Here is a 115,343-nt window from a genome sequence, read left to right on the forward strand (position 1 = left end):
CTCATCTGTGAGATAAACCGGGGCAAAGCTTGATAATAAGGCATCTACCGGGTCCAGTAATGCCAGACGTTCTGGCTCTGGCAGACTTTCGAGATACTCCAGGGTAATGGATTTCTCCAATGCCAGATGACCCACACCTACACGACGCAATTCTTTCAAATGAGCACCACAACCCAACAATGCCCCTATATCTTCACCCAGCACGCGCACATATGTGCCCTTGCTGCATTTGACCTTCAGACTCAGGAAAGGCGCTTCATAAGCCAGTAATTCCAGCTCATGAATAATGACACTGCGCGCTTCGCGTTCCAGCGTGATGCCAGCGCGCGCATATTCATACAGGGGCTTGCCATCACGCTTGAGTGCCGAATACATGGGAGGCACTTGCTGTATGGGGCCAGTGAATTGCTTCAAAGCATGCTGGATTTGCTCAATGCTGACCGCTACTGGCTTTTCTTGCAGCACTTCACCTTCCGTATCGCCAGTTGTGGTCGTGACACCAAGGTGCACTACCGTGGTGTAGGTCTTGTCAGCTTCCAGCAAATCCTGGGAAAACTTGGTGGCTTCACCAAAGCACAAAGGCAGCAAACCAGTAGCAAATGGATCAAGCGTGCCAGTATGCCCTGCTTTGGCGGCATTCAGAAAGCGCTTGGCCTTGATCAGGGCGTCATTGCTGGAAAAACCAACTGGCTTATCCAATAGCAATACGCCGTGCACAGGCACACGCTTTCTTTTTATTTGCGGAGTCGTCATGTTGTCTGCAGCCTGTTACCAGGCTGCGCAATGTATCGTTCAGGATTTACTCTTCGCCGTCGTCTTTGGCGCGGGTGGCATTGGCTTCATCGATCAGTTTCGACATGGCCATGCCACGGATGGTGGATGTGTCATGCACAAAATGCAGTTGCGGCAAAGTATGGATGCGCAGACGCAGGCCCAGTTGATTGCGCAGGAAGCCAGATGCCTTGACCAGGGCATCAACAGTGTTCTTGACGGCCACAGGATCATCCACCAGCGTAGTGAAATACACTTTTGCATGGGCGTAATCGGGAGTCAACTGCACTTCAGTCAGCGTGATCATACCTACACGTGGGTCTTTTAATTCAGACCAGATAATTTCTGCCAGGTCTTTTTGAATCTGGTCTGCGACACGCAGGCCACGACCGGGGATATTTTTGCTATGTTTTGCCATAATTTTCTTACATCTCCATAAACCACAACCCCGGAACTAGTCCGGGGTTATCTTGAGTTACAGAGTACGTGCTATCTCTTGTACTTCAAATATTTCAAGCTGATCGCCAACCTGAATCTCGTTGTAGCCTTTCAGTGAAAGACCGCATTCCAGACCGGCTTTGACTTCTTTGGCATCGTCTTTGTAACGCTTGAGCGAATCCAGCTCGCCTGTCCAGGTAACCACGTTGTTGCGCAGCAAACGGACAGAAGAGGTACGCTTGACCACGCCATCGGTAACCAAACAGCCGGCAATCGCGCCAACTTTGCTAACCACGAAGACCTGGCGAATCTCGACCATACCAATGATCTGTTCGCGCTTCTCTGGAGCCAACATGCCAGACAAAGCTGCTTTAACTTCATCTACTGCATCGTAAATGATGTTGTAGTAGCGAATATCGACACCGTTAGACTCTGCCAATTTACGGGCAGACGCATCAGCACGGGTGTTGAAGCCGATGATGACCGCTTTGGAAGCAACAGCCAGATTGACGTCAGATTCGGAAATACCACCAACTGCTGCATGCACAACTTGTACACGCACTTCGCTGGTCGACAATTTGACCAGGGATTGCACCAGCGCTTCTTGCGAACCTTGTACGTCGGTCTTGACGATGATAGGCAAGTTCTTGACTTCGCCTTCGCCCATGTTTTCGAACATGTTTTCGAGCTTGGCGGCTTGCTGCTTCGCCAGTTTGACGTCACGGAATTTACCTTGACGGAACAAGGCGATTTCACGCGCTTTGCGTTCGTCAGCCATCACCATGACTTCTTCACCAGCGGACGGCACTTCTGTCAAACCTTGAATCTCTACCGGGATAGACGGGCCAGCCTCGGAGATATTCACGCCATTTTCGTCCAGCATCGCACGGACACGGCCATAAGCTGAACCAGCCAGGACCACGTCACCACGTTTCAATGTACCGGACTGCACCAGGATAGTGGCAACAGTACCGCGACCTTTATCCAGACGTGCTTCAACAACCAGACCTTTGGCAGGTGCATCTTTCGGCGCTTTCAATTCCAGCACTTCAGCTTGCAACAAGACGTTTTCCAGCAGTGAATCGATACCCAGACCAGTTTTTGCGGATACTTGTACGAATGGTGAATCACCACCGTATTCTTCAGGCACGACGCTTTCAGCGATCAATTCTTGTGTCACGCGGTCTGCATTGGCACCTGGTTTATCAATTTTATTGATAGCAACGACCAAAGGTACGCCAGCTGCTTTCGCATGAGCAATCGCTTCTTTGGTTTGCGGCATGACACCGTCATCTGCAGCCACGACCAGAATAACAATATCCGTCGCCTTGGCACCACGGGCACGCATCGCGGTAAACGCTTCATGGCCTGGTGTATCAAGGAAGGTAATCATGCCACGTGGTGTTTCTACGTGATAAGCACCGATATGCTGCGTAATGCCACCGGCTTCACCAGACGCGACTTTGGCGCGACGGATGTAATCCAGCAGGGATGTTTTACCATGATCAACGTGACCCATGACAGTAACCACAGGTGCACGCGGGAAGGACTCGTACTCACCGTGCTCTGTCGTATCCGTCAGCATCGCTTCAGGATCATCCAGTTTTGCAGCAAAGGCTTTATGACCCATCTCTTCAACCAGGATCATTGCTGTTTCCTGATCAAGTACCTGATTGATCGTGCACATCTGACCCAGTTTCATCAAATGTTTGATGACTTCAGATGCCTTGACTGCCATCTTGTGCGCCAACTCAGCAACAGTCAGGGTTTCAGGCACGAATACATCTTTGACGATGGCTTCTACAGGCACCTGGAAATTGCTTTCGCGGTCATCATGATGACTATTGCGACGACCTTTAGGACCGCCCTTCCAGCCATCACGACCACCGGAAGTATCACCACGTGTTTTCAGACCGCCGCCACGTTTCTTGGCTGCGTCTTCTTGCCAGGTCGAGGACACGTTGGCAGATTTGATTGCCTTCTTGTCGCCAACGGCTGGTTTTTTCTCGTCTTTTTTCTCTACTGCTGCACCAGGCTTTTTCTCAGCTACTTTTTTATCAGCAGGCTTGTGCAAAGTACCTTCAGCAACTTTAGGCGCTGCTACAGGAGCAGGCTCTGGTGCTTTGGCCGGGCGACGTGCCGCGTTCATCATTTCTTTGATTTGCGCAACTTCGTCAGCCACAGCTTTTCTGGCTTTTTCAGTAGCAGCAGCGCGCTCAGTTGCTTCCTTGGCGTCAGCTACGGCCTTTTTCTTGGCTTCTTCTGCTTCGACGCGTTTTTTATCTTCATCAGCAGCGGCTTGAGCAGTTTGAGCGGCCTGTACAGGTTTTGCCTCTGCAGGTTTAGCATCAGAAGGTTTGGCGTTAGCGCTGGCATTAAGTGCTTTAGCTGCAGCAGCAGCTTGCTCTGCTTTGGCTTTTTCGGCCTCAGCTTTAGCAGCCTCTGCCAATTCAGCAGCGCGCATGGCTTGCGCCTGGGCTTCTTTTTCAGCTTCCAGCTTGGCCAGACGCTCTTGCTTCTCAAGCAATTCTGCTTCCTGACGTGCGATCAGCTCTGCTTCGCGACGCGCCTCTTCATCAAGACGCGCCTGTTCAGCAGCATCCACTACCGGTGCAGTTGTTTGCGCCTCATCTGCCGGGGCATCATCACGTTTGACGAAGGTACGTTTTTTACGAACTTCAACCTGAATGGTACGAGACTTCCCAGTCGCATCGGCTTGCTTGATCTCGGTCGTTTCCTTACGAGTCAAGGTAATTTTTTTCTTTTCGGTGTCCGCAGAAACGCCATGGGAACGACGCAGATGCTCCAGGAGCTTATCCTTGTCTTCCTTTGTCAGCGAATCTGACGTTGAGCTCTTACTGACGCCCGCTGCACGCAATTGCGTGAGCAGCAAATCTGCTGACATCGTTAGCTCGGTGGCAAATTGGGCTACATTGTTACTCGCCATTCAGTCCTCTTTTTCTATGTGCGCGTTATGAGATTGAAACCCGTGAATTACTTAGCTTCTACGAGTTTCCAGGCTTTGGCTAACAAAGCCTTGGCCTGATCATCATATTTAGCGTCGATGAGTTTCATCTCATCATCGGTCACATCTTCAAATGCATCTTTAATTAATTGACGTGTGCGGTCGGCAGACAATGCCAGAATCGCACCAAACTCGTCATAAGCCAATCCAGCGAAAGCCGCCAGGGTTTTAATACCAGCCAAACCCAGCTTACCTGCCGTCACGCGGGTCATACCTTCGAGATTGACTAATTCATCTTCCATACCTTCGAGACCCTCTTCAGAAGCAATTGCTTCTGTCAACAAAGCATCACGAGCGCGGTTACGCAACTCATTGACGGTATCTTCATCAAAGGCTTCGATTTCCAGCATTTCGCTGATAGGTACGTAAGCGATTTCTTCCAGACTGGAGAAACCTTCATCTACCAGGATGTCAGCGACTTCCTGGTCAACGTCGAGTTTTTCCATGAACAGGCTACGGATACCGGCAGTTTCTTGCTCGGCTTTATTCGCAGACTCTTCAGCAGTCATGATATTGATTTGCCAGCCTGTCAATTCAGCTGCCAGACGAACGTTTTGTCCGCTGCGGCCGATAGCAATTGCCAGGTTTTCTTCATCCACTACCACGTCCATGCCGTGTTTTTCTTCATCCACCATGATGGATGAAACATTGGCTGGTGCCAGTGCGCCGATCACGAATTGCGCCGGGTCTTCAGACCACAGCACGATATCAACACGCTCACCACCCAGCTCGCCAGTAACAGCCTGTACGCGTGAACCGCGCATACCGACGCAAGTGCCGATAGGATCAATACGTTTGTCAGCAGTGTACACAGCGATTTTTGCACGTACACCCGGGTCACGTGCAGCAGACTTGATCACCAAAGAACCTTGTTCGATTTCTGGCACTTCCAGCTCGAACAGCTTCATGATGAATTCTGGCGCGGTGCGCGACAAAATAACTTGCGGGCCACGTGCATTGCGATCAATACGCAAGATGTAGGCACGAACACGATCACCAACACGCAGATTTTCTTTAGGGATCATCTGGTCACGTGGCAAACGCGCTTCAATCTTGCCGGACTCAACCACGGCTTCGCCGCGCTCCATACGCTTGATGGTACCTGTCACCAGGGAATCACCACGCTCCAGGAAGTCAGCCAGAATTTGTTCACGTTCTGCATCACGGATACGCTGCAAGACGACTTGCTTGGTATCTTGTGCAAAACGACGGCCAAAATCGACCGATTCAATTTCTTCTTCGATGTAATCATCAACCTGAATTTCAGGATCGTCTTCCACTGCTTCAAAATGCAGGATTTCCTGATCTGGCAATTGCAGACCTGCCTCATCCGGCACCACGTGCCAGCGGCGGAAAGACCTGAATTCACCAGTATCACGGTCGATTTCTACGCGAATATCGACTTCACCGGGAAAACGTTTTTTTGTCGCTTGCGCCAAAGCATGCTCCAGCGATCCGAAAACAACCTCTTCATCGACGTTCTTTTCACGCGCCAGCACATCCACCAATAACAACAAATCACGACTCATGCTTTGCGACTCCTAAAATCCACTTGCGGCACAAGGCGTGCCTTATCCACATCGGCGAGCGTAAACTCCAGCATGGCCGACCCATCTTTTACTTCAAATTCCAGCTTCAGATTTTCACCTTCAGGCTCATGCAAGACGCCTTCGAAAGTTTTGCGGTTTGGCGTGCCCGGCATGGGCATACGCAATTTCACATTGGCTTTCTCGCCAGCGAAACGCGCATAGTCAGCGATTTTTTTGAGTGGCCTGTCGAGGCCAGGAGAAGAAGTCTCCAGGCGGCTGTAATTGACGTTCTCTACCGTCAGCACATGCGATAACTGGTGACTGACTTTTTCGCAGTCTTCCACCGTGATATTGCCGCGCTCCAGATCTTCCGGTAAAAAATCAATATAAACCCGGAACAAGCCGCGTTCGGCCTGCTCAAAGTCCACCAGATCATATCCGGTACCGTTGACGGTCTTTTCTATCAAATCCAACAAAGCCAAACTTATTCTCCGAAAAACACACTGACAATTTGCAAACCGGGCAAACCCCGCTACAGGCCTGGCGATCCGGACTATTGAGCGTTGCGCCGCAACTATCTCAACACGATATCAATCGCTAAAACCAAAAAAAAATGGGCAACTGCCCATCTTTTTTTGTAGCGCCCCGATTTAAATTCAAATAAAGGCTAAATCTGCTAACTACAAGATTATAAACGATAAATTACCTCGTCGCAATGGAAAACGAGGTAATTTCAACACGTCGCACCACTACAAAACGCGTAAAACAACCGAAAAACATTATGCGCCACGTGAGCGTCTGCGCGCGGCAATACCCTGACCTATGGCCTGACCGCTACCACGAGCCGTTGGACCACGACGCTGCTGCCCTGCATCGGGAAAACCCAATGCTGTCTGCAAAGGATCAGGCTGACGACTGCGTTTTTTGCCGTTGGCATTATTGGCATTATTACCAGCATTGCCACCAGCCTTATTACCGTATCCATTGCCATTGGCATTGCCACCACGACCAGCACCGTATTCAGCACGGTCGCCACGACCACTGGACATAGGGAAACCAACTTGCTTCTGAGTAAACGGACCACTTCCAAAGCCTGGCGCTTTATTACCAAATGGCTTACCACCCTTGGTTGGTGCAGCAGGCTTGTCGCCGCCGGCTTTTTCCAGGCCACTCAGTTTCAACAAGGCGCGAACTGCATCCTCTTCCAACTCTTCCCAACGACCACGCTTGAGATTGGCAGGCAGGGTCATGGCGCCATAACGGGTGCGTATCAGGCGTGAAACTGTCAAACCGACTGCTTCAAACATACGACGCACTTCACGGTTACGGCCCTCACCAATGATGACGCGATACCATTTATTGACACCTTCCCCACCACCGTCAGTGATTTTGGAGAATTGCGCCATACCATCTTCCAGCTCAACGCCAGCCAGCAAACGCTGACGCATACCTTCTTCCAGCTCACCCAGGGTGCGTACAGCGTATTCACGCTCAATACCATAACGCGGATGCATCAGACGGTTTGCCAAATCACCGGATGTGGTGAACAGCAACAAACCTTCGGTGTTGTAATCCAGACGCCCTACTGCCAGCCATTTGCCAACCTTCATGCTTGGCAGACTTTCGAATACAGATGCACGGCCTTCTGGATCATTAGTACTGACGATTTCACCAGCAGGCTTGTGATAAATCAGTACGCGCGGCGGTTTTTTACTGACTTTGCGCATAATGGGCTTGCCATTGATACGCACCTGGTCAGTCGGCAAAATTCTTTGGCCAATATGGGCTGGCTCACCATTCACGGAGACACGGCCAGCAACGATCAGCTCTTCCATGTCGCGACGCGAACCAAGGCCTGCTTCAGCCAGTACTTTATGCAATTTAGGCGCATCATCATCCGCCGTCAGATCACGGCGCACCGGCTTGCCACGGCCCTTACCTTTAGCATCATCAGCAACACCTGAGTCAAATGCTTCAGAAGTAACAAAAGAAAACACATCATCGGCATTATTGCCGACACCCGGGCGACCACCACGCGTTTGTTGCTGTGGACGCCTGGATTTATTGGCACCTGCCTGACCAGCATTTTGACGGGGACCGCGATCATTGCGCTCTCCACGTTCTGCCCTGTCGGTGCGCTCGCCACGATCCGGGCGCTCTGCGCGGTCGGCACGCTCAGCACGATCAGTGCGAACTGGGCGCTCAGTTTTATCACCACGCTCTGTCCGCTCTCCGCGATCGGCTCTGGGTGCGCGCTCTGCACGAGGTGGACGCTCGCTGCGTTCTGCACGCTCAACTTGTCCAACGTGTGCAACCGGCTCAGCAACAGCAGGCGCTTCTGCTACCGCAATTGGCTGATCCACTACATCTACTGCCTTAGCCTTGCTGCGACTGGCGCGTGGCGCTGCGCCCGGTTCTTTAGGGGCACGCGGCGCACGTGGAGCACGTGCTTTTTTAACTGGCGCTTCTGCAGCATCAACCACCGATGCCACTACCATCTCTGCTACCTCTGCTGATTGCTCTGCATTCTCTTGCTTAGGCTTGGTTCGGCTTACACCACTACGCGGGGCACGCGCAGCGCGCTTTGCCGGTTTTGCGTCACCACCAGCAGGGGCATTATCATTTGCGCCCGCACCACCATCAGCTTGGTCAGCATTCACATCTTCAGGATTCATTGGATTCATTCTTCAGTTCTATTGGAGGCAACTGACTCGCTGCAGCGCCCGGTACACTATCCGGTGCCGCAGTATCGGCCACCTGATCACTCAATTGCGTGACAGGTTGAGAATCTCCCCCAACCTCACTTATTTCTTCAGTTATTTCCGTATTTGCTTGCGCATTTACTTTTTCTATTATTTCTTCTGATACTTCTTCAATTTCTGTTTCATCCGCAGTCCCGGATAAGTCTTCAACTGAAACATCTGCCCGATCATCTTCGGCAGACAACACCACCGACTCATTATCCGGCACAGTATCAGCAGCCTCAATTGCAGACTGAGCACTGTCTTGCGACTCTTGCCCAGATGCAACTGAAGTGTCTTGCGCAAGCTCTTCGCCTGAACTGCTTAAGTCCACCACTTCAGCTTGCACTGCATCAGACACATCAGTGACAGATAAATCGGCATCCGCAGCCAACTCAGGAACAGGCTCACCGTCAACTACAGGCTCCGCCACCGACGCATCCGCCTCAACCGCAGCAAACATGCCACCACCCAGCGCTGCCAATTCAGGAACAGGCTCTTCTTCGGCATCCCGCTTGACTTGCTGCAAAGGCGGCAACTGATCCAGCGAAGACAAACCAAGGTCATCCAAAAATTGCTTAGTCGTGGCAAACAGTGATGGCCGCCCCGGCACATCCCGGTGGCCTATGCTTTCTATCCATCCACGGTCTTCCAGAGTCTTGATCATCTGCGACGCCACGGTCACACCACGAATCTCTTCTATATCGCCACGCGTCACTGGCTGGCGATAGGCGATAATAGCCAGGGTTTCCAGAGTAGCTCGTGAATACTTTGGCGGTTTTTCAGGGTTTAACCTGTCTATATAAGCGCGCATTTCCGGCTTGCTTTGAAAGCGCCAGCCTGTCGACAGAGCTACCAGCTCTATACCCTTGTCAGACCAGTCAGTGCGCAAGCCTTCCAGCATCAACTTGATGGTGTCAGCGCCAACTACATCACCTTGATCATCCGCCTCCTGAAACAGCTTTTTCATCGTATTGACGGTCAGCGGCTCGGGCGCGCATAACAAGGCTGTTTCGAGGACTCGTTTTGCCTCAGCAGTATTCATGCAAATCTTAGGTACACGGGTTTATTTAGTTGATGTCATGCAGCAGGGCGACCGATACTCCAGTGCCGTCTTTGCTATTGCTCACATCAGTTTTTGTATTAAATTTGTTGCCACCAACCTGGCAGCAACGCCCTTTTATGCGGGCGGCTGGGACTGCATGGAGCGCGCAAAGAACTTAGCAGCGCACAATCCCTAAAATTAGTAGACACTGGATTGTAGTCCAGAATTTCGCAGACAATACAAAAATATCGTCAACAAACAATAAAAAAGCCACGCTAAGACGTGGCTTTTTCCATCAATTCTGTCCATACAGGCAAAGTAATAAGCAATATCTGCCTTTACCCCGCACTTCTGTATTCAACCCGAAAAGCCAACCACAAGCTTTCCAACAACATTTTGGCATATAACTGCAAGGGCGCGAGATTAACATGCATTTGCGAAGTTTGCATAAGAAAATATCGATAAGCTTGCTTGCAATGCCGTCATGCCTATATTTAATTTCAATCAAGCAATGAAAATTTGACTACACAGGGTAGATTTTACTGATCTTCAGGCCCCAAGCTCACGCATCTTTGAAGATTATCGGATCTATTTAAAAAGTAAAACCTAAGCCAGTTGTCGCGCATAACTTACTGTTAACATCTCCCATTGGTGCCCATCAGGCAGGTTCCAGTAAATCATATTCCCACCATAGTCGGTATTAACTTGCATGTCCACAGGTCCCCGCACTGAACTGCGATAGGGAATGCCCGCATGTTTGATACGCCCCAGAATTTGATCAAACTCGTCCTGAGTAACCCGAAAACAGAAGTGATATACCGGAAAATCTTCCTGCGTCTCGATAAAATCCAGGGTCAAACCCTCATTCACAAAGACGGGAGCAAAAGGCCCCAAAGCAACAGGTGACCAAGGCACCCCCAGCAAATCTGCCAACATCCTGGCCGACTCCAGTTTATGGTGCGAAGGAACAATGGTGTGATCCAGCACTATGGACATGGCATTTCCCCTTCCCGCATCAGCTTAAATCTGACAAACATTTATTTCCATTGTAATCATTTTTTTATTCCCTGCATGAATAGCAAGGACTGAAGCAAACTCACGCTATCAAAATTGTCTTTTTGCATAAAACATACACTTTAATATTTTGCATAGACTTTATATTAATTTAATACCTAAAATACAACTCATGTACAGACTAGGCTATAAGCATCAGATTTTTCACATTAGCCTCAAGTGACGCAGTGCCACAGAAAGAATAAAGACTCTCTAACAATTTCCTTGAGGTGGCAAAATTCAAACTTGGCTTCCATTTTTCGGGAAATACTCCCAGTTGCGATTCACGCTATCTCTCATCAATTTTAAAAACTTCGACTGGTAGCACAATCATTCAGAGGATATAAAAATGAATTTCGCAAACTTGAAAATTAGCCAACGCCTTTACTTGGGTTTTTCAGTAGTTATCTTCCTGTTGGTGATTGTAGTTGCCATTGCCATCTCTCGCCTCACCTTACTTAATAGCGAAATTAACCTCACTGTCAATGACCGCTACCAAAAAATATATGTATTAAACCTGGCCATTAAAAACCTGAACCTGCAAGCCAGGAATTTGCGCAACATACTGCTCATGAGCGATCAGGCTGAAATCAAAAAGGAAATCGACAGCATACAAAAATCGTCTCGCGAAATTACTGAAGAAATCGATAAACTCTCTACGACCATCCGCCACCCAAAGGCCCTGGAACTCCTCAAGCAAGTTCAGGAGCAGCGTGCACAATACCTTCCAGGCCGGGACAAAATGATCAATTTGGTCAATAGCGGCAATAAAGACCAGGCCAGCGAACTATTATTTAAAGAAGTAAGACCCAGGCAACTCAGTTATTTTGAAGCGATGGAGGCACTCATCAAGTTCCAGGAAGAACTGATGGCGGAGTCGGCGAGAGGAACAAAAGAAACCGCTGAGTCGGCAAATCAACTAATGATCGTAGTCGGTATATTCGCCGCCATCATCAGTTGCTTCATCGCCTGGTCGATTACTCGACGCATCATCACCCCAATTCATGAAGCAGTAAAAATAGCGAAGACTGTCGCTGGCGGCGACCTTACCAGTACGTTCGACACCACGGGCAAAGACGAGATGGGCTCTTTGTTCCGCGCCCTGGCAAATATGAATGAAAATTTACTGGGCATAGTTGCTGAGGTGCGCAATGGCACAGACACCATCGCCACCGCGTCAGCACAAATTGCCTCTGGTAACCAGGATTTATCTGCCCGCACAGAGCAGCAAGCCAGCGCCCTGGAGGAAACAGCCTCATCCATGGAAGAATTGACCAGCACGGTCAAGCAAAATTCTGACAACGCCCTGGCAGCAAATCAGCTCGCCCAAAATGCCTCCCAAGTGGCGATCAAAGGTGGGGACGTAGTTTCTCGCGTGGTGGAAACCATGTCTTCCATCACGGATTCATCCAAGAAAATCGTCGATATCATCAGCGTGATAGATGGCATTGCGTTTCAGACCAATATCCTGGCGTTGAATGCCGCTGTAGAAGCCGCCCGTGCAGGAGAACAGGGGCGCGGATTCGCTGTGGTTGCAACAGAAGTACGTAACCTCGCCCAACGCTCAGCTACAGCCGCAAAAGAAATCAAATTACTGATTGACACATCGGTAGAAAAAGTGGGCATCGGCAGTCGACTGGTGGATGAAGCAGGTTTAACCATGGATGAGGTTGTTGCCAGTGTTAAACGCGTCACCGACATCATGTCTCAAATCAGTTCTGCGAGCGCAGAACAAACTGCTGGCATAGAACAAATCAATCAGGCTATTGTTGAAATGGACAATGCGACGCAGCAAAATTCAGCTCTGGTAGAACAAGTGGCTGCAGCAGAAGAATCCATGCAAGACCAGGCAAAAAAACAAGCTGATGTAGTTAGCATATTTAAAACAGGGGCATCTGCCTTGCAAGCGACCAGCAAGTTACTCAATATTGCTGCACACGCGAGGACGATCAAGAAAGCAATGTCGCCACAGAAAGCTCCTCTGCAAATTACTGCCAACTCCAAAGAAAATTAAGATTCACACACAAGCTTACCCTCACTACAAGGGCAAGCATTTATCTCCAACGAGAACGAAAATATGGAATGGATAGTGCTCAGCACAAGCATTTTTCATCCCATCAAACTTAGACTTGCACCAGGCCTCTGTTTTTAAAGTTCCAGAAATAGTTCAGTGCCCTCAGCCATAAGCGTGTTTCAAAAATTTTGGCAAATCCCCATGCAAAACCGAGTGTCAGAATTGTTCCGGCTACGCTGAGCAGAATAAAATGCAGATGCTGAAGATTCGTAGGCAAATGCATTTCTTCGATGTAGTGATGAACTACTGCAAAAATAGGAATATGAACCAGGTAAAGTGAATAAGAAAATTTCCCCAGGCCGGTGAGCAGCTTTTGCTCAAGAAATCTCTTGATCCAATTTCGAGAAGAGCTCCTTGCCAGCAAAGCCAGGCTGGCGGCAACGACAATCGCAAAGCTACTGTCAATCACTTTAATTCTTTCAAAAAAAGCGCCCGCACTTTTCATATCGTGAATGGAAAACTTTTCCATTAAATACAAGAAATAAACAAAAAACAAAGCAGCAACAATGGAAAAAATCCTGGCTCTTTTTTTTACTTTTTCTTGTGAATGCTGCCCATATACCAGCCATGCAGCAAAAATACCCATGACAAACAAAAAGATGAAATAGGGAGGATAAAGAATGGATATCTGATGTTCATGGAAAAAAATGGGCGGGTGCTCAGATAACCAAACCAGACACCAGGCAATTGCTGTCGCGAGAACCAAAAGCAACGATGCTCCAAAACGGCGCAAAAGCACGATGATTGCAGGAAAAAACATATACAGATGCCATTCAGTTGCAATACTCCAGAATGGCCCATTGATGGTATTCAATTGCGGAAAGAAATCTTGCATCAAACTAAAATTCACAGCAAAAACCTGCCATGGAATTGTTGAGGTCAACCCAGATGCATTGCGCGCCCATGTGGCAATAGGAAAGAAATAATTGACGATCAAGATCAGGATCAAAGTTGCAAAATAAGGAGGCAGTATCCGTAGTGCTCTTGATTTTAAAAATTCACGGTATGACACCCGCAATTGAAGGCCATTCAACACAACTGGCAAAGCCAGGCAAAATCCTGATAACACAAGAAATACAACGACTGCCAAATGCAAATACAGCAATACGTTCAAGGGCCTCATCAAAGCATTACTATGATTTAGCCATCCATAAGCAAATAAATGCGAATGCCCCAGCATCACCCACAAAGCTGCCAATGCCCGCATTCCATCAAGAAATGGCAAATGCATTCTGTGAACAGGTAATGCAGGGTTTTGAGAAGTTACGCTTGTTGTTAAGGTCATATAAGTTATAAATTATTTCCAGCAAGAATCTATTTTGCAATTATAGCTTTAAAATCATAGAAAAAAGACATTATTAAATTGGCACCATGCAAATGTGCCTCCACGTCCGAATAAAATGCGTCAGATTTGCACCAGGATTTCTTAAAATAGACAACACACTCCGGGTCGGCAAAACCACGTGTCAATAGCATGCCCTGACTGGCCGCATTTCAAGCTAAACAGCGCAGGAAAAATTGACGTAATGGTTTATCTCGCATACTGAAAATCACTCTGAATATGCGTGCGCATGATAGTCGCAGCAAGCTAGATCACGAAAAAATGCCGTATTGCTCAACGCAATAATTGATTTGCAGATGCACGAAATCCAGATATGAACTTGAGGCAGTTACTGGAATTTTTTGATGCGCAGCATGCGGGCAACTGCACCATACCAGGAACACATGAGTTCATTGAGCAGATAGCCGCAGATATTGGCATTGCCAGCCCACGTTATGAGGCAAACGCATCTAATCCTATTTATGAAATGAATTTTCACAAGGGATGAGGCAATGCTCAATCCCCTGCTGAACGTTGACACATGGAGGCCAGCGCCGCTGACCAGTTTACTGCGGGATTACCGTAACCCATCATCTTGCCCGTCTTGCTTGTAGCACCACCTAAATTAATTGCAACAACCTCACCTGCCTCATTGACAACCGGTGCACCACTGGTTGCACGAACGACAAAACCTGGCTCGAGATAAGTATACAACCAGTATCCGGATTCCATTCCCTCTGCGATAGCAGCATGACTCAGACGCGTTACTGCAGGGCTGGCGATAGAACTGATCACAAATACTTTGTCACCTTTTTTGACAGGCCTGGTAGCAACGCGCAAAGCCAAACCACGCAATTCTTCAGGCGCAGCGAATGCCGCAATATCACCAGCACCAGTATCGGCCTTATCGGTACAACAGGAAGCCTTGTCAGGGGTGAGGCTACGCGCCCTGAACTTTTCAATACTGACTTTGCCAGCAATATCATCCAATGAGATATTAGTGACCAAAGCCGCAATTTGACTGCCGCTGCTTTGCTTCTTCATTCCACCAGAAGGACCAAACAAGTGCAAAGCTGATACCAACAAGGCATCTTTACAAGCTGGCAAAGTTGCTGCAAATACTTTACCAGCCCTCAAATCGCCTTCGGTCGTCACAAATGTAGGCTCAAATACAGCAGCAGGCACGCGACTCAAATCAGCAGCACCGGCACTGTGACTATACACAAGATCCAAAGTAATCAAAGTAAGCGCAGAGATTACTTTGGATAGGCGGCCAAGCATATTTTTGTTCAGATTATTTCTATGGTTCATTGTCAGTATTATTCAATCAGGGTAATAGTCAGTGAGAAGAAGGTGCATAGACTATATGCCAAGGTTTCTTATGCTGGCTATAGCTGAGTTCTACACGTACTCACGTTACGGGAATGTATACTGGAGTTTTTTTCGCGCAGCCAGCAAAGCAAAAAGCCCTTGATCATTTCTGATCAAGGGCTTGAATACTTGGTTGCGGGGGCAGGATTTGAACCTACGACCTTCGGGTTATGAGCCCGACGAGCTGCCAGACTGCTCCACCCCGCGTCTGAAGAATGAAACTATACATGGTTTTGCTGCTCTGCGCAATCCTTTTCTAGGAACAGGTCTTTTGCCGTACTTTGGCGGACAGGTGTTACACTTTGCAGATTCGCCAATTTTGACTCTTTTTTACCCATGAAATTCTGCTCTGAATGCGCGTCCCCGGTGGCTTTGCAAATCCCAGCTGACGATACCCGTGAGCGTTTTGTCTGTACGGTTTGCAGCACCATCCACTATCAAAACCCGAAGATGGTGGTGGGGTCCATTCCTGTCTGGGAAGAAGATGGTGTCACCAAGATCTTGTTATGCAAACGTGCGATAGAGCCGCGCCTGGGTTTCTGGACACTGCCTGCAGGCTTCATGGAAAATAAAGAAACCACGGCACAAGCTGCGCAGCGTGAAACCGAAGAAGAAGCCGGTGCCAATATTCAATTGCATGAGTTGTTCTCTATATTGAATGTGCCTCATGTACATCAGGTGCATTTGTTTTATCGTGCCACCTTGCTTGATCTGAATTATGCCGCAGGAGTCGAAAGCCTGGAAGTTGCCTTGTTCTCTGAAGAACAAATTCCCTGGGATGACATCGCCTTTCCCACCATCAGCCATACACTTAAATTTTTCTTTGAAGACCTGGCGAAGGTCAAAGGTGGTGGACGCTTTCAGATGCATGAACATGATATTTTCAAACCTATGCGAGATGGCTGATATAACATTGGCCAGGCCAACATCAAAAATGGGCAAATTAAAATTTGCCCATTTTTTATCACCAACTGGTTTCGCGTTCTGCCGTCGACGAGATTTTATGTATAGCCAAATCTGCACCTTCAAACTCTTCTTCAGGATCTAGACGTATGCCGATGAGTTTTTTCAGGCTGGCATAAATGATATAGCCACCAACAAAAGCAATCGTAATTCCCATTAAAGTGCCCAGCAATTGCGACATGAAGCTGACGCCACCAAGGCCACCCAAAGACTTTAATCCAAAAATACCTGCCGCTATCCCCCCCCAGGCACCGCACAGACCATGCAGGGGCCAGACGCCCAGTACATCATCAACCTTCCATTTATTTTGCGTCCAGGTAAACATCCAGACAAAGATGGCACCGGCAATGCCACCAGTAAGCAAAGCACCCAGGGGATGCATGAGATCAGAACCGGCGCAAACGGCAACCAGACCAGCCAGGGGGCCGTTGTAGACAAAACCAGGATCATTCTTGCCGAGGATGAAAGCGATCAGAGTGCCTCCCACCATGGCCATCAAAGAATTCATGGCAACCAGGCCATTCATCTTATCCATGGTTTGTGCGCTCATAACATTGAACCCAAACCAGCCCACAGTCAGTATCCAGGCACCCAGTGCCAGAAAAGGGATGCTGGATGGCGGGTGGGCAGCAATCGCTCCATTCTTCATATAACGACCACGACGCGCGCCCAGCAACAATACTGCTGGCAGGGCCACCCATCCACCGAAAGCATGCACCACGATGGAACCAGCAAAATCATGAAACTCTTCAGAGAAAGCTGCCTTCAACCATGCCTGTATGCCGAAACGCTGGTTCCAGGCTATACCCTCAAACAAGGGATAAAGTACGCCAACCAATAAAGCAGTAGCGATCAACTGTGGATGAAATTTTGCCCGTTCGGCAATCCCACCTGAGATAATGGCAGGGATGGCAGCAGCAAAGGTCAGCAAGAAAAAGAACTTGACCATCTCAAAGCCATTTTTTGCAACCAGTACCTCGGCGCCAGAATAAAACTGCACACCGTAAGCAATGGTATAACCAACAAAAAAATAGGCGATGGTGGATACTGCAAAGTCGACGAGTATCTTGACCAGGGCATTAACCTGATTTTTCTTGCGCACGGTACCTAATTCTAAAAACGCAAAACCCGCGTGCATTGCTAAAATCATGATTGCGCCAAGCAAGATAAACAAAGCGTCTGCGCTGCTATTTTGTGCATCCATGCAAAATATCTCCCAATATAAGTGCGAATTTGAATTAATAATGCACTGATAAAGCAAAATACATTCCAATTTGGTGCAACCGATAAGTGATTGATTTAATGCGATTTTTAAAAGCTGATTATTTAACGAACAACTCTGACGCACTGAAATATGGCGTTTTTTTGGTGCAAACCATATCGGGGGTTGCGTGATACCTTGGCTGGACACAAATAGCCCATTTCCCGATCCCAGTACCGCACTGACAGAGGATGATGGCGCTGCGGGCTTGCTGGCCGCTGGCGCAGACCTGTCAGCAGAGCGCCTGTTATATGCTTACAAAAACGGTATCTTTCCCTGGTTTTCCGAGGGACAACCTATCTTGTGGTGGTCTACCGATCCCCGCATGGTTTTACAGGTTGGCGACTTCAAACTATCGCTCAGCCTGAAGAAGCGCCTGCGCCAGATCAGCAAGGACCCGCGATGGCAAGTGCGTTTTGATACTGCCTTTGAAGATGTCATGCGTGCTTGTGCCGCACCGCGCGGCGAAGATCAAGGCACCTGGATTTCTGAAGATATCGTCCAGGGTTATTGTGGTCTGCACAAGCTGGGCTATGCCCATTCCACAGAAGTATGGCTGGATGACGAACTGGTGGGTGGTGCTTATGGCGTTTGCATAGGTCGCATGTTTTATGGAGAGTCCATGTTTGCCAGGGTTGCCGATGCATCCAAAGTAGCCTTGGCACACCTGGTATTTTTCTTGCGTGAACATGGTGTGAAAATGTTAGACTGCCAGCAAGAGACAGCGCATTTGGCATCTCTGGGCGCAAAAGCGATCAGCAGAGCCGATTTTTTGCGTTGGGTGAAACATGCCAGCACCTTGCCAGCGATTAGCAATTGGACCATAGTCAACAAGATCAGCCCGTGACCCAGCTTAACGAACTCCCCTTCGCCAGCATACAGTTTTATGCGACAGCGCCCTACCCTTGCAGTTATCTGGAAGGCTTGCAGGCGCGTTCACAAGTGGCAACTCCCGCGCACCTGATTAATGCCGATGCATATTCAGAGCTGGTGAAGAGTGGTTTCCGTCGCAGTGGCATTTTTATTTATCGGCCACATTGCGATAACTGCCAGGCTTGCACACCGGTGCGCGTGCGCGTCAATGAATTTGAAACCAACCGCAGCCAGCGCCGCGCCTGGAAAAAACATGGCAACCTGCATGCCCGCGTGAGCAGTCTCAGTTATGTACATGAGCATTATGAGTTGTATCAGCGCTATCAGGGTGAACGTCATTCTGGCGGCGGCATGGACAATGACAGCCGTGATCAGTATGCGCAGTTCCTGTTGCAAAGCCGGGTGAATACCCGTCTGGTTGAGTTCAGGGATGAGAAAAATGTTTTGCGCATGGTCAGCATCATTGATGTGCTGACAGATGGTCTGTCGTCGGTTTACACCTTTTATGACCCGGATGATGCGACTGCATCCTACGGCACCTACAATGTACTGTGGCAGATAGAGCAAACACGCTTATTGAAGCTACCCTATGTCTATCTGGGCTACTGGATTGCTGCCAGTCCCAAGATGGCTTACAAAACCAATTTCCGCCCCCTTGATGCCTTGATGCAGGGGCGCTGGCAGACTTTGCGCGAGCTGTGAAGCCCGTCCCCTGCCCTTCAAATTTTATTTTTTAACTTTTTTACCCATCCCATTTACATGTCTGCAAAACTTCTTTACTCCCTGATCCGCCCTGCCCTGTTTGCCATGGATCCGGAAAATGCCCATCACCTGACCTTACCTGCGCTGCAGCGTGCCAATAAACTGGGCCTGGGTGGCTTGCTGGGAAATAAACCTGCAGAAGATGCGCGCACTGTCATGGGTGTGCGCTTTCCTAATCCAGTAGGCCTGGCCGCAGGTCTGGACAAGGATGGCGCGTATATTGATGGCCTGGCAGCAATAGGTTTTGGCTCAATCGAAATTGGCACGGTCACTCCACGTGCACAAGCGGGCAACCCCAAGCCACGGATGTTCCGCCTGCCACAAGCAGATGCGATTATCAACCGCATGGGTTTTAACAATGGTGGTGTCGATGCCTTTGTCAAAAACGTGCAGGCATCTCGCTTTTATCAGGACAAACAAGGTGTGCTTGGTCTCAACATCGGCAAGAATGCCGATACACCCATAGAACGTGCGGCAGAAGATTATCTACATTGCCTGGCCAAGGTTTATCCCTATGCCAGTTATGTGACAGTGAATATCTCTTCCCCCAACACCAAGAACCTGCGCCAGTTGCAAGGTGCGACTGAGCTGGATGCCTTGCTGTCGCAACTGAAGGAGGCCCAGCAAAAGCTGGCCGATGAGCACAAGCGTTATGTCCCGGTTGCGCTGAAGATCGCCCCAGATATTGATGCAGAACAGATCAAGACCATAGCCGAAGCTTTGTTGCGTCATAAGATAGACGGCGTCATTGCCACCAATACCACCATCACCCGCGATGCCGTGCAAGGCTTGCCACATGCAGAAGAAACCGGCGGCCTGTCTGGCAAACCCGTGTTTGAATTATCCAACCGCGTCATCCGCGCTCTGAAGGCAGAACTTGGTAATGAATTACCCATCATTGGTGTGGGCGGGATTTTTTCTGGTGCCGATGCAGTAGCTAAAATGCAGGCGGGAGCGGCGCTGGTACAAGTGTATTCCGGCCTGATTTATCAAGGCCCGGCCCTGGTGAAAGACTGCGCAGACGCCTTACGCCAACACAAATAAATCATTCTGACCATGAAAAAAATCTTACTCGGCAACAGCCAGCTCAGCGTCTCCACGATTTGCCTGGGCACCATGACTTTTGGTGAACAAAATACTGAAGCAGAAGCACATGATCAGCTTGATTATGCGCTGGAACGCGGTATCAATTTTATCGATACCGCAGAAATGTACCCTGTCATGCCGCGTGCTGCCACACAGGGCAAGACCGAGCAATACATAGGTAGCTGGATAAAAAAATCCGGCAAGCGTAGTGAAATCGTATTAGCGACCAAAGTGGCTGGCCCCTCACGTGGTATGGGCTGGATACGCGATGGCGAAAATGATTTGAATGAAAAGAATATTCGCGCCGCCATAGAAACCAGCTTGCAACGTCTGCAAACTGATTACATCGACCTGTATCAATTACACTGGCCCAGCCGCAATGCCCCCATTTTTGGACAAAAACAATTTGATCCGGCACTGGAAAGACCATGCACAGATATTGCAGAAACCGTTGCTGTCTTGAATGCCCTCGTCGAGGAAGGCAAGATACGCGCCTTTGGTGTATCGAATGAAACATCCTGGGGTGTCAGCGAATTTATCAAACAGGCAGAACTGCAGGGTGCAGCGCGCATCGCCAGCATACAAAATGCTTATAGCCTGGTAAACCGCTCGTTTGAACAGGGTCTGGATGAAACCTGTTTCCGTGAAAATGTAGGCTTGCTGGCATATAGCCCGCTGGCATTTGGCCAGCTCACGGCCAAGTACACCGATGACGCAAAAGCCCATGGCCGCCTGACGATATTCCCGCCAACCTGGAGCCCGCGCTATATGCGTGCCAGCGTATTTGAGGCCAGCAAAGCATATGCAGTTCTGGCGCGTGAGCATGGCTTGACGCCAGCACAACTGGCACTGGCCTGGTGTTATTCACGCAGCTTTGTTGCCAGCACCATCATAGGTGCAACCAATCTGGTGCAATTAAAAGAAAATATTGATGCGCTGGACGTGCAGCTCAGCGACGAAGTCATACAAGGGGTCAACGGTATTCATGAAAAGCTGAATAACCCGGGTCAATAAGCTGATCAATAAGCTTAAGCATTGGGGCATCAAAAAAACGATAGCGCCGGCAGAGGAATCTTTTTTGACATAGAATGCACTTGCAATTGCAACAAATGCCTATTGATCCTTTCACTGGAGAACCGAGATGTCCCAATTGCGTATTAATCTTCTCAAGCTTGGTGTCTGCGTCCTGCTGATTATGGGATTGCTGATGGTCTTTTCACACAGCGCCTTTCCCAATGCATCGCTATTCACGATGGCATTTTACTCTGCCGCCTTCATGATCTTTGTACTTGCACTTGGATTTGCCAGTGTTTTCATCACGGGTGAATTCAAGCAATGGTGCCTCAATAACGGTGCAACCGATACTGGCTGGCTCTGGTTTAATGCCGAACCTCCAGGCCTGGAGGCGATGAGAAATGGCATTGACGTCACCACCTTGTCAGCCAAAGCAAAACCGTCAGCAACGTCAAGCCAAGTCACTGACAAAACCTGATACTTTAAGCGCAGGCCAGACCTTCATCTGCCTGCGCTTTCAACTTGCGACTTACTTTTGTACGCGAATTGGCAGTGGTACATTGCACAGGTCTATATGTCCTGCTGGTACTTTATACCACTCACCCCCACGATTTCTTTGTGCATCAACGATGGATTTGAAGGTTGCGGTATCAGTGCGTATGATTTCCAGCTTGCTGCGCTCAGACACTGGGACATCGGCTGCGACTTTGATGGCTTTGATAGGTGTGCGCTCTTCAGGCTTTTCATAAAAACCGAGCGGACCAGTTCCACGTGGCAGGGTCGTCAATAACTCCATACCCTGTACAACGCGACCAACGACGGTGATATTTCTGTCGAGCTGCCTGGGTGCGTGACCAGTTACCACATACAGGGATGTACCATCACCACTATTTGACTCGGTACCACGGGCTACACCAACACTGGCATAGCAATGCGCTAGCCAAGCCGTGCCAGCCTTGGGGTCACGACCTGCTGGAAAACTATTTGCATGGCCAACTTGCGGCGCATAACCATCAATATCTGGCAAACGGGTGAATGGCAGGTTAGCCGCATATTTGACAGTGAACTCAGCATCAAGTTTGCGCTTGGCAGTTTTTACTTCGCGTTTTTCATCAGGATCAGCCCATTGCGCGACATAATTTTCTTGTGAACGCACGATAGCCAGGCCATCAAAATACCCCTCGCGCACCAATGCCTTGATGTTTTGTGCATGATTAGGTGCAAAATCTGGTGCCAGTTCTATCACGACTCGGCCTTTTGGCAATTCCAGGTACAGGGTATTTTCTAGATTCAAAGCTCGCCAGTCTGCTGCGCTGGAGTTTTTCACAAGATCAGCAAGATTAAACTTGGATGCCTGTACCGCTGGCACTGGCGCACTCTTGTTTTTTGCTTGCGCTACTTGAGCTGTGACTGACAAAAACAAACCCGCCGCGACACAGGCAGCCAGGGATTTTCCAGATGGTATAACAGCAAAACGTAAAGACATTATTTGACCCCGTTAAGATGAAAAAGGAAGCAAAGTCGGGAACCCGTACATCAATTACATGGTAAGAGTTCTGGCAAGCATTTGCCGCAACGGCAAGAATGGCAGACCTTACGCGAATGACACTGTTTTGTCCATATACCTTAAATATATCTATGAAATGAAAGCCCGGAGATATGACTTATTTCTTTGTTTTTTTGATTGTAATATTGCAAAAAACTGCTAAATCCGGTAAAACCTGATTCAATCTTTTACATCAAGGAGTCCTTGTTTGAAACCTCAACTTCAGGCACCAACCGGTGCATTCGTAGGCGCTTCCTGGGCAGCATTGTTTATCGGTGCAGGCACTTATCTGGCGGGCGTCTGGAATGCCGGGATGCAGCTCAATGAAAAAGGTTACTATTTCACCATATTGATGTACGGTTTATTTGCTGCAGTATCCCTGCAAAAATCTGTGCGCGACAGACTGGAGGGCATCCCTGTCACCAACATTTACTTTGGCCTGTGCTGGTTATCTCTGATCCTGTCCATTAGCTTGCTGGCCGTGGGCTTGGTCAATGCCACGCTGGGCTGGAGTGAAAAGGGCTTCTTTGCCATGTCATTCTTGCTAAGTCTGTTCGCTGCTGTTGCAGTACAAAAAAATGTTCGCGACATCAATTTGCTCCAGCGTGATGGCAATACCCTGCCCATGCATGATGAATATGAGAAAAAATGATTCCCTGGTGCCAGCCACTGAAAGCCCCTGTTTGTTATGAGTAATGACACTCCGGATAACGGAGACTTTGCCGCCTATCTGGAGAATCTGGATAGGCGGAGGAAAACAAATACCACGCAAAATCCGGCTACCAGTACTGCACTGCCAATATCTGAACATTCAAACGGTGCAGATACGACAGATCAGGAACTCTCAGAACTCCCCCCCATCTCTGATGATGAATTGCTGACGCAGGCACTTGCCTCTGAAGGCGAGAGCATAGACTACGATCTGGACGAAAGTCCGGAAAATGGTACAGATGCGGGAGCAGATGCCGGCGCACAGGAGAAGCCTGAAGTTGCTACCCTGGCATTTCTTGGGGAACATGCACTGCAACTGGCTGACCCGCCTGTAGCTGCAGAGCTCGAAAATATTCCACCGATTACGGATGAAGAGCTGATGCAACAGGCACTGGCCCATCCAGCCGACAATGAAGAGCTTCCTTCCGAATAAACAAGCATAAAAAAATGGCCTGCATTTGACTGAACAAATGCAGGCCATTTTTTATTACTGGTAATTATTTAGCCGTAAGCCAGCGACAAATGTCCGGCGCGGATGGCAGTTGTAGATTTCACTTCTACCTGCATGGAGTTTTGCAGCGAAGCGATAGAGCCACCAGCGCGATACTGGAAGCTGACCTGCAGCAGATCACCCTCTTTCACCGCAACAGGCTGGGCCAGGGGTAATGCCATGTAATGGTTCAGCCAGTCTATGGTCGATGACGACTCCATCAACACGGCCAGAATATTTTTGGTCACAAAGCGCAAGGCGCTGACTGTTCCAGCTTTTTCTACCGTAAAGCTGCCTTCCCATTTGATTTGCATGTCATTGGCCTGGCTGAAATCAATAATGCTGTACAACGCTGGTTGCGCCAGTTCTACCGTATCGGCAGAAAATGCGCCTGGTTGCTGGAATTGAATAATCGGTGCCTGATAGCCAGAGAAATCATAGGTTTGCTGCAATGGCTGCACTGCCATGACAACAGCCTCAGGAATGAACAGTGGCAAGGGGCCGCCAAATTTGGCCACATAGCGTTTCTTGAAATTTTCTATGACTTCTACCTGTTTTTCGCGCAGCATGGCCACGTGTATCATTTCGCAAATGACGATGTCTACAGGTTCTGGTGGCAAGTATTCAAAAGCATCTGCGTGTATGACTTCGACTTTGTCACCATAGCGATTCATGGCCAGCAAGCGACGCGCTTCATCGACCATATCAGGATTGAATTCTACGCAATAGACTTTGGCCGCAGCCTGGGCCGCAAACCAGGAAAGTACGCCAGTACCTCCACCCAGCTCCAGGACTTTTGCGCCTTCAAATACCTGGCGACGTATCGCCGCTTTGAAATTATCCATGCGGTTCAAATCCATCAGCATATTGTGATGGTATTGCAGGGGGATAAACTGTCCGAGGTAGCAGCTCTCTGCCTCACGTTCTATCAACATGTTCACTCCTTCATTTCCTGGTTTCATCATATGGCTGCCATCTGAAGTTTCAACAGGACAGTCAATTTTTTCGCCAGCAACACGCAAATTTTTCAATTCACTGAGCGCATGGCTTGAGAAACTGATTATCCTTGGGTTACAAGGAAATGAATCACGGAGGTGAATAAGGAATCTGTGTCAATTCTTGCTTATAGCAAAGAGTGGCACATGCAATATGTCCACAAATTAACTTTATGCAAAGAAACGAATATGCGCAATAAAATATGCGTAAATATGCTTAATACTAGTTTTCAACAACAAGTAAAGAAATTTAACATATTTAGAACTCATTTCATAAATAGAATGAGATGCGTTTGCCTCATAACGTGGGCTGGCAAGGCGGACGAGGTAGTCAATAGCTTTGCCTATTGATAACGAGTCCAACGCAGTCCAGCGCGCGTTATGAGGCAAACCCTTCGGGAACTGACGATTTGGGCGCATTGCAGCGTTGCGCCCCTCGCTAAGGCAAGAGCCTTAGCAGCGGGTCACGCCTTGCACTGCATCCCAAATCGTCTTGTTCGCACTCATCCTATTTATGAAATGAGTTCTAATAATATGGCTGGAAAAGAAAAATCACAAAAACTTTGGATTACTTCTTTTGGATGGTTTGTTTCAGTGTGGTTTGGGTCGTTCGCAACGGGCATCCAGATAAGCTTGCGCTAATTGCTCCCATCCCTCGCCTGGCGAAGTCTGGGAACAAGTGACATGGGCATTGAGTTTGCTACGCCATTTATACCAGGAGGCAGGTTCGGCATTGCTGAGCGTGACGACCAATAACATGTTCAGCAGCAAACATTTTCTGAATACGCTCATAGTCATCACCCTCATTAGCCTTTGTGATCAATACAATAAAGAATACTACACTGTGGCTGATGCCCGGTAACTGGCCAGTTCATCGATAGTCAGTATCACAATATCGTGGGTCACTGCGTATTCTATGATTTGCGCACCTTTAGCCATGCTGCCATCCGGGTTCATCAGTTCACACAATACCGCTGCTGGTGACAAGCCCGCCATGATAGCCAAATCAACTGAACCCTCAGTATGTCCGCGCCGGCTGAGTACGCCACCGGGAGCCGCACGCAAAGGGAAGACATGGCCAGGCCGGGCCAAATCCTCAGGTTTGGCATCTGCTGCAATGGCAGTCAGAATGGTGGTAACGCGATCAGCCGCAGAAACACCTGTCGTCACACCTTGTTTGGCTTCTATTGACACAGTGAAAGCCGTGCCATAGCGGCTTTCATTATGGCTGACCATGGGTGGTAAATCGAGTTGCTGCAGCTTGTCGTCTGTCAGGCACAAGCACACGATGCCACTGCAATCGCGTATCAGCCTGGCCATGGATTCAATAGTGATTTTTTCTGCGGCGACGATGAGGTCAGCCTCGTTTTCCCGGTCAAAGTCATCCATGAGCAATACAGGACGGCCAAGACGCAGGTCTGCCAGTGCCCTGGACAGGCGTTGATCAAATGGACTAAGGGATAATATTTCCGGCTGGGCGGAAATGGAGAATGGAACAGCAGTACTAATATTACTAATAGTATTCAACATAATGAAACGCTCCGGCAAAAGTAAATGTGCAAAAGACGTTTCAGGGAGCAAAAAAACGAATAGCCAGACGCAAGCGCCCATGGTTTTCACCATAGGTGCTTTACATGAGGCGCATCTTCTCTCATCCGGACTATGACCGTCGGCCCTGGAATCACACCAGATCTGCTGACCTTGCAAACTGCTGCAAACTTGCTACAGCCGTTTTTATTGCAAGCGCTCGCGGGCTTGTTCAGTGTATTGCCAAAGCAATATTATGAATTTACCGCCGGTGGGGAATTGCACCCCGCCCTGAAGACGTACAACCTGCCGACATATTCGGCAATTGAATTATACGCAAAAATAAAATTGCTGCTTGAACATGCTGTATAAGACTATGCGACGAATTCACTACATACGAAAAACAGATATCAACATAAGAATTATTGAAAATATTGCTTGAATTGCCTCGCATTTCCGCATGGCAACATCTATGCTTGTTTTTAAAGAAGTTTCCCGGCCGTCTATTTTTTCGTGTCGATATATTCCTGATCAGATGCACATGCATTTCTCAAACAAGGCCGCGCCCAAAAAAAAACACATCAAAAGCGCAAGCTTTCTTGCATAAATTGTCTCTTAAATAATTTATTTTGTTTTTACGAATTAAACTAAAGGCAATATCAGTCCAGCGATTTTGCATATGTCAAATACGTATATAAGCAAATGAATACTAAGTAGTTTGGAATAAAGCCGGTATTCATTACGATGCACCTACTTTGCGCGAGGGCGAAATGACGTTGACCTATATATTTTCGGGATTTGCAGTGGGCACTCTGGTCGGTCTTACCGGCGTGGGTGGTGGCTCGCTGATGACCCCCCTGCTTACTTTGCTGTTCGGCGTATCACCGACAGTGGCAGTGGGCACCGATCTCGCCTTTGCCTCTATTACCAAGGCTACAGGTACTTTTACCCATAGACTGCGCGGCACGGTAGAGTGGCATGTGGTTCGCCTGCTATGCTATGGTGCCTTGCCAGCAGCAGTGGTCGCGACCCTGTTTCTCAAAAATTTTGGTGCACTGGACAAGGAAATTGGCCAGCTGATACGCTATTCCATTGCTGTCTCGGTTTTGCTGACCGTGGTGGCCTTGCTGTTTAAAGGCAAGATGCTGAACTGGCTGAACAAGCATCCTGAAAAGCAATTACAAGGTAAAAACCTGGCGATTGCGACCATTGTTTCAGGTGCGGTACTGGGCACACTGGTGACCATTTCTTCCATCGGAGCTGGTGCGATTGGCGCAACTTTACTGGTCATGCTGTATCCACGCATGTCTGCCGCGCATATCGCCGGTACAGATATCGCCTATGCTGTACCTTTGACGGCCATCGCTGCCTTCGGTCACTGGTGGCTGGGTTCGATAGACTGGGTTTTGCTGGGCAGCCTCTTGATAGGTTCCTTGCCTGGAATTACTTTGGGTTCGATGGCAGCCCGTGCAGTACCGGAAAAATTTTTACGTGGCCTGTTGGCAACCACCCTGACTTTGGTTGCTGCCAAGCTTGTCCTCTGACTCTGTTTGCAATCGCGTACTTACAGACGCATTTTATGGGTAATTAAAGATGTATCGTTACGACCAGCACGATCACCAAATCATCAAGGAACGTATTGCGCAATTCCGTGACCAGGTTAGCCGCCGGCTTTCGAATGAATTGAGCGAAGATGAATTCCGTATTTTGCGTTTGCAAAACGGCCTGTATATGCAGCGTCACGCCTATATGCTGCGGGTGGCAGTGCCTTACGGTATGCTGTCGTCGAATCAGGTACGCAAGTTTGCCCATATTGCCCGCAAATATGATCGTGGCTATGGTCACTTTACGACGCGTCAGAATATCCAGTACAACTGGATCAATCTGGAAGACACACCAGATATCCTGGAAGAACTGGCATCTGTAGAAATGCATGCCATCCAGACTTCTGGCAACTGCATGCGCAATATTACTTCAGATGAATTCGCCGGCGTAGCTGCCGATGAAGTGATAGACCCACGTGCCTATGCAGAAATCTTGCGTCAATGGACCACCTTCCATCCTGAGTTTGCCTACCTCCCGCGCAAGTTCAAGATTGCCATCAATGGTGCAAAAGAAGACCGCGCCGCGATTGCAGTACACGATATTGGCCTGACTGTAGTACACAATGAAGCTGGCGAAGTCGGCTTTAAAGTCATGGTCGGTGGTGGTATGGGCCGCACGCCTATCCTGGGTAGCGTGATACGTGATTTCCTGCCGTGGAAGCATGTCATGACTTACCTGGAAGCGATATTGCGTATCTACAACCAGTACGGTCGTCGCGACAATATCTACAAAGCCCGTATCAAGATCTTGGTGAAAGCCATAGGTGCAGAAGATTTCGCGCGTCAGGTAGAAGAAGAGTGGCAAGATATAAAAGACGGCCCAGCCACTTTGACTGAAGCAGAATTGAAACGCGTGGCCAGCTATTTCACAACGCCAGACTATGAAAGCCTGCCAGCGCAAGATGCCGCTTATGAGCAGCATCTGCAAGACAATAAGTCTTTCGCCAACTGGGTCAAGCGCAATGTCAAACCACATAAAGTGGCTGGATATTCAGCTGTGGTACTTTCGCTGAAAAAACCTGGTGTACCGCCTGGCGATGCCAGTTCTGAGCAGCTGGATTTTATTGCCAATCTGGCTGATCAATACAGCTTTGGCGAACTGCGTGTCACACATGAGCAAAACCTGGTGCTGGCGGACGTTAAAGTCGCTGACTTGTTCAACGTATGGCAAGAAGCCAAGGCGCATGGCCTGGCAACACCAAATATCGGTTTGCTGACCGACATGATCTGCTGCCCAGGTGGTGACTTCTGCGCGCTGGCGAATGCCAAATCCATCCCCATCGCGCTGGATATCACGGACCGCTTCAACGACCTTGATTACCTGCATGATATTGGCGACATAGAATTGAATATGTCTGGCTGTATCAACGCCTGCGGCCATCACCATGTCGGCAATATCGGCATTTTGGGTGTGGATAAAGACGGTAGCGAGTTTTACCAGGTGTCCATTGGTGGAGCTCAGGGTAATAGCTCAGCCATAGGCAAGATCATAGGCCCGTCTTTCGCTGCTGGACAAATGCCTGAAGTAATAGACCGCATCATTCAGGTATATGTGCGCGACCGTCTCGAAAACGAACGTTTCATCGATACAGCGCAACGCCTGGGTATCGCGCCATTCAAGGAATTTGTGTATGCAACGCCGATACGTACCAATGAGCATCATGGCGAAGACGCCGGTACTGCTGTCAGCTACTGAAATTAAGAAAGTGCATCATGCGAGAAATTATTAAAGATAAAGCCATCGTCAGCGACGACTGGACAGTGCTGCGTCTGACCGAGAATGAAACACCGGATGCCGTCAGCGTACCCGCAGGCAAAGTCATCATCCCTCTGAAGGTATGGTTGCTGCAACGCGAAAGCCTGTTGAACCGTACGGATATCGCCGTCTGGTTCAGCAGTGATGAACAGGCGAAAGAATTAAAAGAAGATATCAGTCGCTTTAGTTTGCTGGCAGTGGACTTTCCTAAATTTGCTGATGGCCGCGGTTACTCCATCGCCTATAACCTGCGCTCACGTTTCAACTTTACTGGTGAATTGCGCGCTATCGGCGATGTCTTGCGCGACCAGTTGTTTTACATGCAGCGCGTCGGCTTCAATGCCTTTGCCACTCGTGAAGACAAGAATATCCACGATGCAATCAAGGGTCTGACTGATTTTTCTGAAAAATACCAGACCTCCTGGGATGAAAAAAATCCCCTGTTCCGCCGTGCGGAGCGCACTGGAGCAGAGGCATGAGTGATTTTCAGGAGCGCCTTGCAGCAACACAGGCTATATTGGAGAGAATCGCTGATGATTTTGAACCAGCCGTATTTGCTTCCAGTCTGGCGGCAGAAGATATGGTATTGACTGACCTGATCTTGCGCAAGAAATTGAATATCACGATCTTCTCGCTGGAAACCGGACGCCTGCATGCAGAAACCCTGGGCATGCTCGATAAAGTCAAAGAGACCTATGGCACAGAAATCAAGTTGTTCAAGCCTGATGCAACCGCAGTAGAAAATTATGTCAGCCAGCATGGCAAAAATGCGTTTTACGACAGCGTGGAAATGCGCAAGGAATGCTGCCGCATACGCAAGGTAGAGCCGCTGAAACGTGCCCTGGCAGGCAACAAGGCCTGGGTCACAGGCCAGCGCCGTGCGCAGTCTGCAACACGTACTGAACTGGCGATACAGGAAGATGATGCAACACATGGCCTGCAAAAGTTTAATCCTTTGGCAGATTGGTCAGAAGATGATGTCTGGCACTATCTCAGAAGCAACAATGTGCCTTACAATCCTTTGCACGACAAAGGTTATCCATCGATAGGCTGTGAACCCTGCACCCGCGCGATACAGCCAGGTGAAGATGTCAGGGCTGGGCGATGGTGGTGGGAAAATCCCGATTCCAAGGAATGTGGCCTGCATGTAGTGGATGGCAAGCTGATCCGAATTAAACAAGCTGTCTGAAGAAGAAAAATCATGAATACTGTCGTGGAAAACCATTTTATTGATGCTGCGAGCAATCGCCACCTGGATTGGCTGGAATCCGAAGCCATCCATATCATGCGCGAAGTCGCGGCTGAATGCAGCAACCCTGCCCTGCTGTTTTCTGGCGGCAAAGACTCCATCGTCTTGCTGCGCCTGGCAGAAAAGGCTTTCCGCCCGGGTAAATTTCCTTTCCCGCTGGTGCATATCGATACTGGTCATAACTTCCCTGAAGTCATCGCCTTCCGTGACAAGCGAGTGGCCCAACTGGGTGAGCGCCTGATCGTCGGTTCGGTAGAAGAATCGATACGCCGTGGCACAGTACGCCTGCGCAACCCGACAACCGACTCACGTAATGCTGCACAAGCCGTCACCTTGCTGGAAACCATTGCCGAGCATAAGTTTGATGCCTGCATAGGCGGCGCCCGTCGCGACGAAGAAAAAGCGCGTGCCAAGGAAAGGATATTTTCTTTCCGTGACGAATTTGGTCAATGGAACCCAAAAGCACAACGCCCAGAATTGTGGGACCTGTATAACACCCGCGTGCACGCCGGTGAAAACATGCGCGTCTTCCCTATCTCGAACTGGACCGAGCTTGACGTATGGCAATACATCGCCCGTGAAAAACTGGAATTGCCACAGATTTATTTTGCCCATGAACGCCAGGTCATACCACGCAATGGCTTGCTGGTCCCGCTGACGGATCTGACACCTCCACGCGATGGTGAAACGGTAGAAACGCAAATAGTGCGCTTCCGTACTGTTGGCGATATCTCCTGCACCTGCCCGGTGTCTTCAGATGCTACTACAGTAGAAGCCATCATCGCTGAAACCGCAATTACCCAAATTACAGAACGTGGCGCCACACGCATGGATGACCAGACATCAGAAGCATCGATGGAAAAACGTAAAAAAGAAGGATATTTCTAATGAACGCCGTAGAACAATTGACTGCCGCCGTTGGTAGAGAACGTGGCCTGTTGCGCTTCATCACGGCGGGTTCTGTCGATGATGGTAAGAGCACTTTGATTGGTCGCCTGCTGTTTGACAGCAAGGGCATTTTTGCTGACCAGCTTGATGCCATCTCACGCGCCAAGCACAAGCGCACCGTTGGCGACACCATAGACTTGTCCCTGCTGACTGATGGCCTGGAAGCAGAACGCGAACAAGGCATCACCATCGACGTGGCCTATCGCTACTTCGCTACACCAAAACGCAAATTCATCATTGCCGATACACCTGGCCATGAACAGTACACACGCAATATGGTGACTGGTGCATCGACTGCCGATGCAGTGATCATTTTGATCGACGTCTCAAAGGTTAAATTGAATGACGACGGCAGTGTCGATTTGCTGACACAAACCAAACGCCATTCCACCATTGCTCACCTGCTGCAGATTGAACACGTCATCGTTGCTGTCAACAAGATGGATCTGGTGAACTATGACCAGACTGTGTATGAGCGCATCATTGGTGCTTACCAGGCATTTGCCGATCAACTGGGCCTGAAAGACATACGCCCTATCCCGCTGTCTGCCCTGGCGGGTGACAATGTGGTCACAGCCAGTGACAAGCTGGCCTGGTATAAAGGCCCGACGCTGATAGAGTTACTGGAATCATTAAACGTCTATGATGCCTGCCATGACGAGCCTTTCCGTTTCCCGGTACAGCTGGTAGCGCGCCACAATGGTCATGAAGCGAATGACTTCCGTGGTTATATGGGCCGTATCGAAGCAGGCAAGATCAGCAAGGGTGATAAACTGCTGGTGCAACCTGGTGGTCAGACAGCGACAGTCAAAGATATTTTGACGCTGGATACTTCGCTTGACACCGCCGTTGTTGGGCAATCAGTGACGATCTTGCTGGACGAATATGTAGATATTTCACGCGGCGACATGCTGGTGGGTGCAGACCGTCCTGCGACCCTGTTGAAAACCGTCAAGGCTGATTTGTGCTGGTTGTCGGAAGATGCGCTGGATATCCGTCGCAAATACTGGCTCAAGCACACTACCAGACAAGTCGCTGCCAGGGTCACAGGCATAGATACTTTGCTTGACATCAATACTCAAGAGCGTCGTCCCGCCGACATCCTGAAACTGAATGACATCGCCACAGTGACGCTGAATGTGGCTCAGGCGCTGGCAGTCGATGATTATCAAGACTTGCGCTCTACCGGTGCCTTCATCCTCATTGATGAAGTCACGCACCAGACCGTAGCTGCTGGCATGATACATCTGGCCTGAGTTATGTCGCAAACTCAGGGCAAGGTTTATCTGATAGGAGCGGGCCCAGGTGCTGCCGACCTGATTACGGTACGTGGTGCCCGTTTACTGGCGCAGGCAGACGTGGTCTTGTATGACGCACTGGTCACGGCCGAGATGCTGGACCTGTGTCCGCAAGCAGTCAAAATCTCGGTAGGCAAACGCAGTGGACAACGCTCTGCAGCGCAGGAGCATATCAATCAGCAGATGCTGGAATGTGCAGCACAATATACATTGGTGGTTCGCCTCAAGGGAGGTGACCCCATGCTGTTTGGCCGTGCTGACGAAGAACTGACCGCATTGGAAACCGCCGGCATTGCATACGAAATCGTCCCTGGCATCACTACGGCACTGGCAGCGGCTGCCAGTGTGAGACAACCCCTGACCAAGCGCGGGGTAGCGCGCAGTGTCGCCTTGTTCACATCCAGCACGGCTCCCGGTGAAACTACCGACACCCGCATCCCTGAATGCGACACCCTGGTGCAGTATATGGGGGGCAAGGAAGCCACATTGACGGCGCAACGCATGCTAGCCGCTAACTTCCCCGGCAATCTGCCTGTGGTCATCATAGAAAATTGCAGCCGCCCCAACGAATGCAGCCAGGCATTGAGTCTGGATGAATTATCCAAAGGTTTGCCACTCAGTACAGGGCCAGTACTGGTCATGATGGGTGAGGCTATGCGTGCACGCGCTAGCAAATCATCCTGAAAAAATTCGATTAAGGCACTATGGCGGCAACCTGACGCCCAGTCTGCGTGCCATTAATTGCAAGACTCCGCCATCCCTTAATTGTTCATACAACTCGTCATAACGTAAACGTAGCTGTTCACAGGCAATACTCTTGCAGTAAGCCAGGTAACCATCCTGCATGTCCATGAAGGGTTCTATCATCTGCATCTCATCGCTGATACCCATGGTTTTCATGGTTGCTTCTGTATTGCGCATATTGGTTGCCAGGAAATCTACCCGCTTTGCCATCAGCATATTCAATCCGTTGGTCAGGGTATTTGCAATCACTGGTTTGATGCCAGACCGCAGGCTCTCAAATTGTTGCCCGTATACCCAGCCATTAATCACTCCCAGGCGCTGGCCTGGCAAACTGGCATAATTACCATCCCAGCTTACATCCGAACCCTTGCGTATATACAAGGCCATAACGTCGCGATAGAAAGCTCGCTTGGCAAAACCGTACTTGGCTTCTCTTTCCACTGTCTTGTAAGGGCCTATGAGTATTTGCGCCTGCTCGTGCTCCACCATCCATTGTGCCCTGGCCCACGGATAGATTTCGAACTTAACCTCATCGCCATTTTGCCTGGCCAACATACGAATGATGTCAGCTCCAAGGCCAGTGAACTCGCCATTGGGGCTGCGTTCGAATACGTTGGCGAACTCAGTACCAACTGCCAATACCTGGCCAGCGTGCGCAGAACCAGCCAACAAAGCAAACAGTGCAAATGTTGCAAAAGTAAATGCGCATTTTGTTTTTTGTCGAAACATAGTTTTTGTCTGGCGATTCAAAAACACATTAACATCGAAAAGGTTTGTTCACGTTTGCTCATGCTTGTTCACGTTTATTTAATTTGCTGATGGCTTATATCTCGTAATGGCAGGCCCAAAACAGCACGGCAAGCAATTACGAGCCAGCGCACATCATCGCAACGTTTAAAGCGCCTCTACCATCGACAGCAATTTTTTCCTGGCATCTATAAATTTATCAGGACCGGCACCTGCCTGATAAGAAGTGCTGGCAAATCTCTTTGTCAACGTTGGATCAGTAATCCAGATATTGGCAAACCTCATATACATGGCCAAGTCCCAATGCCAGTTCGCAACATAAAAAACGACAGCCTCGCAATTTGCTACTTCTGATGAATTGGGTGTGGGATGCCATACGTTATTTTTTTGAACATAGCTTGCACTGATCACTTTTGTTTCTATACCACGTGCGCGAAAGCCCTCTTGCAGAACATCCACTACCGTGTCACGCACAGCTTCATGTTTCGCAATACAAACACTTTTAGGAATAGCCCCTGAAAATTTTGTGAGTGTTTGCTGAGAAGCGCAGCCACTAAGGACCGCGATAGAAAGTACCAAGCCTATTTTTTTCATTATGTTGTGATTAAGGAGACAAAGAGAATTATGGTCGAAGTTGTACGCAGTTCTGCATCCCGGTATTCAACAGAAGTTCCTGCAGTAACAAATGAATCCATAGCCATTAAAAACTACATCATCATTGTTCTGTGAATTACTCATATTTGCAAGGGCAATTAGTTCCCATTGCGTGAATGGGATTTAGCTCCAGTTAGTCTGGGAAGTGCTTAAAACTTCAGAGCGAATCAGAACTTCACAAAGACTTCAGGCAATAATCACGCATCGCTTGCAAGACTGTTTCATCTTCACCCACTGCATTGACGATCCTGAATTGCAAGCCTGGATGATTTCCACGGATGGCTTCTATCAGTGAGGGCAAGTCCCGCAAGACATGTCCACCCTGCCCCAAAAACACGGGGACCAGGGTAATATTGTCGCAACCATTGGCAACCAGTTGTGCCGCCAGTTCTGGCAAGGACGGAGTCATGAATTCAAGAAAAGCCAGCTCCACTGTAAGTTCAGGCGAACTGGCTTGCGTCATCGCCTGCAGACGCTGAAAAGGAGCTGCCCAGCGTGGGTCGCGGGCACCATGAGCGAACAGGATAAGTGCAGATTTATTCGCCATCAGTTTCTTTCCACATATCTCAGACCAAGCGCAGCAATGATCAGGAACAGGATACTTGGCACCAATGCCGTCACCAGCGCTGGCCAGGTATTGAGCAAACCCACATGCGAAAACAAGGCATTAATAAGATAGAACACCATACCTATCATGATGCCACTGAAAATCTTCAAACTGACACCACCGCTACGCACATGCAGATAAGCAAAAGGCAAGGCCAGGGCCATCATCACTAACACTGCAAACGGGTAAGTAATTTTTTTCCAGAAAGCGATTTCATAGCGTTCGCCGTCCTGCTTATTGTCAGCAAGATGTTTGGTAAATGCAGCCAGATCAGTCGCCGACATACGGTCAGGGTCTGCGAACAGAACGGACAGAATATCTGGCGTCACTTCTGACACCACGTCACGACTTGCCAGTTTCTGGCTTTTAACCGCAGCAATATCTTCACTGGTTAATGTCTTGGGAAAAGATGTTTCTATAACATCAGACAGACGCCAGGTATTCTTGCCCATGTACTCGGCGTTTTCCGCTGTCATTTCACGTGACAGATGAAAGTTCTTATCAAATTCAAATATCTTGACGCCTTTAAGATGGCGATTTGGCAAAATTTCTTTGACATTCAAAAACCGGGAGCCTATGACTTCACCGGTCAAGCCATTTTCACGCACCAGATCCTTGGTCCACAAACCAGTACGAAATTCTTGCGCCAATGACTCACCGATAGCATTGAGTTTAATTTTCTCTGCCAGTTTGCTGGAAACTGGAGAAATAACTTCTCCAAACAGAAAAGTCATCACCACGAATACCATGCCTATCTTTAATAAAATCGTACCTGCCATCATGGTAGACATGCTGGAAGCGCGCATGATGGTGAATTCAGAATTGGAAGCGAATTGCGCCAATACATAAATTGTCCCTATCAGGACCGCAATAGGCATGAACTCATAGATGTAACCAGGCCAACCCAGAAAAACATAGAGCACGGCATGCTTGAGCTGATACCCACCTTTATTGACGGAAGATTGCAACTCGTTGACCAAATCAAAGAACGAAAACAGGGCAAGCAGAGCCAGCATGACGAACAGGACGGCGCGCAAGATTTCAACGCCAAAATATCTTTGTAAAATTTTCATGCTGAACACTTTTCCTTAGCGCGGAAACTCGATTTGCAGCGTGACCACAATATCAAAGGATGCCAGCGGCTATTTACTTTCAAACGCCATAAAAACATGCTGAGAGTCATTAAAGCCACGAACAAATGATGTGGCCACCATGCCATGGCAAAACTGCTGCGCTCCTGTACGACCAGTGCCTGCAATATATTCGTCACAGACAGATAAATCACAACCAGCAACAAGGCCACGATGAGATTGGCTGAACGCCCTACCCGCGGATTAACATAGCCCAAAGGAATTGCCAGCAACAATAACACCGCACACATGACTGGCAGGGATATGCGCCACAACAATTCACCGAGTTTGGTGCTATCAAGATTTTCTACCAAGGCCGTCAATGGCATGGACTTGGCCGACTTGTCACCAGTAACGCTGGCATTCTGACTGGATACCAGCACCCCGTATTTTTCAAACTGCATCATCTGAAAGTCAGGCGCAGTCGGCAAACCGTCATACCGCCGTCCTTTGCTCATGACCAGAAATTTGTCACCGGCTTTGTCAATTTCGACCATACCCTCCCTGGCAACGACAATGCTGGAGCGGCCATCCTTATAGGTATTAATGAAAATATTTTGTACTTTACTGAGATCACCAGCCACTTCCTCAACAAAGAAGATGCGATCAGATGATGCCGATTCCTGAAACTTGCCCGGCGCAACCTTGGCAATATCCGAGCGTTTTTCAAAACGCTCACGAAATTCCACATTTTGCTGATTAGCCCAGGGGGTAACGATGAAGCTCAACAAGCCAGTAAGAATGATAAGGGGACCACCGAAGCGTAATACTGGCTTGATCCATTGCGTCAGGCTCAGGCCAGAAGCAAACCAGACCACCATTTCAGAATCCTGGTAACTACGCGTAACTACCAGCAAAACCGAGATAAAACCGGTCAGCAGCAGCAAAATGTGCATATTCATCAATGCAGTGAAGCCTATCAGGGCCACCACATCGGCAGACGCAACCTTGCCTCCCGCGGCATTGCCAAGGATCTTGATAAGCATCACCGAGATCGTGATGGTGAACAGAGTTGTGAAGACTGCGCCTGCGGCACTGTTTAATTCACGTCGAAGCGCGCGCTGAAAAATCATGAGTAGGATTATAATGTCTGTTTTACGAGACTTACAAAGAGGAGTAATACGTGGACTTTAGCATAAAAACAATCGACGCAAAAAGTGCCTCGACTGCCCATAAAGCAATTAAGACAGGCTGTATCGTAGTTGGCGTCTATGAAAACAAGAAACTTTCTGCTGCCGCAGCAGGTCTGGACAAGTCTGGCGACATCGCCGCTGCCCTGAAATCTGGCGATATTACTGGCAAAGCGGGTACATCCCTGCTGTTGCGCAAACTGGCTGATGTCGCTGCAGAGCGCGTATTGCTGGTGGGTTTGGGTGAAGAAGCCGCTGCCGTCAGCGAAAAAGCCTACAACCTGGCTGTACAGGCTGCTGCCCGTACACTGGCTGGCCTGGGTGCAAACGATGCCGTTATCGCCCTGCCAGAAGTCAAAGACCGCGATCTGGGTTGGTCCATACGTAGTACAGTCGTGGCTTTCCGTGAAAGCATCTTCCGTGCTGATGGCCTGAAAAGCAAAAAAGACACATCCACTTCTGGCGTCAAGAAAGTGGCAATTGCCGTTGCCGCTACTGACGCAACTGCTGCTAAAAATGCATTGGCACAAAGCGTTGCCCTTGCCAATGGCATGGACCTGACCAAAGAATTGGGTAACCTGCCACCTAATTTCTGCACACCTACCCATCTGGCCAATACTGCCAAGAAAATCGCTACCGACTATAAAATGGTCGCTGAAGTGCTGGACCGCAAACAGATACAAGCCCTCAAAATGGGTAGTTTCCTGTCTGTCACCAATGGCACGGTAGAACCACCGAAATTCATCGTGCTCAAGCACAATGGCGGTAAAGTCAAGGATGCGCCAGTTGTTCTGGTAGGCAAAGGCATTACTTTTGACTCCGGCGGTATCTCGCTGAAAGCCGGCGCTGGCATGGATGAAATGAAATACGACATGGGCGGTGCAGCTTCTGTACTGGGCACCATGCGCGCTATCGGTGAAATGAAACTGAAACTGAACGTCATCGCCGTCATCCCTACTTGCGAAAACATGCCTTCCGGCAGTGCTACCCGTCCTGGCGACATCGTCACGTCCATGTCTGGCCAGACTATCGAAATCCTGAATACGGATGCCGAAGGCCGCCTGATCCTGTGTGATGCACTGACTTATGCAGAACGCTTCAAACCAGCAGCCGTGGTTGACGTGGCTACACTGACCGGTGCTTGCGTGACTTCCCTGGGTCACCATAACTCTGGCCTGTTCACCCGTCATGATGAAGCGCATGACCAACTGGCAGCAGAATTGCTGGCAGCGGGCAAGCAAACTGGCGATACAGCATGGCGCATGCCTATCGAAGAAGCCTATAACGAGCAACTGAAATCCAATTTTGCCGACATGGCAAACATTGGCGGCCCAGCCGGTGGCAGTATCACGGCAGCCTGCTTCCTTGAGCGTTATACCAAGAAATATACCTGGGCCCATCTGGATATCGCTGGTACAGCCTGGAAATCCGGTGCAGCCAAAGGCTCCACTGGCCGTCCAGTACCTTTGCTGACAACTTTCCTGATCAACCGCGCAGGCTAAGCAGCAGTTTCAAGATCAAAGCGTGCACCGCAATGTGGTGCACGCTTTTTTTATTTCAGTTAAGCCATTTGCAAGCGAAGAGGATCATGCAAGTACCAGATAACAATGACAAAGAGTCGCATGAAGTTGCAGGCGCATCGACTACATCGTCGCCAGAAAAAAACTATTACTTTGCTTTTGTCAGATGGTGCGGCAAATTAATTGCTTATATTTTACTGATGGCAGTTGGCGGTTTGTATGGCGTAGGTGCATACAAAATTTTTTCCTCTCTGTTTTCCAGCCCGCAAAATGGCGCCAGCGGATTGATGCTGACCTCTTTCCTGGCCGGCATACCTTTGTGTATTGGTTTGTTGACGGGACATATTGCAAAGAAAAAGGCGTTGGGAGGCTGGATAACAGCAAGTGGATTATCTGCATTATCCATCGCCTTATTTGTTTTTGCGGCTGGTGCATTGCTACGTGAAGGTATGATTTGCATCGTTATGGCGATTCCCCTGTTTATCATCATGGGGGTTTTAGGAGCAATTTGCGGCCTGATATTCTCGGCAACCAATAAAAACGCTGGAAAATGGTGTAGTGCGTTCCTGCTATTACCACTCCTGCTTGGCACGGCAGAACAGCAAATCACTCCGGCAGCCACTACACAAATCATACAGAAAGACATTCTCATTAATGCCAGCCCTGAAACGATCTGGCAATTAATCAACCACCCTCAAGATATACATCCTGAAGAATTGAAATCCGGCTTTGCCTACCGCATAGGCGTGCCTTTTCCCATACAGGCGACAACGCTGGAAGGAAAAGTGGGTGGAAAGCGTGAACTCGTTTGGCAACGAGGTATAACATTTGAAGAAGAAATCACGGCATGGGAACTCAACCGCCATATTGCATGGACATATAAGTTTAATGCAGATTCTTTCCCATCAGGTTCGCTGGATGATCACATCGTCATAGGCGGGAAGTATTTTAATCTTGAAGACACTTCTTACACCTTGACGCCAGAAGCGCATGGCACACGCCTGCAAATCAAGGTCAAAACACGTGTATCGACCAATTTCAACTGGTATGCCGAAGGCTGGGCAAATTTCCTGGTAGGTGACACTGCCCGTACCATACTTGGGTTTTACAAAAATCGCGCTGAAAACATCAATACTTCGACATCAGGCAAAAGCAAAATACTTGAACCTAAGGCTTGAACCAAAGCTCAGTACGGTGCAGTGGCATGTTTGCAGGATTCAAAAAAGGATTTTGCAGCTCCAGCACCGTTCTTTGTTTCAGGCCTGCTTTTTGTATGGCACTCTGATGATATTTGAGGAAAATTTTCTCAAATTGCCCATTACGCACCATGTTTTCCAGGCCATTGGTCAAGTCTTCGGCAAACTGACGCTTGACGGGGGAAACAAAAAAATAATAAGCAGCAGGATAATGCAGGGCGATATCCGGACTGATCAACAGGTTTTTGCTGGCGTGCAGCTCCTGCTCACGCCAGATTTCCATGACAGACCTGGGAAAATAATCAAAGCGCCCTGCTTCCAGCATACTGAACAAGGCTTCGTAAGAATTAGCCGTACTTACCTTGAGCCCGTTATGCTCAAGAATTTTGACATCTGGCCAATCTTGCTCTTGTCCTGCTGAATAGTTGTCCATATCCCGCAATGTACGGATGGTTTTGAACATTTGCCGGTTTTCAGTGAGGACAAAAGGGATGCGCCATCCCAGCAAACCTTTGTCGATAGGAATTTTAATAGCGATCAGCGACTTCTCTCTTTCGTCGGTAGACATACTCCACAAAAGATCAACCTCGCCCGTGCCGTTTTTCATTTCATGCACTGCCCGCCCCTGTTGCATGGTCGCTTTACTGGGCAAAAGCTGGTATTTGTTGGGAGATTGAGACAGTGCTTCCGCGAGCAGCTCGTGCACATAATCAAAATGGCTGTCTGTTCTGGCTGCAGGCTTGGGATAACGAATTACAGTGGTCGCAGCAAGCGCAACTTGCGTGCCAAAGATCAGCATGGCGATGAAACAGGAGATAAAACACTTGAGCATGGCAAATCAAAAAAAGAAGCTGCGTTGATCCATTTTAGTATCTTTCCAAAACGAAAAAACATTAAGCGGGTTGCTAAAAGTCAACAATTGAAAAGTCATGCTCTGTTGCAAATAGGAGCGACACTTCCATTTCGCAGCGTATCCGGGCACAAGCATTCTCAATTCACTACATCGTATAATAGACGTCACCATCAAAGCCTTTGCAGGCATGTTCATTGATGCACATTTTCCTGCAAGCACCCACATTCATACAAAATTACCTACATGAAACTAGTCACCTGGAACGTTAATTCCCTTAAAGTCAGATTGCCACAAGTCTTGCAATGGCTGGAAACCAATCCTGTAGACGTGCTATGCATACAGGAAACCAAACTTACTGATGATAAATTTCCTCAGGCAGAGATAGAAGCCGCAGGTTATCAGGTTGCGTTTACCGGCCAGAAAACCTATAACGGCGTGGCAATTTTGTCGAAGCATAACATGACGGACATTCAAAAGAATAATCCACAGTTCGAGGATGAACAGCAACGCATTATCGCCGCCACTATAGAAGGCATACGCGTTATCTGCGCTTATGTACCAAATGGCCAGGCACCGGACTCAGACAAGTTCCAATACAAGTTGAAATGGTTTGCCGCGCTGGAAAACTGGGTCAGGGAAGAAATGACACGCCACACCAAGCTGGCGATATTGGGCGACTACAACATCGCTCCGGAAGACAGGGATGTCCATGATCCCGCAGCATGGGTGGGTATGAACCTGGTATCACCGGAAGAAAGAGCTGCCCTGAAAAGCCTCATAGACCTGGGCTTGAGTGATAGCTTCCGTCAGTTTGAGCAGGCAGAAAAATCCTTTAGCTGGTGGGATTACCGTGCTCTTGGCTTCCGCCTGAACAAAGGTGTACGAATCGACCACATCTTGCTATCAGCAGAACTGGCGAAACAATGCACTTCTTGTGTAATTGACCGCGTACCACGCAAGTGGGAGCAACCATCGGATCATGCGCCGGTGATTGCAACCCTTGCTTGATTAGTCAAAAAGTTTAATCGTCATATCCCAGGCTGGGTGCAGAAGCCTTATTCTTCGCCCAGCTGGACTTGGCCGGTGCTATGCGCGGGCCAGAGCCTGACTCTTCCATACGGAAGGCTGACATGGCTGTTTTCAACAAATTGGCTTGCTCTTCAAGTGAGCCCGCGGCGGCTGCGGCTTCTTCTACCAAAGCTGCATTTTGTTGTGTCGCTTCATCCATGTGCGCCAAAGCCACATTGACTTGCTGAATACCATCGCTTTGCTCTACCGATGCAGTAGTGATTTCATTGATGATCGCTGCCACCTGATCTACTGCCGAGACAATACGGGTCATGGCAGCACCAGCTTTATCAACCAGTTCAGAACCTTCACTGACCTTGTTGACGGAGTCTTCAATCAGGTTTTTGATCTCTTGCGCAGCAGCAGCACTACGCTGCGCCAGGGTACGCACTTCGCTGGCAACCACGGCAAAGCCACGGCCTTGCTCACCTGCCCTGGCAGCTTCTACTGCCGCATTCAAGGCCAGGATATTGGTCTGAAAAGCAATGCCTTCGATGACGCTGATGATGTCGACAATCTTGCGTGAGCTGTCACTGATACCTTGCATGGTAGTGACCACCTTGCCAACCACTTCACCACCCTGGGTTGCCACATCAGATGCATTGACGGCCATCTTGTTGGCTTCGCGGGCATTATCGGCATTGTTGCGCACGGCTTCGGTCAATTCTTCCATACTTGCCGCAGTTTCTTCCAGTGAAGATGCCTGTTGCTCGGTACGACCAGACAAATCCATATTGCCGGTGGCGATTTCGGTCGCTCCCACAGTAATGGAATCTGTCGCCTTGCGCACATCCACTACCATGACACGCAATTGTTCGAGGAAACGGTTAAATGCAGAAGCGGTCTGCGCAACTTCATCATCCCCTTCGACATCGATTTTACGACTCAGGTCACCTCCACCAGCTGCGATATCTGACATGGCGTCACGCACGCGCTGCAAACCAGCCAGCATGCGGCCGACCAGCAAAGTCGTCAAAGGCATGATCACACCCAGCAAGATAAGCAGGACAACCGCCGAAATAATCAAGAGCTGATCCAGCGCTTCCAGGGCTTTTTTCTTGTCGATGACAAGAGCCAGATAAATGTCAGAGCCGGTAATTTGCTGCAAGAGCATGAAATGTGGCTTGCCACCAATTTCTGTCAGTATCGGGTCTTTTTGTTTGGACAGGCTAGCCAGATTGTCCAGCGCCAGATCAGGAGTGATTTCCTTGGCCATTTTCATGACCTTGGTCTGGTCAGCATGGGCCAGGACCTGACCGCTTTTGTCCAGCAAGAAGGCATAACCGCCCCCTGCCAGTTTGATGGTCAGGATTTGATCAACAATCTTGGTCAGGAAAACGTCTGCACCCACCACCCCGCCCTCACCACCTTTAACAGGTGCGGCAAAGGTAATCATCAATCCTGGAGGAGCTACACCCATGTAGGGAGAAGTCACGATGGGTTTCTTGGCATCCATCGCCGCTTTATACCAGGGACGCACTGTAGGATCGAACCCGGCAGGAGGAGGATCAGCGGGGATGTTGGTAAACTGTTTGTCTGGCTGGCCCTGATAAACACTCAGGAAGTTGCCACCAGCACGCATCATGGTCAGGCTTGTCTGCAAATCTGCCCCATTACCCAAGCCTTGCGCCAGACTCTCCATCAAAGACAGATTGGTCTGTATCCAGTTACTCAAAACGGCGTTATAGCCTGCGGCGACGCCACGAATTTCATTGTTGAGGTCAGTTTCTATCTGGGATTTCATCCTTAGGTAGCTACCTATAGTCAACACTATGGTACAAACAGCAACCAATAATCCGATAACAATGATGAGTCTGGCTTTGAGAGATTTCATAGCTTCCCCTGAGTACGAATATGGATAGGTAATAAGTTTTACACCAGCCTCTCAAGGCTAAAGCCATGCCGATATCCGCGAGAACACCTCACATCAAACGCTATCGCCATGCCCAAAAGCTAAGAAAAGCTTAATGCCATATAACAATATTACGCCGCAGACTATGGAATGTGAAAAAAAGTTTATCCAATTCATCGCTTTGTATAACAAGTTAACAAGTCTGTAGGTTGGCAACATCAGTTTAGTCTGAAAAACAGACCTTGTTGTGCTGATAAGTATGCACAGCATCAATAAATAGCTATAGCCTTTTGAAAGAGGGCAATTTAGACTGGATATTTCTCTGGAGACAAGAATGACCATCATCATCACGACAGAAAGACTGCAACTGCGCACCCTCACCACAGACGATGCGGCTTTTTACCTGGCGCTGGTGAATGATCCATCATTCATAGAAAACATCCGTGACAAGGGTATACGTACACTGGATGAGGCACGTACCGACATCATCAATGGTCCCATGACCAGCCAGGAAAAAATCGGTTTCAGCCTGTACATGGTGGAACGCAAGGAAGATGCGCAGCCCATAGGCCTGTGCGGCCTGATCAAGCGTGAAACCCTGAAGAATGTGGATATAGGCTATGCCTTGCTACCGCAATTTACAGGACAGGGCTACGCAAAAGAAGCAGCCTCAGCGACGCTGGAATATGCCAATAAACATTTGCGCATCACCAAACTGGCAGGAATTACCTCACCTGAAAATAGCGCGTCGAATAAATTACTGCAAAGTCTGGGATTTCAGCTCGAAGCTGTCGTAGTGCTGGAGGGTGAAAGCAGAGATACCAATTTATATGGGTATAAGTTTTAAACTGGTATCCATGCCATCACAAGAAAAATTATAAAAAGCGATCAAGTATCTTACGGCTGTGTTTGTTTATCTCATACATATCACGTATCAAAAATTGTATACCGTGATTATCGGTAATCAATAAAGAGGTCTTGCCTATGCGGCGTATGTCTTCGTCACCCTTGAGGACAAAATCAGTCTCGCCGCGATCAGTGCTTACTGTCCACGTGCATGGCAAGGCAAAGCTGGTGACTCTGAGAATGCTGCTGATCTCAGGCATGAACTCGCGCCCTTCCAGCTCCTCCATGACCAGTTCACGCGCATCTGCGGCCAGATCATCGAGTTGATCTATCCATGCGACTTCACGACCATCTGTCATGACGAGCGAGATACCCACCAATGGTGACTGGATAGGAAATGCCCGCACCGGGCTAACGCCTTCAAATATTTCACCGGCCTCGTTGTTGAGTATCAGTTTGCCGAAAGAATTGCGGGTCAGGGTAAATTTTGTTGTTGTCATCTTCTTTTACTCCTCGACCAGTTCTGCGTTACGGGCTTGCGCCTGGTACAGGTTATAGTAAGCACCTTCTTTGGCCATCAATTCATCATGGCTGCCTACTTCCACTACCTGGCCTCTGTCCAGTACCACCAGACGGTCGGCTTTGTGCAATGTAGACAACCTATGCGCAATCGCTATTGTGGTACGGCCTTGCACCAGATTATCGAGCGCTTTCTGGATTTCTTTTTCAGTTTGTGAATCAACGGAAGAAGTCGCTTCATCCATGATCAAAATACGTGGATCAATCAACAAGGCACGGGCAATCGAGATACGCTGGCGCTCACCGCCAGACAAGCCCTGGCCGCGTTCGCCGACCATGGAGTCATAGCCCTGCGGCAGGCGCAAGATGAATTCATGGGCATGGGCAGCGCGCGCCGCCGCAATGATTTCATCACGAGTCGCGCCTGGCTTGCCGTAGGCTATATTTTCAGCAATGGTGCCAAAGAACAGGAAAGGCTCCTGCAAGACCAGGCCGATATTTTGGCGGTAATCCGACACAGCAAATGAGCGTATATCAACACCATCCAGCAAGATCGCACCCTCCGAGACATCATAGAAGCGGCATATCAGGTTCACCAGCGTACTCTTACCTGAGCCGCTATGACCAACCAGACCTATCATTTCACCTGGTTTGATGTTCAGGTTGATACCACGGTTGACGGCACGGTTACCGTAGCGAAAGCCCACTTCACGCAACTCTATCTGGCCTTTGACTTCTTTTACTTTCACAGGGTTTTGCGGATCAGGCACGCTTGATACATGGTCAAGAATATCGAAAATACGCTTGGCAGCCGAAGCAGATTTCTGCGTCACGGACACGATACGACTCATGGAATCAATACGGCCATAAAAGTTACTGATGAAAGCCACTGCAGCCACCAGCGAACCAACGGTAATATCACCCTTGGAAATCTGCCAGATACCAAAGCCCCAGACCACCAGAATACCGAGATCCGTCAGGAATGATACCGTCGGTGAAAACAGCGACCAGACCTTGTTGAGCTTGTCGTTGACCGCCAGATTATGCTTGTTGGCTTCGCGGAAGCGTCCTGCTTCGCGCTTTTCCTGGGCAAAAGCCTTGACCACACGTATGCCAGGGATGGTATCGGCCAGGACATTGGTGACCTCACCCCATACCCTGTCTATCTTTTCAAAACCAGTACGCAACTTGTCACGCACCAAATGGATCATCCAGGCAATGAATGGCAGTGGCAGCAAAGTCACCAGGGCCAGCTTGGTATTGATCTGTAACAGGAAACCGGCGGTCATAATGAACATCAATACGTCAGTTGCAAAGTCCAGCAGATGCAGGGATAAGTAAACGCAAATGCGGTCACTTTCACTGCCTATACGCGACATCAGGTCACCGGTGCGTTTGCCACCAAAATATTCGAGAGACAATTTCAGCAAATGCTCATAGGTAGCAGTACGCAAATCGGCGCCTATGCGCTCTGACACCAGCGCCAGGATATACGTCTTGCCCCAGCTCAGCAGCCATGCAACAACCGCAGAACCGAGCAGGCCGCCAATGTAAAACACCACCAGCTTGGGGTCGACATAGGTACCGTTTTGATAAGGAATCAGCACCTCATCCGTCAGCGGTTTGGTCAGATAACGCGGGATCATATGCGCAGCAGTGCCCAGCAACATCAGCGAGAAGCCGATGAACAATTGCAAGCGGTAAGGATGAGCAAAACGCCACAGGCGCAACAAAGTCCAAGTCGATGGCGGCGTGTAAGTGACCTTGGTGCACACCGGGCATTCTTCCTGGTCCGGCTCCAGTACGGCTTTACAGCTAGGACAGATATTTTGTTCAGCACGAACTACCGGCATGCCCGTCACATGGCTGAGTAACTGTTCCTTGAAGTGGTCCAGCAGGCGTATGGCATGCAAATTCTGGCCCAGGGTAAAGCGCCAGCTAGCCTGCAAGCCCTGCTCATCCACCAGCTCCAGATGGCCAACACCTGCATGGTCATGATGACTTAATTGCAAACCCTGGCGGAAACGCCATTCTTTCCAGTCAGATTCGCCTGGTGACTTGGTCAGCAGGCGCTGCTCTGTCACAACCAGCAAGCCCTTGCGGAAGCGAAGTTTGTTGTCGAGGTCAACCTCCAGGGCAGCTAAAACGTTCTCGCCCTTGGCGATCTGACTATTGAGGTCAGACTGCCAGGATACTGGAAGTGATGTAACAGGCTGTTCGGGGCTGAATTGTGTTGTGGTCATCGTAAAATGAACTCCGGCTCAAGAGCTGGTCCCGAATCAAATCAGGACATAAATTTTAGTAAAAGAGATCACTTGGTTTCCGTTTCCGGCATAAGCCATGTCACGGAAGCAGCAATTTACGGTATTCTATCGGAAGAAAAATATTCAGATAACTCTGATCAAGAGGATGAACTGCTTTTGCGCTGGCGCGCAAGTATATCAGCAGGCGTGCCTTTCACAGCCGCTTTCAATATGATATGCCAGTAACATTGTGGCGATGACAAGATTTTCAAGGCACCAGAAAATCTTGTCCAGCCCAGCCAGCTCGAAATGTTGCGCATTCAGGTAAAACGAAGAAACGCTCTAAAATGACAAGACCTGGTCTGCATAAACCCGGCTTATAAAAGTTTACATACATGACAACAAACAAGAAAGACATCCGCATTCTCAGCGCAACGCACTTGCGTGGCCCGAATATCTGGACTTACCGCCCTGTCATTGAAGCAGTGCTGGATATTGGTGCGCTGGAAGAGTTTCCATCCAATAAAATTCCTGGCCTGTATGAAAGACTGACAACCTGGTTGCCGGGCATCATAGAGCATCGCTGTGGTGTCGGAGAGCGTGGCGGATTTCTGGAACGCCTGCGCGAAGGCACCTGGTCTGGTCATATCCTTGAACATGTTGTACTTGAATTGCAAAACCTGGCGGGCATGCGCACCGGTTTTGGCCAGACACGCTCTACCAATGTGACCGGCGTGTATAAAATGGCTTTCCGTACCCGTGAAGAACAGGTAGGACGTGCTGCCCTGCAAATTGGACGCGACTTGCTGATGGCCGCAATTGAAGACCAGCCGTTTGACCTGCAAGCCAGAGTGACGGAATTGCGTGAACTGGTGGATGACCGCTGCCTGGGCCCAAGTACGGCCAGCATTGTTGATGCCGCCACTGACCGCCGCATCCCGTCCATACGCCTGACAGATGGCAATCTGGTGCAACTGGGCCATGGAGCAGCGCAGCGCCGTATCTGGACAGCAGAAACTGACCGCACCAGTGCCATTGCTGAAAGCATTGCCAGCGACAAAGACCTGACCAAGACCTTGCTGCAATCTTGCGGCGTGCCTGTACCAGAAGGCTCATTGGTGCGCAGTGCTGAAGAAGCCTGGGAAGAAGCACAGGATATCGGCCTACCCGTCGTCATCAAACCTTATGATGGCAACCATGGCCGTGGTGTTTCACTGAACCTGATGAGCAAAGAAGATGTCATTGCCGCCTATGAACTGGCGTCCCGCAAGGGCGATAGTAAAAGCGTCATCGTTGAGCGTTTCATCACTGGTGACGAACACCGTGTGCTGGTCGTCGGCAACCAGGTCGTTGCAGTTGGCAAAGGTGAATCACTGTGGGTGACTGGCAATGGCAAATCGAATATTACTGAACTGGTCGATGACCAGATCAATACTGACCCACGACGTGGTACGACAGAAGACTGCCCTCTGAATGCGCTGGACCCGGCAGCAGGTGCAGAAATCATCCTCGAATTGAAGCGTCAGGGCATGGATGCCAATTCCATCCCGCTGGCAGGTCAAAAAGTATTGATACAACCGAACGGCAATGTTGCTGTTGATGTGACCGACAAAATCCACCCTGATATTGCCTATGCTGCGACGCTCGCTGCACGTATCGTTGGCCTGGATATCGCCGGTGTTGATCTGGTGGCAGAAGACATTTCCCGTCCTATGGCAGAACAAGCTGCGGCGATTATTGAAGTCAATGCCAGTCCGGGCTTGCTGGCCCATATCAAGCCAGCCAATGGCGAAGGCCGCCCGGTTGGCAAGGCCATCATCAATCATTTGTTTGCGCCTGAGGAAAGTGGCCGCATCAGTATCGTTGGCGTCGCTGGCACCAAAGGTTGCAGCCTGATTGCACGCCTGATCGGTGCCCTGATTAATATCAGCGGCAAAGAAACCGGCGTCGCTTGCGCCCAGGGCCTGTTCCTGAACAAACGCCTGGTCACCGATGGCGATTGCGCCAACTGGGAAGCAGGCCAAAGACTGCTGATTAACCGTTCTGTAGAAGCTGCCGTATTTGAAACCAATGCCAGGGCCATGCTCAGCGATGGTCTGGCCTATGACAAATGCGCGGTGGGTGTTGTCACCGATCTGGATGGTCATGCCGACCTGGGCGCTTATTACATAGACAGTCCGGACCAGATGCGCAAAGTCTTGCGTACCCAGGTTGATGTAATTTTGCCTGACGGCGTCGCGGTATTGAATGCTGCAGACCCTGCCGTGGCAGACCTGGCAGAACTCTGCGATGGCAAAGTGATTTTTTATGGCAAGGACCCGTTGCTCGAAGCCATAGTCAATCACCGCGCCTTGGGTGAACGTGTGGTGTTTTTGCGTGACGATAATATCGTGCTGGCAGATGGCGAGACTGAAACCGCCCTGCTGCCCCTGAGCGCCTTGAAACCTGCAAAAGTCGCCCAGGCAGAAAGTGTACTGGCAGCAGTTGCAGCAGCATGGGCCCTGAACATTACGCCAGAACTGATCGGCGCTGGCCTCAGGACTTTTGACTCAAGCAAGAAAGCTCCCTACTGATTGCTTTAAGCATAGTGCGGATGTCAAATCTGGCCTCCGCACAAATACAAGATATATTGTTTACTCTTAGAATTTGCTATTTATCTGATGGTGTGATTTCTGGTGCTTGCATGCTCAGGCTGTAAAAATCAGTACACCCTCGTTTGACGCCCTTTTCAACAGGATTAAGTTTTATGGAAGTATCACGCATCCGTGCCCTGCGCGGTCCCAATCTCTGGAGCCACCATACGGCCGTAGAAGCGATTGTTGCCTGCACAAATGAAGAGATGTCAATTGCTGGCCTGAACGGCTTTGAAGACCGTTTGCGCGCCCTGTTCCCGCAACTCAGTATTTTGCAACCGACGGGCCATGATGATGCCATCCCCATGGCTCACGTATTTGAATTGCTGACTCTGGGCCTGCAGGCAGAAGCCGGTTGCCCGGTCACCTTCAGCCGCACTACGCAAACCCTGGAAGCAGGTATTTTCCAGGTCGTGGTTGAATACTCGGAAGAAGCTGTAGGTCGTCTGGCAGTAGAACTGGCTGAAAAAATCATCAATGCTGCACTGAAAGACCAGGCTTTTGACCTGGCTGCTGCACTTGAACAATTGCGTGATCTGGATGAAGACGTGCGCCTGGGGCCATCTACCGGTTCCATCGTGAATGCCGCTGTCGCACGCAATATCCCTTACCGCCGCCTGACCGATGGCAGCCTTGTTGCCTTTGGCTGGGGTAGCCGCCAGCGCAAAATACAGGCAGCAGAAATGGATGGCACCAGCGCCATTGCTGAAGCCATTGCACAAGATAAAGAACTGACCAAGAAGCTCTTGCATGCTGCTGGTGTGCCTGTGCCTTTGGGCCGCTCAGTCTCCGACCCGGATGATGCCTGGGCAGCCGCTCTTGAAATCGGCCTGCCTGTTGTGGTCAAACCCAAGGATGGCAATCAGGGCAAAGGCGTGACAGTCAATGTCACAACACGTGAGCAACTGGATGCAGGCTTCCATGCCGCCAGCGAATTCCGCGACGACATTCTGGTTGAGCGCTTCTTGCCAGGCAATGATTTCCGCCTGCTGGTAGTCGGTAACAAGCTGGTTGCCGCTGCCCGCCGTGACCCGCCGCAAGTGGTGGGCGATGGCAAGCAAAGCGTGCGTGAACTGGTTGAGCAAGTCAATAAAGACCCGCGTCGCGGCAGTGGCCACTCCACTTCCCTGACCAAGATACGGTTTGACGATATCGCTCTGGCCAGCCTGGCAAAACAAGGCTTTGTGGCTGACTCCATCCCGCCAAAAGGCCAGCGCGTGGTATTGCGCAATAATGCCAATCTCTCTACTGGTGGCGCAGCAACCGATGTGACAGATGATGTGCATCCTGAAGTTGCTGCCCGCGCAGTGGCAGCAGCGCAAATGGTGGGCCTGGACATCTGTGGTGTTGATCTGGTCTGCGACAGTGTCTTGAAACCGATAGAACAGCAAAATGGCGGCATCGTTGAAGTCAATGCTGCGCCAGGTTTGCGTATGCATCTCTCCCCTTCCTTTGGCAAAGGTCGCCAGGTTGGTGAAGCGATTATCGCTTCAATGTTTGATGATAATGACGATGGCCGCATCCCTATCATCGCAGTCACCGGCACGAATGGCAAAACCACGACAGTACGTCTGATTGCCCATCTGCTGACAGCCAGCGGCTTGCGTACAGGCATGACCAATACGGATGGCGTCTATGTTGCAGGCCGCCAGATTGATAGCGGTGATTGCAGCGGCCCGCGCAGCGCCCGCAATGTCTTGTCCCACCCAGATGTCGATGCAGCCGTATTTGAAACTGCACGCGGTGGTGTCTTGCGTGAGGGCTTGGCCTATGACCGTTGCCAGGTGGCTGTCGTCACAAATATCGGTTCCGGTGATCACCTTGGCCTGAACTACATCACCACGGTAGAAGACCTGGCTGTATTGAAACGCGTCATCGTACAAAACGTTGCTGATAACGGCTATGCCGTGCTGAATGCGGCTGACCCTATCGTCGCAGCCATGGCCAGCAATTGCCCATCTGCCGTGATCTTCTTTGCTGCGGACCATCAGCACCCTGTCATGGCCACCCACAGGGCCCAGGGCAAGCGTGTAGTGTATATAGAAAACGGCCATCTGATTGCCGCAGAAGGCAAGACACGTCATAGCGTGCCGCTGGCGGATATCCCTATCACCCGCAATGGCAGCATAGGCTTCCAGGTCGAGAACGTCATGGCATCCGTAGCCGCAGCCTGGGCAATCAATATTGACTGGGACAGCATACGCGCAGGCTTATTGTCCTTTGCCAATGAGGCCGACAATGCGCCTGGCCGCTTCAATGTCTTCAACTTCCGTGGTGCAACCCTGATTGCTGACTATGGCCACAACCCGGATGCGATACTGGCATTGGTGCGCGCAGTAGAAACCATGCCTGCCAAACGCCGCTCTGTCGTCATCAGCGGTGCAGGTGACCGCCGTGACCAGGACATACGCCAGCAGACTGAAATCCTCGGTGAGTCCTTTGATGACGTGGTGCTGTATCAGGATCAATGCCAGCGTGGCCGTGCCGATGGTGAAGTTGTCGCCCTCTTGCGTGAAGGCCTGAAGCAGGCAAGCAAAACTTCGCGCATCGATGAAATCAATGGTGAATTCATTGCGATTGATCTGGCCATGGACAGGCTCGAAGCAGGCGACCTGTGCCTGATCCTGATTGATCAGGTTGAAGAAGCACTGGCGCATATCGCAAAACGAGTAGCAGCAGGTTAAATTCGCTTAGTTAGTTTGGTTTTGCAAAAAAAATGCCGGGTCAGTTCAAACTGATCCGGCATTTTTTATTCCTGATTTCTTCAGGTATTGCGGCCTGCCATCACACCGCCGTCCACATCCCAGATTGCCCCGGTTACCCAGGAAGCCTTATCTGACAGCAGGAAGGCAATCGCTTCTGCCACATCCTTTGGTGTGCCGATGCGACCTATGGGATGGAAGCCGTTGAAACCCTGCAAAGCAGCAGGAATATCTGCCTTGGGTATGAAGCTTTCATAGACAGGTGTTTCCACCACTGCTGGCGATACGGCATTCACGCGGATATGATGCGATGCAAATTCCATCGCCAGATGCTGGGTCAAAGAATGTATGCCGGCTTTTGCCATGGAATAAGCAGACGATGGGGTTGCCGCAATCGCCTGTCTGGCCCACATTGATCCAATATTCACGATAGACCCGGGCTTACCACTGGCAATCATATTGGTCGCGATTTTTTGTGTGATGAAGAATATTGCCTTGTTCAAAGCCTGATACTGGTCATAGTCATCTTCGCTATGTTCAAGAAATGCCTTGGGGGCAAATATGCCTGCGGCATTCACTAAAAGATTGATGTCCTTATGCGCTTCATCAATTTTTTTTAGCAACTGCTGTACTTCTTCTGCTCTGGATAAATTCGCGGTAAATGCAGCGACTTCGCCCAGGGCTGACAATTGCCCTTGAGCCGCCTCAGCTTTATCCTTGCGATTACCGACAATCACTACCTTCCCGCCCTGGGATAAAACTATCCGTGCCGTTTCCAGCCCCATACCGCTGGTGCCGCCGATTACCAGTAATTTCTTACCTTCAAAATTCATGTTCATCATACGCCTCTTTTGTTTATCTACCTACTAATTGGTAGGCATTGGTTTAAAAAAAATGCCAACCTCAGGCCGACACAGTGGAAAGAAAAGTTTGCGCGATATCAGCTGGCCCTTGCACGGTGCGCATGCCACGCCCCAGCACCATCGCCCCCTCCAGCGCACTCAAATAAGCTTGCGCCAGAGACTCAGCAGCACAGTTGCTTTTGATCAGACCCGCAGTTTGCGCGTCACCTATCATACGGCTCAGCCAATCGAGATTGAGTTTGAAAAAAAGAGCCACTTCATCCGCGGCAGATTCTGGCAAGGAATCAGATTCTGCTCCGAGCATGCCGCAAACACAGAGACGCTTGTCGCGATTAAAGGTTTGTTCAAACACGGCCGCATAGGCAGCCAGCCTGTCCATGGGGCTGGCATGCTGTCCTTCTATACTCAGCAATTCACCTCGAAACTGATGGGTATAGCGTTGCACCAGCACACACACCAGATCCTCTTTTTTGGCGAAATGGTGATGGATACTGGGTTTTTTGATACCCACTATCTTTGCCACATCATCATAGGAAAACCCGTTGTAACCCTGTTGCTGTATCAAACCCTGAGCAGCATCAATGATGCGCTCTGCCATAGGTGAGATTTCCGAGAAATGCTTCATGCCTTGCCTGTTGAAAGTGAGCCGCTTCTTTACTTAATTAATTTACCTACTAGTTGGTAGGCATATTAAAACTGAACCTTTCATGTGTCAAGCGGCTTTTTGAATCCCCCTCGATTTTGATGGAGAGAAAATTCTGCACGCAAGCTCTACATCGAGGAAAGGAAGCGACAAGATGGGAGATAAAAATACGCAAACAATGCTTGATCAGGTCTGCATAAATGCAGCCATGCAGACCTGGCATACATTCTCAAATCAAGAAACCTTTGGTTTCAGCTTTGGCATTATGCAGGCCCGCCAATGGCAGATGCTTGTCAGTAGTAATCTCACCATCCAGCATCAGCGAGGTATAGCGCAAACAGCAAACCCGCAAGAACGATGAGAAATTGTCGATATGACCGCGATAGGCAATCAACTCATCATAAAGCTTGGTGATGAGTTGATTGGTATTCATGCCGTCACGTACAGCTATTTCTTCCAGCACATTCCAGAATATCTTTTCCAGCCGGATGGAAGTCACCACACCATGCAGGCGCAATGACCGCGCCCGGGATTCATACAAGCCTGGATCGGCTTTCACAAAAATCTCGCACATATTTCCTCCCGCATATCGTCAAGAAGTCATTTCCTGACGATTATACGGCACTTGCCTGATTTGCAAGCCAAGTCACAATTAGCTATAACTTTATTTCCGTACCCAGCAATTGCAGGAACTGCCCTATCCATGCAGGATGTGCAGGCCATGCGGGTGCGGTGACAAAATTCTTGTCAGTGACGGCATCAGTCACTGCGATATTGGCATACTGGCCGCCTGCGGCTTCCACTTCTGGCTGGCAAGCCGGATAAGCTGAGCACTTGATGCCTTCCAGCACTTTGGCTGCAGCCAAAATCTGCGCACCATGGCAAACGGCCGCTATCGGTTTCTTTGTCTGCGCGAAATGCTGCACGATAGCAATCACTTGTGGGTTCAGGCGCAGGTATTCAGGTGCCCTGCCACCGGGTATGAGCAAGGCATCGTAGTCCTGTGCCTTAATGATGGCAAAGTCATGAGTAATGCTGAAACGGTGACCAGGTTTTTCTGTATATGTCTGCTGGCCTTCAAAGTCATGAATGGCAGTAGCGACATAATCACCTGGCTTTTTGTCAGGACAAACTGCATGCACTGCATGCCCAACGGCCAGCAGGCTTTGAAAAGGCACCATGGCCTCATAGTCTTCTACAAAATCACCGACCAGCATAAGAATTTTTTTGGCTGCCATGATGTCTCCTGAGTCTGGGTTGAATCTGGGTTGAAAGGAGACTCATTGTTAAGCAAATTTAACAATGGCAGGTAATGACAGGTTACTACATCTGCATAAGCTCAACGGGCATGGCAATTCGCCACATTTTTTTGAATTATGACCAATATTTTGCTTCCTATTAACCAAGCGGTAACAGGAAGTCGTATAAAATCAAAACATGCACAGCAATTTGATAACATAGTGCAAAAACCGCCGGGTTTCTGGAGACAAAATGGCAGATGCAGGACAGTTGTACAAAAATCGGGTCTTATTGCTTACCCAAACCTTCTTCATCATCGATAACAAAAAAGAGTTATTGATAGGTGCGCATAAGTATGACTTTGACATTCTGTTTTTTGATCAGATGAGTGGTTTTGTGAAGGCAGTACAGTCTTCCGAAGGCAATGATTTATTCGTCATCGATCTTGATGTTTTGTATAACATGCAAGATGACATGCAGCACACGCGTCGTCAAACCATGTTTCTCAGTGACTTGCTGCAACGTCTGCCAGACGACCAGAGCTACATCTACCTGCAAACCGTACGTCAGGGTGAACGCTTTTTATTGCAGCAAAAGTTGGTGGACAGCAATTGCATGGCTTATGCTGAAAAACCCATCACCAATGAAGTGCTGGTCGACAAGCTGTTTAATATCTTTGCCCGCCAAAAACGCGGCGAAACGAATACCATCGTCCATTGTGGCGAGCTTTCTTCCCTGGACACAGCCTTGCTGGCAGAAAACCACATAGAGCTGCTGCACAATCCAGATGCCCGTTCCCTGCACGTACGCGTCAAGGAAGCGCAGCCAGATATCGTCCTCATTGATGAAGCACAGTACCTGCAAACCGAAGCCCTGGTGCGCGTACTCAAAAAGAATATAGAGTTTGATCCCAGCCGCGAAATCATCCTGCTGCAAAGCCGCCCTGACCCAGACATGGCCAGACGCGCACTGGATAGCGGTTTCGATGAGATACTCACGCCCAGCGATGCCGATGTGCTGACACGTCAATTGCTGAACCGCATCAATAAAATCCGCACCAGCAAAGACCTTATCAGCCGCGACCGTGCCACTGGTTTGCTCAATAAAGTGGGTCTGCAAAAGAAAGCCCAGGAATGGATACGCCGCGCCAACACTGAAGACAAGCCCCTGGCTTACGGCATCATTGATATCGACAAATTCAAAAACATCAACGATACCTGGGGCCATTATTTTGGTGACATCGTTATCAAGCGCTTGTCCCTGATCCTGTCAGCGCAACTCGGTGAGCGTGACTTGTTAAGCCGCTTCGGCGGTGAAGAATTCGTCGTCGTGTTCTGGGATTGCACGCCTGAACAAGGCAAGCAAAAACTCGATGCCATGCGCGAAGCCTTTGGCAAGATCGTATTTGAAGTCAAGCCAGGTGAAAATAAAAACTTCAGCTTCAGCGGTGGCATAGCCGACTTCCCCACCTGGAACACCGAAAACGCGATGTTCCTGCAGGCAGATGCGATGTTGTACCAGGCAAAGCAAGGTGGGCGGAATCAGGTTTGTGTTGGTGGAAAATAATACAACTTGTAGGTTGGGCTACGCTTCATCAGCCCAACACTGAGCCTCAAATAGACGCTTACCTTATTTAACCGCAGAGTGTTGGGCTGATAAGACGTAGCCCAACCTACGGACTGATTCCCCAACTTGTATCATTGGCAAATAAGCTACCCAGACTTCTTAAATTTGTTGAGTGTTGATATGCTCCAACGGAAGGCTGCAGGCTCGTTGAGCCCACATACCATCCTCCCAGGAAAAGATAGGTGATGAAAGTAATTTTCCTGTACCTGGCCATTCCCTACCGCGCGGAAGGCTTCTTTTAAAAACCAGTGCGCTTACAGGTTCATATAGCAAAACATATTGCCTCGCGAGACGCAATCGCCTCCTGCGCAGTTGGTGCATTGATACAGGCTTCTCCCATCCCCACTGAGGAAATGGTTTACTCCTCCCATTGCGGTGCTCAAGCACCAGTGCCCTAAGCAGCTGCCGTTTCAACTCAGACCGACTCATCCGCAAGACAGGTTTTCTCCAAGGGCGAACAGGACGGAATTCACGCTGTTTCAGCATAAGCAAACAGCATCAAAGCACAGAATCATGCCCACCCGCCCCAAACAATTGTTCCTTGACATGCGCTAACTGATCCCTGACCTGGGCGGCTTTTTCAAACTCCAGATTCTTGGCATGATCCAGCATGAGTTTTTCCAGACGCTTGATTTCGCGGCTGATCTGCTTCTCGCTCATGACTTCATAACGTGCCTGCTCTTGCGCTACTGCCAGTTCTTCCTTCGCTTCTTGCGGATTGTAGACTCCATCAATGATGTCCTTGATCTGCTTGCGTATGCCTACCGGGGTAATATTATTGGCCAGATTGAAAGCTAGTTGTTTATTACGGCGACGCTCGGTTTCTCCCATGGCGCGGCGCATGGAGTCTGTCACTTTGTCCGCATACAAGATGGCCTTGCCGTGCAGGTTACGCGCAGCACGGCCTATGGTCTGGATCAGGCTGCGCTCAGAACGCAGGAAACCTTCTTTATCTGCATCGAGAATAGCAACCAGTGACACTTCAGGGATATCAAGACCTTCGCGCAGCAAGTTAATGCCGACCAGCACATCAAAAGTTCCCAGGCGCAGGTCACGTATAATTTCCACGCGCTCTACCGTATCGATATCGCTATGCAGGTAGCGCACCTTAATACCGTTTTCGTTGAGGAATTCTGTCAACTGTTCTGACATGCGCTTGGTCAGTGTCGTGACCAGTACCCGCTCGTGCTTTTTCACGCGCTCGATAATCTGGTTCATCAAATCATCAACCTGCGTCAGCGCCGGACGCACTTCAATTTCTGGATCGACCAGTCCGGTAGGCCTGACCAGTTGCTCTACTGTCTGGTCAGAATGCTGATCTTCATAATCACCTGGCGTGGCTGATACAAATACAGTCTGGCGCAGCTTGCTTTCGAATTCAGCAAACTTCAGCGGGCGGTTATCCAGTGCAGATGGCAGGCGAAAGCCATAGTCTACAAGGTTAGTTTTGCGTGCCCTGTCGCCGTTATACATGCCATTCAACTGCCCTGTCAGCACATGCGATTCATCGAGGAACATCAGGGCATCTGGCGGCAGGTAATCAACCAGGGTTGGGGGAGGTTCACCGGCTTGAGCACCACTCAGGTGGCGCGAGTAGTTTTCAATCCCTTTGGTAAAACCTATCTCGGCCATCATTTCCAGATCGAAACGGGTGCGCTGTTCTATGCGCTGCTCTTCTATGAGTTTGTTTTCACGACGGAAAAAATCCAGGCGCTCGCGCAACTCTTCCTTGATGGTCTCAATGGCACGCAAAACTGTTTCACGCGGTGTCACATAGTGCGAGCTAGGATAAACCGTGAAGCGCGGTATCTTTTGTTTGATGCGTCCGGTCAGTGGATCAAACAATTGCAGGTTTTCGATTTCGTCATCGAACATTTCCACACGCACAGCCATCTCTGCATGTTCTGCCGGAAATATATCAATGGTGTCGCCACGCACGCGGAAAGTACCGCGTCCAAAATCAACTTCATTGCGTTTGTACTGCATCTGTATCAGGCGGGCAATGACATCGCGCTGGCTGACCTTGTCTTTCGCGCGCAAGGTCAGGATCATCTTGTGGTATTCATTCGGGTTACCGATACCATAGATGGCGGAGACTGTTGCCACGATGATGACATCCCGTCTTTCCATCAGCGATTTGGTACAGGACAGACGCATCTGCTCTATATGTTCATTAATGGCAGAATCTTTCTCAATGAACAAGTCGCGCTGCGGTACATACGCTTCTGGTTGATAGTAATCGTAATAACTGACAAAATACTCTACCGCATTGCGTGGAAAGAATTCCCTGAACTCACTGTACAACTGTGCTGCCAGGGTTTTATTAGGTGCAAAGATGATGGCCGGCCTACCTGTCCTGGCGATCACGTTTGCCATCGTGTAAGTCTTACCCGACCCCGTCACTCCCAGCAGTGTCTGAAAAAACAAACCGTCACTGATACCCTCGACCAATTGTGCAATTGCCGCCGGCTGATCACCCGCTGGCTGGAACATTTGATACAACTGATAAGGTGAATCAGGGAAACTGATAAATTTTGATTCGTCCAGCTGTTCTGACAAAGCTGTTGAATTAACTGGTGCTACGGCCATGATGCGATTACCTTTGCTAAAATAGGTGGCTGTACTATGCAATCTGCCTCATTCCAACCTTTACTGTCGGCAACGACAAATATTTCCATATTATCACGATGACTGCTTCCACATCTTCACCCCTGTTTTCTGCCATAGAAATGGCCCCCCGCGACCCTATCCTGGGTATCACTGAAGCCTTTAATGCTGACCAGAATCCTGCCAAGGTTAATCTGGGCGTAGGCGTTTATTATGATGACAATGGCAAGGTGCCATTGCTGGAATGCGTCAAAAAAGCAGAAGCTATTTTGATGGAAAAATTCTCCCCACGCACTTACCTGCCTATCGAAGGTCTGGCTGCCTATGATAAAGCAGTGCAGGAACTGGTGTTTGGTGCTGACAGCGATGTCGTCAAGGAAAAACGTGCGATTACTGCCCAGGCTATCGGCGGTACTGGCGCGCTGAAGCTGGGCGCAGACTTCCTGCAACGCTTCAGTCCAAATTCTGAAGTATGGATCAGTGACCCAAGCTGGGAAAACCATCGCGCCCTGTTTGAATCGGCTGGCTTTAAAGTCAACTCTTATCCTTACTATGATGCAGCGACACGCGGCGTTAATTTCGCTGGCATGCTGGATGCATTGAAATCCATGCCTGAAGGCTCTATCGTATTGCTGCACGCTTGCTGCCACAATCCGACTGGTGCTGACCTGACTGATGAACAATGGACAGACGTGATTGCCGTAGTTGCACAACGCAACCTCATCCCTTTCCTCGACATGGCCTACCAGGGCTTTGGCGATGGTATCGAGGCAGACGGCAAGGTGGTACGTCGCTTTGCTGAAGCTGGCGGTGCCCTGTTTGTCTCCAATTCCTTCTCCAAATCCTTCTCCCTGTATGGCGAACGTGTCGGCGCACTGAGCATTGCCGCATCCAGCGCGGAAGAAGCAGCGCGCATCATGTCGCAGCTGAAACGCGTGATCCGCACAAACTACTCCAACCCACCTACCCACGGTGGCCAGGTAGTAGCGACTGTGCTGGCAACTCCAGAACTGCGCCAGTTGTGGGAAGAAGAACTGGCAGGCATGCGCGTACGCATACGCGAAATGCGCACTGCCTTCGTCACCAAGCTCAAGGACAAGGCTCCAGGCCACAACTTTGATTTCGTGACTCAGCAACGCGGCATGTTCTCGTATTCTGGCCTGACCAAAGAGCAGGTTGGTCAGTTGCGAGACAAGAATTCCATTTATGCCGTTGATACTGGCCGTATCTGTGTTGCTGCTTTAAACAACAAGAATATCGATAACGTCATCGATGCGATAGCCAGGGTTCTGTAAGCGGATTCAAAGCGTATTGACAAATCAGGGTTGAGCGAATATAATTTTTGTCTCTGTTCCCTGATAGCTCAGTCGGTAGAGCGACGGACTGTTAATCCGCAGGTCCCTGGTTCGAGTCCAGGTCGGGGAGCCACAGAATTCGAAGTAAGCAGTGAACTTGTCAAAAAATCACTGCGAACGAGTAGATAAGTATAAGTAGTAGATTAAAAAGTTTAACGAAGATCACCATGTCTTCTATTCCCTGATAGCTCAGTCGGTAGAGCGACGGACTGTTAATCCGCAGGTCCCTGGTTCGAGTCCAGGTCGGGGAGCCAAAATTTGAAAAAGCAGAGTTACCTGCTAAAGCTGGTAACTCTTTTTTTTCCGCCAGATTTGACTGGCACAGTAGTGAATATAGCAGTTTTGCAATAAAGATTCGAAGTGAGTGGTGAACTTGACAAAAATCACTGCCAAAAAGATAGATTTAAAAGTTTAATGAAGATCATCATATCTTCTATTCCCTGATAGCTCAGTCGGTAGAGCGACGGACTGTTAATCCGCAGGTCCCTGGTTCGAGTCCAGGTCGGGGAGCCAAATTTAGAAAAGAGTTACTTGCCAAGGCCAGTAACTCTTTTTTTTCCGCCCTGCCCTTATAAGGCAAGGCAAACAAGTAATACAGAGTTTCAACGGCCAGGCTTTTATGTACGCGGCGTAAATAGTGGCTCGCTTAACTCAGAAGAACAAATACCGGTTGACGTACTATCCCGGGCAAAGAAAATCGTACAAGTATTTCCCTCCCCCGCTTTATTCTACCTGCAGCAAATCCCCGTACTACTACCTCAAAAATACCCAGGCTGCTTTCAAGCTATGCCCGCTAATCGATATCACCCACCTCAGGCGCAGCTTTCTTACCTGAGATCATCGCCCTGGCAAGGTTTTCGCGATGCTGCCAACTGGTGAATACGACTCCCAACACATGGAAGAAGATCAAGCCCACCATGGCCCATGCAATGGCGACATGCACGCGCACTGGCCATGCATAGCCCCATAGCATATCTGTCCCCATGGCCCAGCCTGTCAGCACCAGCAAACCCACACAAAATAACAAGGCGACAGCCATCCAGCCGCCCAGAGGGTTGTGTCCTATATACCTTGGCGCTTTAGATTTGATGACCAGATGCAAATAAGCCAGCGTGGCCGATGGTGATTTAAGGAATTGCGTAAAGCTTGCATAGCGGTTGCCAATACCACTCCAGATCAGGCGCAGAAGTACCAGCACTCCCGCGCCATAGCCTATGTATTCATGGGCCACACCTGTCATGCCGCTGGTGATCCAGGCGGCGGCGATGGCACAAACCTGCGCCCAATGAATCAGGCGCACAGGCACGTCCCAGACGGGCACGTCCCGGACGGGCACGTCCCGGACTGAGGTTTGATTATTCTTCAACGCGCTCAAACGTCACTGGATTGAAGAATGCCTCTACGCGCTTGCCCTTTGGGTCTTTGGCGTACACTTCATAGCAACTGGTAGTTTTTTCCATACGACGAATTTGCCAGCCTTCTTTAGTCAACTTCGCTTCCAGTTCAGTATGTGGACGCCATTTTTCTTTTGGCTCGGTCGTGCATTTAACGTCACCATGGGCCAAGGCACTGCCAGATGACATGGCAAATACCAGCGGGACCAATGCCGCAAAAATAGATCGCTTGATGAGTTTCATGGATGTCTCCTGATAAGTAAGTTAAAGCAAATTCAGTAAATTCAACAAATTAGGTAATAGCCCAGCGACGCAATAAATTATGATAAATACCCGTCAGTCTGAGTAGGGCCGGATTTTGCGCTTCGACCACGGGGGTAAGTTTCTGTATGGCCTGATCAAGATCGTAAAGCATGGTGCGCTCAGCGTCGTCACTGACCATGCTTTCTATCCAAAAAAACGAGGCAACCCTTGCGCCTGCAGTTACTGGCGTCACCCTGTGCAGGCTTGAAGAAGGATAGAGCACCATGTCACCTGCTTCAAGCTTGACCGTTTGCGCGCCAAAATCAGTTTCAATTTCCAGCTCGCCCCCATCATACTCCCCGGGTTCGGCCAGGAACAAGGTGGCAGACATATCACTACGCAAATTCTGGCGCGTCCCTGGCATCATCATTACGGCACTATCCACATGCAGGCCATATCCACCACCATCCTGATAGCGATTGAATTTTGGTGGATAAATCTTCTGTGGCAAAGCCGCAGAGATAAACACAGGATGCTCGCCAAGCTTGCGCAGGATGTGATTGCCCAGTTGAATGGCCAGATCGGAATTATCATCTATCTGCAGGTTATTCTTGACCTGCAAAGCAAGCGTGCCCGCCGTGTTTGCACCATCCTGCCATTCTGCCTGGTCAAGATAAACACGAAATTGCCTGACTTCGCCCTTGCTCAAGACCCCTTCAATTACATTTAACATATACCCATCCCTTTTATTTCACAGACTGCGCAGCAAAGCATTGCTATTGATCTCGGCAAGAGTCGCGCATCCTGCCTGGGCCATACAGATCTCCAGTTCTTCGCGCAACAGCTTGATCATATGAGCTACGCCCAGAGCACCAGCAACGCTAAGCGCATACATTTGCAGGCGCCCTACCAGCACGGCATTGGCACCCAGCGCCAGCACCTTGAAAATATCTGCTCCTGAACGTATGCCACCATCGAGCAATAAGGGATACTCATCACCAACCACAGCGCGAATCGCAGGTAGCACGGTCAGGCTAGCAGGCGCCCCATCAAGGCTGCGCCCACCATGGTTAGAGACGACAATACCAGCAACACCAGCAGCTTTCAGTGCCAGAGCATCATCTGGATGCAGAACGCCTTTCACCCAGACAGGCAAAGAAGTCTCCGCCATCAACCAGGTCAGATCAGACCATGTTGGTGCTGCACGCATCGCCCCCTGGAAGATACGACTATCATCAGGTGCAAGCTCAATAGTTTCACCAGCATTGGTCGCTTGCAGGTTAACTGCCACGCAATCCGGCGGCATGCGAAATCCGGCCTGCAAGGCGCGGGCACTGGGCACCTGTATCGATGCATCCAGTGTCACGACGATAGCACCGAAGCCTGCAGCCTCTGCCCTCGCCAGCAAATTACGGGTATCGTCGCGATTGGCTTGAAAATACAACTGAAACCATTTGTGCGGACCTGCGGCATGCGCTACATCCTCCAGAAGACAGGAAGACAAAGTACTGCATACCATGCAGGCATCCATGGCGCACGCAGCCCTGGCCGTATCAATTTCACCGGCAGGATGTGCCAGCTTTTGAAAAGCGACGGGAGCTAACAGAATGGGATGAAGAAAAGTTTGCTGACCTAGCTTAAGGCGCGTATGGCCGTCACTGACATCGCGCAACACACGAGGATAAACTGACCACTGCGCAAAGGCAGCAAGGTTGGCTGCCACCGTGAGATCACGTCCGCTTCCACCTGCTACATAGGCGTAGCTTGGTTCTGCCATGATACGCTGCGCCGCAAATTCATAATCCTGGGCACAGCGTATATCTGGTGGAATAACAGGATTAGCTGGATTGTTCATCAATGAGAATGATCAATAAATAACCCATATTCTAGCTGAATCAAGAACCCACTCCCATGAATGAAATAAGTTCTTGATCGCTGTCAAAGATTACATTTCGTAGTTCAGTGTGAAGCGTACTGCGCGTGCATCGCCTTTGTACAGGAATGAACCTGAACGATAGACTGCTGTGTAGTAGTCTTTGTTCGTCGCATTCAGTACGTTGACACGGATGTCAAAGCGACGTGAGAAACGATAAGCAGCAAACACGTCATACACGGTGAAACCAGGTACTGGTTGTGAGCACAGGCCAGTTGTCGTGAAACCTGCTGCAGTATCAGGCTGACCACCACAACGATCACTTTCGTGACGAGCAGAACCACCGAAGGAGAAGGCATTAGTCAACTGGTACTTGGCCTGCAAGGAGAAAGTCTTCTTGGCAAAGTTACTTAAAGGATTGCCAACGTTTGCAGGTGTCGCAGATGCCAGTACTTTGGAATCCAGGAAAGCTGCGCCAAACTGTACGGACAAATCTTCAGTCAGGTTACCACTCAGGCCAAATTCCACACCTTGCACACGATTTTTACCAGTGTTGAATGTACCGATAGTGTCGTAGTTGGCACCTTCCATGACGTCAGATTTTTTGGTCTGGAACAAGGCTGCAGTTGCCAGCAGTTTGTCATCCAGCAAATTCCATTTCAAGCCCAGTTCATAATTCACAGAAGTTTCTGGTTTTGCACCAGCGATCTGGTTTTGATACAACACTGCGCCACCGTAACCACTGCTGGTACCGGAGTCAGCTTCACCACCGTTGATGTCTTGCGCACTGGCGACAGAACCATACACGATGAGTTTAGGAGTAATCTTGTAGCTCAGACCCAGATGACCATTCACCAGCGTGTCTTTATAGCCGTAGTCACCAGTGATGACACCAGTGGTGTTATTACGACGAGTCAGGCCCAGATCAAAGTAATCTGCACGTATACCGCCGAAAGCAGTAAATTTGTCTGTCAGATCCACAGTATCCATTGCCGTCAAAGCCAGTGCTTTGACATGCCAGTCCTGGTTCCAGCCCAGGCGAGAATAGTTACGGCCAGACAGATTACCGAGGTTGGCAACAGGTGTGCCATTGCTGTCAGTGAAGCAGAAGCCATTGTTGGCACCAACGCCAGCAGTAGTCTTACAGTTGAATGTGCCAGTGGTCGAAATGCCATAAGTACCGGAAACAACTTTATGGTCAGCATACTCAGCACCGAAAATGAATTCATGCTTCATGCCACCGATCACCTTATCCCAGCGCAGATTACTCTGGTGCGCAAAGTAGTCGATATCTTGCCAGCCAGTATGGCCACCATCAAGGACGCCAGTTGTGTAAGCCACACCTGTTGCGCCGTTATAACGTGTTGCAGAGGATGCGCCCGTTGTGACATAGCCGTTATTGGATTTGCCGTAACGTGTCAGGCTGGTGAGCTTGAGGTCAGGAGCAAACGCCAGATTGATACGCGCCGTCAATGTATCAACGTCAGATTTCAGGAAGTCATTTGCTTGCGCATAAACAGGCACATTGAGTGCTGGCACACGGTTAGGTGCAGTACCAGTCAGGTAGAAACCCAGATCTGGCGATGTATCTTTAGTGCGCAGACCGTAGTAGTCCAGCGTTACAGAGAAATCCTTGCTGGCTTCATACAAACCGGACAAAGCGATACCTTTGCGTGAACGGTTGGATGGTGAGCGACCTGGTACATCTTCATCGCCGTACAGCAAGTTGGTACGCAGTGCGAAATTGTCGCCGAAACCTTTGTTGATATCAGCAGTAACACGTTTTTGTGAATCACTACCAACGCCGACTGAGATACGTTCAAAGTCGTGATCCAGAGTTGCTTGTTTGGTGATGGCATTAATCGCACCACCGGCAGTACCACGGCCAGCAAAGCTGGAATTTGGGCCTTTGGAAATTTCCAGTTGTTCGATAGCGAAACTTTCGCGTGTAGACATACCAGGATCGCGCAAGCCGTCAACGAAAACGTCACTACGTGCTTCCTGGCCGCGGATGATGTAACGGTCGCCGAAGGCATTACCGTTTTCACCAGTACCCAGGGTAATGCCAGGCTGTGCGCCCAATACATGTTTCAGATCAGTCAGGCCAGAATCATCCAGTGCAGAACGTGTCAGAACAGAGATAGTCTGTGGTGTTTCTGCCAGTGGACGTGTGTGACGGGAATCAGCAGAGGATTTTGCTTTATAAGGTGCGCCAACTTCTGCATTAGGATTGGATTCACGTCTTTTACCCAGAATCTCTACCTCTGCCAGCTTCTCTTTTTGTGTCTTGACTGGAGGAGTTGTATCTTGTGCCGCCGCAACCATAGGCATCAGCATTGCGCTGGAAATACCCAGTGCCAATGTGGTTTTTTTCATGGAAGCAAATACCTGGTCTTCAGTGTTGCGCAGGTTTTTTGGCTGTTTGATTAACGGGTGTTTCATAGAGATCCCTGATTACGTGCAGTAAATATTATAAAAAAGATATTAATTGTGAAATTCTGTACAGCAAATTGCAAAATAATACGAATGATATCTATATTGACAATGAGAATCAATATCATTCACATTTCAATTGTTAAATACTTATAATTTCTTGCAAATTCAGTAATTGAGCAGGTAAAGCTGCTGCTTACCAGGCATATGCCTACTCCAAGTCTGCGGCGATAAATACAGTTGAAATCATTCAAATCCCGATTAAATCCAGAAAAAATATTTGTAGACGGATACAATAAGAACATCCCATCAAAAGCTGATTTCTGATTTTGTTCACCTTCTGCCATTGGCGTCATGCCATCTTCTGTTTTCTCATCTCCCTGTATTCTGGCTTTTGCAATGCAGCAATGGCAGACCACTGCACAAGCAACCCTGCACCAATACGGTTTTTATTGAGCTTTGATGATGGCCCCAGTGCGGTACAGCCAGATAATCCTACCGAGAAAGTACTGCGTACTTTACAAAGCAATCCTTACCAGAACGGCATCAAGGCGGTATTTTTTGCGCAACCCAGAGCAGTCAATGGTGGCGGCACAGAATTTGGCAGGGCTTTACTGAAGCGGGAAGTGGAAGCTGGCCATTTACTGGCTTTTCATACCGGGACACCGCGACATTCCAACCATCGCTATTTGAGCGAAGATGAGCTGAAAAACTCACTTGAGTTAGGCATTGCCGACCTGAGTGCCATTATGGGTGCAGCGCCAAAGCTGGTGCGCCCTCCATTCTGGAATTATGATGCACGCACCCTTGATACCTACCACAGGCATGGTTTGCAAATGCTGCTGACGGATCTGAGTGCAAATGACGGTATCATCTATGGCATCAACTTCAGCCTGACCAAGCGCCGCAATATGCGCAAGCTGTTATTGGCTACCCGTCCCAAATGGTGCCAGAACGAAATGCCTGCAGTAGATGGTGTAACTCCCATCGTCGTCACTTTTCACGACATCAATCCCTATACCGCCAATCATATGGAAGAGTATCTGGAAATACTGCTGGATGTCGCCAAAGAACTGGAAATACCCGTCAGTGAAAAACCCTTCTATGACGATCGCGATGTACTCGAGCGTGCAGCCCTGGCAAGGGTCGTGAAAGATGCCAGCAACGCACCGGAGTTGCCAGGTATCTGGAACTGGTTCTGGGGTTTATTTCGCTGACAGACTGATCTGCAACAGTTGCGGTGCGGAAGTAAGCCGTCTGGAACTACACAAAGTGATGGACAGTTCTGGGTGTGGCAAGTGCACGCATTGCATACTTTTCTGATTGAGTTTGATCTGCGCTTCTTTGGTCGTCCACAACTGATAAAAATCATGCAGGCGATTACCGGCATCCTGTTGCGCTAACCAGGCATTTTCATCTGCATTAAATGCCTGCAAGGCCAGGGCAGAAAAATCACGTTCAGGGTTCAGCATTTCAATGTCCAGACCCAGTTTGGTACTGGCGCTGACAGCACAGGCAACCCAGGGACCGCTATGCGAGAGACTGAATCCGGCATCACTTAATTCTGGCCGAACGAGTCGGGGTGCATTACCGGCTTGCTCAATCAATTCCAGTTCTGTGGCTGACATGTCCAGTAACCGGGCCAGTGCCTGCCTTAAAAGAATACGACCAGCCAGAAATTGCCGCTGGCGCTCAGGTCGAATAAAGCGCTGATAACGCTGCACTTCACTCTCTGAAAGCCAGGGTAAAAAATTCACCAGGACGGAATCTGTCAAGGTATGCAGACTGAGCAGGTAGATACTTGCTTCATCAGTCTGAGTTTTCATACCTTGCAGCGACCTGGTTATTTGAAGAATGGTTTAACGCAAAGCCTTGTCATCAGCGCCGGTCGGACCGCCAACAGCTGCGCTGTAATTGCTGATCACATACCCACTGGCGAGATTGGCGACTCGCGTCAACATCAGATTATCATGCACGCCAAAAACAAAACCCGCTGCCATGGCACCTGCACGCTGGAAAAATTCTGGCCTTGCCACTGAATTGCCTTCAGCATCAGTCACATTCAAACGCAGCAACACGCCTGAGCTGCCTGCCAATGGTCCCAGCAAAACACGCTTGGCGCCATGCTGAAACTGTATTTCCTCTACTACTGGCTGGATGACCAAAGTGCGACCATTGGCTGGACGCTTATTCCAATTCTCCAGAGGGCCTGCCAGATCTTTCTGAATATTGTCATTGATTTTAAGCAGCCCGGAAATATCACCGCTATAACCATCTCTGAATATCGCTGGTTTCACTATGATACGGCCAAAGGAAGCAAATGCCTCTTTAGGCGCGGGGTTCTGAGTGGCATTTGCTTTAACGGAAGTAGCACACCCTTGCAATAAAGCCAGGGCAAATATTGCAGATAACAGCAAGCCACGTTTTAATACGACATTCATAATGCATCCTTGAGATATAAAATAAAGGGATATGACAGGCATATCCCTCTCTTCATTCATGCTCCAAATTGGCCAGACAAACAGGCAATTTAAAACATTGTTTTTTTACTTGCTACCTATCCTGACAAAATCACCTTTGAGTGCGACTCCAGCCATGATGGCACCTACGTGACATTCAAACTCGGCTTCACTTGCATATTCAACGTTATCATAATTGCTGACGATATTAACGACTGCATTTGCGCCCAATTCTTTTGCGCGCTTTTGCAATTGCAGCATGGCAGACAAGAATACCCAATTGCAGGCCTTTGCATCAGACTTACCAAAAGCATTGGTTTTCAGGCTGGTTTTATCACTAGCAAGCGTCTCCAGAATTGCTGGTCCTGGCTGTTTGCCAAAATAAAATTTGACTGAATCACCCAGGCGACTTTGTGCATCATTGGCATTCATGCCACCAGAGATAGGCAACAAAACTTTTCTGTCTGCTGCCTGAGCGCTGCTCACACTTGCCATCATCGTAGCCAGGACAATGGCTGCTGAAATTACTTTTTTCATGTTGGTTTTCCTTATCTAATTACAGGCCGCATTTATGATGAGCGGTATTTTTTAAAAATCAGCGAAGTGTTTATTCCACCAAATGCGAAATTATTCGACATCACATATTCACAATCTATCGCCCTGCCCTCATCCCTGATGTAATCCAGGTCTGCGCATTGCGGGTCCAGCTCTTGCAAATTGATCGTGGGAGCAAACCATCCCTCGTTCATCATTTCTATGCTGATCCAGGCTTCCAGCGCACCGCAGGCACCCAGGGTATGTCCCATATAACTTTTCAGTGAGCTGATGGGCATGGTATTGCCAAACACTTGCGCTGTTGCCTGGCTTTCGGCGATATCGCCTTGCTGCGTACCGGTGCCGTGGGCGTTTACGTAGCCAATATCAGATGCCTGCAGCTCTGCATCTTCCAGCGCCAGTTGCATGGCGATCTTCATGGTCTCGGCATTTGGTTGCGTGACGTGGCAACCATCGCTATTAGTGCCAAAGCCGACCAACTCGGCATGTATGGTGGCACCGCGTGCCAGTGCATGTTCAAGGTCTTCAAGTATCAGGCAACCCGCACCTTCGCCTATGACCAGGCCATCACGTCCTGCATCAAAAGGACGTGGCGTAATATCTGGCGTATCGTTGCGTACGCTGGTGGCGAACAGGGTGTCGAAGACTGCCGCTTCTGTCGCACATAATTCTTCAGCGCCACCGGCAATCATGGCCACTTGCTTGCCACCACGTATGGCTTCATAGGCATAACCTATGCCCTGACTACCGGATGTACACGCTGACGATGTCGTGATGACGCGCCCGGTCAGGCCAAAGAACACGCCTATATTGACAGGCGCTGTATGCGCCATCATCTTGATATAGGTAGTGGCGTTAATGCCCTTGGTGGTGCGCTCTTCCATCATGCGGCCAAAGTCACCAATCGCACTCGGTGTACCTGCAGAAGAGCCAAAGGAGATACCCATTTTGCCACTGGTGACAACAGGATCATTGAGCAAACCTGCGTGCTCCAGCGCCATTTCACTGGCCCGTGTCGCCATTAATGCCACCCTGCCCATGCTGCGGGTAGCCTTGCGGTGATAACGCTCATTCAATTCAAAAGCGGCAGCAGGAGCGCCCAGTTGCGTGTTCAGGCCTTCGTAATCGCTCCATTCATCCATGCGTTTGATGGCATTTCTGTATTCGCCCAATTGCTTGCGTATGCTGGCCCAGTCATTGCCCAAAGGGCTGATGCCAGCCATGCCAGTGACGACGACACGAGGTTTTATATTGTTCATACTCATACCATCCCCCCATTCACTGAAATGACCTGACGCGTGACATAAGCCGCATCGGGCTGCATGAGAAAGCTGACGACGGCAGCCACTTCTTCTGGCTTACCAACGCGCTTGGCAGGTATCATTTTCAAGGCTTCTTCCATAGGCACATCTTCTATCATGTCTGTTTCTATTAAACCTGGGGCCACGCAATTAACAGTGATTGCCCGTTTTGCCAATTCAATTGCCAATGCCTTGGTGGCACCAACGATGCCTGCCTTGGCAGCACTGTAATTGACCTGACCACGGTTACCAATCAGGCCGGATACAGATGCCATGGTAACGATACGGCCAGGCTTGCGGCGTTGTACCAGTGGCATCACCAGGGGATTGAGCACATTATAAAAACCATCGAGATTGGTGCTCAGCACGATATCCCAGTCCTCGCCTGACATTGCAGGAAAAGCATTGTCACGTGCCACACCAGCATTACAGACTACGCCGTAATAACAGCCATGCTGCTCAATATCGGCAGTCAGTATGGCTGCTGCCTGCTCGCGTTCGCTAATATCAAATTGCAAAACACGCGCCTGGCGGCCCATGGCAGCAATTTCTGTTGCAACAGATTCTGCTTCTTCACGCTGGCTGCGGCAATGCAAGACAATATCGTAGCCATCACTGGCCAGGCGCAAGGCAATGGCCTTGCCTATGCCACGCGAAGATCCAGTCACCAACACACTCATACTCATTACTAACTCCGTTGCAGAAAATCTTTGACGTTATTTGGCTGAAACACGGTAATAGTCGCATTTGCCAGCGACACACCACTCGCGCTATCACTAATCTGACATTCAAAAGCCCCCAGGCCGTTATCTCCCTGCAATGCCTTGTGTACATGGATATGCAATACACTGCCAGACGCAAATACTGGCTGGCTGCATTCATAGCGCCGTGAGCCCAGTAAGAAGCCCACTTTAACAGGCTCACCGCGCAATTGCGCCAGGTAACCGGCATGGGCAGCAATGGCTTGTGCCATATATTCGATACCAACCCAGGCACCTACGCCTGATGCTTCACAGAACAGGGTTTCTGGCCTGATGCTGACTTCGGCACACAAATTCTCGTCGTCTGCACTCAGCACCCTGTCCAGCAAGACCATCTCGCCATCATGCGGCACCAGCTCGCGAACTGGAGGTAATTCCTTTTCATTCAGCATGCTCATGCTCTCCCTAGTATCAAGGCTGCGTTGGAGCCGCCAAAGGCAAAGGAATTGCTCAGTACATAACGCACTGGCCGTCCAAGTTGTTGACCACGCGAAACCACATTCAGCACGGGCAATTGTGGGTCGGCGACAGCATCCCACAGATGGGGGGGCAATCTGCCTTGCGCATTATCTTTATCCTGCATAGCCAGCCAGCACAATGCTGCCTCTACGGCGGCGGCGGCACCCAGTGTATGGCCGGTAAAAGGCTTGGTGGAACTGACTGGCACAGCATCGCCAAACAGATCATGAATCACGCGTGATTCCATTGCATCATTTTGCGGGGTGGCCGTGCCATGCAGGTTGATGTAATCGATATCTTCTGCTGAAATGCCAGCACGCTGCAGAGCCTGATTGATGGCAAGGCGGGCACCACCACCGGCGGGATCAGGGGCAGACATGTGATGTCCATCAGATGACTCTCCCCAGCCACACAAAGTGACGCCAGAACCTGTGCCATCAGCTTCAGCACTCATCAGGAACAGGGCTGCCCCCTCGCCTATATTGATACCGTGACGATTGGCACTCAGGGGATTGCACAAGCTGCCACTGACCGATTCCAGTGCTGAAAATCCAGCCACGGTAAAAGCACATAGCGTATCCACACCGCCTGTCAGGACAGCATCGCAAAGCCCCATCTTGATCAGTCGTGCTGCGCTGGCCATGGCCTTGGCGCTGGAAGAACAGGCACTGGAATGTACGTAAGCCGGTCCAGTGATACCCGCAACACGGGCCAGGAAGTCAGCAGGCGAAGCCATCTCTTGCTGCCCATAATGAAACTCTGCAGGTAGTGAAGCATCCGTGTTGAACTGGCGCAAGGCGGTTTCAGTACTGGCGACGCCAGAAGTACTGGTGCCTATCACCACAGCGACGCGATCAGCACCAAAGCGTGCTATAGCAGCATCCAGTGCTGGCCGTATCTGTGTCAGTGCGGCCAGTGCCAGCTGGTTATTACGGCTACGCATGCTCAGCGGCATGTCGCTGATATCCGGCAATGCGCTTGTCACCTGTCCTAGCGGCAATGTCCTACCGTTTGACCATGCATCGGTAGGCAAGACGCCAGTCTCAGCCTTATCCAACAAACGATGCAGGATATCCTGATGATTGTCGCCCAGTGCGCAGACGATGCCGCAGTGATGTAAATACAGCTTCATAATGATATTCAGGTACTCAAGGTGCTGACTGTATGGTCAGGCGATAGTGGTAACGCAAATTATTCAGGACGACCGTGCCGCTCCAGCGCGGCATGCCGCTGTAGTCGACGGTGACGACCAGCTTGTCATCAAGATACAGCAAACGGTGCAAACCCTGCTCTTCTATGCGCCAGCCAGCAGGCAAAGCCTGGGCAATCGCACTCACTGGCCACAGGCTGAGTTGCATGTCTTCCAGCACATCTTCAGCCCTGACCTGCGCGGGCAGCATGACATGCCGCCAGGATTTCAACTGCTTGCCGTCATAACTGAGACTCAGGACGCGCTGCCCAAATGCCAGGCCGACGAGCTCCAGATGGCCAGGTTCAACCTCCAGCGCTGCATCCAGTTCGTCTATGCGGCCATTTCTTTCTACGATCAAATGTTGCTGCACGCTGAAAGAAGCACCCAGTACAGCAGGAGCAAGCATCAGACCCAGGCGGGCTTCTGGTTGCACCGGCTTACTGGCGCAAGCACTCAGCAGAGCAACTGTAGTGATCAATATGACCCATGATTTAAGTTTGAGCGACATGCGCACTTTCTGTAGTAGAAGTAAAACAGGGAACAATCAGCCACACCAGCGCCGTTCCTATCAGCATCGTCAAACCAAAGGCTTGTAATGCCGGTGTGCGGCTCAATCCCAATAAGCCGAAAGACAGCAAGGTATTGGCAGCCGACAAACCCACCGCCAGCCAGGGAGTGGCATTACGCCTGTCAGGATGTTCCTGCATGAAGATACCGTAATCGACGCCAACTCCCAGTAATAGCATCAGCGCCAGTACATGGAATAACTGCAGGCTTTGCCCTGCCAGCCCCAGCAAACCCAGCGTCACCAGACTGGCACACATGGTGGGTGCGAGCACGCGCCAGGCATTGCGGCGATAACGCGGGAACAACAAGGCAAATACCACCAGATAAGCGGCTGACACTACCCAGCCCATATAGGCACGATAGCGCCCCAGCACCGAGGATATCTCATTGACTTTATCCACCCATTGCACACCTTCCAGCCCCTGCCCTGCCTGCTGCAAAGTCGCCAGGCCATTATTGGCATAACTGAGACCGCGCAAGGCGACGATGCTGGCGTATTCATTGCCGATTTTACCCAGCCATAAATGCCGCCATGGTTCGCCGGCAGAAGTCTTGAGAAACTCATCAATAGAAGTGCTGACTGTCAGTGTCAGCAAATGCTTGCGTATGGCTGCAGCCCAGGCAGTATCTTCTTCCACCTTGCTGGCCAACAAACTCAAAGCCCCACCTTCTGCCAGCAGCTTTTCATCTATCAGTTGATGGCGCTGCCTTTGTAATTGCGCAGAAGGTATCCAGTTCGACAAAGCCTGATAACCAGAAATGGTATGACGCTCGATCAGAGGATCAAGTTTGCGCTTCAGTGCTTCTTCACGCTGCAAAACAATTTCAGCACTGCCACCGCGCACCAGGAAATACTGGACTGGCGTTGGCGCATCCAGCAATTTGCCCAGCTTGATCTGATCCGCTACCAGATGCTTGGGAGAGTTTTGCAAAAGACGAATATCATCGTTGGCACCCAGGCGAGAACAGCCTATCACCGTAGCTATCGCACAAATAGTAAGGACTACAAGGCTGCGCAGATTCAAGCCCAGGCGCGGCCAGTGCATAAGTGCTGCTGAATAACGCGCCACCAGCCTGCCACTTTTCAGGCTACCAGCGCTGATCAACTGTGGGAACCAGCAAATCACCGTCAGCCATGCAAATACCAGCCCCAGTGCAGAAAATACCGCCATATGGCGCAAGCCGGGGAAAGGCGTCAGCCCCAGGCCCAGATAACCAATGACGGCCGCCAGCAAAGTCAGGCTCAGACCTGGCAGCAAACGTTTCAATAAAGCAGGCGAATCAACACTGGCATCCGCACTAAGGCGATTGCACAAAAAGTAAATGCCATAATCCTGCGCCACACCGATCAGGCTGGCACCAAATACCAGGGTCAGCAAATGTATGCCGCCAAACAGCATCCAGCAGACCGACAAGGCACCGAGAAAACCTACGCCTATGGAAAGCAAAATCAGGGTGATGGGTTTCAGGGAACGGAAGCTCAGCCACATCAACAAGATGATGCCTGTCAGTGAGCCCAGGCCTATCGTCGATACTTCACCACCAGCCTGTTGCCCGGCGGCGGCGGCATGCAGGACAACACCTGCGCTGATGATTTCTACCGAAGGTGTCGCCAGCAAAGCGGCTTCTGCAGCCTTGCCCAGCAAAGGTACAACTGCCTCTTGCGCTGTCAGGGAAAATGCCGATGGTTTCAGGGTCAGCGGCAATAGTACATATTGTTTTTCCTTGTCTGCCACGAACAGATAACCATCACGCGGGCGTACCGGTGTTTCTTGCGCCCTTTCCTGTACCCAGCCAGAAAAAAGATTAAAAGGATCATCCTGAAAACTTCCCAGCTTGGGGCCTGAGAAGGCGCTATACATCTTTGCCAGCGCCAGGTCAGTCCAGTATTGCACTGGTTCTGTACGCAATTGCTGCTCTTGTTGCGCTGTCAGCAAACCCAGGCTTTGTTTTTGGAATACAGCCAGCCAGTCATTCTGGGCCTGATCGCTGATATTGGTCGCAGTCAGTAAATCGGTACGACTTGCCAGCACTTTTTGATAAGCAGCGGCGGCATGCTTGGCCTGCTCCCAGTCGTTCGCACCTATCAGTACCACCACCCTTTGCTGGGCAGTGTCCACCATGTGGGCGAAGGATTGCTGCAAGACCGGATCGCGTTCTTGCACAGGCAGCAAGGCCAGGATGTCGGTATCAGGCGCAATACGCTTGCCCAGCCATAAATAGGCATTATGAGACAGCAACAGGCAAACCACGATTGCCCATGTGATTGCCAGCCCTTTAGTCCATCCATGCTGTTTTTTTATACCGTCGCCCATGAAGTTGCTTTTCCTTTATTGAGCAAACAAGGCCAGTTCTTCAGCCGTCATGGCTGTTTCACCAGTTTTGATATCTGAAAAAATGATGGTGGTACGGTCACCACTGGCTTCATCGATATGGATATTTTTTACGTAGGCACCACCATCCAGTGAGATCGCACCTATCGCTTTGGCCAGAGCTGCTTCACGGGCTTTGAGTGCCACCTTCCAGCTATTGGCATCTGCACTGCCATCAACTTCAAACAGGGTTTCCAGCTTGCCCAGATCACCAGACAGCAGAGAAAACAGCACGCTGTTGATCATGCGTACCGTAGGTTCTTTTTGCGCGTCCAGACGCATGGCTACCCGTTCGCCCTGCAGATGTACGATCTCGTCACGCGTCAGACGCAAGGTGTTGGGAAATGGTTGCAACGTGCGCCACAAGATGCCCTTGCCATTGACGACGCAAAAACGGCCATTGGATGCCAGTGGTTTTTTCATGCCCTGCAATTGCTTGGTCTGATCAAACCTGCCACACAGCACTGGCGGCTTGGCCAGCATATTCTGGATTTTGCTGATAGGTGCGGCGGCATTACTGCTGTCTGTCCAAAACAAGCTCAGCAATAAAATGCAGATAATAGATAACAAACGCATCATGGACATCATGGAACAGGTACTCCCAATTTTTCAAACAAGATGGCAGGAGAAACAAAGCACATTTCTCCATTGGCGATTTCGACGGCGACCTGGGTCGTGCTGGCACGGTTCAGGCGTTTTCCCGTGGCTGTATCGGTGATCATGTAATCTATCTTCAAACGATTTTCCCATTCGACGATCTCGGCACGCAGGGTCAGCTTCTGGCCAAAACTGGCGGGAGCGATATAGCGCAACTGCATGTCGATGACGGGCCAGGCATAGCCAGACTCTTTCATCTGCACATAGTTGTAGTTGATATGATCAAGCAAGGCACAGCGCGCCACTTCCAGATATTTGACATAGTTACCATGCCAGACGATTTCCATGGGGTCCAGGTCAAAGAACTGGACCTGCATCTCGACTTCGGCAGCCCATGGGCTGGTGGCATTCTTTTTACGCATAGAGCTTCCATTCTTGCTGGCGGATACGTTCCAACATCAGACGCAGGTCAGGCTCCAGGCGACGGTCTTCCTGCACAGGCGCTACATCACCAGCCAGTGCCTCCATCATTTGTGTCAACGCTGGCGACAATTGCAAATCCTGATTCACGCGGGTACGCAACCAGACACCCTGCCTTACTGTAATGAGCAAGGCAGCCACTACCTGTTCTGTCAATTCCAGCACGCGCAGGCAATCACGAGCAGCGATAGTGCCCATGCTGACCTTGTCCTGGTTATGGCATTCGGTGGAACGTGAAAAGACAGAGGCAGGCATGGTCAGCTTCAATGCCTCTGCCGTCCAGGCTGAAGCACTGATTTGCAAGGCTTTCAAGCCGTGGTTGATTGCCGCACGCGGGCCTTCCATGCCAGACAAATTGGCGGGCAAACCGTGGTTATAGCGACTATCCACCATCAAGGCCATTTGCCTGTCCAGCAAATCTGCCAGATTGGCGACGGCGTTCTTCATGCCATCCATGGCGAAGGCGATATGGCCACCATAGAAATGGCCGCCATGAAGTACACGTTCATTGTCGCCGTCGATAATCGGATTATCGTTGGCGCTGTTCAATTCATTTTCTATGGACTGACGGAAGAAAGGCATGGCATCAGCCAGCACACCAATGACGTGCGGTGCACAGCGTATGGAATAACGGTCTTGCAGGCGTTTGCCATTGCGTTCAGCTTGCCCGGCGGGTAAATCATGACGCAACCATGCAGCCACACCCTGCATTCCGGGATGTGGCTTCACTGAAAACAATACTTCATCAAAATGGTGGGCATTGCCATCCAGGGTCACTGATGCCATCGCCGTGATGCGCGTAGTCAGCTTCACCAGATAATCAGCACGGTCATAGGCCATGCAGGCCAATGCTGTCATGACGGCTGTGCCATTCATGATGGCCAAACCTTCTTTAGGGCGCAAGCGCAATGGTGTGATCCCGGCTTCACGCAAAGCCTGGGCCGCAGGTACTTGCACGCCATCGCGCCAGACTTCGCGCTCGCCGCACAGGACTGCAGCAAGATAAGATAAGGGCGTCAGGTCACCACTGGCACCGACAGAGCCTTCACTGGGTATCAGCGGCAAAAGACCCGCCTCAAGCAAACGGCTAATCTGCTCCAGCAACTCTACGCTGACACCAGAAAAGCCCTTGGACAAAGATGCCAGACGTGCTGCCATGACGGCGCGGGTTTGTGCAGGTGACAGGTATTCACCCAGGCCGCAGCCATGATAGGTATACAAATGGTGCGGCAACTCTGCCACCAAATCTGCTGGCACGGTAACGGTACAGGAATCACCATAACCAGTCGTGACGCCATAAATCGTGCCATCTTCTCGCAACAGACGGTCCAAGAAATCTGCGCCGCGCGCGATTGCTGCGCGAAACTCAGGGTCAGCAGATAGCGCCGCATTGGCGCGCCCATGGGCGATATCGACGATATCTTCTATGCTCAATCTGTTACGGTCGAATTGTACGGTGCGCAGCTTGGTGCTCTGATCAGCGGATTGCATCTTGTTTTTCCAATTCGGGTAAATGCCAAAAATCATAAAAATTAAACCATTGCAGCGGTGCCCGCACTGCATAATATTCGAGGCGGGCGGCATACTCAGCGACTACGCTGCGCAAGGCCTCATCCCGTCCCTTGCGTGGCAGCCTGATAGCATCACGCAAGAGTTCAAAGCAGACTTGCGGCACGCCATCCATTTGCAGGGAAAACAGCAGATAGACCGGGCATTGCAAGACGCTGGCCAGCACATAAGGGCCGACCGGGAAAGCTGCATCCTGACCAAGAAAAGGGGCCACCGCCACTCTGGGCTGTGGCGCTACCGGGATACGGTCACCAGCAATCACAACAAAACCACCTTCAGCAATTTTGTCCGCTAATAACATGGCGGTGGCAGGTGTCATTTCTGTCACCTGCAATAAATTCATCTGACTCTCAGGATCTAGTCTGGCCAGCATGCGGTTGAACGCCCGGGCATGTTTGGTATGCACCAGCACCGTCAATTTCACTTCTGGAAAACGGCGCGACAACACGCGACACATTTCCAGATTACCCAAATGTGAACATACGATCAGGCCACCACGTTTCTGGGTGACCTGGACATGCATTTCTTCTCGCCCTATATACTTGACTTTGCTCTCATCAAACAAGCCACCCCATAACAACATCTTGTCGAGGATGTTTTCTGCAAAGGCGGCAAAATGCTGTAATACACCAGCCCAACCCTGAGCGACTTTGGTATACCCGTTCATACGCTGCAGGTAAGCCATAGATGCGCGACGTTGCGCAGGTTTGGTGAGCACATACCAGGCCAGCACCGGATACAAAAATATGCGGAACGGCCAGCGTCCACAAACCTTGAATACCCAGAACAAAAAACGCATGCCAGCCACAAAACTGACTTCATTGATGCTGGCCCAATGCCAGGATGAACCTGAGTGCTGTGTGTTCTGTTTCATTTGCCCACCTCAGGCTGGCTACGCCAGTGGCGTGCCAGCAGGGATGGAATGCGTAGCAACATGCCAAAGAATAACTTGGTATGCATGATGGTAATCAATACATTGTCACGCCAGACGCGAAAATGAGAAACACCATCGGTGGGATAAGCGACACGAGTTGGCAAGTTGATGACAGCCGCGCCATCCCAGTACAACCTGACCAGGATATCGGTATCAAAATTCATGCGCCTGCCTATGTTCTGCCTGGACATCAGTGCGATCACAGCATCCACAGGATAGACACGGAAACCACACATGGAGTCGCGTATGGCCAGCGACAAGGTATTGATCCATACCCAGACATGGGTCAGGTAACGCGCATACAAACGTAAGGCGGGGACGGATTCATCATAGACCGGGTAACCGGCAATCACTGCTTGCGGATGTGTTTTTGCCTGTGCTAAAAATTGCGGCACATCAGCTACACAATGCTGGCCATCTGCATCAATCTGCAAGAGATGGGTGTAAGACGTTTGCGCTGCATAGCGAAAACCGGTCAGCACGGCAGCGCCCTTGCCCTGATTGATATCGTGACGCAATAAAGTCACGCGATCTGGTGTGGCGGCTTGCAAACCCTGTAGCACCTGCGCGCATTCAGCCGAGCTGCCATCATCCACCAGCACGCAATCCACCTCATGCGTCAGCACTGCCTGCACTACGGCAGCTATCGCATGTTCGTGGTTATAGACGGGGATGAGGATGCAGGGCTTAAACACTTTACTTCTCCACCTTCGCAAAGCGCAACAGGGAATGGCAATAGCCGATATCGTCGCGGGTAGTGATCAATTGCAGACCAGCGGCTTCTGCCAGGCGCACATAATCAGCGCTCTCATAAATCTTGCTGTTACCACTGGCCATGGCCGTGAAATAAGGTGAAGTATTGATGAGGCAAAATGCGGCGATATCATAACGCTGCCTGTCCCAGAAAGTATCCATGATCAGCAATTGCCCATTAGGGGCCAGTGCTTTGGCAGCGCGTTGCAGGATACTGGCAATGGCAGGTTCTGAAAAACAACTGAGGAACTGGCTCATCCAGATCATGTCCATCCCCGCTGGCAAGGCTGCTTCATTATCCAGCAAATCGATGGAATGAAAATGGGCGCGCTCATGCACGCCAGCGGTTTTCAGATTTTCTTCCGCCACCGACAATTGACGTGGCAAATCCACCAAATGCATTTCTACAGCAGGATTGTAGGCCAACGCAGCGCAACTGAATTTGCCAGTATTGGCACCAATGTCCATCAGCTTGCGTGGTGCTGTTGCAAATACGTCAGGCAAAATGCTGGGGAAAGAGGTATCAGAATAATGATGGTCAAAAGCAAACCAGCTGGTTTTTGCCGGCTCTGGCAATTGCGACAAGCCCTGGTACAGCGTGGGCCAGTTACCCAGGGCGCTCAGGCCCAGGGGTTTTTCATTATCCAGTGACTCATCAAGCTTGAACAAACCTTCGTAGCAAACATCATGATTGAAATCGAGATTGACCTGGGTGATGGAGTCAGTAAGTACGCAATAGCCTGCTTTATCGAGCACATAAGAACCGGCACTCAAGTACACCACGCCAGATGAAAGGCAGGTTTCCAGCACGACTTTCAATGCATATTCAGTCCACTTACCTGTGGCTGCCATGTCTGCAACCGTCAGACCTGCGCCCCCTGCATCGGCAAGTGCCTGCAACATGCCGCGCTTCCAGGCATAACGTACGCATTGAAAAACGACGGGACCAAAAGCGATCTTTTGCGCTTCAAAACGGGCAGCAAAAGCGGATTGACGTTCAGGGGAAAATTTCTTATCTAGCATGCGGGCTTTTCATTAGCGAAAATAATACGACCACCGGCATGTTGCCCGGCCTCAGAAAAATAACGGAATTGCAAACTGTCTTTTACTACATCATGTATGAGCTCAAGCATGACGGGCACTTCAGGATGGATGACATGCTGGAACTTCAGCGCATGAACAGACTTGAATATGGGTGGCAGCGCAAAATACTCACGGGCATATTTGATGACCCAGTCGAGTTGCACTACCCCAGGCAGCACTGGTGCCACCGAGAAATGTCCATCAAAATAAAACAGTGTTGCCGGTACGATCAGCTCAAACAATACTTTTTCTGGTGCTTGTTCCAGCAAACGTATTTGTGGCAAACGTGGGCGCGGATCACCCGCTTCATCCAGCAAGGCATGCAGTTGTGCAAGCGTGGTCTTGCCCTGCGCATTGACAGGCATTTGATCCAGATAACGCCAGCGACGTGGCAAGGCAATCGCCTCTACCAGCTCACTCAATATTGCACGCATGCGCAGGTTGAATGCCCTCTTCCCTTCAAGTGCAAGTTGTTGACGGCCTTGTTCAGTCGCTACGATAAAAGCAGACAGTTTCTGCCTTTGCCCAGGCACTTCATGATCCGCGATGACCCTGGCTTCACTGACCAGATCAGAAGCCAATAAAGCCTGTTCGATGGCATCGAGTGAAATACGTTTTTCTTCGATTTTGACGATGCGGTCACTACGTCCCTGCAATAGCAAGCGACCGTTATCTGTCAGTTGCGCCTTGTCCGCCAGACGCAACCAGTCGATTTGTCCCAGATGTGGCGAACGCACTTCCAGCAAATCTTCTTTCGCTATGCGCAAATAAACCCTGGGCAAAGCCTCCCAGCTTTCGATTGCACCAGGTTTGCGCTGACGCCAGGCGATGCCGCCGGTTTCAGAACTGCCATAGACTTCATACGGCACATGTCCCAACATATCGCCAACTGCGTATGCAGTCTCTGCTGCCAGTGGGCCACCTGATGAAAAGATGGCGCGCAATCTTTGCTTGCCGGCCTGCCAGTCCAGATGTTCTGGCAGTCGTTTCAGGTGAGCGGGACTGGCAATCAAGGCGCAATCACGCTGCGCCAATATTTGCGCAAGTTGCTCAGGAAAGTTGACGCTCAAGGCATGGATGACACGTCCGGCTGATAAAGGCCACAAGACCTTGAACAGCAAGCCATAAATATGTTGATGCGATACGGTAGAAACAATCTCGGCATTGCCAAGACGCTGGCCAAATACCTGCTCCAGGCTAGCAACTTCGCTCATCATTTGCGAGAGTTTTTTGGGTATGGCCTGCGGCTGTCCGGTACTACCTGAAGTATGCACGACCAGACCGGTAAAATCAGGGTCAAGTGCTTTCAATATCACAGGAGCAGCATTGATACCCGCCTTTACCGGCTGATACTCTTCAGGGAACTCACCCAGAAATGCATCCACAGATTTGGACAATGCCAGACATGTGGCAGGCAAGGTATCAGCGGTCAGCCATACCGTTTTGTTTTCCAGCCAGGCCGCCAGCAAGGCGGCAGAAAATTCCAGGCTGTCTTCCAGGTACAGGGCGAACTGTGTTCCTGGCGCATTACGGATCGCAACGTTCCATGCGCCTATACGCTGCATGAAATCGCTATGCGATACAACGCCCGAGGCATTCCAGCCTGTAATGGCGTGGCCGGGACGAGCTACCAGCGCAAGGCAAGGATCGGGAGAAAAATCAGACATGATGAATTCGTTTAAAGCGCAGGCGCACCAGGTATTCGATGGCGAATAACAGCCCCATGAGGATATAGGCAATCACACCGGTATACAGCGACCAGATAGCTGGCGAAGCCCACATGGCCGTAGCAAAAGCGATGCTCCCGTTGATGACGAAAAACACGCACCAGACTTGCGTCACACGGCGTGTATAGGCGATTGCCACGTCAGGCAATTCAGGTTCGCGCAGGCGCGCAAATCGCTCCACCATGGATGGTGGCACTGCCAGGCTATAAGAAAAAACAGCCAGCAATACGCAATTCACCAATACCGGATACAATTTAAGGGGAAGCAATGCATTGGCCCACACCGCACAGCCAGCCAGCAGCAAGGCGCAGAACATGGACCAGCGCGCTACCCGGCTGACCTTGAATGTGGGTAACCTGGTTGCCGCCGCCAATAACAGCAATGCAGCCAACCAGCGTGGCTCTACCTGCCCCTGGCCAAACCAGATGACCAGTGGATACAGCACCGTAAGGATGACCGCAACAACGGTCAGGATAGCGCGAACTATGTTGACTGCTCCGCCTGCAGATTGAGCAAGGCATCAATCACGTCGCCAATAGTACGTATCTTTTTAAACACTTCAGGCTGCAGACGCATGCCTGTCATTTGCTTGAGTTTGACTGCCAGGTCGACTGCATCAATGCTGTCAATGTCCAGATCTGCATACAGATTGGATTCCAGCGTCAGACTGGCTTTATCCAGTTCAAACATCTCAGCCAGCAAATCGACTACCCAGACATAGAGCTCGTCTCTGCTCATTTCACTTACCACTACCATTACAGACTCCTTACTTCTTTCTATTTGCAGCAATTAATGCTGCCAGTGCGTTCACCGATGCAAAATGGCGGCGCGTATCTTCGGAATCAGCCGAGAGCGAGATACCGTAGCGCTTTTGCAGTGCCACACCCAGTTCAAGTGCATCGATAGAATCGAGACCCAGGCCTTCAACAAACAAAGGCGCGTTACTATCGATATCGTCAGCCGTGATATCTTCCAGTTGCAACACTTCAATGATCAGTTCTTTTACTTCTTGCTCAAGCATGACGTTGATTTTCCTCGGTAAAATAATGCTGCAGATGTTCCGTCAAATGACGGGCCGCCATGACATCCGACTGTCCAGCACCAATAAAATGCTGGATCGGAATATCTTCTTTAACTTCTATCCTGAACTGCGCAAAACGTTCTGGCACGTGCCACCACTTCTCACCCTTGCCCAAAGTCGGCGGATCACAACGTATGACCACTGGCGTTACTGCGCAAACTCCGCGCACCGCAATATTTGCGGCACCACGCTTTAAACTGATAACACCGTCAGCGGGAGTACGTGTTCCTTCAGGAAACACAATCAGATTATTGCCTGCCTGCAAAGACGCGATACAGGCTTCCAATAATTCTGTACCCTGCTCATTACTGATATAAGCAGCCGCTCTTACGGGACCACGGGTAAACGGGTTATTCCACAGATGACTTTTGACGATGCAATCTGCATTTTTAACAAAAGCCATCAAAAAAACTGTATCGATCAGGGTAGGATGATTTGCCAGTATCAGCAAGCCACCTCGCTCCAGCCTGTTAAGACCAGTGATCTCATAACGCAAGACGCCAAGCAGCCGCATCAGGCCGACAAAGCCACGGAAGGTCAACCGTATGATGTTACGCGCCACCCTGGTCCGTTTTTCTTGTTGCCATACCAGCACATACAAGGCCGGGAACACCAGTACCCGCAACAGTAAACCGCCTATGCCAAACGTCAAAAAGCTGATGCCTGTAGCCAAAACCCGCCAACCACGGTCAAGCCTGTCAAACATGGCGAGACCACAGCCAGCGCCGTTTACCCACTATACGCTGCATCTGCGCTTGTTCTCCGATTTGGAAACGTAATACTTCCAATCCGCCTGACATGTCATTGGCGTTTATGTCCTGCTCATCAACTTCATCCCAATTCAGATGAATCACGTCTTGCTGCGCTGGCACCATCAGCCAGGCCCATGCAAAGGCTTGCTCATCACAGTCCTGAAATTCGGTAAACACGGATGGCAAAGTCTGATCATAAGCCACCAGCATCACCATGGGTGCGCCGTCTGCCAGCAAACCACAGGCCTCAATGACGGCATGCTCTATTGTACTTTTACCGCCAGCCAGGGCGATATGATTTGCCTGATCCTTGCGTGCAATCGAAAACAAACCAGCACTGGCGTTATGTACGGCCAGACCAAAACCTGTCGGCGACACTGAATTATCCTGTATCAGCTCTGTCAATAAATCGACAGCACGTGTCACCTCACCATGACGGGAACAAAATACCGTGGGAACATTAGTCTGCCCATTCAGGCACTGATATGCAACTTCCAGCGCCATTTTCCCCAGAAAGCCGGCGCGTCTGCGCAACATCGCTGGCATTGCTGCAACACCAGGCTCAGCATCTTCTGCAAAGGGAAATGGCGAAGCCGCCCATGCCTTCCATGCGTCCGCAGTGGCAACACCGGGAGCCCAGGCAGCACAATTATCAATTGAGAAACAAACGCCATTAACACGCATTATTATATTTTTCCATCAAGTTTTCGCATGTCACGGCTAGCGCAAGTGCTGCAGTAAACAATTTGTAACAAATCTGGCCGCATTATAGCAAAGCATCATTAGAGTTCACAATCTGATATATCTTCAGTTATCTTAAGGTTACTTTTATTTACATCTTGTATTTCCAAATAGCAATTAATTTAAACACTCAATAGCAATTGCAAATAGCGCAGACGAAAATCCAAGGCACAAAAAGACGAAGCCCCGCAACAATCATGTTGCGGGGCTTCGTTACTTGCTCAGTTTTATACGCAGTTCATACTGCCTACAACTCAGATTGCCATAATAATAAACTTAAACAGGTTTGGTATCAGGTGTATTCTCATGCTTGCCCTTGAACATGCCACGGATTTTCCCAAGCAAATGTTCAAAATCATCAATGTAGGTGAACACGGCTGGCACCACCAGCAAGCTCAGCAAGGTTGAGGTAATCAAACCACCAATCACGGCAATCGCCATCGGTGAGCGGAAGCTGGGGTCAGCACCCCAACCCAGAGCCAGCGGCATCATGCCTGCACCCATGGCGATGGTAGTCATGATGATCGGGCGGCTGCGCTTATGGCAGGCATCCACCAGAGCATCAAAACGGCTCATGCCTGCTTCTCTTGCCAATACTGCATAGTCAACCAGCAAGATAGAGTTCTTGGTCACGATACCCATGAGCATGATCAAACCTATCATGGATGGCATGGACAAGGCGCGACCCGTCACCAGCAAAGCCACGAAAGCACCACCTATACTCAAAGGCAAAGCGGCCAGGATAGTCACTGGTTGCAAGAAGTCCTTGAACAGCAGAACCAAAACGCCATAGATACACAGCACACCGATCAGCATGGCAATACCAAAACTGGCGAACAGAGCTTGCATCTCCTGTGCATCGCCCAGCTCAGCAATACTGACTGATGGCGGCAGGTTTTTCATGCTTGGTAAGGCGCGCGCTTCTTCATTGACTTCACCCAGTTGACGGCTACCCAGCTCCACATCCAGGGTCACATTGCGTTTGCGGTTCAAACGGTCTATCTGTGCGGGGCCAGATTCCATCGTGACGCTGGCGACACTACCCAGCATGACGGGACCATTTTTACCTGGCACGGTCAGACGTTCTATTTCAGACAAATCTGCCCTGAAGCTGTCAGGCAATTTGACACGGATAGGCACCTGGCGTTGCGACAGGTTCAACTTCGGCAAAGCCTGGTCGTAATCACCAGCAGTCGCCACGCGCACAGTTTCACCAATTGCAGCCGCGGTCACACCAAGATCGGCTGCCCTGGCCACATCTGGACGCACAATGATTTCAGGACGGACCAGCGAAGCACTGGAGCTGACATTGCCTACGCCTTTCAGCGTGCGCAATTCACGCTCAACTTTTTGCGCCGCTTCAACCAGGGCCAAAGGATCTTCACTTTGTAAGACCAGCTGCATTTTGACACCGGTATCTGGTGGGCCTACGGTAAATTTTGCACCAGAAATGTCAGCTATTTCTGTACGAATTTTCGCATCAATGTCAGCAATTGAATCCTTGCGCTTGTTCCTGTGCACTGCTGTTACTGTCAGAACTGCACGCCTGGCTTCTGCCGCTGCACCCGGAGCAAAAGCATCACCACTGGAACCACCACCGATAGAACTGAAGACATTGATAATTTCCTTGTTCTTCATGATGGCAAGCCTGGCCTGCTCAGCGACGGTACGGGTTTCTGCCAGCGTACTACCAGGTGGCAGTTCTATACTGACTTGCGTCTGCGCCCGGTCGGCTGAAGGAACAAACCCGGTTGGCAGCAAACCAACCAGTGCAATCGAAGCAATGAAAAATACCGTTGCTGCTATCATCGTGACCAGACGATGGCGCAAACACCATTGCATGGTTTTCATATAACGGGTCATGAGCCAGCCATCTGCCTGACCATGCTCGCCAGCCTTACCTGGCTTGGGAGCTTTCATGATGTAAGCTGCCATCATAGGCGTCAACAGACGCGCCACCACCAGCGAAGCCAGAATCGCAATCACCGCTGTCCAGCCAAACTGCTTGAAGAACAGACCCGGCACACCACCCATGAAGGCAGTAGGCAAGAACACCGCAACCAGGGCAAAGGTCGTGGCGATAACGGCCATACCAATTTCATCCGCCGCTTCCATGGCTGCCTGCATAGGCGTTTTACCCATGTGCAAATGGCGGGCGATGTTTTCGATTTCCACAATCGCATCATCGACCAGCACGCCCACCACCAGTGCCAGTGACAGCAAAGTCACAGTGTTAAGCGTATAACCAAAATACTTGAGACCGAGGAAGGTAGGTATCACGGACAAAGGCAAAGCAGCTGCCGCCACCAGCGTTGCGCGCCAGTCACGTAAAAACCAGAATACCACCAGGATGGCCAGCAAGGCACCTTCATACAACAAGTCCATCGAGCCATCGAAGTTTTCTTCTACCGGCTGGGCATTATCTATGGCCTGGTGAAACTTCATGTTTGGATGCGCAGCCTGCAATTCATCGACCGCTGCATGCGAACCTTTGGCCACATCAACTTCACTGGCGCCCTTGGTACGGAAGACTTCAAAACCAACCACAGGCTTGCCATCCAGGGTAGCGACAGAACGTGGCTCACTGACGGTATCAAGTACATTCGCCACCTGATCGAGACGTATATGCCTGCCATCTGGCAAAGGAATATCCAGAACAGCCAGTTCAGCAGCCGTCTTGACAGTAGCAATAGTGCGCACGGATTGTTCGGCACCACTGACATCACCACGGCCACCTGGCGCCTCTTGCTGTACCAGTTTCAAACGGCGTGATACATCAACGGCGGCAACATTCAATGCAGCCATCTTGGCAGTATCAAGCTCAACCCGCACTTCACGGCTGACGCCACCCATACGCCTGACCGCGCCGACTCCAGGTACGGCACGCAAGCGTTTTGCGACTGTGTTATCAACAAACCAGCTAAGCTCTTGTGCATCTGGCTTACTGCTTTCACCAGCAATGACTTTACTGTCTTTGCCATCTTCTGCAGCTTCTACCGTATATGTCATGATGACACGGCCAGCAGTGGATGCTTTGGTCACGGTAGGGTCACGCATTTCGCTAGGCAAATCAGCACGCACGGTTGCTACTGCATCACGCACTTCATTGACTGCATCTGAAATTACTTTTTCCAGGATGAACTCAACCGTGACTTCAACATTGCCATCCAGCACCTTGGTGTAGACGTTTTTCACACCTTGCAAGGAAGCGACCGCATCTTCTATCTTGCGGGCGACTTCAGTTTCCAGCTGCGCTGGTGCTGCACCGGACAAGGGGGCACTGACGGTAACGATAGGCAATTCAATGTCAGGGAAATCCTGGACTATGGTGGAGCGGAACGACAATATCCCTGCCAGCGTCAGCAAGATAAACAGCATGATCGCCGGTATGGGATTTTTAATTGAGAGTGAAGAGAAATTCACATGAACCCCTTAGTTTTTTACGGCAGCATTAGCTGGCTTGACTGCCGCCACCACTTTTACCGTATCGCCATCATTGAGGAAGCCAGCACCGCTGGAAACTATCGTGCTGTCGGCGTTCAGGCCTGAGACCACTTCAACCAGGTCACCTTGCGCATTGCTGATACGACGCCCGGTTTGCAACTTGATTTGCGTAACCCGGTTATCTGCATTCAAACGGAAGGCATAGCTGAAACCATCTCTGACCACCACGGCCTGCTGAGGTATGGTCAAGGCTTGTGAACTGCCCATGACGAATTCACCCTTGGCATACATGCCAGGCTTGAATGCCAGTGAGGCTGTAGCTGATTGTGGTTTGCCAGGCGTAGTTGCACTCGCAGTTGCAGCAGTCTCAGGCACCAGATCAACATACACCAGGCCCATCCTGGTTTGCGCATCAACCGTAGGCGACACTACCCTGACCTTGCCCCTCCATTGCGCACCGCCTGGTGCAGTGACGATGGCCTCAGTACCGGCTACTATTTTTGCCATTTCACTGGCTGTTACTTCAGCACGCCATTCCAGACGACCCTGACGTATCATGCGGAACAATTCTGCGCCATTACCAACGACAGAACCCAGGGTAGCTGCACGTGCGGTAATGATGCCACTGTCAGGCGCAACAACGCGGGTATGGCGCATGCGCAATTGCTGGGCATCGACGCCAGCCTTGGCAGACTCTACCCTGGCCTTGGCAGTTTGTTCTGCAGTCAGGTACTGGCCTACTTGCTGGGCGCTGAGTGCACCACTGGTTTGCAGGGTGCGGGCACGTTCAGCATTGGCAGCAGCATCAGCCAGATTGGCCTGCGCCTCAGCCAGACTGGCTTGTGCCAGTGCCAGATCAGCTTTCACGGTTTCGCTGGCAAAGCTGGCCAGCAATTGTCCACGCTGGACCACATCACCTATATTGGCATGCAATTCCTGTATGCGCAGTCCGGCGGCTTCTGATCCTATCAAGGCTTCCTGCCAGGCGGCGACACTACCATTGGCGCTCAGCTTAATGACCAGGTTACCGCTGGTGGCCTTGGTGGTGGTGACTGTCAACGCTGGCTTGACCTTTGCTGCCGGTGTTGAGGCAGAGGCTGTCTTGGAAGGCTCTTCTGCGGCGCTGGAACTGGCTGACAACCATAAGCCACCTGCTCCAAGGGCGATCATGCCAGCCAGACTCAGGGACAGTGGTTTGCGTGCAATAAGTTTCTTCATGTCGAATACGCTTTCTGTTATTTTAAATTCAGGAATTTGTTTTGGACTGGCTGGCTGCTTGCGCGCTCAAGTCCCAGCCACCACCCAGCGCTCTGTACAAGGCAATCCAGGCACGATTTCTATCGAGTTGCAGCGTGATCAGGGCAGACTGGGAAGCAAAGGCGGTGCGCCTTGCATCCTCCAGTTCAAGCAAACTGGCCATGCCGCGGTTGTAGCGCAGTGCCGTCGCCTGCAAGGCCTGGTCATAGCCACGCGCTGAAATTTCAGAATCAAGGCGACGGGCGTCGGTGCTATTCAAATTCACCAGTGCTTCTTCAACTTCACGGACTGCCTGCCTGACTTTGCCGTGATAGTTGCTGCTGGCCGTCAGATATCTTGCCTTCGCGGCTTCAATATTGGCAGTGGTCTGGCCGCCATTAAAGATGGGCAAAGTCAATGCCAGCGGGCCGACTGACCAGGTATCCATACGGGTGTCACTGCCGCCGGCGCTATAACGCATGGTCCCTATCGAACCACTAAGGCTGAGACGTGGATAACGCTGCGCCTCGGCTGCACCAACCTGCGAACTGGCAGCAGCTACATCTTTTTCAGCAGCAAACACGTCTGGACGCTGCGTCAGTAACTGGGCCGGCAAAGTGCTCACAGCCAGCGGCAACAGATTTTTGAAACTGGCTTGCGCACTATTGAGCAATTGTCTCAGCTCAGCCTCAGGCTTGGCGGTCAGCGCAACCAGGGCCTTGATATCAAGGTCACATAATGCGGCTTGCTGAATGGCCCTGCTATTACCTTCTGCCGCACTGGCACGTGCCAGTGCCGAGGTAGCAGTGGCCGACATGCCAGCCTGCGCACTGAGTTCAGTCACCCTGGCAGTTTCGGCGCGCGACTTGGCATCTTGCCAGCTCAGGTCTGCCACTTGCTGGCAGCTCAGTGCCGAGAAATATAACTGTGCCACTTCGGCCGCCACAGATATCCTGGCGTCGTGCCATAGCGCCTGACTACCTTCCAGCGTAGCCTGGGCGGCTTGATTGTTGGCACGGTTGCCGCCAAACAAATCCAGTTCCCAGGAAGTTTGCAAGCCTGCCTGTGCCGTTGTCGCCACTGGCATGCCTGGCTGGTTTTTTGCACGTGTTGCATTGGCCACACCATCCAGCGAAGGCAGTAATGCCGCGCCAGCAGCAACCCGTGCGGCCCTGGCTGTTTCCATGCGTGACCATGCTTGCGACAGTGTAGGGCTGACTTTTTGCGCAGCCTCAATCAGCTCCAATAAGCTAGCGTCGCCATTTGTTTGCCACCAGTTACGCAATTCAGTGTTTTTTTCTGCAGCAGGCAAGATAGCCTGCCATTGCGCTGGTAGGCTGGCTGAACTAGATGCGGGGGGATTGGTAGTGGCACATGCAGCAAGCAGTGTTGCCATGGCCGGGATAAGAAGGAAACGTCGTATAGTCATGTCGTTGTCGAGGATGTGGTTAATCAGAATTCTCTATATATTCGCTATGTTTTCACAGCTAAGCGACGACGCTTTTCGTCATCACACATGGCGATGGCAAAATCCACCAGCCGGGAAGCATAGACATCAATCGCCTTGGGCTTGGCAATCAAAGCAGGCCGGATCGCCTGTATGACGTCACCGCTGATCAGCAAGGAAATCGCCAGACCAGAGATAGAAATAGCCAGCCTGTGCACATCATCATCTGCCTTGCTGATGCCCAGATACCTGCACAAGAATTTGACCATGGCCAGATGCGAAGGCTTGATGGCAGTGTCAATCTCTTCCATCCACAAGCCGGTAGGCTCCAGCATTTCGCGGAAATGCAATTTCATGCAAGTTTCCATCAACTCCCCCTGCTTCATTGAGTCAGTAAAGGTGCAGATCAAGGCTAACAAGGTAGAGCGCAAGTCCGCATCTTCCTGCTCAAATATGGCTGGGTCTACATTGGGATTGGTACGCGGATCATTAAATACGGCACGGTACAAACCAGCTTTATCAGAAAAATAATAACTGATAGCAGATATATTCACATTAGCAGCCTTGGCAATTTCTCTGGTGGAAGTTTTTGCATAGCCTCTTTCAGCGAATAATTGCAGTGCTGCATCCAGCAAACGCGTACGCGCCTCAAGGCCATCGACACGCAATATTTTTCCGTCGGCAGTGGCAACCTGGCTTTCTGGCTGGGCTTGTCGTTGAGCTTGTTGTTTCACGGCTTTTTTCTGACCAGGTGTTTTCATGCCAGGCATACTAACACATAAATCAAACGTTTGATTTAACTAATCCTTATAAAAAAAGTGGGCATTGCCAATTTGAAATTCAAACAGAACATGAAAAAACCTTGCCGCCTGCAAGGATGTTGCCTGCTGTCACTGCATAGTCATATTCACGGTTTAGGCTTCGCCCTAGCTTGACACTACATGCTTTCACAAACTCATTTGGTATATCAAAGTGACTCTACTTACCTCCCCCGCCATCCGTCTTTTGCGCAACGTAAAGATCGCGCACAAGCTTAGTTTTGTTGCCCTGGCCTTTGCGATTCCCTTGCTTATCGTGCTGGCACTGCTATTCCAGAATCTGCGGCAAGACGTTTTGCAAATCCAGGAAAAACAGGCTGCCATCAAGGCCATTGCCACAAAATATGAACTACGCCAGCTGATACAAAGGCAGAGAGCCCTGCAACACATGCGCATCCTGGGCAATAAGCAACTGGACGCCAGCATCAGTGAAAATCAAGGCAAGATAGAAAACCTGCTTAAACAGACTGAGCAAAACAGCTCCATCAGACAAGCATGGACTGCCCAGACTTCAAAGCAGGCAACACTAAAGGCAACCGACAGCTTCACCGAATATGGCAAGCTGTTGAACGCGATAGAGCTTGAGATCACAGAAATTGCCAATAGTTCCAAACTGGCACTGGATAGTGATTTAACAACTCACCAACTGGTCAACATCTATCTCAGCTCCCTGCCACAAATAGAAGAAAAACTATCCGTGATCACCGGACGCGGTGCTGCTTATATTGACACAGGTTTATTTGAAGCTGGTGAAGATGTAATGTTGAATTCCCTGCACATGCTGACAAAACTAAATTTGTCCGAGCTTGCATCCAGCATGCAAAACCTGGGCGCGCAGGGCAAAGAGTATGCATCGGCAAACAGCAATGTTCAAGCCAGCATCACCGGGGCAAAGAAATTTCTGGAGCGCTCTCAGGATGAAGTGCTGGCCTCTGTCAACCAGAGTAACGGACAGGCATTTCTGCAGGCTGGCACCGACAATTTGCAAGCGCTGCAAGCTACGAAAACAGTGATCGCTAATCTCATCGCCGATAATTTGGCCCATGAAATTGCCAAAGCCAACCAGCATGCCTGGCAAATGTCGATTGGTATTATTTTGCTCTTGCTGTTAGCCAGTTATTTCCTGATGGCGATTTATCAGGCTCTGACCTCGGACCTCAAAATACTGGCAAAAGCCGTAGCAGAAACTGCAGCAGGCAATTTGCAAAACCGCGTTAGCAGTCCCGGAAAGGATGAACTGGCGCAGTTAATTAATGCGGTGGGCAGGATGAATGCAGAATTGAGCAGCCTGGTTGCCAATATACGTCTGAGTGCGCAAACCGTAGATGTCATTGCCAGGGAAATTCATGATGAAAACACTGACCTGGCAAGCCGCACTGAAAGCCAGGCAGCATCATTACAACAGACTGCCAGCGCGATGGATGAGCTGACCGCCACCATGTCAGAAAATGCGGGCAACCTTGCACAGGCAAACAGCCTCATGCATAGCTCGGCTGAGCGGGTACAGCAGGGGCTACAAGTCATGGAGAACAGTATCTTGTCCATGCAGACTGTCACCGCCAGTGCCAAAAAGATTACCGAGATCATAGGCGTCATGGACGGCATTGCCTTCCAGACCAATATCCTGGCCCTGAATGCCGCAGTAGAAGCCGCCAGAGCCGGCCAGGAAGGCCGTGGCTTTGCCGTAGTAGCCGCAGAGGTGCGTAACCTGGCACAACGCAGCGCCAATGCCGCCAAGGAGATTAAGGGCTTGATCGCCTCTTCCGGCCAGGCAGTGGAAGCTGGCAGCAAGATGATCAATACCGCAGGACAAACCATGCGCAATATTGCCGACAATGTGCAAGTGGTCACAGAACTCATCAAGCAAATCGCCAAGGCCAGCCAGGAGCAAAGCGTGGGCATCTCTGACGTCAACCGGGCGATTGCTGACATCGATGAAATTACCCAGGACAATACCCGACTGGTAGAAATGGCGAGTGAGTCCACGGCTAAACTGGAAGAACAGGCAGCTTCCCTGGGTGCGGCAGTGAGTGTTTTCAAGACATCGACGATTACTACAGAAGCCCAGCATCTGCATCTGGCCAGCAGTTCGAACGACAGCTATATGCTGACAGCGCCTGGGAAGAAAAGACTGGCTGCATAAGACAAAGTACGTGGGGTAAATAGTCAAATGCCATAGAAAAAGCCACCAGGCATATGCACTGGTGGCTTTTTTTGTATTGCGGTTTATTTCAGACTTTTAGCAAAGTCAGTATGGAGAGCAATTCATCTCTGATCTGATGCAGATTTACAGGCTCGTCTATAGGTTCTTGTACCGCTGTTTCGGCATGTCCACCGTTGACGTTGAGCTTGTTTCTCGCTCCATTGATGGTAAAGCCCTGCTCATATAATAATTCGCGTATACGGCGTATCAGCAACACTTCATGATGTTGATAATAACGACGGTTGCCGCGACGTTTGACAGGCTTGAGTTGCGTAAATTCCTGTTCCCAATAACGCAGAACATGCGGTTTGACGCCACACAATTCACCAACTTCGCCTATCGTAAAATACCGCTTGGCCGGAATAGGCGGCAGCACAAAAGACTCAATCTTGATTTCAGTCATGGAAAATATCAGGCAGCATGGGCAAGAGGTTGATTACCGACGTCGTCGACCATGCCTTTGAGTTTCTGGCTGGCATGGAAAGTGACGACACGACGTGCAGTAATAGGAATTTCTTCACCGGTTTTAGGATTGCGACCAGGACGTTGCGGCTTGTCACGCAGCTGGAAATTGCCAAAGCCGGACAACTTGACAGCCTCGCCTCTTTCCAGTGCGTCACGGATTTCATCAAAAAAAGTTTCTACCATGTCTTTGGCTTCGCGCTTGTTCAAACCTACATGTTCAAACAAGAGCTCGGCCAATTCTGCCTTGGTCAAGGTAGGCAATTCCTTTTCCGCCTGTGACCGCGCCCGGGCTTCCTGCATTGCGCGATTCAAATCAGCATCCAGCACCGACTGGAACTCGGCGGAAATCACATCATTCATTTCGAAACTCTTCTCAATTAATACTAACAAATACAGACAAGATCAACGCAGTTTGGCAGCAAATTGCTGACTTGCGGCTTGTACCAAGGCTTGCATCGCGGCCTCCACTTTATCGTCTTGCAGGGTACTTTGAGTATCTTGCAAGCTAAAGCGGAAAGCAAGACTTTTCTCATCTGCTTCCAGACCTTTTCCACGATATTCATCAAATAAAACAAAGCCTTGCACGATCTTGCATGCTTCATTCTGCTGCGTTTCGCTCTTGAAAACATCCAACAGATTTTGCACTACAACTGTCTGTTTGACAACTAGTGCCAGATCGCGAGTCACAGCCTGAAACTTGGATATTTCCTGATATGAGGGCACTTGCACTTGTTGCAAGGCCGTCACATCAACCTCAAATACCACTGGTGCCAAAGGCAGGTCATATTTTTGCTGCAAACGCGGATGCAATTCACCAATAAAGCCGATGACTTTACCATCAAACTCTATATTGGCGCTGCGACCAGGATGCAGGGCGACATGTTCATTTTTAACAAAACGCAGGGAACCTGGTGCGAACAGAGCCTCGAGGTCAGCCTTGATATCAAAGAAATCGACATTGCGGGTATCCTGGCCCCACTGCTCTTCTGCTACCGGGCCATAAGCGAGTGCCGCCAGGCGTTTAGGCTGGTGATAGCCAGCCACTTCCAGCGGACCATCCTGCACACTGGCATCTTGCAGATACACTGCGCCAATTTCAAAAATGCGTACGCGGTTAAGCTTGCGATTCAGGTTATAGCGGGTATTGGCGATCAGGCTACCTATCAGATTGGTGCGCATGACACTCATCTGGCTGGCAATAGGATTGAGCAGTTTGACTGGCGCATCATTGCCAGCAAAATCTTTTTCCCAGGCTTCTTCGACGAAGCTGTAATTCACGACTTCCTGATAGTCCTGATCAGCCACGAGGCGACGCACAGCAAACAGCGAACGCTGGTTTTCTGGTGCGATCAACATGGCATTGGCAGCTACCGGCGGTAATGCAGGAATATTTTCAAATCCATAGACACGTGCCACTTCTTCGATCAGATCTTCTTCGATTTCTATGTCGAAGCGATAAGATGGCGGCGTCACCAGGAATTCACCCGGCTGCTGGGTGAACTGCAAACCCAGACGCGTGAAAATATCAGCAATCCTGGCATCATCCAGCGCCACACCAATGACTTTCACAGCACGTGCAGTACGCAGCTTGACTGGCGGACGTTGTGGCAGGTTGACGATCTGGTCATCTACCGGGCCCAGCTTGACTTGCTCAGCACCACCACAAATCTCAACGATCAGGGCGCTGATGCGCTCTATGTGCTCAACGATAGAGGCAAAATCGACGCCGCGCTCAAAGCGGTGCGCTGCATCGGTAGAGAAGTTGAAACGACGGGCACGGCCCTGTATCGCCTGCGGCCACCAGAAGGCGGCTTCCAGATAAATGTTTTGCGTATCCAGTGTTACAGATGTGGAATCACCGCCCATGATACCGGCCAGGGATTCAATCTCTTTATCGTCAGAAATAACGCCAACCCAGTCATCCACTTCAACCGTATTGCCATTCAAGAGCTTCAGCGATTCACCCGCCTTACCCCAGCGCACTTCCAGTCCACCGTGGATTTTGTCCAGATCAAACACATGAGAAGGACGACCCAGTTCCAGCATGACATAGTTGGAAATATCCACCAGTGCAGAGATAGGGCGCTGACCACTGCGCTCCAGCCTTTGCTTCATCCATTCTGGTGTCGCGGCACGTGCGTTGACGCCACGGATCACACGACCGGCAAAACGGCCACACAGATCAGGCGCACTGACTTTAACAGGCAAAACTTCTTGCAAAGTCACTGGCAGCACGACTGCCTCTGGCAATTGCATGGCTGTGCCGGTCAGGGCAGATACTTCACGCGCCACGCCGAGCAGCGACAGGCAATCTGCCTTGTTCGGTGTCAGCTTGATGGTGAATTTCAGGTCATTGAGCTGATAGTAATCACGGAAGTTTTGACCGACAGGTGCATCAGATGGCAAGTCCATCAGGCCACCGTGGTCTTCCGACAATTTCAATTCACGGGCAGAGCACAGCATGCCGTAAGACTCTACGCCGCGCAGCTTGCCTATCTTGATTTCAAATGGTTTGCCGTCTGCACCAGGAGGCAGGATGGCACCTACCATGGCGCAAGGCACTTTCATGCCTACGCGTACATTCGGCGCGCCGCAGACGATGTTGAGCAAACTGCCTGTGCCCACATCAACCTGGCAGACATTGAGCTTGTCAGCATCTGGATGCTTGGCGATTTCGCGGATTTCCGCGACGACGACATTATTAAATGGGGGAGCAACCGGCTCCACCTCTTCGACTTCCAATCCCGACATGGTGAGCATATGGGACAACTCATCCGAAGTCATCTTCGGATCGACCATGGTACGTAGCCAGTTTTCAGAAAATTGCATAATTCAGCCGTCTAATGTTGGATACAGGGCGCGATGCGCCACTCAAAAATTCAGGAATGCGCTGTGTAATTCTTTTAGTTGAATTGCTTCAGGAAGCGCAAGTCGCCTTCGTAGAACAGGCGCAAATCATTGACGCCATAACGCAGCATGGTCAGGCGTTCGAGACCAGAACCAAAGGCGAAGCCTATGTATTTCTCCGGATCCAAGCCCATGTTACGCACTACGCTAGGATGTACCTGACCAGAGCCGGACACTTCCAGCCAGCGGCCTTTCAAAGGACCGCTACCAAAGGCGATATCGATCTCGGCAGATGGTTCAGTGAATGGGAAATACGATGGGCGGAAACGCACTTGCAAATCGTCAGTCTCAAAGAAGGCTTTGACGAAGTTCAGGTACACGCCTTTGAGGTCAGCAAAACTGATGTCTTCAGCAATCCACAAGCCTTCAACCTGATGGAACATCGGGGAGTGCGTGGCATCGCTATCGACACGATAAGTACGACCAGGCGCAATGACCTTGATCGGTGGTTTGTTCATGCGTGCATAACGCACCTGCATGGGGCTGGTATGAGTACGCAGCAATAATTGTTTGCCCTGACTATCTTTGCCATCGACATAAAAGGTGTCCTGCATGGAGCGTGCAGGATGATTTTCCGGGCTATTGAGCGCGGTAAAATTGGTCCAGTCCGTTTCGATTTCGGGGCCGTCTGCCACGTCAAAACCGATGGAACGGAAGATTTCTTCAACACGCTGCCAGGTACGCATGACAGGGTGGATACCACCAACGCCACGGCCACGCCCAGGCAAGCTGACATCGATCGCTTCTGCATTCAGGCGTGCCTGCATTTGTGCATTCGCCAGGGCATCACGTCTTTCAGTCAGGGCTTCTTCTATCTGTACTTTGGCGGCATTGATCACTGCGCCCTGTACTTTTTTTTCCTCTGGTGGCAATTTACCCAGACTTTTCATCTGCTCTGTAATCTGACCACTCTTACCAAGGTAAAGCGCTTTCGCGTTCTCTAATGCTGCAGCATCATTTGCTGCCAGAAAATCAGCACGTGCCTGGCTGACGATTTGATCTAAAGGGTTCATGCCTTGTTCCCGCTTACTGTGAAGCTGAAATAATGATCTGAAAACAAAACGGGGCATAGGATTCAACCTCTGCCCCGCTTGATATTTGCAACTGGCTTTCACCAGTCACTACGACTCACTGATTGCGATCACTAATGTGATTAGGCAGCCAGGTTAGCTTTGACTTGATTAACAATCGCAGCGAATGCTGGTTTGTCAGTCACAGCCATGTCAGCCAGTACTTTACGGTCGAGTTCAATTGCGGCTTTTTTCAGGCCGTTCATAAACACGCTGTAAGTCAGGCCATGCTGGCGAGCCGCTGCATTGATACGTGTGATCCACAAAGCGCGGAATACACGTTTCTTGTTGCGGCGATCGCGGTATGCATATTGACCAGCGCGCATAACTGCTTGCTTGGCAATACGGAATACCTTACTACGACGACCACGGTAACCTTTAGCAAGGTTGAGAACTTTCTTATGACGGGCACGAGCTGTAACCCCACGTTTTACTCTAGGCATAATAACTCCTTAAATAATGAGTATGAGGTTAAGCTGTTGGCATCATGCGCATTACGGATACCATGTTGGTGTCATGAACACCTACAGAACCGCGCAATTGACGTTTGTTCTTGGTAGTTTTCTTGGTCAGAATGTGACGTTTGAAAGCTTGACCGCGTTTAACGGTACCACCTGGACGGACGCGGAAGCGCTTCTTGGCGCTGCTTTTCGTCTTCATTTTTGGCATAGTACTATCTGTCTTTTAAGACAGCTCCACTTTTATATGATGGTAGGTGGCAGCAACAATCGCTACTCTTGGATGCCTACTTCTCACTTATTGTGACTCATCCTGAGGATGAGTCTTTCGTAATGCGCGCAATGCGTGCCTCACAAACCTGCTCAGGAAACAAACAGAAAATAAGCAAAACTTATTTTCTGTTACTTCTCATTATTTCTTTTTCTTAGGTGCCAGAATCATGATCATCTGACGACCTTCCATCTTTGGAAACTGCTCGACCTGGCCATACGGCTCCAGATCAGCCTTCAAACGTTCCAACATACGCATGCCGATTTCCTGATGCGCCATTTCACGACCACGGAAACGCAGTGTGATCTTGGTCTTGTCGCCATCATCCAGGAACTTGGTCAGATTACGCAATTTGATATTGTAATCACCATCATCTGTACCCGGACGGAATTTGACTTCCTTGACCAGAATGACTTTTTGCTTCAGCTTGGCTTCGTGAGCTTTCTTTTGCTCCTGGTATTTGAACTTGCCGTAATCCATCAAACGGCAAACTGGCGGCTGCGCCGTCGGCGCTATTTCCACCAAATCAACATTGGCCTCTTCCGCCAAGCGGAAGGCTTCACCCAGTTTTACGATGCCCAGAGGCTCGTTCTCAACGCCGGATAAGCGCACTTCTGGCGCTGTAATTTCACCGTTGATGCGATGTGACTTGTCAGTAGCTATTGCAGTTTCCTTCGAAAATAATAATAAAAGGCTATGCAGCCCTGTTTAAAACAGGGTCGCTGCTAATCTGTTAAACCTTGGTTTCAACTTCGTTTTTTAAACGAGCTATAAAGGCGTCTAGAGGCATTACCCCCAGATCCAGATTGCCACGCGTACGCACAGCCACTGTATTGGCATCCCTCTCTTTGTCGCCTATCACGAGGATATATGGCAGTTTTTGAAGGGAATGCTCGCGTATTTTAAAGGTAATCTTCTCATTACGCAAATCAGTTTTTACTCTAAACCCTTGTTTCTTCAGGATTTCTGCAACAGATTGTGAATACTCCGCCTGCGATTCCGAGATATTCAAGACAGAAACCTGCACTGGCGCCAGCCACAGAGGTAAGGCAGCAGCATGATTTTCTATCAAGATACCTATGAAACGTTCCATCGAGCCCACAATCGCACGGTGCAGCATGATAGGCACTTTGCGACTATTGTCATCTGCGACATATTCCGCACCCAGGCGACCTGGCATGAAGAAGTCAACCTGCATGGTACCAACCTGCCATGGACGGCCCAGGCTGTCTTTCAGGTGATATTCGATTTTAGGACCATAAAAAGCGCCCTCGCCCGGCAATTCTTCCCATTCAACGCCGCAGGAACTCAGCGCAGTACGCAGGGTAGCTTCTGCCTTATCCCAGATTTCATCACTGCCGATGCGATTTTCAGGGCGCAAGGCCAGCTTGATGAAGATTCTTTCAAAGCCAAAGTCCTCATACACCTTCATCGCCTGAGGATGGAAAGCCATGACCTCATCCTGAATTTGCTCTTCAGTACAGAAAATATGACCATCATCCTGAGTAAAGCCACGCACACGCATGATGCCGTGCAAGGCACCAGACGGTTCATTGCGGTGACATTGACCAAACTCACCAAAGCGCAATGGCAGATCACGATAGCTCTTCATGCCAGAATTAAAAATCTGCACATGACCAGGGCAATTCATCGGCTTCAGGGCATATTCACGACTCTCGGATTCAGTGACAAACATATTGTCTTTATAGTTCTCCCAGTGACCTGTCTTACCCCACAGACTTTTATCCAGAATTTGCGGGCCTTTAACCTCTTGATAACCGCAGTCCTGATAGACTTTGCGCATGTATTGCTCAACTTGCTGCCAGATAGTCCAGCCCTTGGCATGCCAGAACACCAGTCCAGGTGCTTCGTCCTGGAAGTGGAACAAGTCCAGCGCCTTGCCGAGCTTGCGGTGATCGCGCTTCTCTGCCTCTTCCAGCATGTGCAGATAAGCTTCCTGATCTTCCTTCTTGGCAAAAGCAGTACCGTAGACACGTTGCAGCATCTCGTTTTTGGAGTCACCACGCCAGTAGGCACCCGCCAGCTTCATGAGCTTGAATACTTTCAACTTGCCAGTCGATGGTACGTGCGGACCACGGCACAAGTCAGTGAAATTGCCTTCTGTATACAGCGACACATCCTGATCAGCAGGAATTGATTCTATGATCTCGGCCTTATAGGCTTCGCCTATGGATTTGAAGTAGGCAACAGCCTCATCGCGCGGCAAGACCTTGCGGGTAACTGGCTCGTCTTTTTTCGCCAGCTCAGCCATTTTCTTTTCTATCGCCACCAGATCATCTGGTGTGAATGGGCGCTTATAGGAAAAGTCATAGTAAAAGCCATTTTCGATGACCGGGCCGATAGTGACCTGGGCATCCGGATACAATTCCTTGACGGCATAGGCCAGCAAGTGAGCAGTTGAGTGACGTATCACTTCCAGGCCGTCAGCATCCTTGTCCGTGACGATGGCCAGATCTGCATCAGCATCAATCAGATGCGAGGTATCAACCAGCTTGCCATTGACGCGGCCAGCCAGAGCAGCTTTTGCCAGGCCAGCACCGATGCTGGCAGCAACTTGCGCCACCGTTACCGGCGCATCGAATTGTCGTTGCGAACCATCAGGAAGTTTTACTGAAACCATGTCACTCTCCAAAGCGGAAAAAATACAAAAATAATTGAGATTATTGAGATAAAGGATGAGTCTAAAAAACGCAGACGAAAAAAAAGCACGGCTAGCCGTGCTTTTTCAGTTTGTTTCAAACGAAAAGTATCCTCGACTAGAGTCGCTCCCAAACCAGTTTAGTGGTAGTTCGCGGTGTCATAACCAGGGATGCCTTTCTCGCTCTTAACTATAATGTTTTAATAATTTTAAAATCTTTGGTAGGCACGATTGGACTCGAACCAACGACCCCTACCATGTCAAGGTAGTGCTCTAACCAGCTGAGCTACGCGCCTAAGAAACAAGAGTATAGCAGAGCCTTAACGAAAATTGCTAGCCCCCACGGCAAAATATTTCCCACTCCTATAAATGCCCGCAGCTTTATCCACCCAACCACTGCGCTCCCATAGCAAGGAACTGCCACACATATCCTTCTATATATAGGGGCAGCACATTCGGCTACACTACTGCCATGTTTAACACGCAGCCTATTCCACATGACTGAGCATATCCACCATCAGAACAGCGATCATCTGCACGATCACCGGCGCGGCGATGCCGAGCACAGGCATTATTTTGAAAACCGCAGCCAGAAAATCCTTGCCTGGGCCCTGGGCCTGACTCTGAGTTTTGCCGGTGTCGAAGTAACGTTTGGTTTTATCTCCAATTCCCTCGCCCTGATCTCTGATGCTGGCCATATGGTGACGGATGCCGCCGCCCTGGGACTGGCCCTGCTGGCACAAATCATCGCCAAGCGCCCACCTACGGCAAAAAACTCTTTTGGCTTTGGCCGCGCAGAAGCACTCGCCGCCTTTGTGAATGGTCTGGCCATGCTATGCATCGTTGCCTGGATATGCATAGAAGCGATAAAAAGATTTTCTGCGCCAGAAACCGTGCAAGGAGGCACAGTCATGCTGGTTGCAGGCATAGGTCTGGCGATCAATATCGTCGTCGCCTGGGTGCTGTCACATGACAAGGAAAGCGTGAATACCAAGGCTGCCCTGGTTCACGTCATGGGGGATTTACTGGGCTCTATAGCCGCGATCATTTCTGGCGCAGTGATTTATAAAACTGGCTGGATGCAAATCGATCCTTTGCTCTCGATTTTTGTTTCCCTGCTGATTTTGAAATCCACCTTCTCGGTGTTAAAGGAGTCTTACCACTTCCTGATGGAAGGTGTGCCGCACCATATAGACTATATGCAGATCGGTACCGATCTGGAAGATATAAGCGGCGTACTGTCCGTCCACGATTTGCATGTATGGGAAATGTCACCTGGCTACCCTGCCCTGATTGGCCACCTGGAAATCGAAGACCTCAGCGCCTGGCCACGCATACTGCAAAGCGTCAAGGCCATGCTACTCAGCAAGCACGGCATCGATCACATTACCTTGCAGGCGGAAGTCGCCGACAGCGAAGAATATCAAGACTAGGAATGCAAACACGGGATGAAAATCATCCCGTGAAGCAATTTAATTCTGATTCAACTCCAATTCAATTCCTGCGCACTTCCAGCACACCACTGACTTCATGTAAGACATGCAGTGCCTTTTGCAATTGCGTCGTGCCGCCTATTTCCACAGTAAATGACATACGCGCCTGCGCTTTTGCACTTTGGGTATTGACGCCTATCACATTGATTTTTTCACGGGAGAACACTTCGGAAATATCACGCAACAAGCCCTGGCGGTCTTGCGCCAGCACGAAGATATCAACTGGATAAACAGTGTCCCTGCCGTGATCGCCCCAGGTGGTTTGTATAACGCGCTCAGGTGCCTTATTGCGCATCTCGGCAAAATTCTTGCAGCTTAGGCGATGTATGGAAACACCTTTGCCGCGCGTAACAAAACCGACGATATCATCTGGCGGTGCTGGTTTACAACAGCGCGCCAGTTGGGTCATCAAACCTTCAGTACCCACCACCAGCACACCAGATTTGGCCCCTTGCGTGACGCTGGATGCACGGCTTTTATTGGTAAAGCTGAGTTCATCCGGCTCAACTTCAGGTACATTTTCCCGCAAGACTGTTTCAATTTGTCTTAGGCTGAATTCATCTTTACCAACGGAGAGGAAAAGATCATTGACATCAGCAAAACCAAGCTTGCGCGCCAGCTCTTCAAGATTGACTGCAGTCTTGCCTTCGCGCTGCAGAGTCTTTTCAACCAGAGCACGGCCATTCGACAGTGTTTCTTCCTGATCAATGGCATTGAACCAGGCACGTATCTTGGTACGGGTACGGGTGCTGGCAGAATAATCTGGCGAGAGCCAGTCACGTGATGGGCCTGCCTGGGAAGAACCAACCTTAAGTGTAATGATCTCTACTGTCTGGCCATTTTGCAAGGGCGTATTCAACGGCACCATGACATTATCAACTCGCGCCCCACGGCAGCGATGACCAACATCGGTATGCAGGTGATAGGCAAAATCGACAGGTGTGGAATTACAGGGCAACTCTATGACGCGTGCCTGCGGAGTCAGCACATAGATTCTGTCGTCCAGGCTGGCGGCCTTGAGTTTTTCTACCCATTCGCGCTGCAGCTCTTCTTGCTCGACGACGACATCGGTGACATCAGTTTTCCAGGCCAGCAATTGTCTAAGCCAAGCGATTTTCTCATCGTATTCCTGAGCTGAAAAATTCGAACCGCCCGACTCTTTATAGCGCCAGTGCGCCGCCACACCATATTCTGCGAACTGATGCATTTCACGCGTACGTATCTGCACTTCCAGCGGCCTGCCATCTTCCACCACCACGACCGTATGCAATGACTTGTAGCCATTCGGTTTCGGGCGTGAAATATAGTCGTCAAACTCTTTGGGTATCGGTGTCCAGGCATTGTGGACCAGGCCCAGGACAGTATAGCAATCCTTGATGTCATCAACGATGACACGGAAGGCGCGCACGTCATACAACTCGTCAAAGTTGACTGACTTGCCCTTCATTTTTTTCCAGATACTGTAGATATGTTTGGGGCGGCCCGACACTTCTGCCTTGACGCCAGCTATCTGCAATTCCTTGTTCAGTCTTTCTATCGCATTGACAACAAAGCTTTCACGCTCCAGACGCTTTTCTTCCAGCATCTTGGCAATGCGCTTGTACTGCACAGGCTCCAGGAAGCGGAAAGACAGATCTTCCAGTTCCCATTTGAGTTGCCATACGCCGAGACGGTTTGCCAGCGGCGCGTACAAGTCCATGGTTTCACTGGCATATTGCTGAGCCGCGCCATCTTCGCGCTTGCATTCAGCAAAATAACGCAAGGTAGTTACCCGGGATGCCAGACGCACCAGCACCACGCGCATGTCGGTGGCCATGGCAAGCACCATCTTGCGCAGGGTTTCCATCTGACTGGCGGCTTTTTCAGCGGCGTCTTTGCCGCGGCCTACGTCATGCTGCGTCAAAGCGGCTTCCCTCAACTTCATCAGACGGCGTATGCCAGTGACGAGATCGGCGATTTCCTTGCCGAAGCGGATTTCTATCTGCTCTGCTGCAATCGGGTTCAGTTCTGGCAATTCAAACAGGATGGCAGCGATACGGGTATCAACATCGGTACGCAACATGGCCAGCGTCGCCACTACACCATTAACAAACTGCAGGGCGTTTTGCTCTGTGATCACGCATTTACTGGCATACAGCGGTGTCACGTATTCCAGGGCAGCCATGACGCGCTCAGCGTCGGCCTCGGACAAGCCTTCCAGCAAAGCGGCTTCTGTTGCTGTAGTCGAGATTGATACCATATGATTTATATCTGTGCTGCAGTGACAACGACCTCTATAAGCCAGTCAGGATTGGCCAGCCTGGCTTCTACCGTGGCACGTGGTGGTGAATTACCCTGGGCAACCCAGGCATCCCATACCTGGTTCATGCTGCCTATCAGACTGATATCAGACAAGAATATCTGGCAACTGAGTATGCGTGACTTGTCGCTACCCGCTTCTGCCAGCAAGCGGTCGATATGGGCCAGCACTTGCGCTGTTTGTCCTGTTATATCCTGCGTGGCGTCATCTGGAATTTGTCCGGCAAGATAAACGACCTTATTAAAAATCGCAGTTTCTGACAAACGCGGGCCTACGTGAAATCTTTGGATACTCATGTTTTTCTTAATTTTGGTTCAATAAAAAATCAACAGCCACTGCGATCTGCTCAGGCTGGAGGAAAGTTGGGGCATGTCCCACACCAGCAAATTCCACCAACCGCGCACGCGGGCCACGCTGCGTCATCTCTTGCGCCGATTCAGCAGTCAGCAAATCTGACTCTGCCCCACGTACCAGCAAGGTCGGGCACTGTATTGCATCATACGCCGCCCACAGCATGGTCTGGGCAATTGCTGCCAGTTCTGGTGTACTGGCCTTGATAGGCTGCGCGAGACCCAGGTCATAGTGTCTCACCCATTGCCCTTGCTCATTTTGACGCAAGACATCGCGCGCCAGTTTTTCCCACTGAGCATCACTATGCGGGCCAAAGGAAATTGAGATCGCCTTGATGTAGGCTTGCGCTTCTTCAAAGCTGTCAAAGCGCACATCCTGACCTATGTAATCACCTATCCTGGCTAAAGCATCAGGATTGAGCACTGGCCCCACATCATTAATGATCATTTTTTTGATGGGGTTGTCAGGTAAGCTCGCAAGACTCATGCCTATCAGGCCACCCATGGATGTACCAAACCAGTGCACGGTTTCAGCATCCAGTCGCGCCAGCAGGTTGACCATGTCACTGACATATTGCGGTATCTGGTAATGCATGGGATTGCGCAAACGGCCTGAATAACCACGTCCAACTACATCAGGGCACACTACGCGGTATTCCTGGCACAGGGCCTGAGCCAGGGAATCAAAATCCTCGGCCACGCGCGTCACACCGTGAACGCAGACTAAAACCTTGGGATTAAGCGGGTCGCCCCACTCTTTATAAGACATGGTGTGCAAGCCGGTAGGCGAGATACATTGCACTGATTTGCGTCTGGCCTGCATGGATTATCCTCGTGAACAGTATTTTTACTAGCGCTTATGACCGACATTTTACCGTTCGTTACGCTTAAAATCATTGTTAACTGTTGGATTGCATGTTTTTTTAACAAATTCGGTCTTGCAGCCACTGGCATTAACACAATATACCGAATTATACGATCAGCAGTTTTTTTGCATCCCTTGCACAAAATCACAACTCAGGAGTCTATATGTCAGCAACTTCCCTCAAAGGCAAAACCGCACTGGTTACAGGTTCTACATCTGGCATAGGATTGGGCATAGCCCGCTCCCTGGCTGCAGAAGGCGCCAATATCGTCTTCAATGGTTTTGGCGACAGGCAAGAGATACAAGCCCTGCAAACTGCAGTGGAAAATGAATTTGATGTCAAAACAGCCTATCACAATGCTGACATGAGCAAGGCAGCCGAGATTGAAGCAATGATGAACTTCGCCAGCACTACTTTCGGTGGCGTTGATATCCTGGTTAATAATGCTGGCATACAGCATGTGGCCAATATTGAAGACTTCCCAGTAGAAAAATGGGATGCCATCATTGCCATCAACCTGACCTCCAGCTTCCACACCACCCGCCTGGCCTTGCCTTCCATGAAGCAAAAAAACTGGGGCCGCATCATCAACCTGGCCTCTGTACATGGACTGGTTGCCTCCGCCCAAAAATCTGCCTATGTGGCAGCCAAACACGGCCTGGTTGGCTTTACCAAGACCACGGCACTGGAAACGGCTGATACAGGTATTACCTGCAATGCCATTTGCCCGGGCTGGGTGTTGACGCCACTGGTACAAAAACAGGTGGATGATCGCGCTGCAAAAGAAGGCGTAGACAATGACACAGCAAAAAAACGCCTGCTGGCAGAAAAACAGCCATCCGGTGAATTTGTGACACCAGAGCAATTAGGTGCACTTGCCGTGTTCTTTTGCAGTGAAGCTGGTAACCAGATACGTGGCGTCGCCTGGAATATGGATGGCGGCTGGGTTGCCCAGTAATTCGTCCAATACACCTGATCATCAAACAGCCAGCTATCTATTCATGAGCCGACAGCTGGTTTGCCACTTGGCTGGACAAAGAAGCGACATTTGCAATCTTTTTGCTTTCGTCGCTCTTTTTTCGAATGTATAGTGCCATTACATTGTCGAAACGGGAGCCTCTCATGCATATTCTCGCACGCCTTGCTGGCATTTCAGCCATGTTGATGGCGGCTACGACCAGTCTGGCCGCAGACAGAATGAAACCAGGTCTGTGGGAAATGACGATGAAGTCCGATGCCATGAAGGCCATGCCCCAAATTCCGCCAGAACAACTGGAAAAGATGAAGCAGATGGGCGTCAAAATACCCGTCATGCAAAATGGTGCGATGACGCATAAGGTCTGCTACACCAAAGAAATGGTAGAACAGGACAAACCACCTTCCAGCGGACGTGAGCAACAGTGCCAAAGCAAGAACTTCACCCGTTCAGGCAATACCTATACAGGTGATATCGTCTGCGACATGCCCGAAATGAAAGGCACAGGCAATGTCAAAGGCAGTTTCAGCCCGGATAGCATGACTTCGGTTTATGATTTCAAGGGCGTTTCTCATAGCAAACCTGTTAGCCAGCATATGGAAACTACCGGCAGGTGGCTGGGCAATGATTGTGGCGATGTAAAGCCGCCCATGATGCCGCAGAAAAAATAAATCTCTCTACTTCCCGGGGCCTTGAGCCAGGCACTAAACACTGAACACTAGACACCATATATCAAACGAAAAAGCCGCTATTCAGCGGCTTTTTTGCTTACAGATTGCTTGAATCATCCTTATCAGGCAACAGCACTGACATCCAGTGTTGCCTCTGTCTTGGCGATGATTTCTTCCTTGCTGACACCGGTAGCCAATTCAACCAGCTTGAGACCTGCTGGCGTGACATCAATAACACCAAGATCAGTAATGATGCGATTGACCACACCTACGCCTGTCAAAGGCAGGTTACAAGCCTTCAGTATCTTGTGCGCATCACCCTTGGCAACATGTTCCATCAGCACCACGACGCGGCCTACGCCAGCCACCAGGTCCATCGCGCCACCCATGCCCTTGACCATCTTGCCAGGAATCATCCAGTTGGCCAGGTCGCCATGTTCACTGACCTGCATCGCACCCAGGATAGCCAAGTTGATTTTGCCACCACGTATCATGGCGAAAGAGTCAGCCGAGCTGAATATGGATGAACCAGGCAAGGTTGTTACCGTTTGCTTGCCAGCATTGATCATGTCGGGATCAACTTCTTCTTCGGTCGGGAAAGGGCCTATGCCCAGCAAGCCGTTTTCTGACTGCAACCAGACTTCCATGCCTTGTGGCACATGGTTGGCTACCAGGGTGGGCAAACCTATACCCAGATTGACGTAAAAGCCGTCTTGCAATTCTTGTGCTGCACGCGCAGCCATTTCATCACGATTCCATGCCATGTCTTGTCTCCTGCTATCTTAATTCGATGGGCGTACGGTACGCTGTTCTATACGTTTTTCTGGTGTAGCATTGACAACGATACGTTGTACAAAAATGCCTGGTGTATGAACTTCATCCGGGTCCAGCTCACCAATTTCTACCAGTACCTCAACCTCGACCACCGTGATCTTGCCTGCCATCGCCACATTGGGATTGAAGTTGCGCGCCGTCTTGCGATACACCAGGTTACCGGCCTTGTCAGCCTTCCAGGCCTTGACCAGGGATACGTCGGATACCAGCGAACGTTCCATCACATATTTTTGGCCATCGAATTCGCGGATTTCCTTGCCATCAGCAACGATGGTGCCTACACCAGTCTTGGTGAAGAAAGCCGGGATACCGGCACCGCCAGCGCGCAATTTTTCTGCCAGGGTGCCTTGTGGCGTGAATTCCAGTTCCAGCTCACCAGCCAGGTATTGGCGTTCGAATTCCTTGTTTTCACCTACATAGGATGAAATCATTTTCTTGATCTGACGGGTCGTCAGCAACTGGCCCAGGCCAAAACCGTCAACACCGGCATTATTTGAAATGGCAGTCAGCTCCTTGACGCCAGAATCGCGCAAGGCAGCAATCAGTGCCTCAGGTATGCCACACAGACCGAAACCGCCCACGGCGATGGTCTGACCATCCTTGATAATGCCAGCCAGAGCACTGGCTGCGTCAGGATAAACTTTGTCCATAATGTCCCCTCTCCAGGTTGTAAATCGATATTTCTTTTGTCAAATGGCTGCCAACAAAATACAGTGAACAGCCAAGCAAATCATTAGTCTTACAGGATATGATGCTGCGTTATACTGCGCAATACCGTAAAAATACGCCTTTACTGCATCAACAACATTAATGTCAGCGGATCATTGGAAATGAATGTCGTACAGCCCATCGATTTTGAATCCATATTTCAACATGCGCCTGTCGGTATGTGCGTGTCACAAAACCGTATTATCCATGCCTGCAATGATGATCTGGCTAAAATGTTTGGCTATCAAAAAGATGAATTGCTGGGCCAGTCATTTTTGGTGCTCTACCCCAGCCCCGATGAATTTGAGCGTACCGGCGCACGCATCACTCCCATCATGAATGCCAAAGGCTATTACTCTGATGAACGCATCATGAAGCGCGCCAATCAGGACCTGTTCTGGTGCCATGTTTCTGGCCGTGGCCTGAACAAGGACAACCCGCATGCCGCCGGCATCTGGACTTTTGAAGACCTGAGCTCCAAACGCCCTGTCACTGCCGAATTGACGCCGCGTGAGCGCGAAATTGCTGCTCTGCTGGTGGAGGGCAAGACCAGCAAGCTGATCGCCCGCCAGATTGACCTCAGCCCACGAACCGTGGAAATGCACAGGGCCAAACTCATGCGCAAGTTTAATTCAGCGACTTCCAGCGAACTGGTGCATAAGCTGCTGGGCATCATGCGTTGAGCGGCGCAACAAACGATATCAGACTTGCCAGGCTTTGAACTTAAACCTTTACGGCCCTGGGTCTACGTTTTGCAACTTTGATTTCACTGAGTTTTTGCTTGATCGCTTCAGGCAAGACTTCAGATTTGCCGGTCTCGGCTGACACCCAGACAACTTTGGCCCCGCCTTCTGCATACAGGGCATAGCCATCACCGACTGAACGCATTTCCTGTATGGTTTCAAAACTGCTGCGACCCGCTGCGCCGATATAGGTACACACTTCCACCTGCCCCGGATACTTCAGAGGCTTCTTGAAAGTGCAATAGGCATTGACGATGACAGGGCCATTACCTTTTTCATCCGGCAGACAACCCATCATACTGAGCCACTCAATACGCGCCTGCTCCATATAGCGAAAATACACGGTATTGTTGACATGGCCCATGGCATCCATATCGCCCCACCTGATAGGAATGGTGACGGTATAGACCAGCTTCTTTTCCGTAACCTTATTTTCTATCATTGCACGCTCATGCCATCGTCTGCAGTCACAATCGCGCCGTTCAGGAAACGTGATTCTTCGGCTGCCAGCAAAAGCAGCAGGCCATCCAGGTCTTCTGGCGTGCCTACGCGTTTCCTTGGCAGCATATCGACCAATTTTTGGCCTGCATCTGTAGAAAAATAATCGGAATTGATTTCAGTTGAAATATAGCCGGGGCAAATCGCATTGACGTTGATGCCATACTTGCCCCACTCCACTGCCATGGACTTGGTCATATGCACGACCGCAGCCTTGCTCATGCAATAAATACCTATCTGCGGCAAAATACGCAAACCAGCTACTGAAGCGATATTGATGATGCGATGCTGTTTTTTAGGGTCGCCCTTGTGACGGGCAATCATGCGCTTGGCAGCTTCCTGCGCCACAAAGAAAGCACCACGCTGGTTAGTGTCCATGACATAGGCATAATCGTCCGGCGTGACATCGACCAGGCGTTGCGTGGTTGATACACCAGAATTATTAATCAGGATGTCGATAGGACCCGCCTCAGTCTCAGCATGGGCAATCGCCGACTTGATGCTGCCATAATCGGTTACGTCCAGGGCCACCACGTGGGCCGCACCACCTTCAGATTCAATCTCGGCACGCAATTCTTTGAGCCTATCTATACGGCGCGAAGCCAGTACAACTTGCGCGCCCGCCTGTGCCAGGACTTTTGCGAAACGCGCACCAAGGCCACTGGAAGCACCAGTAACCAGTGCAATCTTGCCTTCGAAATTGACTTCTATGCCCATCTGATTCTCCACTAATAATTTGAATAAGCGTACTACTTTCTCTACCGCTATGATGACATACTGATTATGCTTGTGTTGTATGGATTTGAATTACTTGAAGATTTTTGCAGAAATTTTCATGTCATTTCACATGATCTTGATGCACACCAAAGTTGGCTCTGCGATAATTCTGAGTATTTTATACACCCACAACAATAAAAATTCGAGCATACCCTCGCTTGCGCAATACACACACAGCAGATAACATGCTGACAGCAAATAAGCACGCTCGTTCGAAAATCTTCAGAAAGTGAAAATAGCCATGACACAAAGCATACTTGAACAGTACGGTCCTCGCGACGCAATGGAATATGACGTCGTCGTCGTCGGTGGTGGACCCGCTGGCCTGTCAGCAGCCATCAAGCTGAAGCAACTTGCAGCAGAAAAAGGCACGGAGGTGTCTGTTTGCGTACTGGAAAAAGGCGGTGAACCTGGTGCGCATATCCTGTCTGGCGCAGTCATGGACCCAAAAGCCCTGACCGAACTCTTTCCTAACTGGAAGGAAATGGGCGCCCCCCTGAACACTGAAGTGACAGAAGACCGCGTCCTGGTATTGACAGAGAAAAGTGCCATCCGCACACCTAACTGGATGCTGCCAGCCTGTTTCGAAAATCATG

108 protein-coding genes, 5 tRNA genes and 1 riboswitch (2 of these 114 only partly in view) are annotated in these 115,343 nt (G+C 50.2%); of the genes, 36 read left to right on the forward strand and 77 right to left on the reverse strand.

Translation table 11 applies throughout. The features are described from left to right. From truB to scpB, 7 genes are all read right to left on the reverse strand, one after another. On the reverse strand, positions 1-753 hold the 5' portion of the coding sequence (truB, locus tag DFR42_RS05305; RefSeq protein ID WP_110253858.1) for a tRNA pseudouridine(55) synthase TruB. 180 nt of this gene lie to the left of the window's left edge; 753 of the gene's 933 nt are visible here — the first part of the coding sequence; the start codon lies at positions 751-753; the stop codon falls past the left edge of the window. 46 nt (positions 754-799) lie between these two features. Further along, positions 800-1,189, reverse strand: coding sequence for a 30S ribosome-binding factor RbfA (rbfA, locus tag DFR42_RS05310; RefSeq protein WP_110253859.1), 390 nt, complete (start codon positions 1,187-1,189; stop codon positions 800-802). Positions 1,190-1,246: 57 nt separating this feature from the next. Further along, on the reverse strand, positions 1,247-4,156 hold the full coding sequence (gene infB, locus DFR42_RS05315) for a translation initiation factor IF-2 (RefSeq protein WP_110253860.1): 2,910 nt from the start codon (positions 4,154-4,156) through the stop codon (positions 1,247-1,249). A 47-nt stretch (positions 4,157-4,203) separates the two neighbouring features. After that, a complete protein-coding gene (gene nusA / locus DFR42_RS05320; protein WP_110253861.1) occupies positions 4,204-5,763 on the reverse strand; it encodes a transcription termination factor NusA in 1,560 nt (519 codons plus the stop codon). Then, entirely contained in the window at positions 5,760-6,245 is a 486-nt protein-coding gene (rimP, locus tag DFR42_RS05325; RefSeq protein ID WP_110253862.1) for a ribosome maturation factor RimP, read from the reverse strand. Before rimP ends, nusA begins: the two co-directional genes overlap by 4 nt. 297 nt (positions 6,246-6,542) lie before the next feature. Beyond that, positions 6,543-8,438, reverse strand: a complete 1,896-nt coding sequence (locus DFR42_RS05330) for a pseudouridine synthase (RefSeq protein ID WP_211324154.1) — start codon at positions 8,436-8,438, stop codon at positions 6,543-6,545. Further along, positions 8,428-9,549, reverse strand: coding sequence for an SMC-Scp complex subunit ScpB (scpB, locus tag DFR42_RS05335; protein ID WP_110253863.1), 1,122 nt, complete (start codon positions 9,547-9,549; stop codon positions 8,428-8,430). Before scpB ends, DFR42_RS05330 begins: the two co-directional genes overlap by 11 nt. On the opposite strand from scpB, the gene DFR42_RS05340 reads away from it, so the two are divergent. After that, positions 9,548-9,745, forward strand: coding sequence for a hypothetical protein (locus tag DFR42_RS05340; RefSeq protein ID WP_110253864.1), 198 nt, complete (start codon positions 9,548-9,550; stop codon positions 9,743-9,745). The two genes, scpB and DFR42_RS05340, sit on opposite strands and share 2 nt — an antisense overlap. Positions 9,746-10,155: 410 nt before the next feature. Here the strand turns inward: DFR42_RS05340 and DFR42_RS05345 are convergent, their stop codons facing one another. Beyond that, positions 10,156-10,545: a VOC family protein gene (locus tag DFR42_RS05345; RefSeq protein ID WP_110253865.1), complete on the reverse strand. Its 390-nt coding sequence runs from the start codon at positions 10,543-10,545 to the stop codon at positions 10,156-10,158. 406 nt (positions 10,546-10,951) lie between these two features. Here DFR42_RS05345 and DFR42_RS29845 point away from each other — a divergent pair, with 406 nt between their 5' ends. Further along, positions 10,952-12,616 (forward strand): methyl-accepting chemotaxis protein, encoded by a 1,665-nt coding sequence (locus DFR42_RS29845; RefSeq protein ID WP_110253866.1) that lies wholly within the window; start codon positions 10,952-10,954, stop codon positions 12,614-12,616. Between the two features lie 109 nt (positions 12,617-12,725). On the opposite strand, the gene DFR42_RS05355 is transcribed toward DFR42_RS29845, so the two are convergent. From DFR42_RS05355 to DFR42_RS05365, 3 genes are all read right to left on the reverse strand, one after another. Continuing rightward, complete coding sequence (locus tag DFR42_RS05355) at positions 12,726-13,961, reverse strand: acyltransferase family protein (RefSeq protein WP_110253867.1); 1,236 nt, start codon at positions 13,959-13,961, stop codon at positions 12,726-12,728. A 552-nt stretch (positions 13,962-14,513) separates the two neighbouring features. Beyond that, positions 14,514-15,221, reverse strand: coding sequence for a S1 family serine peptidase (locus DFR42_RS05360; protein WP_146218786.1), 708 nt, complete (start codon positions 15,219-15,221; stop codon positions 14,514-14,516). 277 nt (positions 15,222-15,498) lie between these two features. After that, a tRNA-Met gene (locus DFR42_RS05365) sits at positions 15,499-15,575 on the reverse strand. Positions 15,576-15,704: 129 nt separating this feature from the next. On the opposite strand from DFR42_RS05365, the gene DFR42_RS05370 reads away from it, so the two are divergent. Next, positions 15,705-16,274 carry an NUDIX hydrolase gene (locus DFR42_RS05370; protein WP_110253869.1) on the forward strand — a complete coding sequence of 190 codons (570 nt, stop codon included), beginning with the start codon at positions 15,705-15,707 and terminating at the stop codon, positions 16,272-16,274. 58 nt (positions 16,275-16,332) lie between these two features. Here the strand turns inward: DFR42_RS05370 and DFR42_RS05375 are convergent, their stop codons facing one another. Continuing rightward, positions 16,333-17,535, reverse strand: coding sequence for an ammonium transporter (locus DFR42_RS05375; RefSeq protein WP_110253870.1), 1,203 nt, complete (start codon positions 17,533-17,535; stop codon positions 16,333-16,335). Positions 17,536-17,722: 187 nt separating this feature from the next. Between DFR42_RS05375 and aat the strand changes: the two genes are divergently transcribed. The 5 genes from aat to DFR42_RS05400 all read left to right on the forward strand — a co-directional run bounded on the left by aat (position 17,723) and on the right by DFR42_RS05400 (position 21,805). Beyond that, a complete protein-coding gene (aat, locus tag DFR42_RS05380) occupies positions 17,723-18,439 on the forward strand; it encodes a leucyl/phenylalanyl-tRNA--protein transferase (RefSeq protein ID WP_110253871.1) in 717 nt (238 codons plus the stop codon). Beyond that, positions 18,436-19,167, forward strand: a complete 732-nt coding sequence (locus tag DFR42_RS05385) for an arginyltransferase (RefSeq protein WP_110253872.1) — start codon at positions 18,436-18,438, stop codon at positions 19,165-19,167. Before aat ends, DFR42_RS05385 begins: the two co-directional genes overlap by 4 nt. Before the next feature lie 57 nt (positions 19,168-19,224). Further along, positions 19,225-20,271 (forward strand): quinone-dependent dihydroorotate dehydrogenase, encoded by a 1,047-nt coding sequence (locus DFR42_RS05390; protein WP_110253873.1) that lies wholly within the window; start codon positions 19,225-19,227, stop codon positions 20,269-20,271. Between the two features lie 12 nt (positions 20,272-20,283). Beyond that, positions 20,284-21,327 carry an aldo/keto reductase gene (locus DFR42_RS05395; protein WP_110253874.1) on the forward strand — a complete coding sequence of 348 codons (1,044 nt, stop codon included), beginning with the start codon at positions 20,284-20,286 and terminating at the stop codon, positions 21,325-21,327. 127 nt (positions 21,328-21,454) lie between these two features. Beyond that, a complete protein-coding gene (locus tag DFR42_RS05400; RefSeq protein ID WP_110253875.1) occupies positions 21,455-21,805 on the forward strand; it encodes a hypothetical protein in 351 nt (116 codons plus the stop codon). Positions 21,806-21,856: 51 nt separating this feature from the next. Here the strand turns inward: DFR42_RS05400 and DFR42_RS05405 are convergent, their stop codons facing one another. Beyond that, positions 21,857-22,813, reverse strand: a complete 957-nt coding sequence (locus DFR42_RS05405) for a peptidylprolyl isomerase (protein ID WP_110253876.1) — start codon at positions 22,811-22,813, stop codon at positions 21,857-21,859. A gap of 268 nt (positions 22,814-23,081) precedes the next feature. On the opposite strand from DFR42_RS05405, the gene yiaA reads away from it, so the two are divergent. Both yiaA and DFR42_RS05415 read left to right on the forward strand, forming a co-directional pair. Continuing rightward, a complete protein-coding gene (gene yiaA / locus DFR42_RS05410; protein WP_110253877.1) occupies positions 23,082-23,525 on the forward strand; it encodes an inner membrane protein YiaA in 444 nt (147 codons plus the stop codon). Positions 23,526-23,561: 36 nt separating this feature from the next. Continuing rightward, entirely contained in the window at positions 23,562-24,017 is a 456-nt protein-coding gene (locus tag DFR42_RS05415; RefSeq protein WP_110253878.1) for a hypothetical protein, read from the forward strand. 68 nt (positions 24,018-24,085) lie between these two features. Here DFR42_RS05415 and DFR42_RS05420 read toward each other — a convergent pair whose 3' ends face one another. The 3 genes from DFR42_RS05420 to ribB all read right to left on the reverse strand — a co-directional run bounded on the left by DFR42_RS05420 (position 24,086) and on the right by ribB (position 26,599). Further along, on the reverse strand, positions 24,086-25,009 hold the full coding sequence (locus tag DFR42_RS05420) for a class I SAM-dependent methyltransferase (RefSeq protein WP_110254255.1): 924 nt from the start codon (positions 25,007-25,009) through the stop codon (positions 24,086-24,088). A 651-nt stretch (positions 25,010-25,660) separates the two neighbouring features. After that, on the reverse strand, positions 25,661-25,861 hold the full coding sequence (locus DFR42_RS05425; protein ID WP_110253879.1) for a hypothetical protein: 201 nt from the start codon (positions 25,859-25,861) through the stop codon (positions 25,661-25,663). Between the two features lie 45 nt (positions 25,862-25,906). Next, positions 25,907-26,599: a 3,4-dihydroxy-2-butanone-4-phosphate synthase gene (gene ribB, locus DFR42_RS05430; protein ID WP_110254256.1), complete on the reverse strand. Its 693-nt coding sequence runs from the start codon at positions 26,597-26,599 to the stop codon at positions 25,907-25,909. 109 nt (positions 26,600-26,708) lie between these two features. Then, positions 26,709-26,899, reverse strand: a riboswitch (FMN riboswitch). Between the two features lie 467 nt (positions 26,900-27,366). Between ribB and DFR42_RS05435 the strand changes: the two genes are divergently transcribed. From DFR42_RS05435 to cobA, 7 genes are read left to right on the forward strand one after another with little or no spacing between them, the layout of a single operon-like run. Further along, the gene (locus tag DFR42_RS05435) at positions 27,367-28,140 is read left to right on the forward strand and encodes a sulfite exporter TauE/SafE family protein (protein ID WP_110254257.1); all 774 of its coding nucleotides are present in this window, start codon (positions 27,367-27,369) and stop codon (positions 28,138-28,140) included. Between the two features lie 49 nt (positions 28,141-28,189). Next, positions 28,190-29,896, forward strand: coding sequence for a nitrite/sulfite reductase (locus tag DFR42_RS05440; protein ID WP_110253880.1), 1,707 nt, complete (start codon positions 28,190-28,192; stop codon positions 29,894-29,896). Between the two features lie 17 nt (positions 29,897-29,913). Beyond that, complete coding sequence (locus DFR42_RS05445; RefSeq protein WP_110253881.1) at positions 29,914-30,435, forward strand: DUF934 domain-containing protein; 522 nt, start codon at positions 29,914-29,916, stop codon at positions 30,433-30,435. Continuing rightward, positions 30,432-31,145, forward strand: coding sequence for a phosphoadenylyl-sulfate reductase (locus DFR42_RS05450; protein WP_110253882.1), 714 nt, complete (start codon positions 30,432-30,434; stop codon positions 31,143-31,145). The genes DFR42_RS05445 and DFR42_RS05450 overlap by 4 nt, the downstream gene beginning before the upstream one ends. Positions 31,146-31,157: 12 nt before the next feature. Further along, complete coding sequence (gene cysD / locus DFR42_RS05455) at positions 31,158-32,093, forward strand: sulfate adenylyltransferase subunit CysD (RefSeq protein WP_110253883.1); 936 nt, start codon at positions 31,158-31,160, stop codon at positions 32,091-32,093. Next, the gene (locus tag DFR42_RS05460) at positions 32,093-33,409 is read left to right on the forward strand and encodes a sulfate adenylyltransferase subunit 1 (RefSeq protein WP_110253884.1); all 1,317 of its coding nucleotides are present in this window, start codon (positions 32,093-32,095) and stop codon (positions 33,407-33,409) included. The genes cysD and DFR42_RS05460 overlap by 1 nt, the downstream gene beginning before the upstream one ends. 3 nt (positions 33,410-33,412) lie before the next feature. Then, positions 33,413-34,135, forward strand: a complete 723-nt coding sequence (gene cobA, locus DFR42_RS05465; protein ID WP_110253885.1) for a uroporphyrinogen-III C-methyltransferase — start codon at positions 33,413-33,415, stop codon at positions 34,133-34,135. An 18-nt stretch (positions 34,136-34,153) separates the two neighbouring features. Here cobA and DFR42_RS05470 read toward each other — a convergent pair whose 3' ends face one another. The 5 genes from DFR42_RS05470 to lptF form a co-directional block, all read right to left on the reverse strand. Next, positions 34,154-34,924, reverse strand: coding sequence for a substrate-binding periplasmic protein (locus tag DFR42_RS05470; protein WP_110253886.1), 771 nt, complete (start codon positions 34,922-34,924; stop codon positions 34,154-34,156). 165 nt (positions 34,925-35,089) lie between these two features. After that, positions 35,090-35,536: an Sbal_3080 family lipoprotein gene (locus DFR42_RS05475; RefSeq protein WP_110253887.1), complete on the reverse strand. Its 447-nt coding sequence runs from the start codon at positions 35,534-35,536 to the stop codon at positions 35,090-35,092. A 235-nt stretch (positions 35,537-35,771) separates the two neighbouring features. Further along, the gene (locus tag DFR42_RS05480; RefSeq protein WP_110253888.1) at positions 35,772-36,143 is read right to left on the reverse strand and encodes a sirohydrochlorin chelatase; all 372 of its coding nucleotides are present in this window, start codon (positions 36,141-36,143) and stop codon (positions 35,772-35,774) included. After that, positions 36,143-37,276: an LPS export ABC transporter permease LptG gene (lptG, locus tag DFR42_RS05485; protein ID WP_110253889.1), complete on the reverse strand. Its 1,134-nt coding sequence runs from the start codon at positions 37,274-37,276 to the stop codon at positions 36,143-36,145. Before lptG ends, DFR42_RS05480 begins: the two co-directional genes overlap by 1 nt. After that, positions 37,273-38,406 (reverse strand): LPS export ABC transporter permease LptF, encoded by a 1,134-nt coding sequence (gene lptF, locus DFR42_RS05490; protein ID WP_110253890.1) that lies wholly within the window; start codon positions 38,404-38,406, stop codon positions 37,273-37,275. Before lptF ends, lptG begins: the two co-directional genes overlap by 4 nt. Positions 38,407-38,456: 50 nt before the next feature. Between lptF and DFR42_RS05495 the strand changes: the two genes are divergently transcribed. Beyond that, complete coding sequence (locus DFR42_RS05495) at positions 38,457-39,965, forward strand: leucyl aminopeptidase (RefSeq protein ID WP_110253891.1); 1,509 nt, start codon at positions 38,457-38,459, stop codon at positions 39,963-39,965. 86 nt (positions 39,966-40,051) lie between these two features. Beyond that, positions 40,052-41,161: an SRPBCC domain-containing protein gene (locus tag DFR42_RS05500; RefSeq protein WP_110253892.1), complete on the forward strand. Its 1,110-nt coding sequence runs from the start codon at positions 40,052-40,054 to the stop codon at positions 41,159-41,161. Here DFR42_RS05500 and DFR42_RS05505 read toward each other — a convergent pair. Continuing rightward, the gene (locus tag DFR42_RS05505; RefSeq protein ID WP_110253893.1) at positions 41,151-42,011 is read right to left on the reverse strand and encodes a type 2 periplasmic-binding domain-containing protein; all 861 of its coding nucleotides are present in this window, start codon (positions 42,009-42,011) and stop codon (positions 41,151-41,153) included. The genes DFR42_RS05500 and DFR42_RS05505 overlap by 11 nt on opposite strands. 264 nt (positions 42,012-42,275) lie before the next feature. On the opposite strand from DFR42_RS05505, the gene xth reads away from it, so the two are divergent. Next, positions 42,276-43,040 (forward strand): exodeoxyribonuclease III, encoded by a 765-nt coding sequence (gene xth / locus DFR42_RS05515; protein WP_110253895.1) that lies wholly within the window; start codon positions 42,276-42,278, stop codon positions 43,038-43,040. A gap of 13 nt (positions 43,041-43,053) precedes the next feature. Here the strand turns inward: xth and DFR42_RS29850 are convergent, their stop codons facing one another. Then, positions 43,054-44,934 (reverse strand): methyl-accepting chemotaxis protein, encoded by a 1,881-nt coding sequence (locus tag DFR42_RS29850; RefSeq protein ID WP_110253896.1) that lies wholly within the window; start codon positions 44,932-44,934, stop codon positions 43,054-43,056. A gap of 352 nt (positions 44,935-45,286) precedes the next feature. Between DFR42_RS29850 and DFR42_RS05525 the strand changes: the two genes are divergently transcribed. Next, on the forward strand, positions 45,287-45,799 hold the full coding sequence (locus tag DFR42_RS05525; RefSeq protein ID WP_110253897.1) for a GNAT family N-acetyltransferase: 513 nt from the start codon (positions 45,287-45,289) through the stop codon (positions 45,797-45,799). Between the two features lie 28 nt (positions 45,800-45,827). Here DFR42_RS05525 and DFR42_RS05530 read toward each other — a convergent pair whose 3' ends face one another. Next, a complete protein-coding gene (locus tag DFR42_RS05530; protein ID WP_110253898.1) occupies positions 45,828-46,298 on the reverse strand; it encodes a cyanophycin metabolism-associated DUF1854 family protein in 471 nt (156 codons plus the stop codon). Positions 46,299-46,304: 6 nt separating this feature from the next. Beyond that, positions 46,305-48,560, reverse strand: a complete 2,256-nt coding sequence (locus DFR42_RS05535; RefSeq protein WP_110253899.1) for a cyanophycin metabolism-associated ABC transporter — start codon at positions 48,558-48,560, stop codon at positions 46,305-46,307. Between the two features lie 6 nt (positions 48,561-48,566). Between DFR42_RS05535 and DFR42_RS28955 the strand changes: the two genes are divergently transcribed. The 3 genes from DFR42_RS28955 to cphA all read left to right on the forward strand — a co-directional run bounded on the left by DFR42_RS28955 (position 48,567) and on the right by cphA (position 53,877). Beyond that, positions 48,567-48,806, forward strand: coding sequence for a hypothetical protein (locus DFR42_RS28955; protein WP_146218787.1), 240 nt, complete (start codon positions 48,567-48,569; stop codon positions 48,804-48,806). Between the two features lie 149 nt (positions 48,807-48,955). Continuing rightward, positions 48,956-51,133: a cyanophycin synthetase gene (locus DFR42_RS05540; RefSeq protein WP_110253900.1), complete on the forward strand. Its 2,178-nt coding sequence runs from the start codon at positions 48,956-48,958 to the stop codon at positions 51,131-51,133. A 173-nt stretch (positions 51,134-51,306) separates the two neighbouring features. Then, on the forward strand, positions 51,307-53,877 hold the full coding sequence (gene cphA / locus DFR42_RS05545) for a cyanophycin synthetase (protein WP_110253901.1): 2,571 nt from the start codon (positions 51,307-51,309) through the stop codon (positions 53,875-53,877). A gap of 80 nt (positions 53,878-53,957) precedes the next feature. Here cphA and DFR42_RS05550 read toward each other — a convergent pair whose 3' ends face one another. The 4 genes from DFR42_RS05550 to DFR42_RS05565 all read right to left on the reverse strand — a co-directional run bounded on the left by DFR42_RS05550 (position 53,958) and on the right by DFR42_RS05565 (position 56,639). Beyond that, positions 53,958-54,734, reverse strand: a complete 777-nt coding sequence (locus DFR42_RS05550; protein ID WP_110253902.1) for an SDR family NAD(P)-dependent oxidoreductase — start codon at positions 54,732-54,734, stop codon at positions 53,958-53,960. A gap of 64 nt (positions 54,735-54,798) precedes the next feature. Beyond that, the gene (locus tag DFR42_RS05555; RefSeq protein WP_110253903.1) at positions 54,799-55,383 is read right to left on the reverse strand and encodes a TetR/AcrR family transcriptional regulator; all 585 of its coding nucleotides are present in this window, start codon (positions 55,381-55,383) and stop codon (positions 54,799-54,801) included. A gap of 247 nt (positions 55,384-55,630) precedes the next feature. After that, positions 55,631-55,975, reverse strand: a complete 345-nt coding sequence (locus DFR42_RS05560; protein WP_110253904.1) for a ribbon-helix-helix domain-containing protein — start codon at positions 55,973-55,975, stop codon at positions 55,631-55,633. A gap of 82 nt (positions 55,976-56,057) precedes the next feature. Further along, the gene (locus DFR42_RS05565) at positions 56,058-56,639 is read right to left on the reverse strand and encodes a DJ-1/PfpI family protein (protein WP_110253905.1); all 582 of its coding nucleotides are present in this window, start codon (positions 56,637-56,639) and stop codon (positions 56,058-56,060) included. Positions 56,640-56,892: 253 nt separating this feature from the next. Between DFR42_RS05565 and DFR42_RS05570 the strand changes: the two genes are divergently transcribed. Continuing rightward, positions 56,893-58,206: a GGDEF domain-containing protein gene (locus DFR42_RS05570; RefSeq protein ID WP_110253906.1), complete on the forward strand. Its 1,314-nt coding sequence runs from the start codon at positions 56,893-56,895 to the stop codon at positions 58,204-58,206. 558 nt (positions 58,207-58,764) lie between these two features. On the opposite strand, the gene uvrB is transcribed toward DFR42_RS05570, so the two are convergent. Continuing rightward, positions 58,765-60,855 (reverse strand): excinuclease ABC subunit UvrB, encoded by a 2,091-nt coding sequence (gene uvrB / locus DFR42_RS05575; protein WP_110254258.1) that lies wholly within the window; start codon positions 60,853-60,855, stop codon positions 58,765-58,767. A gap of 98 nt (positions 60,856-60,953) precedes the next feature. Here uvrB and DFR42_RS05580 point away from each other — a divergent pair, with 98 nt between their 5' ends. The 4 genes from DFR42_RS05580 to DFR42_RS05595 all read left to right on the forward strand — a co-directional run bounded on the left by DFR42_RS05580 (position 60,954) and on the right by DFR42_RS05595 (position 62,741). Beyond that, complete coding sequence (locus DFR42_RS05580; RefSeq protein WP_110253907.1) at positions 60,954-62,168, forward strand: amino acid aminotransferase; 1,215 nt, start codon at positions 60,954-60,956, stop codon at positions 62,166-62,168. A 57-nt stretch (positions 62,169-62,225) separates the two neighbouring features. After that, positions 62,226-62,301, forward strand: a tRNA-Asn gene (locus DFR42_RS05585). A 105-nt stretch (positions 62,302-62,406) separates the two neighbouring features. After that, positions 62,407-62,482: transfer RNA gene (locus DFR42_RS05590), tRNA-Asn, on the forward strand. A 183-nt stretch (positions 62,483-62,665) separates the two neighbouring features. Then, a tRNA-Asn gene (locus DFR42_RS05595) sits at positions 62,666-62,741 on the forward strand. Between the two features lie 280 nt (positions 62,742-63,021). Here DFR42_RS05595 and DFR42_RS05600 read toward each other — a convergent pair. From DFR42_RS05600 to DFR42_RS05625, 6 genes are all read right to left on the reverse strand, one after another. Then, positions 63,022-63,564, reverse strand: coding sequence for a cytochrome b/b6 domain-containing protein (locus DFR42_RS05600; protein ID WP_245936832.1), 543 nt, complete (start codon positions 63,562-63,564; stop codon positions 63,022-63,024). A gap of 19 nt (positions 63,565-63,583) precedes the next feature. Continuing rightward, positions 63,584-63,865 carry a PepSY domain-containing protein gene (locus DFR42_RS05605; protein ID WP_110253909.1) on the reverse strand — a complete coding sequence of 94 codons (282 nt, stop codon included), beginning with the start codon at positions 63,863-63,865 and terminating at the stop codon, positions 63,584-63,586. Between the two features lie 49 nt (positions 63,866-63,914). Continuing rightward, positions 63,915-64,598 (reverse strand): Fe2+-dependent dioxygenase, encoded by a 684-nt coding sequence (locus DFR42_RS05610; RefSeq protein ID WP_110253910.1) that lies wholly within the window; start codon positions 64,596-64,598, stop codon positions 63,915-63,917. A gap of 18 nt (positions 64,599-64,616) precedes the next feature. Then, positions 64,617-65,720 (reverse strand): alpha-hydroxy acid oxidase, encoded by a 1,104-nt coding sequence (locus tag DFR42_RS05615; protein ID WP_110253911.1) that lies wholly within the window; start codon positions 65,718-65,720, stop codon positions 64,617-64,619. A 90-nt stretch (positions 65,721-65,810) separates the two neighbouring features. Further along, complete coding sequence (locus DFR42_RS05620) at positions 65,811-68,180, reverse strand: TonB-dependent receptor (RefSeq protein WP_245936833.1); 2,370 nt, start codon at positions 68,178-68,180, stop codon at positions 65,811-65,813. A 119-nt stretch (positions 68,181-68,299) separates the two neighbouring features. Then, entirely contained in the window at positions 68,300-68,527 is a 228-nt protein-coding gene (locus tag DFR42_RS05625; RefSeq protein WP_146218788.1) for a hypothetical protein, read from the reverse strand. Between the two features lie 51 nt (positions 68,528-68,578). Between DFR42_RS05625 and DFR42_RS05630 the strand changes: the two genes are divergently transcribed. Further along, positions 68,579-69,388: a polysaccharide deacetylase family protein gene (locus tag DFR42_RS05630; RefSeq protein WP_110253913.1), complete on the forward strand. Its 810-nt coding sequence runs from the start codon at positions 68,579-68,581 to the stop codon at positions 69,386-69,388. Here DFR42_RS05630 and DFR42_RS05635 read toward each other — a convergent pair. The 25 genes from DFR42_RS05635 to DFR42_RS05755 all read right to left on the reverse strand — a co-directional run bounded on the left by DFR42_RS05635 (position 69,377) and on the right by DFR42_RS05755 (position 94,415). Then, positions 69,377-69,997 (reverse strand): 4'-phosphopantetheinyl transferase family protein, encoded by a 621-nt coding sequence (locus DFR42_RS05635; RefSeq protein ID WP_110253914.1) that lies wholly within the window; start codon positions 69,995-69,997, stop codon positions 69,377-69,379. The genes DFR42_RS05630 and DFR42_RS05635 overlap by 12 nt on opposite strands. A gap of 33 nt (positions 69,998-70,030) precedes the next feature. Continuing rightward, a complete protein-coding gene (locus DFR42_RS05640) occupies positions 70,031-70,612 on the reverse strand; it encodes a hypothetical protein (RefSeq protein WP_110253915.1) in 582 nt (193 codons plus the stop codon). 105 nt (positions 70,613-70,717) lie between these two features. Then, complete coding sequence (locus DFR42_RS05645) at positions 70,718-71,167, reverse strand: excinuclease ATPase subunit (protein ID WP_110253916.1); 450 nt, start codon at positions 71,165-71,167, stop codon at positions 70,718-70,720. A 32-nt stretch (positions 71,168-71,199) separates the two neighbouring features. Next, positions 71,200-72,444: a beta-ketoacyl-ACP synthase gene (locus DFR42_RS05650; protein ID WP_425450865.1), complete on the reverse strand. Its 1,245-nt coding sequence runs from the start codon at positions 72,442-72,444 to the stop codon at positions 71,200-71,202. A gap of 2 nt (positions 72,445-72,446) precedes the next feature. Next, a complete protein-coding gene (locus DFR42_RS05655) occupies positions 72,447-73,172 on the reverse strand; it encodes a 3-ketoacyl-ACP reductase FabG2 (protein WP_110253918.1) in 726 nt (241 codons plus the stop codon). A gap of 2 nt (positions 73,173-73,174) precedes the next feature. Further along, the gene (locus DFR42_RS05660) at positions 73,175-73,639 is read right to left on the reverse strand and encodes a hotdog family protein (RefSeq protein ID WP_211324156.1); all 465 of its coding nucleotides are present in this window, start codon (positions 73,637-73,639) and stop codon (positions 73,175-73,177) included. Between the two features lie 2 nt (positions 73,640-73,641). Further along, on the reverse strand, positions 73,642-74,838 hold the full coding sequence (locus tag DFR42_RS05665) for a beta-ketoacyl-ACP synthase (protein WP_110253920.1): 1,197 nt from the start codon (positions 74,836-74,838) through the stop codon (positions 73,642-73,644). Positions 74,839-74,854: 16 nt separating this feature from the next. Next, positions 74,855-75,406, reverse strand: coding sequence for a DUF3261 domain-containing protein (locus DFR42_RS05670; RefSeq protein WP_110253921.1), 552 nt, complete (start codon positions 75,404-75,406; stop codon positions 74,855-74,857). Beyond that, positions 75,390-77,780: an MMPL family transporter gene (locus DFR42_RS05675; RefSeq protein WP_110253922.1), complete on the reverse strand. Its 2,391-nt coding sequence runs from the start codon at positions 77,778-77,780 to the stop codon at positions 75,390-75,392. Before DFR42_RS05675 ends, DFR42_RS05670 begins: the two co-directional genes overlap by 17 nt. A gap of 15 nt (positions 77,781-77,795) precedes the next feature. Further along, a complete protein-coding gene (locus DFR42_RS05680) occupies positions 77,796-78,413 on the reverse strand; it encodes an outer membrane lipoprotein carrier protein LolA (RefSeq protein WP_245936834.1) in 618 nt (205 codons plus the stop codon). A gap of 8 nt (positions 78,414-78,421) precedes the next feature. Next, positions 78,422-78,856 (reverse strand): acyl-CoA thioesterase, encoded by a 435-nt coding sequence (locus DFR42_RS05685; protein WP_110253923.1) that lies wholly within the window; start codon positions 78,854-78,856, stop codon positions 78,422-78,424. Further along, a complete protein-coding gene (locus tag DFR42_RS05690; RefSeq protein WP_110253924.1) occupies positions 78,849-80,405 on the reverse strand; it encodes an HAL/PAL/TAL family ammonia-lyase in 1,557 nt (518 codons plus the stop codon). The genes DFR42_RS05685 and DFR42_RS05690 overlap by 8 nt, the downstream gene beginning before the upstream one ends. Continuing rightward, positions 80,392-81,357 (reverse strand): lysophospholipid acyltransferase family protein, encoded by a 966-nt coding sequence (locus DFR42_RS05695; RefSeq protein ID WP_110253925.1) that lies wholly within the window; start codon positions 81,355-81,357, stop codon positions 80,392-80,394. The genes DFR42_RS05690 and DFR42_RS05695 overlap by 14 nt, the downstream gene beginning before the upstream one ends. After that, positions 81,354-82,112, reverse strand: a complete 759-nt coding sequence (locus DFR42_RS05700) for a glycosyltransferase family 2 protein (protein ID WP_245936835.1) — start codon at positions 82,110-82,112, stop codon at positions 81,354-81,356. The genes DFR42_RS05695 and DFR42_RS05700 overlap by 4 nt, the downstream gene beginning before the upstream one ends. A gap of 1 nt (position 82,113) precedes the next feature. After that, the gene (locus DFR42_RS05705; RefSeq protein WP_110253927.1) at positions 82,114-83,193 is read right to left on the reverse strand and encodes a class I SAM-dependent methyltransferase; all 1,080 of its coding nucleotides are present in this window, start codon (positions 83,191-83,193) and stop codon (positions 82,114-82,116) included. Further along, on the reverse strand, positions 83,187-84,920 hold the full coding sequence (locus tag DFR42_RS05710) for an ApeI family dehydratase (protein ID WP_110253928.1): 1,734 nt from the start codon (positions 84,918-84,920) through the stop codon (positions 83,187-83,189). Before DFR42_RS05710 ends, DFR42_RS05705 begins: the two co-directional genes overlap by 7 nt. Further along, on the reverse strand, positions 84,913-85,425 hold the full coding sequence (locus DFR42_RS05715; RefSeq protein ID WP_245936836.1) for a COG4648 family protein: 513 nt from the start codon (positions 85,423-85,425) through the stop codon (positions 84,913-84,915). The genes DFR42_RS05710 and DFR42_RS05715 overlap by 8 nt, the downstream gene beginning before the upstream one ends. Positions 85,426-85,463: 38 nt before the next feature. Next, positions 85,464-85,718 (reverse strand): acyl carrier protein, encoded by a 255-nt coding sequence (locus tag DFR42_RS05720; RefSeq protein WP_110254261.1) that lies wholly within the window; start codon positions 85,716-85,718, stop codon positions 85,464-85,466. 28 nt (positions 85,719-85,746) lie between these two features. Then, positions 85,747-86,001, reverse strand: a complete 255-nt coding sequence (locus tag DFR42_RS05725) for a phosphopantetheine-binding protein (RefSeq protein WP_110253930.1) — start codon at positions 85,999-86,001, stop codon at positions 85,747-85,749. Beyond that, positions 85,994-86,767: a lysophospholipid acyltransferase family protein gene (locus tag DFR42_RS05730; RefSeq protein ID WP_110253931.1), complete on the reverse strand. Its 774-nt coding sequence runs from the start codon at positions 86,765-86,767 to the stop codon at positions 85,994-85,996. The genes DFR42_RS05725 and DFR42_RS05730 overlap by 8 nt, the downstream gene beginning before the upstream one ends. Beyond that, positions 86,760-87,497, reverse strand: coding sequence for a beta-ketoacyl synthase chain length factor (locus DFR42_RS05735; protein WP_110253932.1), 738 nt, complete (start codon positions 87,495-87,497; stop codon positions 86,760-86,762). The genes DFR42_RS05730 and DFR42_RS05735 overlap by 8 nt, the downstream gene beginning before the upstream one ends. Positions 87,498-87,830: 333 nt before the next feature. Then, on the reverse strand, positions 87,831-90,977 hold the full coding sequence (locus tag DFR42_RS05740) for an efflux RND transporter permease subunit (protein ID WP_110253933.1): 3,147 nt from the start codon (positions 90,975-90,977) through the stop codon (positions 87,831-87,833). Between the two features lie 9 nt (positions 90,978-90,986). Then, positions 90,987-92,216 (reverse strand): efflux RND transporter periplasmic adaptor subunit, encoded by a 1,230-nt coding sequence (locus DFR42_RS05745; protein WP_110253934.1) that lies wholly within the window; start codon positions 92,214-92,216, stop codon positions 90,987-90,989. Between the two features lie 28 nt (positions 92,217-92,244). Next, positions 92,245-93,663: an efflux transporter outer membrane subunit gene (locus DFR42_RS05750; RefSeq protein ID WP_110253935.1), complete on the reverse strand. Its 1,419-nt coding sequence runs from the start codon at positions 93,661-93,663 to the stop codon at positions 92,245-92,247. Between the two features lie 44 nt (positions 93,664-93,707). Continuing rightward, positions 93,708-94,415 (reverse strand): CerR family C-terminal domain-containing protein, encoded by a 708-nt coding sequence (locus DFR42_RS05755; RefSeq protein ID WP_245936837.1) that lies wholly within the window; start codon positions 94,413-94,415, stop codon positions 93,708-93,710. 238 nt (positions 94,416-94,653) lie between these two features. On the opposite strand from DFR42_RS05755, the gene DFR42_RS05760 reads away from it, so the two are divergent. Beyond that, entirely contained in the window at positions 94,654-96,642 is a 1,989-nt protein-coding gene (locus tag DFR42_RS05760) for a methyl-accepting chemotaxis protein (RefSeq protein WP_146218789.1), read from the forward strand. 88 nt (positions 96,643-96,730) lie between these two features. Here DFR42_RS05760 and DFR42_RS05765 read toward each other — a convergent pair whose 3' ends face one another. From DFR42_RS05765 to DFR42_RS05805, 9 genes are all read right to left on the reverse strand, one after another. After that, a complete protein-coding gene (locus DFR42_RS05765; RefSeq protein WP_110253937.1) occupies positions 96,731-97,105 on the reverse strand; it encodes a MerR family transcriptional regulator in 375 nt (124 codons plus the stop codon). Positions 97,106-97,113: 8 nt separating this feature from the next. Further along, complete coding sequence (locus DFR42_RS05770) at positions 97,114-97,467, reverse strand: integration host factor subunit alpha (RefSeq protein WP_456243381.1); 354 nt, start codon at positions 97,465-97,467, stop codon at positions 97,114-97,116. Between the two features lie 102 nt (positions 97,468-97,569). Next, positions 97,570-99,996, reverse strand: a complete 2,427-nt coding sequence (gene pheT / locus DFR42_RS05775) for a phenylalanine--tRNA ligase subunit beta (RefSeq protein ID WP_110253939.1) — start codon at positions 99,994-99,996, stop codon at positions 97,570-97,572. Positions 99,997-100,070: 74 nt separating this feature from the next. Next, positions 100,071-101,087 (reverse strand): phenylalanine--tRNA ligase subunit alpha, encoded by a 1,017-nt coding sequence (gene pheS / locus DFR42_RS05780; protein ID WP_110253940.1) that lies wholly within the window; start codon positions 101,085-101,087, stop codon positions 100,071-100,073. A 140-nt stretch (positions 101,088-101,227) separates the two neighbouring features. Further along, positions 101,228-101,587 carry a 50S ribosomal protein L20 gene (gene rplT / locus DFR42_RS05785; RefSeq protein WP_110253941.1) on the reverse strand — a complete coding sequence of 120 codons (360 nt, stop codon included), beginning with the start codon at positions 101,585-101,587 and terminating at the stop codon, positions 101,228-101,230. A gap of 28 nt (positions 101,588-101,615) precedes the next feature. Then, the gene (rpmI, locus tag DFR42_RS05790; RefSeq protein ID WP_110253942.1) at positions 101,616-101,813 is read right to left on the reverse strand and encodes a 50S ribosomal protein L35; all 198 of its coding nucleotides are present in this window, start codon (positions 101,811-101,813) and stop codon (positions 101,616-101,618) included. Positions 101,814-102,014: 201 nt separating this feature from the next. Next, positions 102,015-102,536, reverse strand: a complete 522-nt coding sequence (gene infC / locus DFR42_RS05795) for a translation initiation factor IF-3 (protein ID WP_110253943.1) — start codon at positions 102,534-102,536, stop codon at positions 102,015-102,017. A 70-nt stretch (positions 102,537-102,606) separates the two neighbouring features. Next, positions 102,607-104,514 (reverse strand): threonine--tRNA ligase, encoded by a 1,908-nt coding sequence (thrS, locus tag DFR42_RS05800; RefSeq protein WP_110253944.1) that lies wholly within the window; start codon positions 104,512-104,514, stop codon positions 102,607-102,609. Positions 104,515-104,751: 237 nt separating this feature from the next. Next, a tRNA-Val gene (locus DFR42_RS05805) sits at positions 104,752-104,828 on the reverse strand. A 201-nt stretch (positions 104,829-105,029) separates the two neighbouring features. Here DFR42_RS05805 and DFR42_RS05810 point away from each other — a divergent pair. Then, a complete protein-coding gene (locus DFR42_RS05810; RefSeq protein ID WP_110253945.1) occupies positions 105,030-105,965 on the forward strand; it encodes a cation diffusion facilitator family transporter in 936 nt (311 codons plus the stop codon). Between the two features lie 61 nt (positions 105,966-106,026). On the opposite strand, the gene DFR42_RS05815 is transcribed toward DFR42_RS05810, so the two are convergent. Genes DFR42_RS05815 through DFR42_RS05825 form a run of 3 tightly spaced genes read right to left on the reverse strand, consistent with a single transcriptional unit; the run spans position 106,027 to position 109,497 of the window. Beyond that, the gene (locus DFR42_RS05815; protein ID WP_110253946.1) at positions 106,027-108,264 is read right to left on the reverse strand and encodes a RelA/SpoT family protein; all 2,238 of its coding nucleotides are present in this window, start codon (positions 108,262-108,264) and stop codon (positions 106,027-106,029) included. Positions 108,265-108,269: 5 nt separating this feature from the next. Further along, positions 108,270-108,620, reverse strand: coding sequence for a RidA family protein (locus DFR42_RS05820; protein ID WP_110253947.1), 351 nt, complete (start codon positions 108,618-108,620; stop codon positions 108,270-108,272). Between the two features lie 7 nt (positions 108,621-108,627). Next, the gene (locus DFR42_RS05825) at positions 108,628-109,497 is read right to left on the reverse strand and encodes an alpha/beta fold hydrolase (RefSeq protein WP_245936838.1); all 870 of its coding nucleotides are present in this window, start codon (positions 109,495-109,497) and stop codon (positions 108,628-108,630) included. A gap of 206 nt (positions 109,498-109,703) precedes the next feature. Between DFR42_RS05825 and DFR42_RS05830 the strand changes: the two genes are divergently transcribed. Both DFR42_RS05830 and DFR42_RS05835 read left to right on the forward strand, forming a co-directional pair. After that, the gene (locus DFR42_RS05830) at positions 109,704-110,498 is read left to right on the forward strand and encodes a 3-hydroxybutyrate dehydrogenase (RefSeq protein ID WP_110253948.1); all 795 of its coding nucleotides are present in this window, start codon (positions 109,704-109,706) and stop codon (positions 110,496-110,498) included. A gap of 164 nt (positions 110,499-110,662) precedes the next feature. Continuing rightward, positions 110,663-111,187, forward strand: coding sequence for a DUF3617 domain-containing protein (locus tag DFR42_RS05835; protein WP_170133417.1), 525 nt, complete (start codon positions 110,663-110,665; stop codon positions 111,185-111,187). A 122-nt stretch (positions 111,188-111,309) separates the two neighbouring features. On the opposite strand, the gene DFR42_RS05840 is transcribed toward DFR42_RS05835, so the two are convergent. Beyond that, positions 111,310-111,951: a CoA transferase subunit B gene (locus DFR42_RS05840; RefSeq protein WP_110253950.1), complete on the reverse strand. Its 642-nt coding sequence runs from the start codon at positions 111,949-111,951 to the stop codon at positions 111,310-111,312. 18 nt (positions 111,952-111,969) lie between these two features. After that, the gene (locus DFR42_RS05845; protein WP_110253951.1) at positions 111,970-112,671 is read right to left on the reverse strand and encodes a CoA transferase subunit A; all 702 of its coding nucleotides are present in this window, start codon (positions 112,669-112,671) and stop codon (positions 111,970-111,972) included. 180 nt (positions 112,672-112,851) lie between these two features. Here DFR42_RS05845 and DFR42_RS05850 point away from each other — a divergent pair, with 180 nt between their 5' ends. Beyond that, positions 112,852-113,412, forward strand: a complete 561-nt coding sequence (locus DFR42_RS05850) for a LuxR C-terminal-related transcriptional regulator (protein ID WP_110253952.1) — start codon at positions 112,852-112,854, stop codon at positions 113,410-113,412. 40 nt (positions 113,413-113,452) lie between these two features. On the opposite strand, the gene DFR42_RS05855 is transcribed toward DFR42_RS05850, so the two are convergent. Together DFR42_RS05855 and DFR42_RS05860 are read right to left on the reverse strand one after the other, a co-directional pair. Beyond that, entirely contained in the window at positions 113,453-113,914 is a 462-nt protein-coding gene (locus tag DFR42_RS05855) for an acyl-CoA thioesterase (RefSeq protein WP_110253953.1), read from the reverse strand. After that, positions 113,911-114,687 carry an SDR family oxidoreductase gene (locus DFR42_RS05860; RefSeq protein ID WP_110253954.1) on the reverse strand — a complete coding sequence of 259 codons (777 nt, stop codon included), beginning with the start codon at positions 114,685-114,687 and terminating at the stop codon, positions 113,911-113,913. The genes DFR42_RS05855 and DFR42_RS05860 overlap by 4 nt, the downstream gene beginning before the upstream one ends. Before the next feature lie 343 nt (positions 114,688-115,030). Between DFR42_RS05860 and DFR42_RS05865 the strand changes: the two genes are divergently transcribed. Then, positions 115,031-115,343, forward strand: the 5' portion of a protein-coding gene (locus tag DFR42_RS05865) for an electron transfer flavoprotein-ubiquinone oxidoreductase (RefSeq protein ID WP_110253955.1). Its footprint extends 1,310 nt past the window's final position; 313 of the gene's 1,623 nt are visible here — the first part of the coding sequence; it begins with the start codon at positions 115,031-115,033; its stop codon lies off the right edge, out of view.

This window comes from Undibacterium pigrum, from assembly GCF_003201815.1.
GTDB lineage: Bacteria > Pseudomonadota > Gammaproteobacteria > Burkholderiales > Burkholderiaceae_D > Undibacterium > Undibacterium pigrum.

Excerpts from the sequence above, each read along its gene's own strand:
- rbfA (WP_110253859.1), bottom strand. The coding sequence starts at position 1,189 with ATGGCAAAACATAGCAAAAATATCCCCGGTCGTGGCCTGCGTGTCGCA.
- infB (WP_110253860.1), bottom strand. The coding sequence starts at position 4,156 with ATGGCGAGTAACAATGTAGCCCAATTTGCCACCGAGCTAACGATGTCA.
- nusA (WP_110253861.1), bottom strand. The coding sequence starts at position 5,763 with ATGAGTCGTGATTTGTTGTTATTGGTGGATGTGCTGGCGCGTGAAAAG.
- DFR42_RS05330 (WP_211324154.1), bottom strand. The coding sequence starts at position 8,438 with ATGAATCCTGAAGATGTGAATGCTGACCAAGCTGATGGTGGTGCGGGC.
- DFR42_RS05340 (WP_110253864.1), top strand. The coding sequence starts at position 9,548 with ATGCAAATCTTAGGTACACGGGTTTATTTAGTTGATGTCATGCAGCAG.
- scpB (WP_110253863.1), bottom strand. The coding sequence starts at position 9,549 with ATGAATACTGCTGAGGCAAAACGAGTCCTCGAAACAGCCTTGTTATGC.
- DFR42_RS05345 (WP_110253865.1), bottom strand. The coding sequence starts at position 10,545 with ATGTCCATAGTGCTGGATCACACCATTGTTCCTTCGCACCATAAACTG.
- DFR42_RS29845 (WP_110253866.1), top strand. The coding sequence starts at position 10,952 with ATGAATTTCGCAAACTTGAAAATTAGCCAACGCCTTTACTTGGGTTTT.
- DFR42_RS05355 (WP_110253867.1), bottom strand. The coding sequence starts at position 13,961 with ATGACCTTAACAACAAGCGTAACTTCTCAAAACCCTGCATTACCTGTT.
- DFR42_RS05370 (WP_110253869.1), top strand. The coding sequence starts at position 15,705 with ATGAAATTCTGCTCTGAATGCGCGTCCCCGGTGGCTTTGCAAATCCCA.
- DFR42_RS05375 (WP_110253870.1), bottom strand. The coding sequence starts at position 17,535 with ATGGATGCACAAAATAGCAGCGCAGACGCTTTGTTTATCTTGCTTGGC.
- DFR42_RS05390 (WP_110253873.1), top strand. The coding sequence starts at position 19,225 with ATGTCTGCAAAACTTCTTTACTCCCTGATCCGCCCTGCCCTGTTTGCC.
- DFR42_RS05395 (WP_110253874.1), top strand. The coding sequence starts at position 20,284 with ATGAAAAAAATCTTACTCGGCAACAGCCAGCTCAGCGTCTCCACGATT.
- DFR42_RS05400 (WP_110253875.1), top strand. The coding sequence starts at position 21,455 with ATGTCCCAATTGCGTATTAATCTTCTCAAGCTTGGTGTCTGCGTCCTG.
- DFR42_RS05405 (WP_110253876.1), bottom strand. The coding sequence starts at position 22,813 with ATGTCTTTACGTTTTGCTGTTATACCATCTGGAAAATCCCTGGCTGCC.
- DFR42_RS05415 (WP_110253878.1), top strand. The coding sequence starts at position 23,562 with ATGAGTAATGACACTCCGGATAACGGAGACTTTGCCGCCTATCTGGAG.
- DFR42_RS05420 (WP_110254255.1), bottom strand. The coding sequence starts at position 25,009 with ATGTTGATAGAACGTGAGGCAGAGAGCTGCTACCTCGGACAGTTTATC.
- DFR42_RS05425 (WP_110253879.1), bottom strand. The coding sequence starts at position 25,861 with ATGAGCGTATTCAGAAAATGTTTGCTGCTGAACATGTTATTGGTCGTC.
- ribB (WP_110254256.1), bottom strand. The coding sequence starts at position 26,599 with ATGTTGAATACTATTAGTAATATTAGTACTGCTGTTCCATTCTCCATT.
- DFR42_RS05435 (WP_110254257.1), top strand. The coding sequence starts at position 27,367 with ATGACGTTGACCTATATATTTTCGGGATTTGCAGTGGGCACTCTGGTC.
- DFR42_RS05440 (WP_110253880.1), top strand. The coding sequence starts at position 28,190 with ATGTATCGTTACGACCAGCACGATCACCAAATCATCAAGGAACGTATT.
- DFR42_RS05445 (WP_110253881.1), top strand. The coding sequence starts at position 29,914 with ATGCGAGAAATTATTAAAGATAAAGCCATCGTCAGCGACGACTGGACA.
- DFR42_RS05450 (WP_110253882.1), top strand. The coding sequence starts at position 30,432 with ATGAGTGATTTTCAGGAGCGCCTTGCAGCAACACAGGCTATATTGGAG.
- cysD (WP_110253883.1), top strand. The coding sequence starts at position 31,158 with ATGAATACTGTCGTGGAAAACCATTTTATTGATGCTGCGAGCAATCGC.
- DFR42_RS05460 (WP_110253884.1), top strand. The coding sequence starts at position 32,093 with ATGAACGCCGTAGAACAATTGACTGCCGCCGTTGGTAGAGAACGTGGC.
- cobA (WP_110253885.1), top strand. The coding sequence starts at position 33,413 with ATGTCGCAAACTCAGGGCAAGGTTTATCTGATAGGAGCGGGCCCAGGT.
- DFR42_RS05470 (WP_110253886.1), bottom strand. The coding sequence starts at position 34,924 with ATGTTTCGACAAAAAACAAAATGCGCATTTACTTTTGCAACATTTGCA.
- DFR42_RS05475 (WP_110253887.1), bottom strand. The coding sequence starts at position 35,536 with ATGAAAAAAATAGGCTTGGTACTTTCTATCGCGGTCCTTAGTGGCTGC.
- DFR42_RS05480 (WP_110253888.1), bottom strand. The coding sequence starts at position 36,143 with ATGGCGAATAAATCTGCACTTATCCTGTTCGCTCATGGTGCCCGCGAC.
- lptG (WP_110253889.1), bottom strand. The coding sequence starts at position 37,276 with ATGAAAATTTTACAAAGATATTTTGGCGTTGAAATCTTGCGCGCCGTC.
- lptF (WP_110253890.1), bottom strand. The coding sequence starts at position 38,406 with ATGATTTTTCAGCGCGCGCTTCGACGTGAATTAAACAGTGCCGCAGGC.
- DFR42_RS05500 (WP_110253892.1), top strand. The coding sequence starts at position 40,052 with ATGCAAGTACCAGATAACAATGACAAAGAGTCGCATGAAGTTGCAGGC.
- DFR42_RS05505 (WP_110253893.1), bottom strand. The coding sequence starts at position 42,011 with ATGCTCAAGTGTTTTATCTCCTGTTTCATCGCCATGCTGATCTTTGGC.
- xth (WP_110253895.1), top strand. The coding sequence starts at position 42,276 with ATGAAACTAGTCACCTGGAACGTTAATTCCCTTAAAGTCAGATTGCCA.
- DFR42_RS29850 (WP_110253896.1), bottom strand. The coding sequence starts at position 44,934 with ATGAAATCTCTCAAAGCCAGACTCATCATTGTTATCGGATTATTGGTT.
- DFR42_RS05525 (WP_110253897.1), top strand. The coding sequence starts at position 45,287 with ATGACCATCATCATCACGACAGAAAGACTGCAACTGCGCACCCTCACC.
- DFR42_RS05530 (WP_110253898.1), bottom strand. The coding sequence starts at position 46,298 with ATGACAACAACAAAATTTACCCTGACCCGCAATTCTTTCGGCAAACTG.
- DFR42_RS05535 (WP_110253899.1), bottom strand. The coding sequence starts at position 48,560 with ATGACCACAACACAATTCAGCCCCGAACAGCCTGTTACATCACTTCCA.
- DFR42_RS28955 (WP_146218787.1), top strand. The coding sequence starts at position 48,567 with ATGAACTCCGGCTCAAGAGCTGGTCCCGAATCAAATCAGGACATAAAT.
- DFR42_RS05540 (WP_110253900.1), top strand. The coding sequence starts at position 48,956 with ATGACAACAAACAAGAAAGACATCCGCATTCTCAGCGCAACGCACTTG.
- cphA (WP_110253901.1), top strand. The coding sequence starts at position 51,307 with ATGGAAGTATCACGCATCCGTGCCCTGCGCGGTCCCAATCTCTGGAGC.
- DFR42_RS05550 (WP_110253902.1), bottom strand. The coding sequence starts at position 54,734 with ATGAACATGAATTTTGAAGGTAAGAAATTACTGGTAATCGGCGGCACC.
- DFR42_RS05555 (WP_110253903.1), bottom strand. The coding sequence starts at position 55,383 with ATGAAGCATTTCTCGGAAATCTCACCTATGGCAGAGCGCATCATTGAT.
- DFR42_RS05560 (WP_110253904.1), bottom strand. The coding sequence starts at position 55,975 with ATGTGCGAGATTTTTGTGAAAGCCGATCCAGGCTTGTATGAATCCCGG.
- DFR42_RS05565 (WP_110253905.1), bottom strand. The coding sequence starts at position 56,639 with ATGGCAGCCAAAAAAATTCTTATGCTGGTCGGTGATTTTGTAGAAGAC.
- DFR42_RS05570 (WP_110253906.1), top strand. The coding sequence starts at position 56,893 with ATGGCAGATGCAGGACAGTTGTACAAAAATCGGGTCTTATTGCTTACC.
- uvrB (WP_110254258.1), bottom strand. The coding sequence starts at position 60,855 with ATGGCCGTAGCACCAGTTAATTCAACAGCTTTGTCAGAACAGCTGGAC.
- DFR42_RS05580 (WP_110253907.1), top strand. The coding sequence starts at position 60,954 with ATGACTGCTTCCACATCTTCACCCCTGTTTTCTGCCATAGAAATGGCC.
- DFR42_RS05605 (WP_110253909.1), bottom strand. The coding sequence starts at position 63,865 with ATGAAACTCATCAAGCGATCTATTTTTGCGGCATTGGTCCCGCTGGTA.
- DFR42_RS05610 (WP_110253910.1), bottom strand. The coding sequence starts at position 64,598 with ATGTTAAATGTAATTGAAGGGGTCTTGAGCAAGGGCGAAGTCAGGCAA.
- DFR42_RS05615 (WP_110253911.1), bottom strand. The coding sequence starts at position 65,720 with ATGAACAATCCAGCTAATCCTGTTATTCCACCAGATATACGCTGTGCC.
- DFR42_RS05620 (WP_245936833.1), bottom strand. The coding sequence starts at position 68,180 with ATGAAACACCCGTTAATCAAACAGCCAAAAAACCTGCGCAACACTGAA.
- DFR42_RS05625 (WP_146218788.1), bottom strand. The coding sequence starts at position 68,527 with ATGACGCCAATGGCAGAAGGTGAACAAAATCAGAAATCAGCTTTTGAT.
- DFR42_RS05630 (WP_110253913.1), top strand. The coding sequence starts at position 68,579 with ATGGCAGACCACTGCACAAGCAACCCTGCACCAATACGGTTTTTATTG.
- DFR42_RS05635 (WP_110253914.1), bottom strand. The coding sequence starts at position 69,997 with ATGAAAACTCAGACTGATGAAGCAAGTATCTACCTGCTCAGTCTGCAT.
- DFR42_RS05640 (WP_110253915.1), bottom strand. The coding sequence starts at position 70,612 with ATGAATGTCGTATTAAAACGTGGCTTGCTGTTATCTGCAATATTTGCC.
- DFR42_RS05645 (WP_110253916.1), bottom strand. The coding sequence starts at position 71,167 with ATGAAAAAAGTAATTTCAGCAGCCATTGTCCTGGCTACGATGATGGCA.
- DFR42_RS05650 (WP_425450865.1), bottom strand. The coding sequence starts at position 72,444 with ATGAACAATATAAAACCTCGTGTCGTCGTCACTGGCATGGCTGGCATC.
- DFR42_RS05655 (WP_110253918.1), bottom strand. The coding sequence starts at position 73,172 with ATGAGTATGAGTGTGTTGGTGACTGGATCTTCGCGTGGCATAGGCAAG.
- DFR42_RS05660 (WP_211324156.1), bottom strand. The coding sequence starts at position 73,639 with ATGCTGAATGAAAAGGAATTACCTCCAGTTCGCGAGCTGGTGCCGCAT.
- DFR42_RS05665 (WP_110253920.1), bottom strand. The coding sequence starts at position 74,838 with ATGAAGCTGTATTTACATCACTGCGGCATCGTCTGCGCACTGGGCGAC.
- DFR42_RS05670 (WP_110253921.1), bottom strand. The coding sequence starts at position 75,406 with ATGTCGCTCAAACTTAAATCATGGGTCATATTGATCACTACAGTTGCT.
- DFR42_RS05675 (WP_110253922.1), bottom strand. The coding sequence starts at position 77,780 with ATGGGCGACGGTATAAAAAAACAGCATGGATGGACTAAAGGGCTGGCA.
- DFR42_RS05680 (WP_245936834.1), bottom strand. The coding sequence starts at position 78,413 with ATGCGTTTGTTATCTATTATCTGCATTTTATTGCTGAGCTTGTTTTGG.
- DFR42_RS05685 (WP_110253923.1), bottom strand. The coding sequence starts at position 78,856 with ATGCGTAAAAAGAATGCCACCAGCCCATGGGCTGCCGAAGTCGAGATG.
- DFR42_RS05690 (WP_110253924.1), bottom strand. The coding sequence starts at position 80,405 with ATGCAATCCGCTGATCAGAGCACCAAGCTGCGCACCGTACAATTCGAC.
- DFR42_RS05695 (WP_110253925.1), bottom strand. The coding sequence starts at position 81,357 with ATGAAACAGAACACACAGCACTCAGGTTCATCCTGGCATTGGGCCAGC.
- DFR42_RS05705 (WP_110253927.1), bottom strand. The coding sequence starts at position 83,193 with ATGCTAGATAAGAAATTTTCCCCTGAACGTCAATCCGCTTTTGCTGCC.
- DFR42_RS05710 (WP_110253928.1), bottom strand. The coding sequence starts at position 84,920 with ATGTCTGATTTTTCTCCCGATCCTTGCCTTGCGCTGGTAGCTCGTCCC.
- DFR42_RS05720 (WP_110254261.1), bottom strand. The coding sequence starts at position 85,718 with ATGAGCAGAGACGAGCTCTATGTCTGGGTAGTCGATTTGCTGGCTGAG.
- DFR42_RS05725 (WP_110253930.1), bottom strand. The coding sequence starts at position 86,001 with ATGCTTGAGCAAGAAGTAAAAGAACTGATCATTGAAGTGTTGCAACTG.
- DFR42_RS05730 (WP_110253931.1), bottom strand. The coding sequence starts at position 86,767 with ATGTTTGACAGGCTTGACCGTGGTTGGCGGGTTTTGGCTACAGGCATC.
- DFR42_RS05735 (WP_110253932.1), bottom strand. The coding sequence starts at position 87,497 with ATGCGTGTTAATGGCGTTTGTTTCTCAATTGATAATTGTGCTGCCTGG.
- DFR42_RS05745 (WP_110253934.1), bottom strand. The coding sequence starts at position 92,216 with ATGAAGAAACTTATTGCACGCAAACCACTGTCCCTGAGTCTGGCTGGC.
- DFR42_RS05750 (WP_110253935.1), bottom strand. The coding sequence starts at position 93,663 with ATGACTATACGACGTTTCCTTCTTATCCCGGCCATGGCAACACTGCTT.
- DFR42_RS05765 (WP_110253937.1), bottom strand. The coding sequence starts at position 97,105 with ATGACTGAAATCAAGATTGAGTCTTTTGTGCTGCCGCCTATTCCGGCC.
- DFR42_RS05770 (WP_456243381.1), bottom strand. The coding sequence starts at position 97,467 with ATGCAGGAAGCCCGGGCGCGGTCACAGGCGGAAAAGGAATTGCCTACC.
- pheT (WP_110253939.1), bottom strand. The coding sequence starts at position 99,996 with ATGCAATTTTCTGAAAACTGGCTACGTACCATGGTCGATCCGAAGATG.
- pheS (WP_110253940.1), bottom strand. The coding sequence starts at position 101,087 with ATGAACCCTTTAGATCAAATCGTCAGCCAGGCACGTGCTGATTTTCTG.
- rplT (WP_110253941.1), bottom strand. The coding sequence starts at position 101,587 with ATGCCTAGAGTAAAACGTGGGGTTACAGCTCGTGCCCGTCATAAGAAA.
- rpmI (WP_110253942.1), bottom strand. The coding sequence starts at position 101,813 with ATGCCAAAAATGAAGACGAAAAGCAGCGCCAAGAAGCGCTTCCGCGTC.
- thrS (WP_110253944.1), bottom strand. The coding sequence starts at position 104,514 with ATGGTTTCAGTAAAACTTCCTGATGGTTCGCAACGACAATTCGATGCG.
- DFR42_RS05810 (WP_110253945.1), top strand. The coding sequence starts at position 105,030 with ATGACTGAGCATATCCACCATCAGAACAGCGATCATCTGCACGATCAC.
- DFR42_RS05815 (WP_110253946.1), bottom strand. The coding sequence starts at position 108,264 with ATGGTATCAATCTCGACTACAGCAACAGAAGCCGCTTTGCTGGAAGGC.
- DFR42_RS05820 (WP_110253947.1), bottom strand. The coding sequence starts at position 108,620 with ATGAGTATCCAAAGATTTCACGTAGGCCCGCGTTTGTCAGAAACTGCG.
- DFR42_RS05825 (WP_245936838.1), bottom strand. The coding sequence starts at position 109,497 with ATGCAGGCCAGACGCAAATCAGTGCAATGTATCTCGCCTACCGGCTTG.
- DFR42_RS05830 (WP_110253948.1), top strand. The coding sequence starts at position 109,704 with ATGTCAGCAACTTCCCTCAAAGGCAAAACCGCACTGGTTACAGGTTCT.
- DFR42_RS05835 (WP_170133417.1), top strand. The coding sequence starts at position 110,663 with ATGCATATTCTCGCACGCCTTGCTGGCATTTCAGCCATGTTGATGGCG.
- DFR42_RS05840 (WP_110253950.1), bottom strand. The coding sequence starts at position 111,951 with ATGGCATGGAATCGTGATGAAATGGCTGCGCGTGCAGCACAAGAATTG.
- DFR42_RS05845 (WP_110253951.1), bottom strand. The coding sequence starts at position 112,671 with ATGGACAAAGTTTATCCTGACGCAGCCAGTGCTCTGGCTGGCATTATC.
- DFR42_RS05850 (WP_110253952.1), top strand. The coding sequence starts at position 112,852 with ATGAATGTCGTACAGCCCATCGATTTTGAATCCATATTTCAACATGCG.
- DFR42_RS05855 (WP_110253953.1), bottom strand. The coding sequence starts at position 113,914 with ATGATAGAAAATAAGGTTACGGAAAAGAAGCTGGTCTATACCGTCACC.
- DFR42_RS05860 (WP_110253954.1), bottom strand. The coding sequence starts at position 114,687 with ATGGGCATAGAAGTCAATTTCGAAGGCAAGATTGCACTGGTTACTGGT.